This window comes from Kitasatospora sp. NPDC056651 (genome assembly GCF_042792155.1).
Taxonomy (GTDB): domain Bacteria; phylum Actinomycetota; class Actinomycetes; order Streptomycetales; family Streptomycetaceae; genus Kitasatospora.
The window spans coordinates 57,001-167,257 of sequence record NZ_JBHTWX010000002.1 but is presented as its reverse complement, the minus strand read 5'-3'; the positions used below and the strand labels follow the sequence as shown (position 1 = coordinate 167,257).

General features: G+C 73.8%; 106 protein-coding genes, 1 pseudogene and 1 riboswitch (1 of these 108 cut by a window edge). Of the genes and pseudogenes, 53 read left to right on the top strand and 54 right to left on the bottom strand.

What is annotated here, in order from left to right:
- Positions 1-56: 56 nt before the first annotated feature.
- From ACFRAR_RS02385 to ACFRAR_RS02375, 3 genes are all read right to left on the bottom strand, one after another.
- Positions 57-419 (bottom strand): hypothetical protein, encoded by a 363-nt coding sequence (locus tag ACFRAR_RS02385; protein WP_380693808.1) that lies wholly within the window; start codon positions 417-419, stop codon positions 57-59.
- A gap of 121 nt (positions 420-540) precedes the next feature.
- Positions 541-846 carry a putative quinol monooxygenase gene (locus tag ACFRAR_RS02380; protein WP_380693806.1) on the bottom strand — a complete coding sequence of 102 codons (306 nt, stop codon included), beginning with the start codon at positions 844-846 and terminating at the stop codon, positions 541-543.
- A 3-nt stretch (positions 847-849) separates the two neighbouring features.
- Complete coding sequence (locus ACFRAR_RS02375) at positions 850-2,190, bottom strand: hypothetical protein (RefSeq protein ID WP_380693804.1); 1,341 nt, start codon at positions 2,188-2,190, stop codon at positions 850-852.
- A gap of 167 nt (positions 2,191-2,357) precedes the next feature.
- Between ACFRAR_RS02375 and ACFRAR_RS02370 the strand changes: the two genes are divergently transcribed.
- Positions 2,358-2,876, top strand: a complete 519-nt coding sequence (locus ACFRAR_RS02370) for an ATP-binding protein (protein ID WP_380693802.1) — start codon at positions 2,358-2,360, stop codon at positions 2,874-2,876.
- 93 nt (positions 2,877-2,969) lie between these two features.
- On the opposite strand, the gene ACFRAR_RS02365 is transcribed toward ACFRAR_RS02370, so the two are convergent.
- The 5 genes from ACFRAR_RS02365 to ACFRAR_RS02345 all read right to left on the bottom strand — a co-directional run bounded on the left by ACFRAR_RS02365 (position 2,970) and on the right by ACFRAR_RS02345 (position 9,055).
- Positions 2,970-3,380 carry a hypothetical protein gene (locus ACFRAR_RS02365; protein ID WP_380693800.1) on the bottom strand — a complete coding sequence of 137 codons (411 nt, stop codon included), beginning with the start codon at positions 3,378-3,380 and terminating at the stop codon, positions 2,970-2,972.
- A gap of 180 nt (positions 3,381-3,560) precedes the next feature.
- Positions 3,561-3,962 carry an SRPBCC family protein gene (locus ACFRAR_RS02360; protein WP_380693896.1) on the bottom strand — a complete coding sequence of 134 codons (402 nt, stop codon included), beginning with the start codon at positions 3,960-3,962 and terminating at the stop codon, positions 3,561-3,563.
- Between the two features lie 23 nt (positions 3,963-3,985).
- Positions 3,986-4,978, bottom strand: coding sequence for a methylmalonyl Co-A mutase-associated GTPase MeaB (gene meaB, locus ACFRAR_RS02355; protein ID WP_380693798.1), 993 nt, complete (start codon positions 4,976-4,978; stop codon positions 3,986-3,988).
- A 4-nt stretch (positions 4,979-4,982) separates the two neighbouring features.
- Positions 4,983-7,190: a methylmalonyl-CoA mutase gene (scpA, locus tag ACFRAR_RS02350; protein ID WP_380693796.1), complete on the bottom strand. Its 2,208-nt coding sequence runs from the start codon at positions 7,188-7,190 to the stop codon at positions 4,983-4,985.
- Positions 7,187-9,055 (bottom strand): methylmalonyl-CoA mutase family protein, encoded by a 1,869-nt coding sequence (locus ACFRAR_RS02345; RefSeq protein ID WP_380693794.1) that lies wholly within the window; start codon positions 9,053-9,055, stop codon positions 7,187-7,189. Before ACFRAR_RS02345 ends, scpA begins: the two co-directional genes overlap by 4 nt.
- A 415-nt stretch (positions 9,056-9,470) precedes the next feature.
- Here ACFRAR_RS02345 and ACFRAR_RS02340 point away from each other — a divergent pair, with 415 nt between their 5' ends.
- A complete protein-coding gene (locus ACFRAR_RS02340) occupies positions 9,471-10,565 on the top strand; it encodes an NlpC/P60 family protein (RefSeq protein ID WP_380693792.1) in 1,095 nt (364 codons plus the stop codon).
- A 98-nt stretch (positions 10,566-10,663) separates the two neighbouring features.
- On the opposite strand, the gene ACFRAR_RS02335 is transcribed toward ACFRAR_RS02340, so the two are convergent.
- Positions 10,664-11,131: a MarR family winged helix-turn-helix transcriptional regulator gene (locus tag ACFRAR_RS02335; RefSeq protein ID WP_380693790.1), complete on the bottom strand. Its 468-nt coding sequence runs from the start codon at positions 11,129-11,131 to the stop codon at positions 10,664-10,666.
- A 56-nt stretch (positions 11,132-11,187) separates the two neighbouring features.
- Here ACFRAR_RS02335 and ACFRAR_RS02330 point away from each other — a divergent pair, with 56 nt between their 5' ends.
- The 3 genes from ACFRAR_RS02330 to ACFRAR_RS02320 all read left to right on the top strand — a co-directional run bounded on the left by ACFRAR_RS02330 (position 11,188) and on the right by ACFRAR_RS02320 (position 14,987).
- Entirely contained in the window at positions 11,188-12,261 is a 1,074-nt protein-coding gene (locus tag ACFRAR_RS02330) for a substrate-binding domain-containing protein (protein WP_380693788.1), read from the top strand.
- A gap of 216 nt (positions 12,262-12,477) precedes the next feature.
- Positions 12,478-13,971, top strand: coding sequence for an APC family permease (locus ACFRAR_RS02325; RefSeq protein ID WP_380693786.1), 1,494 nt, complete (start codon positions 12,478-12,480; stop codon positions 13,969-13,971).
- Positions 13,968-14,987, top strand: a complete 1,020-nt coding sequence (locus tag ACFRAR_RS02320) for an acetamidase/formamidase family protein (RefSeq protein WP_380693784.1) — start codon at positions 13,968-13,970, stop codon at positions 14,985-14,987. The genes ACFRAR_RS02325 and ACFRAR_RS02320 overlap by 4 nt, the downstream gene beginning before the upstream one ends.
- A gap of 143 nt (positions 14,988-15,130) precedes the next feature.
- On the opposite strand, the gene ACFRAR_RS02315 is transcribed toward ACFRAR_RS02320, so the two are convergent.
- The 3 genes from ACFRAR_RS02315 to ACFRAR_RS02305 all read right to left on the bottom strand — a co-directional run bounded on the left by ACFRAR_RS02315 (position 15,131) and on the right by ACFRAR_RS02305 (position 19,307).
- Positions 15,131-15,466, bottom strand: coding sequence for a BlaI/MecI/CopY family transcriptional regulator (locus ACFRAR_RS02315; protein ID WP_380693894.1), 336 nt, complete (start codon positions 15,464-15,466; stop codon positions 15,131-15,133).
- A 311-nt stretch (positions 15,467-15,777) separates the two neighbouring features.
- A complete protein-coding gene (locus ACFRAR_RS02310) occupies positions 15,778-18,519 on the bottom strand; it encodes an FtsX-like permease family protein (protein ID WP_380693782.1) in 2,742 nt (913 codons plus the stop codon).
- On the bottom strand, positions 18,516-19,307 hold the full coding sequence (locus ACFRAR_RS02305; protein ID WP_380693780.1) for an ABC transporter ATP-binding protein: 792 nt from the start codon (positions 19,305-19,307) through the stop codon (positions 18,516-18,518). Before ACFRAR_RS02305 ends, ACFRAR_RS02310 begins: the two co-directional genes overlap by 4 nt.
- A gap of 98 nt (positions 19,308-19,405) precedes the next feature.
- Between ACFRAR_RS02305 and ACFRAR_RS02300 the strand changes: the two genes are divergently transcribed.
- From ACFRAR_RS02300 to ACFRAR_RS02290, 3 genes are read left to right on the top strand one after another with little or no spacing between them, the layout of a single operon-like run.
- A complete protein-coding gene (locus tag ACFRAR_RS02300) occupies positions 19,406-19,552 on the top strand; it encodes a hypothetical protein (RefSeq protein ID WP_380693778.1) in 147 nt (48 codons plus the stop codon).
- Between the two features lie 13 nt (positions 19,553-19,565).
- A complete protein-coding gene (locus tag ACFRAR_RS02295) occupies positions 19,566-20,300 on the top strand; it encodes an MgtC/SapB family protein (protein ID WP_380693776.1) in 735 nt (244 codons plus the stop codon).
- 45 nt (positions 20,301-20,345) lie between these two features.
- Positions 20,346-21,023 carry a YoaK family protein gene (locus tag ACFRAR_RS02290; RefSeq protein ID WP_380693774.1) on the top strand — a complete coding sequence of 226 codons (678 nt, stop codon included), beginning with the start codon at positions 20,346-20,348 and terminating at the stop codon, positions 21,021-21,023.
- 38 nt (positions 21,024-21,061) lie between these two features.
- On the opposite strand, the gene ACFRAR_RS02285 is transcribed toward ACFRAR_RS02290, so the two are convergent.
- Positions 21,062-21,718, bottom strand: coding sequence for a hypothetical protein (locus ACFRAR_RS02285; protein WP_380693772.1), 657 nt, complete (start codon positions 21,716-21,718; stop codon positions 21,062-21,064).
- A 404-nt stretch (positions 21,719-22,122) separates the two neighbouring features.
- On the opposite strand from ACFRAR_RS02285, the gene ACFRAR_RS02280 reads away from it, so the two are divergent.
- The 3 genes from ACFRAR_RS02280 to ACFRAR_RS02270 are packed head-to-tail and all read left to right on the top strand — an operon-like array spanning position 22,123 to position 25,561.
- Positions 22,123-22,647: a PadR family transcriptional regulator gene (locus tag ACFRAR_RS02280; RefSeq protein ID WP_380693770.1), complete on the top strand. Its 525-nt coding sequence runs from the start codon at positions 22,123-22,125 to the stop codon at positions 22,645-22,647.
- Positions 22,644-23,330, top strand: coding sequence for an ABC transporter ATP-binding protein (locus ACFRAR_RS02275; protein WP_380693768.1), 687 nt, complete (start codon positions 22,644-22,646; stop codon positions 23,328-23,330). Before ACFRAR_RS02280 ends, ACFRAR_RS02275 begins: the two co-directional genes overlap by 4 nt.
- Positions 23,327-25,561: an FtsX-like permease family protein gene (locus ACFRAR_RS02270; RefSeq protein WP_380693766.1), complete on the top strand. Its 2,235-nt coding sequence runs from the start codon at positions 23,327-23,329 to the stop codon at positions 25,559-25,561. Before ACFRAR_RS02275 ends, ACFRAR_RS02270 begins: the two co-directional genes overlap by 4 nt.
- 93 nt (positions 25,562-25,654) lie before the next feature.
- Here the strand turns inward: ACFRAR_RS02270 and ACFRAR_RS02265 are convergent, their stop codons facing one another.
- Both ACFRAR_RS02265 and ACFRAR_RS02260 read right to left on the bottom strand, forming a co-directional pair.
- A complete protein-coding gene (locus tag ACFRAR_RS02265; protein WP_380693764.1) occupies positions 25,655-26,140 on the bottom strand; it encodes an NUDIX hydrolase in 486 nt (161 codons plus the stop codon).
- Positions 26,141-26,189: 49 nt separating this feature from the next.
- The gene (locus ACFRAR_RS02260; protein ID WP_380693891.1) at positions 26,190-27,692 is read right to left on the bottom strand and encodes an SDR family NAD(P)-dependent oxidoreductase; all 1,503 of its coding nucleotides are present in this window, start codon (positions 27,690-27,692) and stop codon (positions 26,190-26,192) included.
- 319 nt (positions 27,693-28,011) lie between these two features.
- On the opposite strand from ACFRAR_RS02260, the gene ACFRAR_RS02255 reads away from it, so the two are divergent.
- Entirely contained in the window at positions 28,012-29,451 is a 1,440-nt protein-coding gene (locus ACFRAR_RS02255) for a GuaB1 family IMP dehydrogenase-related protein (RefSeq protein ID WP_380693762.1), read from the top strand.
- Between the two features lie 97 nt (positions 29,452-29,548).
- On the opposite strand, the pseudogene ACFRAR_RS02250 reads toward ACFRAR_RS02255, so the two are convergent.
- Positions 29,549-30,274, bottom strand: a pseudogene (locus ACFRAR_RS02250) (DUF5995 family protein); the annotation flags it as partial.
- Between the two features lie 207 nt (positions 30,275-30,481).
- Between ACFRAR_RS02250 and ACFRAR_RS02245 the strand changes: the two are divergent.
- Positions 30,482-31,312 carry a poly-gamma-glutamate hydrolase family protein gene (locus ACFRAR_RS02245; protein WP_380693759.1) on the top strand — a complete coding sequence of 277 codons (831 nt, stop codon included), beginning with the start codon at positions 30,482-30,484 and terminating at the stop codon, positions 31,310-31,312.
- A gap of 72 nt (positions 31,313-31,384) precedes the next feature.
- Here the strand turns inward: ACFRAR_RS02245 and ACFRAR_RS02240 are convergent, their stop codons facing one another.
- Both ACFRAR_RS02240 and ACFRAR_RS02235 read right to left on the bottom strand, forming a co-directional pair.
- The gene (locus tag ACFRAR_RS02240) at positions 31,385-31,774 is read right to left on the bottom strand and encodes a DUF3224 domain-containing protein (protein ID WP_380693757.1); all 390 of its coding nucleotides are present in this window, start codon (positions 31,772-31,774) and stop codon (positions 31,385-31,387) included.
- A 105-nt stretch (positions 31,775-31,879) separates the two neighbouring features.
- Entirely contained in the window at positions 31,880-32,971 is a 1,092-nt protein-coding gene (locus ACFRAR_RS02235) for a PP2C family protein-serine/threonine phosphatase (RefSeq protein WP_380693755.1), read from the bottom strand.
- Positions 32,972-33,261: 290 nt separating this feature from the next.
- Between ACFRAR_RS02235 and ACFRAR_RS02230 the strand changes: the two genes are divergently transcribed.
- The gene (locus ACFRAR_RS02230) at positions 33,262-34,221 is read left to right on the top strand and encodes a pseudouridine synthase (RefSeq protein WP_380693752.1); all 960 of its coding nucleotides are present in this window, start codon (positions 33,262-33,264) and stop codon (positions 34,219-34,221) included.
- Here the strand turns inward: ACFRAR_RS02230 and ACFRAR_RS02225 are convergent.
- The 4 genes from ACFRAR_RS02225 to ACFRAR_RS02210 form a co-directional block, all read right to left on the bottom strand.
- A complete protein-coding gene (locus tag ACFRAR_RS02225) occupies positions 34,218-34,640 on the bottom strand; it encodes a VOC family protein (RefSeq protein WP_380693750.1) in 423 nt (140 codons plus the stop codon). The two genes, ACFRAR_RS02230 and ACFRAR_RS02225, sit on opposite strands and share 4 nt — an antisense overlap.
- A 44-nt stretch (positions 34,641-34,684) precedes the next feature.
- Complete coding sequence (locus ACFRAR_RS02220; RefSeq protein ID WP_380693748.1) at positions 34,685-34,834, bottom strand: nuclear transport factor 2 family protein; 150 nt, start codon at positions 34,832-34,834, stop codon at positions 34,685-34,687.
- Between the two features lie 88 nt (positions 34,835-34,922).
- On the bottom strand, positions 34,923-38,540 hold the full coding sequence (locus tag ACFRAR_RS02215) for a SpoIIE family protein phosphatase (protein WP_380693888.1): 3,618 nt from the start codon (positions 38,538-38,540) through the stop codon (positions 34,923-34,925).
- A 282-nt stretch (positions 38,541-38,822) separates the two neighbouring features.
- Positions 38,823-40,304 carry an MFS transporter gene (locus tag ACFRAR_RS02210; protein WP_380693746.1) on the bottom strand — a complete coding sequence of 494 codons (1,482 nt, stop codon included), beginning with the start codon at positions 40,302-40,304 and terminating at the stop codon, positions 38,823-38,825.
- A gap of 116 nt (positions 40,305-40,420) precedes the next feature.
- Between ACFRAR_RS02210 and ACFRAR_RS02205 the strand changes: the two genes are divergently transcribed.
- The gene (locus ACFRAR_RS02205; RefSeq protein WP_380693743.1) at positions 40,421-40,966 is read left to right on the top strand and encodes a winged helix-turn-helix transcriptional regulator; all 546 of its coding nucleotides are present in this window, start codon (positions 40,421-40,423) and stop codon (positions 40,964-40,966) included.
- Positions 40,967-41,060: 94 nt separating this feature from the next.
- Here ACFRAR_RS02205 and ACFRAR_RS02200 read toward each other — a convergent pair whose 3' ends face one another.
- The 4 genes from ACFRAR_RS02200 to ACFRAR_RS02185 all read right to left on the bottom strand — a co-directional run bounded on the left by ACFRAR_RS02200 (position 41,061) and on the right by ACFRAR_RS02185 (position 45,322).
- Positions 41,061-42,266, bottom strand: coding sequence for an alpha/beta hydrolase family protein (locus tag ACFRAR_RS02200; protein WP_380693741.1), 1,206 nt, complete (start codon positions 42,264-42,266; stop codon positions 41,061-41,063).
- 119 nt (positions 42,267-42,385) lie between these two features.
- Positions 42,386-43,159 carry a hypothetical protein gene (locus ACFRAR_RS02195; RefSeq protein WP_380693739.1) on the bottom strand — a complete coding sequence of 258 codons (774 nt, stop codon included), beginning with the start codon at positions 43,157-43,159 and terminating at the stop codon, positions 42,386-42,388.
- A 493-nt stretch (positions 43,160-43,652) separates the two neighbouring features.
- Complete coding sequence (locus tag ACFRAR_RS02190) at positions 43,653-44,717, bottom strand: serine hydrolase domain-containing protein (protein WP_380693737.1); 1,065 nt, start codon at positions 44,715-44,717, stop codon at positions 43,653-43,655.
- A 191-nt stretch (positions 44,718-44,908) separates the two neighbouring features.
- The gene (locus tag ACFRAR_RS02185) at positions 44,909-45,322 is read right to left on the bottom strand and encodes an HIT family protein (protein WP_380693735.1); all 414 of its coding nucleotides are present in this window, start codon (positions 45,320-45,322) and stop codon (positions 44,909-44,911) included.
- Between the two features lie 183 nt (positions 45,323-45,505).
- Here ACFRAR_RS02185 and ACFRAR_RS02180 point away from each other — a divergent pair, with 183 nt between their 5' ends.
- Positions 45,506-45,694, top strand: coding sequence for a YegP family protein (locus tag ACFRAR_RS02180; protein ID WP_380693733.1), 189 nt, complete (start codon positions 45,506-45,508; stop codon positions 45,692-45,694).
- A gap of 122 nt (positions 45,695-45,816) precedes the next feature.
- Here the strand turns inward: ACFRAR_RS02180 and ACFRAR_RS02175 are convergent, their stop codons facing one another.
- Positions 45,817-46,512, bottom strand: coding sequence for an MSMEG_1061 family FMN-dependent PPOX-type flavoprotein (locus ACFRAR_RS02175; protein WP_380693731.1), 696 nt, complete (start codon positions 46,510-46,512; stop codon positions 45,817-45,819).
- Between the two features lie 136 nt (positions 46,513-46,648).
- On the opposite strand from ACFRAR_RS02175, the gene ACFRAR_RS02170 reads away from it, so the two are divergent.
- The 11 genes from ACFRAR_RS02170 to ACFRAR_RS02120 all read left to right on the top strand — a co-directional run bounded on the left by ACFRAR_RS02170 (position 46,649) and on the right by ACFRAR_RS02120 (position 56,554).
- On the top strand, positions 46,649-46,963 hold the full coding sequence (locus ACFRAR_RS02170) for an antibiotic biosynthesis monooxygenase family protein (RefSeq protein ID WP_380693729.1): 315 nt from the start codon (positions 46,649-46,651) through the stop codon (positions 46,961-46,963).
- 240 nt (positions 46,964-47,203) lie between these two features.
- A riboswitch (FMN riboswitch) is annotated at positions 47,204-47,331 on the top strand.
- A gap of 225 nt (positions 47,332-47,556) precedes the next feature.
- The gene (locus ACFRAR_RS02165) at positions 47,557-48,258 is read left to right on the top strand and encodes a riboflavin synthase (protein ID WP_380693726.1); all 702 of its coding nucleotides are present in this window, start codon (positions 47,557-47,559) and stop codon (positions 48,256-48,258) included.
- A 56-nt stretch (positions 48,259-48,314) separates the two neighbouring features.
- A complete protein-coding gene (locus ACFRAR_RS02160) occupies positions 48,315-48,902 on the top strand; it encodes a nicotinamide riboside transporter PnuC (RefSeq protein WP_380693886.1) in 588 nt (195 codons plus the stop codon).
- Positions 48,899-50,173, top strand: coding sequence for a bifunctional 3,4-dihydroxy-2-butanone-4-phosphate synthase/GTP cyclohydrolase II (locus ACFRAR_RS02155; protein ID WP_380693724.1), 1,275 nt, complete (start codon positions 48,899-48,901; stop codon positions 50,171-50,173). Before ACFRAR_RS02160 ends, ACFRAR_RS02155 begins: the two co-directional genes overlap by 4 nt.
- A 164-nt stretch (positions 50,174-50,337) precedes the next feature.
- Positions 50,338-50,811, top strand: a complete 474-nt coding sequence (gene ribH / locus ACFRAR_RS02150; protein ID WP_380693722.1) for a 6,7-dimethyl-8-ribityllumazine synthase — start codon at positions 50,338-50,340, stop codon at positions 50,809-50,811.
- 123 nt (positions 50,812-50,934) lie between these two features.
- The gene (locus ACFRAR_RS02145) at positions 50,935-51,207 is read left to right on the top strand and encodes a phosphoribosyl-ATP diphosphatase (protein WP_030279806.1); all 273 of its coding nucleotides are present in this window, start codon (positions 50,935-50,937) and stop codon (positions 51,205-51,207) included.
- Between the two features lie 93 nt (positions 51,208-51,300).
- A complete protein-coding gene (gene hisG / locus ACFRAR_RS02140) occupies positions 51,301-52,149 on the top strand; it encodes an ATP phosphoribosyltransferase (protein ID WP_380693719.1) in 849 nt (282 codons plus the stop codon).
- A gap of 185 nt (positions 52,150-52,334) precedes the next feature.
- On the top strand, positions 52,335-52,775 hold the full coding sequence (locus ACFRAR_RS02135) for a PH domain-containing protein (protein WP_380693717.1): 441 nt from the start codon (positions 52,335-52,337) through the stop codon (positions 52,773-52,775).
- Between the two features lie 224 nt (positions 52,776-52,999).
- On the top strand, positions 53,000-54,343 hold the full coding sequence (locus ACFRAR_RS02130) for a hemolysin family protein (protein ID WP_380693715.1): 1,344 nt from the start codon (positions 53,000-53,002) through the stop codon (positions 54,341-54,343).
- Entirely contained in the window at positions 54,340-55,386 is a 1,047-nt protein-coding gene (locus ACFRAR_RS02125) for a hemolysin family protein (RefSeq protein WP_380693712.1), read from the top strand. The genes ACFRAR_RS02130 and ACFRAR_RS02125 overlap by 4 nt, the downstream gene beginning before the upstream one ends.
- A 181-nt stretch (positions 55,387-55,567) precedes the next feature.
- Positions 55,568-56,554 (top strand): NAD-dependent epimerase/dehydratase family protein, encoded by a 987-nt coding sequence (locus ACFRAR_RS02120; protein ID WP_380693710.1) that lies wholly within the window; start codon positions 55,568-55,570, stop codon positions 56,552-56,554.
- A 41-nt stretch (positions 56,555-56,595) separates the two neighbouring features.
- On the opposite strand, the gene ACFRAR_RS02115 is transcribed toward ACFRAR_RS02120, so the two are convergent.
- Together ACFRAR_RS02115 and ACFRAR_RS02110 are read right to left on the bottom strand one after the other, a co-directional pair.
- Positions 56,596-58,674 carry an AAA family ATPase gene (locus tag ACFRAR_RS02115; protein ID WP_380693884.1) on the bottom strand — a complete coding sequence of 693 codons (2,079 nt, stop codon included), beginning with the start codon at positions 58,672-58,674 and terminating at the stop codon, positions 56,596-56,598.
- A gap of 389 nt (positions 58,675-59,063) precedes the next feature.
- Positions 59,064-59,705: a uridine kinase gene (locus tag ACFRAR_RS02110; protein WP_380693708.1), complete on the bottom strand. Its 642-nt coding sequence runs from the start codon at positions 59,703-59,705 to the stop codon at positions 59,064-59,066.
- Positions 59,706-60,055: 350 nt separating this feature from the next.
- Here ACFRAR_RS02110 and ACFRAR_RS02105 point away from each other — a divergent pair, with 350 nt between their 5' ends.
- Entirely contained in the window at positions 60,056-61,219 is a 1,164-nt protein-coding gene (locus ACFRAR_RS02105; protein WP_380693706.1) for an acyl-CoA dehydrogenase family protein, read from the top strand.
- A gap of 73 nt (positions 61,220-61,292) precedes the next feature.
- Here ACFRAR_RS02105 and ACFRAR_RS02100 read toward each other — a convergent pair whose 3' ends face one another.
- Positions 61,293-61,781, bottom strand: coding sequence for a hypothetical protein (locus ACFRAR_RS02100; RefSeq protein WP_380693704.1), 489 nt, complete (start codon positions 61,779-61,781; stop codon positions 61,293-61,295).
- 277 nt (positions 61,782-62,058) lie between these two features.
- Here ACFRAR_RS02100 and ACFRAR_RS02095 point away from each other — a divergent pair, with 277 nt between their 5' ends.
- From ACFRAR_RS02095 to fxsA, 4 genes are all read left to right on the top strand, one after another.
- Complete coding sequence (locus ACFRAR_RS02095; RefSeq protein ID WP_045694655.1) at positions 62,059-62,499, top strand: Lrp/AsnC family transcriptional regulator; 441 nt, start codon at positions 62,059-62,061, stop codon at positions 62,497-62,499.
- A 31-nt stretch (positions 62,500-62,530) separates the two neighbouring features.
- Positions 62,531-64,138: an amidohydrolase gene (locus tag ACFRAR_RS02090; protein WP_380693702.1), complete on the top strand. Its 1,608-nt coding sequence runs from the start codon at positions 62,531-62,533 to the stop codon at positions 64,136-64,138.
- A 232-nt stretch (positions 64,139-64,370) separates the two neighbouring features.
- The gene (gene lnt, locus ACFRAR_RS02085) at positions 64,371-66,053 is read left to right on the top strand and encodes an apolipoprotein N-acyltransferase (RefSeq protein ID WP_380693699.1); all 1,683 of its coding nucleotides are present in this window, start codon (positions 64,371-64,373) and stop codon (positions 66,051-66,053) included.
- Positions 66,054-66,108: 55 nt separating this feature from the next.
- Complete coding sequence (fxsA, locus tag ACFRAR_RS02080) at positions 66,109-66,687, top strand: FxsA family membrane protein (protein ID WP_380693697.1); 579 nt, start codon at positions 66,109-66,111, stop codon at positions 66,685-66,687.
- 224 nt (positions 66,688-66,911) lie between these two features.
- Here the strand turns inward: fxsA and ACFRAR_RS02075 are convergent, their stop codons facing one another.
- From ACFRAR_RS02075 to ACFRAR_RS02065, 3 genes are all read right to left on the bottom strand, one after another.
- The gene (locus ACFRAR_RS02075; RefSeq protein ID WP_188300504.1) at positions 66,912-67,286 is read right to left on the bottom strand and encodes an RNA polymerase-binding protein RbpA; all 375 of its coding nucleotides are present in this window, start codon (positions 67,284-67,286) and stop codon (positions 66,912-66,914) included.
- A 277-nt stretch (positions 67,287-67,563) separates the two neighbouring features.
- Positions 67,564-69,177: a hypothetical protein gene (locus ACFRAR_RS02070; protein ID WP_380693694.1), complete on the bottom strand. Its 1,614-nt coding sequence runs from the start codon at positions 69,175-69,177 to the stop codon at positions 67,564-67,566.
- 108 nt (positions 69,178-69,285) lie between these two features.
- The gene (locus ACFRAR_RS02065; RefSeq protein ID WP_359827363.1) at positions 69,286-69,480 is read right to left on the bottom strand and encodes a hypothetical protein; all 195 of its coding nucleotides are present in this window, start codon (positions 69,478-69,480) and stop codon (positions 69,286-69,288) included.
- 335 nt (positions 69,481-69,815) lie between these two features.
- Between ACFRAR_RS02065 and ACFRAR_RS02060 the strand changes: the two genes are divergently transcribed.
- From ACFRAR_RS02060 to ACFRAR_RS02045, 4 genes are all read left to right on the top strand, one after another.
- Positions 69,816-70,250: an ankyrin repeat domain-containing protein gene (locus ACFRAR_RS02060; RefSeq protein WP_380693692.1), complete on the top strand. Its 435-nt coding sequence runs from the start codon at positions 69,816-69,818 to the stop codon at positions 70,248-70,250.
- 24 nt (positions 70,251-70,274) lie between these two features.
- Positions 70,275-70,790, top strand: a complete 516-nt coding sequence (locus ACFRAR_RS02055) for a GNAT family N-acetyltransferase (RefSeq protein ID WP_380693690.1) — start codon at positions 70,275-70,277, stop codon at positions 70,788-70,790.
- A 73-nt stretch (positions 70,791-70,863) separates the two neighbouring features.
- The gene (locus ACFRAR_RS02050) at positions 70,864-71,937 is read left to right on the top strand and encodes a serine hydrolase domain-containing protein (RefSeq protein WP_380693687.1); all 1,074 of its coding nucleotides are present in this window, start codon (positions 70,864-70,866) and stop codon (positions 71,935-71,937) included.
- 107 nt (positions 71,938-72,044) lie between these two features.
- Positions 72,045-72,545, top strand: coding sequence for an NUDIX domain-containing protein (locus ACFRAR_RS02045; RefSeq protein ID WP_380693685.1), 501 nt, complete (start codon positions 72,045-72,047; stop codon positions 72,543-72,545).
- A gap of 7 nt (positions 72,546-72,552) precedes the next feature.
- Here the strand turns inward: ACFRAR_RS02045 and ACFRAR_RS02040 are convergent, their stop codons facing one another.
- From ACFRAR_RS02040 to ACFRAR_RS02030, 3 genes are all read right to left on the bottom strand, one after another.
- The gene (locus tag ACFRAR_RS02040; RefSeq protein WP_380693683.1) at positions 72,553-73,218 is read right to left on the bottom strand and encodes a vitamin K epoxide reductase family protein; all 666 of its coding nucleotides are present in this window, start codon (positions 73,216-73,218) and stop codon (positions 72,553-72,555) included.
- 92 nt (positions 73,219-73,310) lie between these two features.
- On the bottom strand, positions 73,311-74,114 hold the full coding sequence (locus ACFRAR_RS02035; protein WP_380693681.1) for a DsbA family protein: 804 nt from the start codon (positions 74,112-74,114) through the stop codon (positions 73,311-73,313).
- Positions 74,115-74,266: 152 nt separating this feature from the next.
- On the bottom strand, positions 74,267-74,941 hold the full coding sequence (locus ACFRAR_RS02030; RefSeq protein WP_380693679.1) for a hypothetical protein: 675 nt from the start codon (positions 74,939-74,941) through the stop codon (positions 74,267-74,269).
- A 164-nt stretch (positions 74,942-75,105) separates the two neighbouring features.
- On the opposite strand from ACFRAR_RS02030, the gene ACFRAR_RS02025 reads away from it, so the two are divergent.
- Complete coding sequence (locus ACFRAR_RS02025; protein WP_380693676.1) at positions 75,106-75,984, top strand: CHAD domain-containing protein; 879 nt, start codon at positions 75,106-75,108, stop codon at positions 75,982-75,984.
- Positions 75,985-76,170: 186 nt separating this feature from the next.
- Here the strand turns inward: ACFRAR_RS02025 and ACFRAR_RS02020 are convergent, their stop codons facing one another.
- Positions 76,171-76,959: a uracil-DNA glycosylase gene (locus tag ACFRAR_RS02020; protein WP_380693674.1), complete on the bottom strand. Its 789-nt coding sequence runs from the start codon at positions 76,957-76,959 to the stop codon at positions 76,171-76,173.
- Positions 76,960-77,179: 220 nt separating this feature from the next.
- Here ACFRAR_RS02020 and ACFRAR_RS02015 point away from each other — a divergent pair, with 220 nt between their 5' ends.
- Positions 77,180-78,181, top strand: coding sequence for a slipin family protein (locus tag ACFRAR_RS02015; RefSeq protein WP_380693672.1), 1,002 nt, complete (start codon positions 77,180-77,182; stop codon positions 78,179-78,181).
- 79 nt (positions 78,182-78,260) lie between these two features.
- Complete coding sequence (locus ACFRAR_RS02010) at positions 78,261-78,710, top strand: CBS domain-containing protein (protein ID WP_380693670.1); 450 nt, start codon at positions 78,261-78,263, stop codon at positions 78,708-78,710.
- A 115-nt stretch (positions 78,711-78,825) separates the two neighbouring features.
- Here ACFRAR_RS02010 and ACFRAR_RS02005 read toward each other — a convergent pair whose 3' ends face one another.
- Entirely contained in the window at positions 78,826-79,446 is a 621-nt protein-coding gene (locus tag ACFRAR_RS02005) for a TetR/AcrR family transcriptional regulator (protein ID WP_380693668.1), read from the bottom strand.
- Positions 79,447-79,515: 69 nt separating this feature from the next.
- On the opposite strand from ACFRAR_RS02005, the gene ACFRAR_RS02000 reads away from it, so the two are divergent.
- Together ACFRAR_RS02000 and ACFRAR_RS01995 are read left to right on the top strand one after the other, a co-directional pair.
- Positions 79,516-80,019: a DUF1453 domain-containing protein gene (locus ACFRAR_RS02000; RefSeq protein WP_380693666.1), complete on the top strand. Its 504-nt coding sequence runs from the start codon at positions 79,516-79,518 to the stop codon at positions 80,017-80,019.
- 42 nt (positions 80,020-80,061) lie between these two features.
- A complete protein-coding gene (locus ACFRAR_RS01995; protein WP_380693664.1) occupies positions 80,062-80,562 on the top strand; it encodes a hypothetical protein in 501 nt (166 codons plus the stop codon).
- A 3-nt stretch (positions 80,563-80,565) separates the two neighbouring features.
- Here the strand turns inward: ACFRAR_RS01995 and ACFRAR_RS01990 are convergent, their stop codons facing one another.
- From ACFRAR_RS01990 to ACFRAR_RS01980, 3 genes are all read right to left on the bottom strand, one after another.
- A complete protein-coding gene (locus ACFRAR_RS01990; protein ID WP_380693662.1) occupies positions 80,566-83,487 on the bottom strand; it encodes an FAD-binding and (Fe-S)-binding domain-containing protein in 2,922 nt (973 codons plus the stop codon).
- Between the two features lie 191 nt (positions 83,488-83,678).
- The gene (locus tag ACFRAR_RS01985) at positions 83,679-84,683 is read right to left on the bottom strand and encodes a glycosyltransferase family 2 protein (protein ID WP_380693660.1); all 1,005 of its coding nucleotides are present in this window, start codon (positions 84,681-84,683) and stop codon (positions 83,679-83,681) included.
- 200 nt (positions 84,684-84,883) lie between these two features.
- Positions 84,884-85,528: a transglycosylase SLT domain-containing protein gene (locus ACFRAR_RS01980; RefSeq protein WP_380693658.1), complete on the bottom strand. Its 645-nt coding sequence runs from the start codon at positions 85,526-85,528 to the stop codon at positions 84,884-84,886.
- A gap of 704 nt (positions 85,529-86,232) precedes the next feature.
- On the opposite strand from ACFRAR_RS01980, the gene ACFRAR_RS01975 reads away from it, so the two are divergent.
- Positions 86,233-87,021: a S1 family peptidase gene (locus ACFRAR_RS01975; RefSeq protein ID WP_380693656.1), complete on the top strand. Its 789-nt coding sequence runs from the start codon at positions 86,233-86,235 to the stop codon at positions 87,019-87,021.
- Positions 87,022-87,191: 170 nt separating this feature from the next.
- Here the strand turns inward: ACFRAR_RS01975 and ACFRAR_RS01970 are convergent, their stop codons facing one another.
- From ACFRAR_RS01970 to ACFRAR_RS01960, 3 genes are all read right to left on the bottom strand, one after another.
- Positions 87,192-88,367: a helix-turn-helix domain-containing protein gene (locus tag ACFRAR_RS01970; protein ID WP_380693653.1), complete on the bottom strand. Its 1,176-nt coding sequence runs from the start codon at positions 88,365-88,367 to the stop codon at positions 87,192-87,194.
- A 251-nt stretch (positions 88,368-88,618) separates the two neighbouring features.
- Complete coding sequence (locus ACFRAR_RS01965) at positions 88,619-90,058, bottom strand: amino acid permease (RefSeq protein ID WP_380693651.1); 1,440 nt, start codon at positions 90,056-90,058, stop codon at positions 88,619-88,621.
- 244 nt (positions 90,059-90,302) lie between these two features.
- The gene (locus tag ACFRAR_RS01960) at positions 90,303-90,539 is read right to left on the bottom strand and encodes a hypothetical protein (RefSeq protein WP_380693649.1); all 237 of its coding nucleotides are present in this window, start codon (positions 90,537-90,539) and stop codon (positions 90,303-90,305) included.
- Between the two features lie 99 nt (positions 90,540-90,638).
- Between ACFRAR_RS01960 and ACFRAR_RS01955 the strand changes: the two genes are divergently transcribed.
- Together ACFRAR_RS01955 and ACFRAR_RS01950 are read left to right on the top strand one after the other, a co-directional pair.
- Positions 90,639-91,664 carry a Ku protein gene (locus ACFRAR_RS01955; protein WP_380693647.1) on the top strand — a complete coding sequence of 342 codons (1,026 nt, stop codon included), beginning with the start codon at positions 90,639-90,641 and terminating at the stop codon, positions 91,662-91,664.
- A gap of 58 nt (positions 91,665-91,722) precedes the next feature.
- Positions 91,723-92,040, top strand: coding sequence for a hypothetical protein (locus tag ACFRAR_RS01950; protein WP_380693645.1), 318 nt, complete (start codon positions 91,723-91,725; stop codon positions 92,038-92,040).
- Between the two features lie 31 nt (positions 92,041-92,071).
- Here the strand turns inward: ACFRAR_RS01950 and ACFRAR_RS01945 are convergent, their stop codons facing one another.
- Both ACFRAR_RS01945 and ACFRAR_RS01940 read right to left on the bottom strand, forming a co-directional pair.
- Positions 92,072-93,460, bottom strand: a complete 1,389-nt coding sequence (locus tag ACFRAR_RS01945) for an NADP-dependent succinic semialdehyde dehydrogenase (protein ID WP_380693643.1) — start codon at positions 93,458-93,460, stop codon at positions 92,072-92,074.
- A 185-nt stretch (positions 93,461-93,645) separates the two neighbouring features.
- Complete coding sequence (locus tag ACFRAR_RS01940) at positions 93,646-93,927, bottom strand: DUF6158 family protein (RefSeq protein WP_380693640.1); 282 nt, start codon at positions 93,925-93,927, stop codon at positions 93,646-93,648.
- A gap of 165 nt (positions 93,928-94,092) precedes the next feature.
- On the opposite strand from ACFRAR_RS01940, the gene ACFRAR_RS01935 reads away from it, so the two are divergent.
- From ACFRAR_RS01935 to ACFRAR_RS01925, 3 genes are read left to right on the top strand one after another with little or no spacing between them, the layout of a single operon-like run.
- On the top strand, positions 94,093-94,695 hold the full coding sequence (locus ACFRAR_RS01935; protein ID WP_380693638.1) for an ArsR/SmtB family transcription factor: 603 nt from the start codon (positions 94,093-94,095) through the stop codon (positions 94,693-94,695).
- Positions 94,692-95,972, top strand: coding sequence for an MFS transporter (locus ACFRAR_RS01930; protein WP_380693636.1), 1,281 nt, complete (start codon positions 94,692-94,694; stop codon positions 95,970-95,972). The genes ACFRAR_RS01935 and ACFRAR_RS01930 overlap by 4 nt, the downstream gene beginning before the upstream one ends.
- A gap of 54 nt (positions 95,973-96,026) precedes the next feature.
- Positions 96,027-97,010 (top strand): adenosine deaminase, encoded by a 984-nt coding sequence (locus ACFRAR_RS01925; RefSeq protein WP_380693634.1) that lies wholly within the window; start codon positions 96,027-96,029, stop codon positions 97,008-97,010.
- A gap of 31 nt (positions 97,011-97,041) precedes the next feature.
- On the opposite strand, the gene ACFRAR_RS01920 is transcribed toward ACFRAR_RS01925, so the two are convergent.
- The 5 genes from ACFRAR_RS01920 to ACFRAR_RS01900 form a co-directional block, all read right to left on the bottom strand.
- Positions 97,042-97,626, bottom strand: a complete 585-nt coding sequence (locus ACFRAR_RS01920; protein ID WP_380693632.1) for a dihydrofolate reductase family protein — start codon at positions 97,624-97,626, stop codon at positions 97,042-97,044.
- A gap of 64 nt (positions 97,627-97,690) precedes the next feature.
- Positions 97,691-98,311, bottom strand: coding sequence for a vitamin K epoxide reductase family protein (locus ACFRAR_RS01915; RefSeq protein ID WP_380693629.1), 621 nt, complete (start codon positions 98,309-98,311; stop codon positions 97,691-97,693).
- Positions 98,308-99,099, bottom strand: a complete 792-nt coding sequence (locus tag ACFRAR_RS01910; RefSeq protein WP_380693626.1) for a DsbA family protein — start codon at positions 99,097-99,099, stop codon at positions 98,308-98,310. The genes ACFRAR_RS01915 and ACFRAR_RS01910 overlap by 4 nt, the downstream gene beginning before the upstream one ends.
- Before the next feature lie 122 nt (positions 99,100-99,221).
- Positions 99,222-99,881, bottom strand: coding sequence for a hypothetical protein (locus ACFRAR_RS01905; RefSeq protein ID WP_380693624.1), 660 nt, complete (start codon positions 99,879-99,881; stop codon positions 99,222-99,224).
- A 98-nt stretch (positions 99,882-99,979) separates the two neighbouring features.
- Positions 99,980-100,540, bottom strand: a complete 561-nt coding sequence (locus ACFRAR_RS01900; RefSeq protein WP_380693621.1) for an SRPBCC family protein — start codon at positions 100,538-100,540, stop codon at positions 99,980-99,982.
- 155 nt (positions 100,541-100,695) lie between these two features.
- Between ACFRAR_RS01900 and ACFRAR_RS01895 the strand changes: the two genes are divergently transcribed.
- A complete protein-coding gene (locus ACFRAR_RS01895) occupies positions 100,696-101,565 on the top strand; it encodes an Fpg/Nei family DNA glycosylase (RefSeq protein ID WP_380693619.1) in 870 nt (289 codons plus the stop codon).
- A gap of 45 nt (positions 101,566-101,610) precedes the next feature.
- On the opposite strand, the gene ACFRAR_RS01890 is transcribed toward ACFRAR_RS01895, so the two are convergent.
- Positions 101,611-102,468: an SAM-dependent methyltransferase gene (locus ACFRAR_RS01890; protein ID WP_380693617.1), complete on the bottom strand. Its 858-nt coding sequence runs from the start codon at positions 102,466-102,468 to the stop codon at positions 101,611-101,613.
- Positions 102,469-102,947: 479 nt separating this feature from the next.
- On the opposite strand from ACFRAR_RS01890, the gene ACFRAR_RS01885 reads away from it, so the two are divergent.
- From ACFRAR_RS01885 to ACFRAR_RS01865, 5 genes are all read left to right on the top strand, one after another.
- Positions 102,948-103,622 (top strand): polysaccharide deacetylase family protein, encoded by a 675-nt coding sequence (locus ACFRAR_RS01885; RefSeq protein ID WP_380693615.1) that lies wholly within the window; start codon positions 102,948-102,950, stop codon positions 103,620-103,622.
- A 165-nt stretch (positions 103,623-103,787) separates the two neighbouring features.
- The gene (locus ACFRAR_RS01880) at positions 103,788-104,111 is read left to right on the top strand and encodes a hypothetical protein (protein WP_380693612.1); all 324 of its coding nucleotides are present in this window, start codon (positions 103,788-103,790) and stop codon (positions 104,109-104,111) included.
- A gap of 167 nt (positions 104,112-104,278) precedes the next feature.
- Positions 104,279-105,151, top strand: a complete 873-nt coding sequence (locus tag ACFRAR_RS01875) for a sulfurtransferase (RefSeq protein ID WP_380693610.1) — start codon at positions 104,279-104,281, stop codon at positions 105,149-105,151.
- A 152-nt stretch (positions 105,152-105,303) separates the two neighbouring features.
- Complete coding sequence (locus ACFRAR_RS01870; RefSeq protein ID WP_380693608.1) at positions 105,304-106,824, top strand: M1 family metallopeptidase; 1,521 nt, start codon at positions 105,304-105,306, stop codon at positions 106,822-106,824.
- Between the two features lie 170 nt (positions 106,825-106,994).
- A complete protein-coding gene (locus ACFRAR_RS01865; protein WP_380693605.1) occupies positions 106,995-108,515 on the top strand; it encodes a M1 family metallopeptidase in 1,521 nt (506 codons plus the stop codon).
- A 59-nt stretch (positions 108,516-108,574) separates the two neighbouring features.
- Here ACFRAR_RS01865 and ACFRAR_RS01860 read toward each other — a convergent pair whose 3' ends face one another.
- Positions 108,575-109,384 carry an aminoglycoside N(3)-acetyltransferase gene (locus ACFRAR_RS01860; protein WP_380693603.1) on the bottom strand — a complete coding sequence of 270 codons (810 nt, stop codon included), beginning with the start codon at positions 109,382-109,384 and terminating at the stop codon, positions 108,575-108,577.
- Between the two features lie 189 nt (positions 109,385-109,573).
- A protein-coding gene (locus ACFRAR_RS01855) for a condensation domain-containing protein (RefSeq protein WP_380693601.1) crosses the window boundary here: on the bottom strand, positions 109,574-110,257 show its 3' portion. 690 nt of this gene lie beyond the right edge of the window; only the last 684 of its 1,374 coding nucleotides appear in the window; the start codon falls outside the window, past its right edge — the gene reads right to left on this strand; the stop codon is at positions 109,574-109,576.

The window sequence follows — 110,257 nt, the reverse complement described above, 5'->3', positions numbered from 1 at the left end:
CCGACTCCATCGACCGGGTGCGGGCCGCGCTCGGCGAGAAGCCGATGTGAGACCGGCTATCGGCGTGCTCCCTCGGGCCAGAGCACCTCGACCGGCACGCCTCGCCGACGGGCGTACGCGACGACGTCCGCCGTCCCGCCCAGGCCACGGGCCGGGAGGCCGTCCCAGACGGCGAGGAGCTTGTCGATGTGGTTCACGAGGAGTTCCCCGCCCGCCAGGTGGGCGGGCTCGTCGGATTCGACGTGGCCGGTGCGGTGCACGGCGGCGGCGCGGTCGAACAGCCGGTTGTAGGTCGCGTGGTGCCAGTCCGGGAGACCGTCCCGGTACCGGTCGGCGGGGACGATGACCTCAAGCTGAGCGCCCTGCTTGAGCGCGATCTCCGCCAGCCAGGAATCCGGCCCGTCCGCGATGCAGGACACGACGATGAGGTCGGACGGGGCCTCGTTCGGGAGGGCGGTTTCGATGATTCGACGGACCTGTTCCTCCACTTCGGCCGTCAGCCCCCGATGCCCAGTGATTCCGATCCGCACCGCTGTCACCTCAGGGCCCCTTGCCGGACATCGTGTCCAAGAACGTCACCTCGAACGATTCGAGGTACTGGCCGCGTTCGGCCAGGAAGCGGCGGACGTGGGGCTGTCGCTCGTGTTCCTCGAAGGCCGCGTGATCCGCGTACAGCTCGTAGAAGAGCCGGACGTTCGGTTCGTCCGGCACGGTGTGGTTGAGGTAGAGGAGCGTGCCGGGTTCCTTGGCACGGATGCCTTCGAGCGCGGCCTCCGCCAGTCGGTCGAAGGCGCGGGCTGCTGTTGCGTCGTGGGCGACGAAGCGTACGACGAGGGCGAACCCCATGGCTCAGGCGGCCTTCTGCCGGGCGACCTCGCGGGTGCGCTGGTGGAGTCGGCGCACCGTGCGGTTGGCGGCGTGGGTCGGAAGAGACGCGTCCAGGGCGCGGAAGTGCTCGTCGCCCCGGACGGAGCTGATCGTGACGTAGTCGTCCAGGAACGTGTCCCAGGTGGCGCATGCGGCCTCGACATGTCCGAGTTCCATCTGCCGGCGGGCGAGCAGGCCGTTGCCGTGCACGCGGCCCTGTTTCTCGTTGGCGGGGCGTACTCGGTTGGAGAGCTGGAGTTCCTTGATCGCCCCGGGGAGGTCGCCGAGTTCGTAGAGGACGTGCGAGACGTGGAAGTGGTACGCGGCCTCGTCGTAGCCCCCGACGGAGTCGTTGCGGCCCTCGGCCTGTCCCAGAGCGGTCTCGGTCTCGGCGAGGCGCGCGAAGGCCTGTCGCCGGTCCTTCACCATGGCGGCGCCGTGCGCCTGTTGTCCGGAGAGGAAGGCGCGCAGGCGGGGACCGGAGGCCGGTGCGGCTTCGGCGGCGGAGTCGGCGAGCTCCAGCGCCTTCGGTCCGTAGCCCAGATTGGACGCCTGGAGTGCCATGCCGCGCAGAGTGCGGCAGTACGTCACGTGGTCCTGGGCTTCGCGGGCGAGTTCGAGGGCCTGGACGTAGTACTTCTGGCCGAGACCGTGGGCGGTCTCGTACATGGCCATCCAACCGGTGAGGTAGGTGAGGTCGGCGGCGGCCGCGAGCAGGTCGGCCCTTACCCGCGCGGTGCCGGATGCCTGGAGCCAGGGTCCGACGGAGTTGACCAGGAAAGCGGCGGCCATCGGGCGGGCGTGGGCGGCGCCGAGTTCGTCGAGGATGCCGGCGATCCGGTCGGTCATGGCGCGGACCGTCTCCACCTCGCCCGGGCCGACGCGCACGGTGCGGCCGGCAGCGGCATGGCTGATCCGTCCGGCGGTGTCGCCGAACACCGGCACCGTCAGGGCGAGCGAGTACAGTCCGGCGGCCAGCACACCACGGCGCGACGGGTCCATGTCGGCCTTTCCGAGCGACATCAGCTCGCCCAGGCCGCCCGGATCGCCCGTCGGCGCGGTCTCCGACTCGAAGCCGGTCTCCTCGGGCGTCACCGGCCGTCCGAGTCGGCGAGAGAAGGCCTCCCGGATGGCCCCCCGCACCTCGGTGCGCGGCCGGCTGCCGGAGAGCCAGTGCGAGATCGCGGACTTGTCGTAGGTCAGCCGGAGCCCGGCCTCGCACCCGACCCGGTTCACGGCCCGGGCGAGCTGGTCGTTGCCCCACTTCGCCTGTTGCATGAGTGCGGCGAGGTCGGCGTTCGGTGTGCGCGGTCGGTGGGTCATGGCGATCCCGTCCTCTGTTCAACCGGTTCAACGGCTGCACCAGCTTCTCCGGTTCTCCTCCTCTGTGTACCCGCGTTGACTTGTTGTCAGCCATTCGGGCGGTCGGCGCGAATCCGGACGAACCGGCATGGCTCTGATGTGTCGATTCATGACCGGATGGAGTCCCAGTGGTGGTCAGCCCGTTGAGCAACGCCCGGTTCCCGGTTCCGGCGGAGTGGGGGGTTCCGGTGGGGGTTGACGCCGTGCCGGGGGCGCGGCGGTTGGTGGTGGCGATCGTGCGGGAGTGGGGTGTTCCGCTCTCCGAAGTCGCGCTGGAGGAGCTGGAGTTGTGCGCGAGCGAGGTGATTGCCAACGCGCTGGTGCACACGGGGGAGCGGTGTGTCGTCACCGTCCGCTGGTGCGGTGGGCGGGTGCGGGTGGAGGTGGCGGACCGAGGCATGGAGCCGCGTCTCATGGAGTGCGACGAGGAGGCGACCGGTGGGCGTGGTCTGCTGCTCGTCGAGGCGCTCACGGACGCGTGGGGCTGGTACCCGACAGCGGAGGGCAAGGTGGTGTGGTTCGAGTACTCCGAGACCCGTGAAGCGCCGTGCCCCACGCACGGGTGGGGCACGGCGTTCACCATCCATGCGCTTGGCCGGCGGAGCCGGCCTGTGAGCCCGGCAGGGACGGTTCTGGTGCGGACTTGAGTGGGCCTTCGTGTCGCCCCGCGGCGAAGCCCCGGCTCCCCCGTGGCGCGGGGAGCCGGGGCCGCTGTCATGCGGTCACGCGTCGGCGGTCGCTCAGTTGCCGATCGCGCCGCCGCCGACGGCATCGCCGGCCGGGCACTCCAGGGCGAAGTTGTGCTGGCCGCTGAAGTAGGCGGTGGAGATGTACCGGTAGCCGTCCGAGCAGTCGACGAAGACGCGGTAGCTGCTGCCGTTACAGGTCTCGTAGAACCACGGCCCGTCGAAGGCGTAGTTCCAGCAGTTGAGGTCCAGCGGCTTGGCGCCCGAGTTCTTGCTCACCCCGACGACCGAGTCGGTGGCCTTCGGGCTGTCGGCGGCGGACGTCGCCGGCTTGATCGAGAGCTGCTGGCCCGCGACGGTGACCACCGGCTCCGCCGCGTTGGCGACCGGGCAGAGCCCGCCGACGGCGGTGAAGGCGAGCATCACCGTGGTGCCGATCGTGCCCAGCGTTCTTCTGAATGCCATGTCGTTGCGTTTCCCTTCGAGGAAAGACTGGAGGTTGCTGCATCGACAGGGGGCGCCCGCCTGCGGATCCGCCCTGGATCGCCAGGGCGGAAGCCACGTTAGGCGGGTGGTTCGGAGCGGGTGGGCGGGCGCGCCGGAGGATACTCCGTATACGCTTGATTGCTTCGGACCGGTTGCCGGTCAGGCGGTCCGCTGCTCCAGCGTCTCCTTCATGACCTGCGCTCCCCGGGTGACCCGCAGGCGGACCTGCTCGGCCATGGCGTGGGGCAGGATGTCGGTGGTCCACCGCAGGCGGCACCGGCCGGGGCCCTCGGGGAGGACCTGGAAGGATGCGTGGTGGTGGGTGAGGGGGATCGTGAAGCCCTCGACCGCCGAGTAGGCGAGCCGGCGGAGGTCGTCGTCGACGCTGACGATCAGCTCACGGATGACCGCGCCGCCGGGCATGGTCAGGTGGCGGGTGTCGCCCTCGATCCGGGTGTCGAGGACGTGGCGGGGGGTGAGGCGCCGGTGCACGGCGCCCACATCCCGTACGGCGTCCCAGACTTGGTCCGCGTCGGCCTCGATCGTGATGTCCTGGACGATGGTGGCGATGGTGTCCGCTCCTGTCAGGGGGCGCCGAAGAAGGCGTCCAGGATCCGCTGCGCCGCCAGCCCGGCCGGCAGCGTCCCGGCCCGGACTCCGGCCTCCAACTCCCCGGACAGCCGCCGCACTTCGGGGTTCTCGTGCAGCCGGGCGTACAGCTGGTCGTGGACCATCGCCCACGTCCACTCCACCTGCTGCTCACGGCGCTTCGCCGCCAGCGCGCCCGTCGCGTCCAGCACCTTGCGGTGCTGCTGCAACCGCTCCCAGAGCGCTTCGAGCCCCGCGCCGTCGCGCCCGCTGCAGGTCAGCACCGGCGGCGTCCACGCCGCGTCCGGGGCCTGCAACAGCCGCAGCGCGCCCGCGAGTTCGCGGGCCGCTGCCTTCGCGTCGGTCTCGTGCGGCCCGTCCGCCTTGTTGACGGCGATGACGTCCGCGAGCTCCAGCACGCCCTTCTTGATGCCCTGGAGCTGGTCCCCGGTCCGGGCCAGGCTGAGGAGGAGGAAGGTGTCGACCATACCCGCCACCGCCGTCTCCGACTGGCCGACGCCCACCGTCTCGATGAGTACCACGTCGTACCCGGCCGCCTCCATCACCACCATGGACTCCCGGGTGGCCTTGGCGACCCCGCCCAGCGTCCCCGAGGTCGGGGACGGCCGGACGAACGCGGCGGGGTCGACGGCGAGGCGTTCCATCCGGGTCTTGTCGCCCAGGATGGAGCCGCCGGTCCGGCTGGACGTCGGGTCGACGGCCAGCACCGCCACCCGGTGCCCGGCTCCGGTCAGCATGGTGCCGAAGGAGTCGATGAAGGTCGACTTGCCGACGCCGGGCACGCCCGTGATGCCCACCCGCACCGCGCCGCCCGCGTGCGGCAGCAGCCGCTGGAGCAGTTGCTGGGCGAGCGCGCGGTGGTCGGGCCGGGAGGACTCGACGAGGGTGACGGCGCGCGCGATCCAGGCGCGCGAGCCGTCGAGGACGCCCGTCACATAGCTGTCGAGGTCGATCGTCCGTGGAGGCATGCGATCAGGCGGTCAGCTCGTGGCCGAGGTCGGCCGCCAGGGACTCCAGCAGGTCGTACGCCGCCTCCGGGATGACCGTTCCCGGCGGGAAGACCGCCGCCGCGCCGGCCTCGTACAGGGCGTCGAAGTCCTGCGGCGGGATGACGCCGCCGACCACGATGGTGATGTCCTCCCGCCCCGCCGCGGCGAGTTCGGCGCGCAGCGCGGGCACCAGCGTCAGGTGGCCGGCGGCCAGCGAGGAGACGCCGACGATGTGGACGTCCGCCTCGACGGCCTGGCGGGCGACCTCGGCCGGGGTCTGGAACAGCGGGCCGACGTCGACGGTGAAACCGAGGTCGGCGAAGGCGGTGGCGATCACCTTCTGGCCGCGGTCGTGGCCGTCCTGGCCCATCTTGGCGACCAGGATGCGCGGCCGGCGGCCCTCGGCCCGTTCGAACCGCTCGACCAGGTCGCGGGTGCGCTGGAGGGGGGCCGACGGGCCCGCTTCGTCTCGGTACACACCCGAGATGGTACGGATCTGGCCGGAGTGGCGCCCGTACACCTTCTCCAGGGCGTCCGAGATCTCGCCGACGGTGGCCTTGGCTCGGGCCGCGTTGACGGCCAGGTGCAGCAGGTTGCCGTCCAGCGAGCTGCCGCGCTGCGGACCGGCCTCGGCGGCCCGGGTGAGCGCGCGCAGGGCGTCCTGGCAGGCGGCCTCGTCGCGCTCCTCGCGCAGCCGGCGCAGCTTCTCGACCTGGCGGGCCCGTACCGAGGAGTTGTCGACCTTGAGCACCTCGATCTGCTCGTCGCTCTCCACCCGGTACTTGTTGACGCCGATCACCGGCTGGCGGCCGGAGTCGATCCGCGCCTGGGTGCGGGCGGCGGCCTCCTCGACGCGCAGCTTGGGGATGCCCGCGTCGATGGCCTTGGCCATGCCGCCGGCCGCCTCGACCTCCCGGATGTGCTCCCAGGCCCGCGCGGCGAGGTCGTTGGTCAGCTTCTCGACGTACGCGGAGCCGCCCCACGGGTCGATCACCCGGCAGGTGCCGGACTCCTGCTGGAGCAGCAGCTGGGTGTTGCGGGCGATGCGGGCGGAGAAGTCGGTGGGCAGCGCGAGCGCCTCGTCCAGGGCGTTGGTGTGCAGCGACTGGGTGTGGCCCTGGGTGGCGGCCATCGCCTCGACGCAGGTGCGCGTGACGTTGTTGAACACGTCCTGGGCGGTGAGCGACCAGCCGGAGGTCTGCGAATGGGTGCGCAGCGAAAGGGACTTGGGGTTCTTCGGGTCGAACTGCTTGACCAGCTTGGCCCACAGCAGCCGGGCCGCGCGCAGCTTGGCGACCTCCATGAAGAAGTTCATGCCGATCGCCCAGAAGAACGACAGCCGCGGCGCGAAGGCGTCCACGTCCAGCCCCACGTCCAGGCCCGCGCGCAGGTACTCCACGCCGTCGGCGAGGGTGTAGGCCAGTTCCAGGTCGGCCGTCGCGCCCGCCTCCTGGATGTGGTAGCCGGAGATGGAGATCGAGTTGTACCGGGGCATCTTCTGCGAGGTGTACGCGAAGATGTCCGAGATGATCCGCATCGACGGCTGCGGCGGGTAGATGTAGGTGTTGCGGACCATGAACTCCTTGAGGATGTCGTTCTGGATGGTCCCCGCGAGCTTCTCCGGCGGTACGCCCTGCTCCTCGGCCGCGACGATGTACAGCGCGAGGATCGGCAGCACGGCGCCGTTCATGGTCATCGACACCGACATCTTGTCCAGCGGGATGCCGTCGAACAGCTGGCGCATGTCGTAGATCGAGTCGATCGCCACGCCCGCCATGCCGACGTCGCCGGTGACGCGCGGGTGGTCGCTGTCGTAGCCGCGGTGGGTCGGCAGGTCGAAGGCGACCGACAGGCCCTTCTGGCCGGCCGCGAGGTTGCGGCGGTAGAAGGCGTTGGACTCCTCGGCGGTGGAGAAGCCGGCGTACTGGCGGACGGTCCACGGCTGGTTGACGTACATGGTCGGGTACGGCCCGCGCAGGTACGGGGCGATGCCGGGGTAGGTCTCCAGGAAGTCGAGCCCGGCCAGGTCGGCGCCGGTGTACAGCGGCTTGACGCCGATGCCCTCGGGGGTGTCCCAGAGCAGCTCGTCGACGTCCTTGCCGGTGGACTGCCGCCAGGCGGACCGCCACTGGGCCTCGGAGCCGTCGGCGGCGGCGCCGTCCAGCCCGATTCCGGTGAAGTCGGGGATCATCGGTCCGCTCCGATCTGGTCCAGCAGGGAGGTGAGGGCGGCGACCGCGTCTCCGCCCGCGTAGATGAACTCGTCCACTCCGTCGGGCACTTCGGCGAGCCGCCCGGCCAGCAGCACCCGTGCGGCGCCGGCCGCCTTCAGGGCCCCGGCCGCCGTGGCGGCGTGCTCGGCGTACAGGGCGTCGCTGGAGCAGAGGCAGGCGACGGTGGCGCCGGAGGCGGTGAACGCCTCGGCGAAGGCCGCCGGGTCGACGGACTCGAACGGGACCGTCGCGATGCCGCCCGCCTGGAACAGGTTGGCGGCGAAGGTGGTGCGCGCGGTGTGCGCGGAGGCGGTGCCGATCGAGGCGAGGAAGAGGGCCGGTCGGGCGCCGTTCGCGGCGAGGTGGGCGTCCGAGCGGTCCCGCAGCGCCTCGTAGGCCTCGGCGCGGCGCACCCGCGGCAGCCCGCCGCCGAGCCCGGCCGGGGCCGGCTCGCGGACCAGCGGTTGCTCGTCCAGGTGCGGGAACTCGCTGACGCCGGTGATCGGTTCGCGCCGCTTGGCGAGCCGGACGGAGCGCTCCGTCCAGGTGGCGGCGATCCGCTCCTCGACGAGGCCGGACTCCAGGGAGGCCCGCAGGCCGCCGGCCCGCTCGATCTCCTGGAACCAGGCCCAGGCGGCCCGCGCCAGCTCCTCGCTCAGCTGCTCGACGTACCAGGAGCCGCCGGCCGGGTCGATCACCCGGGCCAGGTGGGACTCCTCCAGCAGGATCGCCTGGGTGTTGCGGGCGATCCGGCGGGCGAAGGCGTCGGGGAGGCCGAGGGCGCTGTCGAAGGGCAGCACGGTGACGGCGTCGGCGCCGCCGACCCCGGCGGCCAGGCAGGCGACGGTGGTGCGCAGCATGTTCACCCACGGGTCGCGGGCGGTCATCATCACCCGGGAGGTGACGGCGTGCTGACGCTGCGCCGGGGCCTGCGCGGAGGCGCCCGACACCTCGGCGACGCGGGCCCAGAGGCGGCGCGCGGCACGGAACTTGGCGATGGTCAGGAACTGGTCGGCGTCGGCCGCGTAGCGGAACTCCAGCTGGCCGAGGGCGGCGTCCACGGAGAGGCCGGCGGCGGTCAGCGCGCGCAGGTAGGCGACGCCGGTGGCCAGCGAGCAGCCCAGTTCCTGGGCGGGGGAGGCGCCGGCCTCGTGGTACGGCAGGGCGTCGACGGTGAGCGCCCGCAGGCCCGGGTAGCCGCCGGCGCAGCGGGCGGCCAGCGCGGTGGCCTCGGCGAGCAGGCCGTCGGTCGCGGCGGCGGAGCCGGTGCGGGCCTGGAGGCCGAGCGGGTCGGCGCCGAGGTTGCCGGCGGCGGCGCCGGGGGAGACCTCGCGCTCCTCGTAGAGCGTGAACAACCGCTCGGCGGCGGCGGTGAATTCGGGTCCGGCGTCGAGCACCACGGCGGCCAGGTCAAGGTACACCCCGGTCAGCGCCTCGGGCAGGGCGTCCACCGGCAGGCCCGCGCCGCCCAGCTCCAGCCAGAGCGAGCCGACGCCGTGCTCCAGGTCGGCCAGCACGGCCTCGTTGGCGCGCCGGCGGTCGGGGTCGGCGTGGCGCTGGCGCACGTCCCACCCGGTGACCGCCGAGCCCTGCGGCCGGCCGCCGCGGACGAACGGCGGGAAGCCGGGGTAGCCCGGGTCCACGGCGGTGTCCTCGGCGGTGTAGAGCGGTCGGGCGCTCAACCCGTCCTGGAGCCGGGTGGTGAGCGCCTGCTCGGCGGCGGGGCCGTCCTCGGGCTGGGCACCGGACTTGCGCAGCACGCCCTGGACGAGCTGCTGCCACTGCTCACGGTGCGCGGCCGGGAACTCGGCTGCGAGGGGGAGCCCTTCGGGCGGGACCTTCATGTGCGCAGGTTAGCGCCCGTTCGCGGGGCCACAGGAGGGGAATTCCGTGTGACCTTTCCCTCGGTCGGACCGGTCGGAACACTCTCCCTGGTGAGGAGTGTCAGGCGTGCGCGGGGCGGCTGACACCAGGGGTGGATAGGGGTGTCACGGCGGGCGGCGGGGGAGCGGCGGGAGGGGGTCGGGGGTGCCCGGGCGTGTCCGGTCATGTCCGAGCCTGTCCGGGGTCAACGCCGATGGGACGGAAAGCGACCGATGTCCCGTCATGTTCCCGATGCTTCATGATCAGGGGGATTGCGGAACCCGGGCCCTCATCTATTAAGTTACTTCGAAGAAGGTGGGCGGGGCAGTACCCCCCCGTTGCTCGTCCTGCCCGCCTTCGTCGTCCCCCGATTCCCCCGAAGGAGAGCCGAGCTCCATGGGAAAGCGCCGCAAGCCCAGCCCCCCGAGCAGGGCCCGCATGGCCGTCCTCACCACGGCCATGGCGGCCGGCGGCGCGGTCCTCGCGTCCGGTACCGCCCACGCCGAGCCCACCCCGAGCCTCGCCTCCGTCAAGGAACAGGTCGACCAGCTCAACGAGCAGGCCGAGCAGGCCATCGAGAAGCACAACGGCTTCCAGGAGAAGCAGCAGAAGCTCCAGGCCGAGGCCAACCAGATCCAGGAGAAGGTCGCCCGCGGCCAGGAGGCGATGAACGAGCTGCGCACGCGGCTCGGCGCGGTCGCCGCCGACCAGTACCGCACCAACGGCATCGACCCGTCGGTCCAGCTGATGCTCGACTCCGACCCGTCCGCCTACCTGGAGCGCGCCGCGGTGCAGAACCAGGTGTCCGACTCCCAGGCGAACCTGCTCAAGCAGGCCCAGGACGAGCAGCGCAAGCTCGACCAGGACCGCGCCGAGGCGACGGCCACCCTGGCGGCGCTCGACTCGGTGGGCACCCAGCTGGCGGAGCAGAAGAAGGACATCCAGGGCAAGCTGGCCGAGGCCCAGGCGATGCTGAACAAGCTCAGCGCCGAGGACCGGGCCAAGATCAACGCTCAGCAGAGCGCCGAGAAGGCCAAGGCGGAGGCCCAGCAGGCCGCTTCCGCCGCCGCCTCGGAGGCCAAGGACCGCGCCTCGCGCGGCGCCGAGCGCCCGGACATGAACGCCCCGGTGCCGGCCGCCAGCGGCCGGGCCGCCGCCATCATCGCCTTCGCCCAAGCCCAGCTCGGCAAGCCGTACGGCTGGGGTGCGACCGGCCCCAACAGCTTCGACTGCTCCGGCCTGACCGGCGCCGCCTACCGCGCGGGGGGCGTCAAGCTCTCCCGGATGTCCCAGGACCAGTGGAACGACGGCCCGCACGTCGACCGGGCCAACCTCCAGCCCGGTGACCTGGTCTTCTTCTACAACGACATCCACCACGTCGGCCTGTACATCGGCGGCGGCAAGATGATCCACTCCCCGCGCACGGGCAAGAACGTCGAGGTGCTGCCGATCTCCGCGATGCCCTACATGGGCGCCGTCCGCCCGGCCTGACCGCGCGTCCGAAGGCCCGTTCCCGCTCCGGCGGAGGCGGGCCTTCGCCGTTGCCGGGCCGGGCCGGAGCGGGGTGGGGCGGGTCGGGCCGGGGCCCGTCAGAGGGCGGCGAGGCGCCGGAGCAGGTGGGCCGGGTCGGTGAGGCCGCAGGCCTGGCGGACGGCGTCGTCGTGGGCGGCGGCGAGCGCGTCGAGACGGGTCAGCCGGGCGCGGCCCTGGCGGGACAGGTGGGCGGTGATCCGGCGGCGGTCCTGGTCGCCCTGGCGCCGGTAGGCCAAGCCGGAGTCGGCCAGCGAGTCCACCAGCCGGCTCAGGCTGGCCTGGGGGATCAGCAGGGCCTGGGAGAGTTCGCCCATCGCGTGGCCCCGGCCGTCGGCGAGGGCGCGCAGCAGGCGCCACTGGTCGACGGTGCAGTCCTCCTCGGCCAGGGCGGCCGCGAGGCCGCCGGAGAGCCTGCGGTGGGCCAGGGTGACCAGCTCGACCAGCAGTGGCTCCGGGGCGTGCGAACCTCCGGCGGTGTCGGGGCAGCGTCCCTCGACCTCCGGCGCGACACCAGCTGCGGTCATCGGACCCTCCCCTTCCCGGTCTTTGCCGATATCGGCGGTACGACGATACTCGCACTGTGAGCGTCGAGGTGAGGATGATCGATCCGCTCGATGCGCTGCACTCGGTACGGGAGGAGGCGGCGTTTCGGGTGGGCCTCGTCGTGCCGCAGTCCGGCCCGCTCGGGCTCACCGGCCCGTCCGCGCTGGACGGCGCGCTGCTCGCCGCGCACGAGGTCAACGCGGGCGGCGGCGTCCTCGGCCGCCCGTTGGAGCTGGTGCTGGTCGACGGCGGCGGCACGCCGGAGCCGGTCGCCGCCGAGGTGCGGCGGCTGCTGGACGCCGGGGCGCTGGACGCGCTCGCGGGGTGCCACACCAGCGACGTGCACCGGGCGGTCGAGACGGTCGCCGCCGGCCGTACCGCGTACGTCTTCACCCCGCCGCACGAGGGCGGCTCCCGACTGCCCGGAGTGCTCTGCACCGGTATCGATCCGTCCCGTCAGCTCGGCTCCGCCGTCAGGGAACTGACGGAGCGTCATCGGATCGCCCGCTGGGCGCTGATCGGCAACGACTACATCTGGCCGCGCTCCGTGCACCGGGCCGCCGAGCGGCTCGCCGGACGGGCCGGCGCCCGGGTGGTGCTGGAGCGGCGGGTCCCCTTCGGGGCCGTCGAGGGGATGCTCGAACCGCTGCTGGACGAGCTGCGCGCCGCCCGCGCGGACGCCCTGCTGCTCAGCCTGATCGGCCGCGACCTGGTGCACTTCAACCGGGCGCTGCGGCGCAGCGGACTGGACCGCCGGCTGGTGCGGCTCTCCGGCGCCCTGGAGGAGAACGGTCTGCTCGCCCTCGGCGGCGACGACACCGGGACGCTGTACGCGGCCATGCCCTCCTTCGCGACGCTGGCCGAGGAGCGCCGGCAGAGCCTCGCCGAGCGGCACCAGGCGCTCTGCGGGCCGTGGGCGCCGGTCCTGGACGCCTACGCGGTGGGCCTGTACGAGGGCCTCCACCTGCTGGCCGGCCTGGCGGCCCGCGGGGCGCTGGCGCCGGACGGCCTGCTGGCGGCCGCGGGCCGGCTGCTGGACCGCGAGGGCGCGGGCCGGGCGCCGATCCACCTCGCCCGGGCCGAGGGCCTCGGCTTCGACGTCCTCGGGTGACCGCACCCTTGCGTGTCCGTCCCTTGGCGTGACCGCCCCCGCGCGTGACCGTCTCCTCGGGTGACCGCGCCCCTCGCGTGACCGTCCTCGCGCGGTCCCGCCGGAGGTGCCTCCTTCTCGCCAGGTGAAATGGCGGAACAAAACCCTTCCATCTGGAAATAGTTGCCTCTACAGTCTCCCCCACCACCCCCAGGGTCGTCACGGAGAGAGAGCACCATGGCCGACACACCCGCTCCCCAGGGCATCGAGAGCTACGGCTACCAGCAAGAACTGCGCCGCTCGCTCGGCTTCACCGACCTGCTCGTCTACGGGCTGGTGTTCATGGTGCCGATCGCACCGTTCGGCATCTTCGGCGGCGTCTTCCAGGGCGCCGGCGGCATGGTCGCCCTGGCCTACGTGCTCGGCATGGTGGCGATGATGTTCACCGCGCTGTCGTACGCCCAGATGTCCCGGGCCTTCCCGATGGCCGGCTCGGTCTACACCTACGCGGGCCGCGGCATCGCCGCGCCGGTCGGCTTCCTGTCCGGCTGGATGATCCTGCTCGACTACGTGCTGGTGCCCGGGCTGCTGTACCTGATCGCCGGTGTCGCGATGAACTCGCTGGTGCCGTCGATCCCGGTCTGGCTCTGGCTGATCGGCTTCGTGCTGCTCAACACCGTGGTCAACTACCTCGGCATCGAGACCACCAACAAGGTCAACAAGGCGATGCTGATCGGCGAACTGGTCGTGCTGGCCGTGTTCGTGGTGATCGGCGTCATCGCCCTGGCCAACGGCAAGGGCCGCGGCTTCGACTTCACGCCGCTGTACAACTCGCACACCTTCTCCTGGAGCCTGGCCTTCGGCGCGGTCTCGATCGCGGTGCTCAGCTTCCTCGGCTTCGACGGCATCTCCACCCTCTCGGAGGAGAACCGCGACTCCGCCAAGGCCATCGGCCGCTCGATGGTCGCCGCGCTGCTGCTCGCGGGCACCCTGTTCATCGTGCAGACCTGGGTCGCCTCGCTGCTGGTCGCCGACCCCGACGCGCTGATCCGGGACGGCGATCCGAACGGCACCGCCTTCTACGACGCGGCCCGCACCGCCGCCGGCGGCTGGCTCGCCACGCTCACCGCCGCCTCCACCGCCGTGGCCTGGGGCTTCGCCAACTCCCTGGTCGCCCAGGCGGCCACCTCCCGGCTGCTGTTCGCGATGGCCCGCGACCGCCAGCTGCCCTCCTTCCTCGCGAAGATCCACCCCACCCGCAGGGTGCCGGTCAACGCGACCCTGCTGACCGCCGGGATCTCGCTGGTGCTCGGCCTCTACATGGCCTCGCGCGAGGACGGCATCACGCTGCTGAGCACCCTGGTCAACTTCGGTGCGCTGACCACTTTCCTGGTGCTGCACGTCGCGGTGGTCGTCCACTACCTGGTCCGCAAGCGCAGCAAGGACTACTGGCGGCACCTGATCGCGCCGGCCATCGGCTTCGCGATCCTCGCGTACGTGGTGATCAACGCGAACATCGCGGCCCAGCGGCTCGGCTTCGTCTGGCTGCTGATCGGCGGGATCGTGCTCGCCGGGCTGATGGCCACCGGCCGCAAGCCCCGACTGGCCGTCACCGAGGCCGAGTCCGCCGTCGAGGCCGAGGCCGAGGCCGCCGCCGGCGCCGGTGCCGACGCCACTACCGTGAACACCGCCGCCACGAACGGCACCACCAGCGCCAAGGAGAAGCAGTGAGCCTGCCCGAGATCGTCACGCTGTCCCCGACCCCGGAGGACTACTCCTACACCTTCGGCGGCCGCGCCCCGCTGGTCACCGTCCAGCCCGGCTCCGTCATCGAACTGACCACCGAGGACTGCTTCGGCGGCAAGGTGCGCGGCACCGGCGACCTGCCCAGCCAGGTGTGCGTCTTCCCCTACCTCAACCCGGTCACCGGCCCGATCGCGGTGGCGGGCGCCGAGCCCGGGGACGTCCTGGCCGTGCACTTCGTGGAGATCACCCCGGCCCGGGACCACGGAATCTCCAGCACCTTCCCGCACTTCGGCGCGCTGACCGCGACCCACAACACCGCGATGCTGCACCCGGCGCTGGAGGAGCGGGTCTGGGTCTACGACCTGGACGTCAAGGCCGGACTGTGTCGATTCCAGGCCCGCAACAGCGAGTTCACGGTGGACCTGCCGCTCGACCCGATGCACGGCACGGTCGGCGTCGCCCCGGCGGCGGGCGAGGTGCTGGCCTCGATCACCCCCGGCGCGCACGGCGGCAACCTGGACACCCCCGAGATGCGGGCCGGCACCACCGCCTACTTCGGGGTCAACGTCGAGGGCGGCCTGCTGGCGATCGGCGACGGCCACGCCCGCCAGGGCGAGGGCGAGGTGTGCGGCACGGCGGTCGAGGCGGCGATGCGCACCACCGTGATCGTCGACCTGGTCAAGGGCGGCGGCCCGGCCTGGCCCCGGCTGGAGAACGACGACTTCCTGATCAGCACCGGCTCCGCCCGCCCGCTGGAGGACGCGTTCCGGATCAGCCAGCACGACCTGGTCGGCTGGACCGGCGAACTGCTCGGCCTGGACCAGCTCGACGCCTACCAGCTGGTCAGCCAGGCCGGGCTGGCCCCGGCGGCGAACGTCTGCGACACCAACTACACGATGGTCGCCAAGCTGCCGAAGAACCTGCTCGGCCGGGCCCGCGCCTACGACGGGCTGCACGAGCGCCTGCGTGCGAGCGCGGCCGCGTACCTGCGGCACCGGTAGCCGTCACCGGCCCGCGCGCGGAGGTTCAGGCGCGCGGGTCAAGGTACCGGCAAATCTCATGGACCCCCACCCAGGGCCCGTCGGTCCCCCCATGCCGACGGGCCCGCGGGGTGGGCTCCGGGGTACGGCGAACCCCACGGGTGTCACCCCGCCGCCCGGGACCTCACGCGTTCGAGGGCGGCGAGCAGGGCCGAGGCCTCGGCCCCGCTGATCCGGTCGACGAAGTGGAGCAGCGCGCCCGCCCGGTCGGGGCTGGTCTCCAGCGCCTGGTGCATCAGCCCGGCGGTGTACTCCTCCCGGGTGCAGGTCGGTTCGTACCGCCAGGCGCGGCCGACCTTGTCGCGGCGCAGCCAGCCCTTGGTGTGCAGGATGTCCGCGACCGTGGTGACGGTGGTGTACGCGACCGCCCGCCCCTGCTGGAGGTCGTCCACCACCTCGCGCACCGTGGCGGGCCGGTGCCAGGACCAGAGCCGGTCCATGATCTCGGCCTCCAGATCGCCGAAGCCCCGTAGCACCGCCCTCAGTCTCCCTCGCCGAGCCGGCCACCGACCATCGGCGCCCGGCGCCCGCAGCCGTAGCCGTAGCCCGCCGGAACGCGGCCCCATGGTACGGCGAGCGCCGGGCGCCCGCCCCGGGTGAAGGGGGGCGGGCGCCCGGCGGGTTCCGGGTGGTGGCCGGGTGGTGTGCTCAGTCCGTGTCGAAGCCGTGTCCGACACCGACGACCCGACGACCCGGGGGCTCCGACACCGACGACCCGGGGGCTCCGGCTCGGCCGGCCCGGGGCTCCGGTTCAGGACAGCCGCCGCCCGAGCGGGACGCGGGAGCGGGTGGAGGCCGCCGCGACCAGCCCCGCGGCCACCGGCAGCACCAGCACGATCAGCAGCAGCTCGACCCAGGGCGCGGTGATCAGCGTCGGCCCGGCGCCGAACCCGCCACCCCGGGACTTCAGCAGCCCCACCGCCGGCACGAAGCCGTTGACCGCCCCGAGCAGCGCGCCCAGCAGCGCGATCAGCGCGCACTGGAGGCCCGCCATGGTCCGCCGGATCCGCGGCGGGGCGCCGACCGCGGCCAGGGTGGCCTGGTCCTGCCGGGAGTCGGCGGCCGCCAGCCCGGTGGCGATCCCGGCCGCGCCGAGCACGACCAGCCCGGCGAAGCCGGTGAGGGCCAGGGTGAGCGCGTCGCTCTTCGGCTCGTACCCGCGCTCCACCCGCAGCCGGGCGAAGCGGTCCAGCTGGACGGCCGCCGCCTCGGCGCGCTGCTGCGCCTTGCGGTCGGGCGGGGTGGCGGGCAGCCAGACCGAGCCGGTCGACCGGGCGGCGAGGTCGAGCCCGAAGCCGGGCAGCGCGGCGGGCAGCACCAGGCCCTGGGCCAGCTTGGCGGCGGCCGGGTCGTCCACCAGCACCACGTCGACCGGCACTTCCCGCAGGTCGGGCTTGGGTACCTCGCCCGGCCGCACCGGGCCGCCGCCGCGCAGCACCAGCACGGCCCTGCCGTCGGCGCCCACCGCGCTCCGGTCGAAGACCAGCAGCTTGCCGGCGGCCAACGCCTGCTCGGCGGCCGGGTCGTGGATCTCGAACATGTTGTGCAGCACGTTCACGTCACCGGCGGCCAGGTGCGGCGGGGCGATCAGACCGTGCCGCACCACCGGGTGCTTGAGCTCGACGGTGCTGGAGCAGTTGTCGCAGAAACGGTAGTCCACCTCGTTGAGGTCGCCGCGCGGGCCGAGCCCGGCCAGCTGCTTCTCCAGCTCGGCCCGCTCCTCGGCGAGCCGCGGCCCGTCCTGGTGGCTGATCAGCTGGACGGCGCCGTACGGGGCCTCCGGTTCGTAGTCGCGCCGGTTCGCGGCTTCGGTGCTGGTGTGGTAGACGCCGATGGCGACGGCGCCGGCCACCGCGGCCATCACCGCGGCCACCGCCGGGGCGGTGCGCGAACGGTGCCGCGCGGAGTCGCGCAGCGCGAGCCGGGGCCCGAGCGGCAGCCGGCCGGCGGCCCGGCCGATCAGCGCGACCAGCATCGGGGTGCACAGCAGCAGGCCGAGTTCGGCGGTCACCGAACCGCCGAGCACGGTCAGCATCCGGGTGTCGTAGCCACCCGCGCCGGGCTGGTCGCGCGGGACGGCGCTCGCGCCGTACATCGCGAGCCCGGCGCCGAGGGCGGCCAGCGCCACACCGGCGACGGTGATCCAGCGGCTGGGCCCGCGGACGGTGTCCCGGCCGGTGAGCCCGGCGGTGACGCTGCGCCGGGCGGCCTGGACGGCGGGCAGCGCGGCCGCGAGCAGCGCGGTGAACAGGCCGATCCCGGCGATTGCGACCAGGTCGAGCGGGCGCACCGCGAAGTGTCCGAAGCGCGCGCCGCCGACCTGCTCGATCACCGGCCGCAGCACGGTCACCGCCGCGGTGCCGAGGGCCACGCCGAGCACGGCGCCGACGGCGCCCAGGACCGCCCCGCCGCCGAGCACCACCGCGCCGACGTGGGCACGGCTGCCGCCGGCCGCGCCGAGCAGGGCGAGCTGGCGGCGCGAGCGGCTCGCGCCGACCGCGAAGGCGGGCCCGGCGAGCAGGGCGACCTCCAGCAGCGCCAGGCCGCTGACGGTGGCGACGACGATCCTGGTGTTGCGCTCGGGTGTCGGGTCGCTGGAGCGGAACGAGTCGCGGTAGTAGGGGACGGCCCGCTCCGGCGGCGGGTCGAGCGCCACCGAGCGCGCGGTCAGGGTGTAGCCGTGGGCGTTGAACCGCTGCACCGCCGCCCAGTCGAGGATGGCCCCGGACGGCAGCCGGACCAGCCAGCCGGAGCGGGTCGCCGGGGGCTTTTCCGCGGCGGGCCCGGCGGCGGCCAGCGCGGTGCTCAGCGGGTCGATCAACTCGCCGGGCCGGGCGACGAGTTCGACCCGTCCCAGCTCGCCCGGGTGCTCCACCACGCCGGTGACGGTGTACGGGGTGCGCTCCAGGCCCTGGAGGGTGGTGGTGGCGCCGAGGCCGAGCCCGGAGCGGTCCAGGAAGGCCCGGGTGGCGGCCACTTCGTGCGGGGCGCTCGGGGCGCGGCCCTCGACCAGGTCCAGCCGGCCGCGCCAGATCGGGTCGCCGAGGTCGGCCTCGGTGGTGAGGGCGCGGACCAGGCCCTCGGGCGAGGTCGCGCCGGCCTCCGGGCCCGGCCGGGCCGGGGTGAGCGCGCTGCCGGGCGGCAGCAGCGAACCGATCAGGGTGACCGGGTCGGTGCTCGCGGCCCTGAGCTGTTCCTCCGTCGGCGGCTGGTCCGGGCGGGGCGGGACGGAGAAGGCGCCGTCCTCGGCGATCGGGGCCTGTTCGACCGGTCGGCCCGGGTCGAGCGAGGCGACCAGCGCGTCGGCGCCGCCCACCACCCGCTCCACCCGCTCGGCCGGGCTCAGCTGCCCGCTGCGGTGGACCACGTCGGCGCCGGTGACGCCGAGCACGGGCAGCGCGATCATGGCGACGATCAGCGCGCTGCGGCCCTTGGCGCGCAGCGCGTCACGGCGGGCGATGCGCAGGGCGACCCGCCAGGCTCCGAGCCTCAACGCGCCACCTCGCCGACCGCGTGCACCGCCGCGTGGCGGGCGGAGGAGCGGTGGCCCGGGGTCTCCGAGGAGACCGCGCCGTCCCGCAGGTGGACCACCCGGTCGGCCCAACTCGCGTGTGACGCCTCATGGGTGACCATCATCGCGGCCGCCCCGGCGTCGCAGCGGGCGCGCAGTACGGCGAGCACCGCCTCGCCGGTGGCCGAGTCGAGGGCGCCGGTCGGCTCGTCGGCGAGCACCAGCCGGCGCTCGCCGATCAGGGCGCGGGCGATCGCCACGCGCTGCTGCTGGCCGCCGGACATGTCGTCGGGGAAGCGGTCGGCGAGTTCGCCGATGCCCAGCTCCTCCAGCGCGGCCAGCGCCTCCCGGCGGGCCCGGCGCCCCGGGACGCCGTCGAGTTCGCGGGGCAGGGCGATGTTCTCGGCGGCGGTGAGCGCGGGGATCAGGTTGTAGTCCTGGAAGACGTACCCGATCGAGTGTCGCCGCAGGTCGGCGAGCTTGCCGCGGCCGAGGCCGCCGAGCGCGACCCCCTCCACCAGGACCTCGCCGTCGCTGGGCTGGTCCAGTCCGCCGGCCAGGGTCAGCAGGGTGGACTTCCCGGAGCCGGACGGGCCCATGACGGCGACGAACTCGCCCGGATGGACGGCCAGGTCGATGCCGCGCAGGGCGTGCACCTCGGCGGCGCCCCGTCCGTGCACCCGGGTGACGTCGGCCAGCCGCAGGACGGGCGCGGGCCGGGCCGGATCGGTGTGGGACACACTTCCCCCTCGTGAGCTTCTCGACTGCATATGTCGGTGAACTGTATATACCGGAGGACGTGCCATTGGCCACATCGGTTCCCCCTCGGCCGCACCGGTTCGCTCCCGGACAGATCGGTTCACAAACGGTGGCTAGGATCCGGCCGGAGCCCGGCGCGGTACGCGAACCGGGCACCGTCCTGCGCGCCTACCCGGTGGCCGCGACGGCGCTGGTCATCATCGAGCTCGTCCGGACCGTCGGCCGCGCGTCACCGCCCGTTCCCCTCCTCCCGTGAAGGAGGTGCCGTCGTGCACACCCTGAGCACCGTCGACTTCCTGGTCCGGCTCGCCACCGGCGTCGCCTGCGGCGCGCTGATCGGCATCGAGCGCCAGTGGCGGGCCCGGATGGCCGGCCTGCGCACCAACGCCCTGGTCGCCGCCGGCGCCACCCTGTTCGTCCTGTACAGCGAGGCCGTCGTCGACACCGGCAGCCCCACCCGGGTCGCCTCGTACGTCGTCTCTGGCATCGGCTTCCTCGGCGGCGGCGTCATCCTGCGCGACGGCGCCGGCGTGCGCGGCCTCAACACCGCCGCCACGCTGTGGTGTTCGGCCGCCGTCGGAGTGCTGGCCGCCTCCGGCAAGCTGGAGTTCGCCGTCCTCGGCACGATCGCCGTACTCGTCGTCCACCTGGTGCTGCGCCCGGCCGGGCGACTGCTCGACCGGGCCCCGCAGTCCGGCAGCGACCCGGACTCCACCATTCGCGCCACCGTGCACCTGGTGTGCGACCGCAAGGCCGAGACCCACATCCGGGCCCTGCTGCTCCAGGCGCTCGCCGCCTCCGGACTGGCCCCGACCGGCCTGCGCGCCCGCCGCACCGACGAGGGCGACGCCACCAGCCTGCGGGCCACCGTCGCGATCACCGGACAGGTCGCCCCCGCGCTCGAACAGGTCGTCACCCGGCTGTCGTTGGAGCCGGGCGTGCGGGACCTGCACTGGCACCTGGAGGACGAACCGGAGGACCCGGGCACTCCGGCCCTCGCCTGAGGGAGTAGAGCGGAAGACCCGTCACCGAACCGTCCTGGAGGAGCGATGCCGACCCCCGATCCGAAGCACGGGCCGCTGGTGCCGATGCTGCTGGTGCTGACCGTCGTCACCGGAGTGGTGGACGCGGTCAGCTACCTCGAACTCGGCCACGTCTTCGTCGCCAACATGACCGGCAACGTGGTGTTCCTCGGCTTCGCGCTCGCCGGGGCGGCCAACCTCTCCGCCACCGCCTCGCTGGCCGCCCTCGCCGCCTTCCTGCTCGGCGCCCTGGTCGGCGGCCACCTCGCCCGCCGGCTGCCGGGCCACCGCGGGCGTCTGCTGGCCGCCGCCGTCGCCGCCCAGTCGGTGCTGGTCGCCGCCGCCACCGCCCTGGCGGCGGCGTTCGGCCACACCTCCGACCCGGCCCGCTACACCCTGATCGGGCTGCTGGGCTTCGCCATGGGCGGCCAGAACGCGGTGGTCCGCGCGCTGAAGGTCCCCGACCTCACCACCACCGTGCTCACCATGACGATCACCGCCCTCGCCGCCGACCGCACCGGCTCCCGCCGCCTGGCCTCCGCCGTCTGGATGTTCGCCGGTGCCCTCGTCGGCGCTCTCCTGGTCCTCCACGCGAGCGTCCCGGTGGCCCTCGCCCTGGCCCTCGCCCTGCTCGTCGCCGTCGCCGTCCTCACCCGCCAGGCGGCCAGGACCACCCCGGCCCCGGCCTGGACCCGGCCGCTCTGACCGGGCGTCGGCCGCTCTGACCGGGCGTCGGCCCCGGGTCAGTCCTCCTGACGGTGGCCGGCGCGCCCGCTCCAGAGGGGTTCGAGCCGGGCCCAGTCCTCGGTCCAGGCGGTTTCGGTGCGGCGGTCGAGCGTGTGGAGGCGCAGCCGCAGGCCCAGGGCGAGGAGGGCCAGCAGGGTGAGGAGGGCGCCGGCGCCGGTACAGGCGGCGGAGACGGCGAGCGCCGTTAGGTCGGCCGGGGGAGCGGAGACCTCGCCGGCCCGGTCGACCCAGAGCGGGATGTGGCTGCCGGTGACGGCGGACCGGGGGGCCTGGACGGTGCCGAGGTGCGCGGTGCCGTCGGGGGCGGTCCAGGTGGCGTCGACGTCGACCCGGCTGCTGTAGCCGCCGGAGAAGCGGCTGCCGGTGACGGCCAGGCGCTCCGGAGCGTCGCGGACCACGGCGTCGACCTGGGTCAGCCGTCCGCGGTCGGCGTCGGCCCGGGGCGCGGTGGAGCGGTAGAGCAGCAGGGCGCCGCCCGCGGACAGCGCGACGGCGAGCACCGCGCCGAGCACGGCGGACAGCCAGGCCCGGGCCCGGGAGCGGTCGACGGGACGGGCGAGCGGTTCGTGCCGGGCGCCGAAGGTCCGCCGCAGCTGACGGCCGGTGCGGCGCGGGAGCGACGCGGGCCTGGCCGGACGGGGGGTGCTGGACACGGTGAGGACTCCTCAGGGGCGGGGGGACACACTGCGGTTCCGCCCCCAATGTCCACCCGGCGGCCCCCCGCGCACAAGAGTCGTGCGCGGTCGTAGCACCGCCAGGGCCGCTCGGACCCGGAGCCGGGACGTTCGGCCCTCGGCAGCCGTGCTCCGCTCCGGCAGGCTGGGAACCGGCGGCGCCCCCGTGCCTGGGCGCGGCCGTGGTCCGGTTCGACCGTGGGGGTGCCGGGCCGAGGTGCGGGGCAGGGGGTGGTCGTGGGGGCCACCCCCTGCCTGCCTCGCACCCGCTCTCCCGATCCCGCTTCTTCCGTGACAGCGCCGGAAACTGACGACATCCCGGTTCGGGACCGTATTCTTCCCAGATATACACTCGGAGTATACGTCGGGTGTATGTTTCCCCCATGAGTGTTCCTCTGACCATCCTGGGGCTGCTGGAGCGGGAGCCGAGTCACGGCTACGACCTCAAGCGCGACTACGACGCCCTCTTCGGCCGCGGCAAGCCCCTCCCGTACGGCCAGGTCTACGCGACCCTCGGCCGACTGGCCCGCGACGGCAAGGTGGTGGCCGGCGAGGCGGAGCCCGGTGACGGGCCCGAGCGCAAGCGCTACGTCATCACCGAGACCGGCGCGACCGAGTTCGAGACCTGGCTCCAGGAGCCGGTCGCGCCCGAGCCCAACCTCCAGTCGGTGCTGTTCACCAAGGTGGTGCTGGCCCTGATGCTGGGCCGCGACGCCGAGCAGTACCTGGACACCCAGCGCGCCGCCCACCTGCGCCGGATGCGCGAACTCACCGCACTGCGCCGCACCGGCGCCCTGGTGGACGGCCTGCTGGCCGACCACGGCCTGTTCCACCTGGAGGCCGACCTGCGCTGGATCGACCTGACCGCCGCCCGGCTGGACGCGCTCGCCGCGGAGGTGAACGCGTGACCGCGATCATCGAGGCCCGCGACGTCGCCCTCGCCTTCGGCGAGACCCCCGCCCTGCGCGGAGCGAGCCTGTCCGTCCAGGCCGGCGAGGTGCTCGCCGTCATGGGCCCCAGCGGCTCGGGCAAGTCGACGTTACTGCACTGCCTGGCCGGCATCCTGGTGCCCGACGCCGGGGAGGTGCTGTTCGAGGGGCAGCGCCTGGACACCCTGCCGGAGGCCAGGCGCAGCGCCCTGCGCCGCGACAAGTTCGGCTTCGTCTTCCAGTTCGGCCAGCTGGTGCCGGAGCTGACGGCGGAGGAGAACATCGCCCTGCCGCTGCTGCTGAACGGCGTGCGCCGCGCCGCCGCACTGGCCGAGGCCCGGCCCTGGTTCGCCCGGCTCGGCCTGGACGGCCTGGAGAAGCGCCGCTCCGGCGAGCTGTCGGGCGGTCAGGCGCAGCGGGTCGCGCTGGCCCGCGGCCTGGTGGCCCGTCCGAAGGTGCTGTTCGCCGACGAGCCGACCGGCGCGCTGGACTCGCTGACCGGTGAACAGGTGATGGAGCTGATGGTCACCTCGGCCAAGGAACAGGGGACCACCGTCGTACTGGTCACCCACGAGCCCCGGGTCGCCGCCTACGCCGACCGCGAGGCGGTCGTCCGCGACGGCAGGGCCCGCGCCCTCTCCGCCGGAGCCGTGGCCTCGTGATCTCCTTCTCGCTCCGGCTGGCCGTCAGCGGCGGCCGGGAGGCGGTGGCCCGGCTGCTGATGATCGCGGCCGCCGTCGCGGTCGGGGTCGGGCTGCTGCTGTCCACCTTCGCCACCCTGAACGCCCTGGACCGGTCCAACGGGCGGCAGCTCTGGATGAACACCGGCGTCCGGGACGCGACCGCCACGGCCCCGGTGGACCCGCTCTGGTGGGGCGCCCGGATGGACTACTACCGGGGGAAGACCGTCTTCCGGGCCGACCTCGCCCCGACCGGGCCCACCTCCCCCCTGCCGCCCGGCCTGAGCCAGCTGCCCGCGCCCGGCGAGTACTACGCCTCGCCCGCGCTCGCGAAGCTGCTGGGCGAGGCGCCGGCCGCCGAACTCGGCGACCGCTTCCCCGGACGGTACGTCGGCACCCTCGCCGACGCCGGGCTGCCCTCCCCGGACACCCTGGCGGTGGTCGTCGGCCGCACCACGGACGAGGTCAGGGCGCTGCCGAGGGCCGTCGCCGTCACCAGCGTCGCCACCGCGCTGCCCGCGGACTGCGCGTACGACTGCTACGGCGCGGGCGTGCACGGGGACCGGATGGTGCTGGTGCTCACCGTGGTGGCCGCCGCGCTGATCTTCCCGGTGCTGGTCTTCATCGGCACCGCGACCCGGCTGTCCGCCGCCACCCGGGAACAGCGCTACGCCGCGATGCGCCTGGTGGGCGCGACACCCGGCCAGGTGTCGGTGATCTCGGCGGTGGAGTCCACCCTGGCCGCGGCGGTCGGCACCGCCGTCGGCTTCGGCCTGTACGTCGCACTGAAGCCGGTCGTGGCCGACGTGCCGTTCACCGGCGACCGCTTCTTCGCCGCCGACCTGGGCCTGCACCTGCCGCAGGTGGCCGGGGTGGTGCTGGGCGTGCCGGTGGCGGCCGCGCTCGCCGCCCGGTTCGCGCTGCGCCGGGTCACCGTCTCGCCGCTCGGGGTCGCCCGCCGGGTCACCCCGAAGCCGCCGAGCGCCTGGCGGCTGGCGCCGCTGGTGGCCGGGCTCGCCGAACTCGGCTACGTCATCGGCCGGCGCCCGGGGTCCGTCGACGCGCAGGCCCTGGTGTACCTGACCGGCTTCGTGCTGGTGATGCTCGGCCTGGTGGTCGGCGGTCCGTGGCTCACCATGGCGAGCGCCCGGGCGGTGGCCCGGCGGACCAGCCGGCCGGCCTCGCTGATCGCGATGCGCCGGCTGGCGGACGACCCGAGGGCGGGTTTCCGCTCGGTCGCGGGCCTGGTGCTGGCGCTGTTCGTGACCACCGGCACCCTGGCCATCATGGGCGCCATCAACGAGAACAGGGGCATGCTGAACGGCGCCCCCGAGGTGCGCAAGGCGGTCGTGGACACCTCGTTCGGAAACCGGCCGCACGAGGAGGTGCTGCCGTCGGTGCCCGACGGCGTGCTGGCGCGGGCCCGGGCCGTCCCCGGGTTCCGGGGGATCTCCCTGGTGCGCGACAACCCGGCCCGGATCGGCATGGCGGAACTCGGCAAACCGGGGCTGGTGCCCGGTCTGGTGACCTGCGCGGAACTCGCCGAGACCCCCGTGATCGGCCACTGCGCCCCCGGCGCCGAGGTCGCGGCGGTCGACCCGATCAACCTGGTCTCCCTGGTGGACGCCTCCGACCAGGAGTGGCCGGCCGCGCCGGTGTCCGCGGCCGAGGTGGCCGGGCTCCCGGTGCGGATGGTCTACGCGACCACCGACGGCGCCACGACGGCCAAGGAGCAGCTGCGGACCCTCTTCACGAAGGAGTTCCCGCACTACGAGGCCCGGTTGGCCGAGGACTGGTCCTCCGCCGCGCAGAAGAAGCTCCAGGGCTGGCGGCAGCTGGCGGACATCGTGCTGCTGACCACCCTGCCGATCGCCGGGTGCAGCCTCGCGGTGAGCGTGGTCGCCGGGCTCTCCGACCGCCGCCGGCCGTTCGCGATGCTGCGGCTGACCGGGGCGCCGCTGCGGTTGCTCCAGTGGGTGGTCGGGCTGGAGAGCGCGCTGCCGCTGCTGGTGGTGTCGGCGCTCGCGATCGGGACGGGCTTCGCCGCGGCGGCGATGTTCCTCAAGGCGCAGCTGGGGTACGACCTGGCCTCGCCGGACCTGACGTACTACGGGCTGGTCGGCTTCGGGCTGGCCGCCTCGCTCGGGATCATCGCTTCCACCCTGCCGCTGCTGCGGCGGATCACCGGGCCGGAGGCGGCCCGCAACGGCTGAGCGGCCTGATCCGGGCGTCCGTCCCGTCGTCAGCCAGGTCGTCCGCCCCGTCTCCGTCCCGTATCCGCCCCATATCCGCCCCGTCGTCCGTCCTCAGCGGGCGACGGGGTAGGTGTGCGTCCCGGCCGCCCGCGTCACGTCCAGCTCCGGCAGCCAGCTGCCGAGCACCAGCGCGGACGGGTGGAACATTGGCTCCGGCAGCGCGTCCACCGGGAAGCGCTCCCAGCCGGCGCAGGCGTGCGGCTCGGTGACCAGCGCCTCCGCCAGGCTCGGCGGGGCCAGCACGGCGGCGGTCAGCCGGGGCCGGCCGAGCTCGTGGTCGAGGTGGACGGCGAGCACCCGCATCCGCTCGGCGGGCAGCACGATCCCGGTCTCCTCGGCGAGTTCGCGGGCAGCCGTCTGCTCGAAGGACTCGCCGAGGTCGACCTTGCCGCCGGGCAGGCTCCAGGTGGGCGGCTCGCCGGCCGTGATGCGGCGGCCGACCAGCACCCGGCCGTCCCCGGTGGGCACGATGACCCCCGCGCCGAGCAGCGGTGCGGCCGGTGCCGCCGCGGGTGCTGGGGTGGGTGCTGGGGTCAACTCGCCATCTCCTTCGACCGGGTTGGATGTCGCCGTCCCCTGGGACTGGTTACCAGTTGGCGCGCTCGTAGTCCTTGAGGAAGCAGCCGTACAGGTCCTCGCCCGCCTCGCCGCGCACGATCGGGTCGTACACCCGGGCCGCGCCGTCGACCAGGTCGAGCGGGGCGTGGAAGCCCTCGTCGGCGAGGCGCATCTTGTCCGGGTGCGGCCGCTCGTCGGTGATCCAGCCGGTGTCGACGGCGGTCATCAGGATGCCGTCCGCCTCGAACATCTCCTGCGCGCTGGTGCGGGTGAGCATGTTGAGCGCGGCCTTGGCCATGTTGGTGTGCGGGTGGCCGGCGCCCTTGTAGCCGCGGGAGAAGACGCCCTCCATCGCGGAGACGTTGACGACGTACTTGCGGCGGGACGCGGAGGCGGCCATCGCCGGGCGCAGTCGGCTGATCAGGATGAACGGCGCGGTGGAGTTGCAGAGCTGGACCTCCAGCAGCTCCATCGGACCGACCTCGGAGACGGTCTGCACCCAGCTGTTGGTGTCGGCGAGGTCGGGCACCAGGCCGCCGGCGTCGATCGCGGTGCCGGCCGCGATCCGGGCCGGGGTGGCGGAGCCGGTGACCAGGGCGAGCGAGGTGACGTCCTCGGCGGCGATCCGCTGGGTGTCGCCGCCGGCCTGGTGGGGGAGGGCGGGCAGGTCGACGCTGCCGCTGCCGAAGCGGCCGATCGTGGTGGACTGCGGCAGCTCGCCGGCCGGCAGCGGCGCGGACTCGGCGGCGACCAGCTCGCGGTAGGACTCCGGCGGGCGGCGCACGGTCTGCGCGGCGTTGTTGATCAGGATGTCGAGCGGGCCGTCGGCGGCGACCTCGTCGGCCAGCGCCATCACCTGGGCCGGGTCGCGCAGGTCGATGCCGACGACCTTGAGGCGGTGGATCCACTCGGCGCTGTCCGGCATCGCCGTGAAGCGGCGGATCGCGTCGTTGGGGAAGCGGGTGGTGATGGTGGTGTGGGCGCCGTCGCGCAGCAGCATCAGCGCGATGTACATCCCGATCTTGGCCCGGCCGCCGGTGAGCAGCGCGCGCTTGCCGGTGAGGTCGGCGCGGGCGTCCCGGCGGGTGCGGTTCTTGACGGCGCAGTTCTGGCAGAGGTTGTGGTAGAACGCGTCGACCTCGACGTACCGCTGCTTGCAGGTGTAGCAGGACCGGGGGCGCTCCAGGATGCCGGCGATCTCGGTGGTGGTGACGGTGGTCAGGCCGAAGGCGCCGGCCGTCTCGTCGTCGATCCGGGAGGGTGCGCCGGTGGCGGTGCGGGCGGTGACCTCGCGGTCGTTGGCGGTCTTGCGGGCCCGGGTCTCCTGGCGGCGGCGCTGCTTGAGGGTCCGGAATATGCCGCCGACGGCCTTGCGGACCGTGATCGCGTCCGGGTGGTCCACGTGCAGCTCGTCCAGCTCGGCGAGCACCTCCAGGCAGAGCCGCAGCCGCTCTGGGGCGAGGCCGGGACCGTAGTCGATCTCCTCCTCGGTGCCCTCGTCCTGGCCGTGCTGGATGTCCGTCTGCCCGATGCCCACGCTTGCTGTCGCTTTCCCGTCCGCCACGCCCGTTACCGCGTGAAGCCGTGCCCGTTACCGCGTGAATGCTACGGGAGTGGTCCGGACCGGGGCGAAAACCCGACGTCGGAGGGGGTCTTTGGAGGATCCTCCAGGTCTACGCGCGGAGCATTGATCACGGTTTGTGGACAGCTCCGGCAATGCTCCTCGAACTGGCTTTTGCCCCGGCCCTCCCGGAGAATCGAACGCTGGGTGCCGGGCGCCCGAGTGCGCTCCGACGGCCTCGCCGCAACCGCACCCGAGGTGTACCTCCTCCCAGCCAGAGAGCCCTTTCATGCGTTTCCTGAACGACCTCAAGCCCTCGTACGACCTGACGTACGACGACGTCTTCATGGTCCCCAGCCGTTCCGCCGTGGGCTCGCGGCAGGGCGTCGACCTCTCCTCGCAGGACGGCACCGGCACCACCATCCCGCTGGTCGTGGCCAACATGACCGCCATCGCCGGGCGCCGGATGGCCGAGACCGTCGCCCGCCGCGGCGGCCTGGTCGCCATCCCGCAGGACATCCCCACCGAGGTCATCGCCGAGGTCGTCTCCTGGGTCAAGCGGCGCCACCTGGTGCTCGACACCCCGATCACCCTCGCCCCGGGCGCCACCGTGGCCGAGGCGATCTCGCTGCTGCCCAAGCGCGCCCACGGCGCCCTCGTGGTGGTCGAGGACGGCAAGCCGGTCGGCGTGGTCACCGAGTCCGACTGCCAGGGCGTGGACCGCTTCACCAGCCTCGCCGACATCATGTCCCGCGAACTGCTGCTGCTGGACGAGGGCATCGAGCCGCGGGCCGCCTTCGACAAGCTCACCGAGGCGCACCGCAAGCTCGCCCCGGTGGTGGACGGCGAAGGCCGGCTGGTCGGCCTGCTCACCCGCAAGGGCGCGCTGCGCGCCACCCTGTACACCCCGGCCGTGGACGCGGCCGGCAAGCTGCGGACCGCCGCCACCGTCGGCATCAACGGCGACGTCGCGGGCAAGGCCGGAGCGCTGATCGAGGCCGGTGCCGACGTGCTCGTGGTCGACACCGCGCACGGCCACCAGGAGTCCATGATCAGCGCGCTGCGCGCGGTGCGCGGCCTGGACCCGAAGATCCCGGTCGTGGCCGGCAACGTGGTCTCCGCCGCCGGTGTCCGCGACCTGGTCGAGGCGGGCGCCGACATCCTCAAGGTCGGGGTCGGGCCGGGCGCCATGTGCACCACCCGGATGATGACCGGCGTCGGGCGCCCGCAGTTCTCCGCCGTGCTGGAGTGCGCCGCCGAGGCGCGCCGGCTCGGCAAGCACGTCTGGGCCGACGGCGGTGTGCGGCACCCGCGCGACGTCGCGATGGCGCTGGCCGCCGGTGCCTCCAACGTGATGATCGGCTCCTGGTTCGCCGGGACCTACGAGTCCCCGGGCGACCTCCAGACCGCTGCCGACGGCCGCCAGTACAAGGAGAGCTTCGGCATGGCCTCGGCCCGCGCGGTGAGCAACCGCACCTCCCAGGACTCCTCGTACGACCGGGCCCGCAAGGCGCTGTTCGAGGAGGGCATCTCACACTCCCGGATGTTCCTCGACCCGGCGCGCCCGGGCGTCGAGGACCTGATCGACTCGATCATCGCCGGGGTGCGCAGCTCCTGCACCTACGCGGGCGCCAACACCCTGGAGGAGTTCCACGAGAAGGCGATCGTGGGCGTCCAGAGCGCGGCCGGCTACGCCGAGGGCAAGCCGCTGCACTCCAGCTGGGCCTGATCCCTGCGGGCCGCGGCGGCGGTCCCGCTCGTCGCGCCGGCCGTCCGGTTCCTCGCCTCGGGGAGCCGGACGGCCCGAGCGGGATCAGCAGGGCGCGGCCGAGCAGCGCGACCGAGCCGTCCAGCGCGGTGGCGAAGGTCCGCGCGGCGCGCGGCAGGTGTCGCAGCTCCCACAGCGCCTCGACGGCGTCCCAGGCGCCTTCCCGGGCGGCCTCGACCGACCAGGCGCCGAGCAGGTGGGCGAGCGGCTCGGCGAGCTCCGGCAGGTCGGCCCCGGGCAGCAGCTGCTCCCGGGCGGCCGTCTCCACCCGGGCGAGCACCCCGTTGATCCGGTGGTAGTCCGCCCGCAGGTCGGCCGGTTCGCAGCGCCGGCGGCGGCAGGTGTCCACGACGGCGAGCGGCAGGTCGTGCTGGATGTGGGCGTTCATCCCGGCCAGCGCGAACTGGAGCGGGTGCACGCCCGGGTGGGCGCGCAGCGCGAACAGCGGGCGCCAGCAGGCGGGCGGCCGCTGCCCCGCGGCGTCGGCGGCCACGGCCCGCAGGTACCGCCCGGCGAACACCACGTCCAGCTCGGCCACCGCGGGCGGGTCGGCGAAGCACCCGCCACCCAGCCGGTCGCGGACCGCCTCCGTCACGGTGAGGTAGAGCCGGTTGAAGACCGCCACCCCGTCCGTCGGGGGCAGCCCCGCCCCGATCTCCCGTAGCCGGTGCACCACTTGACCGACCGTCGCCGCCCTCGCGCGTGCCGCCTTCGCGCGTGCCGCCTTCGCGAGTGCCGCCCCCGTGTGTGCCGCCCCCGTGCGATCCACCGCCGTGCCGGGCATGTGCCGCCCTCCGATGCCGATCGTGCACTGATCGCATCATCGTGGCAGCACGGGCAGCCGCCTGGCGGGCGCAGCGCGCGTCCGCCGAGCCGGTGTCACACGATCAGGCTGATCCCGTTGCGGAACATCATCCAGGCGCTGGTGGCCTCGTTCACGATATTTCGATCCCTTTGTCCGATTCCTCACTTCCTGTCATGATCTCTGGTCATGATCAACCGTCGTAGCCTGATCACCGCGCTCGCCGCGGCCCCGGCCCTCGGCACCCTCGGTGCCGTGCTGGGGAGCGCCCCCGCGAGCGCCGCCGACCTGTACCCCTCCAACACCGCCCTCTACGCCGACCCGACCCTGGTCGAGGGCGTGGACTACGGCCGCCGCTACCGCCGGCACCTGATCGACGACCAGGGCCCGCGCGGACGCTCGTCGTTCGTCCGGACCACCGTCATCGCCCCACACGGTGGCGGGATCGAGGGCGGCACCTCCGAACTGTGCCTGGCCGTCGCCGGCTACCACCCGGCCGGCCTCGCCCCGACCCCGTCCGCCGGGCCTACGCACGACTTCTGGATGTTCGAGGGCCTGCGTTCCGCCGGCAACGGCGAACTGCACGTCACCTCGACCCGCTGCGACGACGACGTGGCCCGGGCGATGTGCGGCGGCAGCCTCAACGTGCTGTCGCTGCACGGCTGCACCACCGCCAAGGCCGGCCTGGAACCCGGCGCCAGGGCTGTGCTGGTCGGCGGCCTGAACCCCGCCTTCCGCCGGTACCTGACGGAGGAACTGGCGGCTGCGGACATCCGGGCCGTGACGGCCTCGGGGGAGGAGGAGATCGCGGGGGTCTCCTCGGAGAACATCTGCAACCGCGGCCTGCTCGGCACGGGCGCCCAGCTGGAGTTGACCGCCGAGCTGCGGGCCGCGATGTTCGCCCCGGGGAAGAACACCCGCCCCGAGCGGGCGGCCAACACCCTGCCGCTGTTCTGGAGCTTCACGACCGCGGCCCGGACGGCGATCCGGCGGCTGGAGGCCGACCAGCCCGTCCTCTGACGCCCGGGCGCGCCGGGCCGGGCAGAGCGGGGCGGGACCCGGCCACGGACGCCCGGGCGCGCCGTGGCCTGCTCAACCCAGCTGGTACTCCAGGACGTAGGTGTGGGTGCCGGACTCGTCGATCGTCAGCCGGAACTCCCCGGTGATGCCGGCCAGCTCGCCCGCCCCGGTGCCCGGCACCACGCGTATCGTCACCCCGGTCGTGTCCCAGGCCGTGTGCTGGAGCACGAACGTGCCCTTGCGGCCGTCCAGTTCACCCGTCACGTGCTCCACCGCGACGTACGAGGCCGGGCCGCCGGAGGCGTCGCCGACCGACAGCATCCGCACCTCGCCGCGCCCGCTCAGCCCGCCGGTGAAGGTCTTGGTGATCCGGATCCGCCCGAAGGACGCGCCCTCGTGCTGCTCCGTCTCCACCGGTTCGAACGCCGTCAGCTCGAACGACCCGCTCGCCCTGTTCACCATGGCACCGTCCCCTCGTCGATCCTCGGTCGGCGGTCGACGGGCTCCCCGCCGACCTGGACCGACCCTTGCACACACCACTGACAATCGGGGCCGTCCGGCCGCCGGTCACAGCTCCCAGCGGATCGCCAGGACCGCCGCGTCGTCGGCCAGACCGGCGTCCCCGACCCAGCCGCCGACGTCCGTCAGCACGGCGTCCAGCAGGTCCGACGGGGTGCCGCCGTGCAGGCCGGGCAGCCGGTCGGCGATCGGGTAGAACCCGCCGCCGGCGTCCCGGGCCTCCGACACGCCGTCGGTGTGCAGGAGCAGCAGGTCGCCCGGCTCCGGGTCGAACCGCCGGTCCGGGTACGCGCCGCCGGTGAGCCCGAGCAGCCCCAGCGGAGGCGCCGGGAACGGGGGATCCAGCTCGCTCACCCGGCCCGCCCGGCGCAGCAGCGGGGGCGGGTGGCCGCAGTTCACCAGCCGTACCGGCCCCCGGTCGGGCGCCACGTCGAGCAGCAGCGCGGTGGCGAACCGCCCCTCGTCCGACTGCCGGGCGGCGAGCGCCGCGTCCAGCCGCCGAGCGAGCCGCCCGGGGTCGGGTTCGGTCCGCGCGGCCTCCCGGAACACCCCGAGGACGTCCGCGGCCGTCTCCACCGCCGGGAGCCCGTGCCCCTGGACGTCCCCGAGCAGGATGCGCACCCCGAAACGGGTCTCCACCACGGCGTACAGGTCCCCGCCGATCCGGGCCTCGGCCGCCGCCGCGACGTAGCGCACCGCCAGGCGCAGCGGGCCGATCCGCTCCGGCGGCGGGCGCAGCAGGGCCCGCTGCGCCGCCTCGGCGACCGTCCGGACCTGGAACAGCTCCCGTTCGCGGGCCGCCACCAGGACGACGCTGGCGGCGCTGGCCAGCGTCGAGGCCAGGACGGTGACCTGCACGCTGATCCGCACCGAGAGCGGCAGCTCCGCGTTGGCGGACTCCAGCAGCCCGACCGAGAGCAGCGCCGCCGCGCCGACCAGCAGCGGCACCCGGGGCTTGCGGGTGGTCGCCCCGGCCAGCACCGGGGCCACCGCGAGCAGCGGTGCCAGGGTGGTCCCGGGCCCGATGGCCAACGCGGCCACCACGGCGGCGACCAGCAGTACGAGCGCCCCGTAGAGGAGCAGCCGGGTCCGTCTCGGCAGGTGCAGCGGTGGCACCCCGTCCGGGCCGTCGGCGGTCACGCGTCCTCCAGGGGTCCGTCGGATGATCCGACAGGTGTGCGGCAGTCGGGTACGGCCGGTGGGTTCCGTCCGTCGGGTTCGGTCCGCGGGGCTCCGTGCGCCGGGTTCCGGCTCGTGCCCTCCGGTGGGCGGCCGGGGGCCGGTCCGCCGGAAGGCCGTCCGCCGGGTGTCCGGGGACGGCCGGAGGCCCCCGGCGGGACGAGGGCCTCCGGTCCACTCTCCCCGCCCCGCCCCGGGTCGGCACCTCGGCGGCGGGCCGCGGGCCGGCGCGCACTACGCTGGGCCGGGAGATGAGACGCAAGAGCCGCCGCCCGGCCTCCCCCCTCCCGCAGCGCCACGGCGTGGACCCGGTGCACCTCCGGCTGCCGCTCGAAGGCCCCTGGCCGACGGTGCGGGACCACCTGGTGGACCGGCTGCCCGCCGTCCCGGCCGAGCGGATCGACGCGGCCCTGCGGGACGGCGAGATCGTCGGCGAGCATGGCCCGGTCGCCCCGGCGGAACCGTTCCGCCCGGGCGCGCACCTGTGGTTCTACCGGGACCTGCCGGAGGAGGTGCCCGTCCCCTTCGACCTGGTCGTCCTGCACCGTGACGAGCACCTGGTGGTGGTCGACAAGCCGCACTTCCTGGCGACCACCCCGCGCGGCCGGCACGTCACCGAGACGGCGCTCTCGAAGCTGCGGCACACCCTCGACCTGCCCGCGCTCAGCCCCGCGCACCGGCTGGACCGGCTCACCGCCGGCCTGGCCATGTTCGTCGTGCGCCCCGAGGACCGCGGCGCCTACCAGACGCTGTTCCGCGACCGACTGGTGCGCAAGGAGTACCAGGCGGTCGCGGCGTACGACCGGGAGCTGAGCCTGCCGCGCACCGTGCGCAGCCACATCGTCAAGGAGCGCGGGGTGATCGCCGCCCGGGAGATCGACGCGCCGCCGAACAGCGAGAGCCGGATCGACCTGCTGGAGCGCCGCGACGGCCTGGCCCGCTACCGGCTGCGACCGCTGAGCGGGCGCACCCACCAGCTGCGGCTGCACATGTGCGGGCTGGGGCTGCCGATCCTCGGCGACCCGGTCTACCCGGAGGTGCTGCCCGAACCGGCCCCGGACGACTTCCGCCGACCGCTGCAACTGCTCGCCTGCGCCATCGAGTTCACCGACCCGCTGACCGGCCGCGAACGCCGCTTCGAGACCCGCCGCACGCTGGTGGCCTGGACCGACCCGCAGGGCTGGGCGGACGGCACCGGGTCCGGGTCCTAGAGACCGCTTCCGGCTCCGGGGTCCTGGAGACCGCCTCCGGGTCCGGCGGCCGCGCGGTCGGACTCGCTGCGCAGGACGCAGAACTCGTTGCCCTCGGGGTCCGCGAGGACGGCCCAGCCCGCGCCGTCGGGCTCCCGGCGGTCGGCGACCATGGTGGCCCCGAGGGCCAGCAGCCGCTCGACCTCCGGCTCGCGCGAGGTCGACGGGCGCAGGCACAGGTGGACCCGGTTCTTGGCCGTCTTCGGCTCCGGCACCTGGTTGAAGTACAGCACCGGGCCCTCCGGGAGCATCACCTGCGTCTCCCGGTCGCCCGGGCGGTCCTGCGGACCCAGCGGACAGCCGGTCACCTCGCTCCAGAACCGCGCCAGCCCATAGGCATCCGAACAGTCGATCGCCACGTTCTGCACCACCGAGATCATGCGGGTGATCCTGCCCGAGCGGCGCCCGGTCCGCTACCCGCGGCTCAGCCGAGCAGGGTGCGGGCGACGTGGTCGGTGTCCAGGTACTCGCGGACGGCGGTGATCAGACCGTCCGTCACGGTGAACACCCCGAGGCAGTGGTCGCGGTACGCGGCGCCGTTGGCGGCGGTGCCGACCGTGGTCCACTCCGCCACCGCCCGCGGGCCGTCGGCGAGGACACCGCCGAGCCGCAGTCCTGCCCGAAGCCGATGCCGAAGCCCAGGCCGAAGCCGAGCCGCGGCCCTACCCGAAGCCCGGGGGCAGCTCCAGTTCGAACCAGACCACCTTGCCGTCCTGGGTCCGGCGGCTGCCCCAGCGGTGCGCGAGCTCGTTGACCAGGTGGATGCCGCGCCCGCCCTCGTCCTCGCTGCGGGCCCGGCGGATCCGGGGCACCTCGGGCTCCTGGTCGGCGACCTCGACGGTGAGCACCCGGTTGCAGAACAGCCTGAGCTGGGTGGGCGATCCGGCGTGCACCAGGGCGTTGGTGATCAGCTCGCTGGTGAGCAGCTCGGCCCAGTCGGCGAGTGCGTCCAGGCCCCAGGCGGCCAGGGTCTCGCGGGTGAAGCGGCGGGAGTGGGCGACCATCGCGTGGTCGCCGGTGAGCGGCAGGGTGGCGATCCGGTCCGCGCCCTTCGGGCGGACCTGCGCCATGATGACGGCGATGTCGTCCTCGCCGGTGGTCTCGGTGAGCCTGGTCAGCACGGCGTCGCAGGTCTGTTCCAGCGAGCCGCGCCGGTCGGCGACCACGCGGCACAGCAACCGCAGTCCCTCGTCCAGGTCCTGGCCGCGGCGCTCGACCAGTCCGTCCGTGTAGAGCGTCAGGATTCCCTCCTCGGGGAGGGTGAACTCGGCGCTCTCGAACGGGACTCCGCCGACGCCCAGCGGGGCGCCGGTGGGCAGCTCGACCAGGCGCGCGTTCCCCTGGTCGTCGGCGACCACGGGTGGCAGGTGACCGGCGCTCGCGGCGGTGCAACGGCGGTCCACCGGGTCGTACACCACGCAGACGCAGGTGGCGAACTGTCCCTCGCCGACCGTCCCGGTGGCCTCGTCCAGCCGGTACAGCACCCGCGCGGGGTCCAGGTCCAGCGTGATCAACGTCCTTGCCGCAGTCCGGAGTTGGCCCATGGTGGCGGCGGCCCGGATACCGTGGCCCATCACGTCGCCGACGATCAGCGCGACCCGCCCGGAGGACAGCGGCACCACGTCGAACCAGTCGCCGCCGACCTCGCTGACCACGCTGCTGGGCAGGTAGCGGTAGGCGAGGTCCAGTCCGAGGGTGCGGTGCACCTCCTGCGGCAGCAGGCTGCGCTGGAGGGTGAGGGCGGTGTCCCGCTCGCGGCGGTAGAGCCGGCCGTTGTCGATCGCGAGCGCGGTGCGGGCGGCCAGCTCCTCGGCCAGCGAGCGGTCCGCCGGGCCGAACGGCGCCGGGTTGCGGCTGCGGACGAACTCCGCGCCGCCCAGCACCTGCCCGCGCGCCACCAGCGGCACCATCAGGTACGAGTGCACCCCGGCCGACAGGCTCGGCTGCACCCGGTCGGGCGAGGCGACGATCCGGCGCAGCTCCTCCTCGGTCACCTCGGAGACCAGGATCGAGCGCCGGGTGCGCAGGCTCTGCGCGTACAGCTGGGCGGACCGCGAGACCTCGCCGACCGGGTCGGACGCCCCCTGCACACCGGCGCCCGAGGCCGTGTCGCCGACCGCCACCGCCCGCATCAGCACCCCGCCCTCCGCCGGGACCGGCCCGGGCTCCTCGCCGCTGAGCACCGCGTCGCGCAGGTCCACGGTGACGAAGTCGGCGAAGCGCGGGATCACCACCTCCACCAACTCCCGTGCGGTGCGGTGCAGATCGAGTGTGGTGCCGATCCGGTTGCTGGCTTCGTTCAGCAACGACAGCCGCTGCTGGGCGGCCCAGGCCTCGTCCAGCGCCCGCTGCCGGGCGGCGGCCGCGTCGCGCTCGCGGGTGAACAGCAGCGCGTTGTCGATCGAGACGGCCGCCCGCACCGCCAACTCCCCGGCCAGCGCCACGTCCTCCTCCTCGTACGGGCGCTCGACCAGGGTGCGGTAGAACCCCGCCACGCCGACCGGGGCGCCGCGCGCGATCAGCGGGACCACCATGAACGACAGCACGTTCTGCTCCCGTACGGCGGCGGTGCGCACCGGGTCGTCGGCGAACCAGGCCATTCCCTCCTCGTCCATCCGCGGCACCAGCACCGGCTCGCGGTGCTCCAGGCACCACGCGTACGGCGAGCCGGGCAGGAAGCGGTGCAGATTGCCGGTGCGGGCGATCGGCGCCAGGGTCGAGCCGTCGACCGAGTGGAAGGCCATCCGCCGCAGCAGGGCCGAACCGTCCGCCGGGGCGGTCGCCTCGCGCTCGCCGCGGACCAGTTCCTCCAGCACCTCCACCACCACCGAGTCGGCCAGCCTGGGGGTCGCCACCTCCGCCAACTCCTGGGCGGTCTGGGCGAGGTCGAGCGTGGTGCCGATCCGGGCGGAGGCCACGTTCACCAGTGCCAGCCGCTCCTGCGCGGCCTTCGCCTCGCGCAGCGCCTGCTGCCGGGCCAGTACGGTCTGGTGCTGGCGCAGGTACAGCCGGGCGTTGTCGATCGCGACGGCCGCGCGCGAGGCCAACTCGTCGCCGAGCGTGATGTCGGCCTCCGCGAAGGACTCGCGCGAGCCGCGCCGGGAGTAGACCAGCATCCCGAGCGTCGTGCCGCGCGCCACCAGCGGAGTGATCCGCACCGAGCGCGGCCGGTCGCCGAGGTACGCCTGGCGGCGGCTCTCGTTGACGCCCTCGCTCAGCATGTCCAGCTCCCAGGACGGCACCACCACCGTCCGCCCGCTGATCATCGCCCGGGCGTACGGGGAGTCCGGTGCCAGCTCGTACACGGCCTCCACCGGCAGTGCCTCGGCCGGGTAGAGCGCGTCGGCGGAGGCGATCGCCAGGCGGCGCACCAGCAGCGGGGCGTCCGGGGCGCCCGGCTCGACGTCCCGGCCGGCCATCGGCTCCTCCAGCCCGAACACCGCGCTGATGTCGGAGACCCTGGGCACCATGGCGTCCACCAGCTCCCGGGCGGTCTGCCGCAGGTCCAGCGTGGTGCCGATCGAGGCGGTCGCGTCGACCAGCAGGGACAGCCGCTCCTGGGCGCGGGCCGCCCGCGCGTCGGCGTGGAAGCGCTCGCTGATGTCGATGACCGTGGCGCACACCCCGAGCACCCGGCCGCCGCGGTCCTTCAGCCGGAAGTAGGAGGCCGACCAGGCGTGGTCGTGGTGCGGATCGGCCGGGGTGCGGCCGTGCGCCAGGTCGTCCACCACCGGCACGCCGGTCGCCAGCACCCGGCGGATCACCTCCTCGGACTCGGGACCGTTGATCCCGGGCAGCGCCTCGGTGAGCCGGCGTCCCAGCGGCTCCTCGGTGCCCAGGCCGTTCAGTTCGGCCAGCGCCTCGTTCAGCCGGACGAAGCGCAGATCGGTGTCGAACACCGCCATGCCCACCGGGGACTGGGTGAAGAACCCGTCGAGGAGCGCCAGGTCCGCCTGGAGCCGGTGCAGCGTGGTGACCTCGGAGGCCACCGCCAGCACCATCGGGGCGCCGCCGGGGCCGCGGATCGGATGGGTGCGGAACTCCAGGTTCACCAAGTGCCCGTCCCGGTGCCGCACCGGGAACACCCCGGACCACGACCGGCCCGCCAGGATCTCCTGGAACAGCCGGAGCACCGCCGGCCGGTCCTCGTCCGAGGCCAGCAACGCCCCCGCCCGCGCACCCACCGCGTCCTGCGCACGGTGACCGAGCAACGCCTCGGCGTCACTGCTCCAGTGCAGGATCCGCCCGTCGGCGTCGATCAGCGCCGTGGCGATCGGCACCGTCAACAGGGCGTCCTGCCGAGACTGCCCCGGGCGCTTCGGATAGTCGTCCACCATGGCCAGAGAACCGTCCCAGAAACCGTCCGGAGATCGTTCCCACCAGCCCTGCCATCTTCGCACGCTGCCCTGCGCGCCCGCTCCCCGTGCCGCCTCCGGTGCCGCTCGCCATGCCGCCTCCGGTGCCCCCCGTGGCTGGGCACCGGAGGCCGGGGAAGCCGGTCCCGCGCGCGTCGCCGCGGTGGCAGTCCCGGGCGGGCGTGAGAAGTCGAACGGGCCGACTTCTCACGCCTTCGTGGCGGCGGCCGCGGGCCCTACGGGTTCTGCGGGCTCGGTGGGTTCGGGGGCGGGCCGCTGGCTCGTGCGGGACCCGGCGGTGCGGGACTTGGTGGCGAGGGTGAGGAGGGCGCCCAGGAAGCAGAGGACGGTGGCGACCAGGACGGCCCGGTCGGTGCCCGCCGCGAGGGCACGGGAACCGGGGTGGGCGGAGCCGGCGGCGGTGATCGCGATGGCGACGCCGAGGGCCGAACCGAGGTAGCGGGCGGTGTTGTTGGCGCCCGAGCCCATGGCGGCCCGGTGCGCGGGGACGCTGCTCACCGCGAGCCGGGCCAGCGCGGCGTTCAGCACGCCGCTGCCGATGCCGGCGATCGCCAGCCCCGGGGCCAGCCGCAGCCAGGACGAGTCGGGGCTGAGCCCGTACAGCCCCGCCTCCCCGGCGCCGCAGACCAGCAGGCCGAGGACGACCTGATCGGTGGCCGAGAGCCGGGTGGCGAGGCGGCGGGCCTGGAGGGCGGAGACCACGGAGAGGCCCGACCACAGGGCCAGCACGCCGGCCGCGGCCGGCCCGGACAGGCCCAGCACGCCCTGGAGCAGGGTGGGCAGGTAGCTCATGAAACCGACCAGCGACAGCCCGGTGAACAGGGCCCCGCCGGTGGCGGCGATGAAGCCGGGGTCGCGGAACAGGGAGAGGTCCAGCATCGGTTCCCGGACCTTCGCCTCGACGACCGCGAACGCCGCCAGCAGCAGCACCCCGACCACCAGCAGGGCCAGCACCGTCGGCCGTCCCCAGCCGGTGCGGCCCTCGGCGAGCCCGGCGATCAGGCTGGACGTCCCGGCGGCGAGGGTGAGCACCCCGTACGGGTCGAGGGCGCGCGGCCGCTCGGCACGCGATTCGGTGAGGACGGCGGCGGCGAAGGCGGCGAGGACGGCCGAGGCCACCGCGATCCCGCCACTGACCGCGCGCCATCCGGCCCACTGCTGGACCAGGGAGCCGTACAGCGGTCCGATCGCGATGCCGAGGCCGACCGCCGCGCCCCAGACGCCGAGCGCCCGGATGCGGCCGGGGCCGGGCGGGTGGGCGTGGCTGATCAGGCCGAGGGCCGGCGCCAGGACGGCGGCCGAGGCGATCCCGAGGAGCACCCGGGAGGCCAGGTAGACCGCGCCGCCGGGGGCTGAGGCGGCCAGCGCCTCGGCGGCGGCGAACAGCAGCACGCCGGAGGTGAAGACCCGCTTGCGGCCGTGGTCGTCCGCGGCGCTCCCGGCGGTGAGCAGCAGCGCCGAGATGCCCACCAGGGTGCCGGTGAGGATCCAGGTGCGGCCGGAGGCGCCCAGGTGGGCGGCCTGGGCGGTGGCGACGAGCGAGGCGGTCGGGGCGGTGTAGGCGATCGTGCCCAGGGCGGTCGCCGTGGCGGTGACCGCGAGGGTGGCACCGGGCCGGACGCGCTGGTCCGCGGGGGTGGGGGAGGAGCCGGGTGGTGCGGGGGGCATGGGTGTTCCCTCCGGGCCGGACCTGACAGTCTGGTGAATGAACCTTCTCGGGCGGCACGCTACCACTGCCGGTCTGTTCATTGAACCCATTGAGGGTGTGGACTAGGCTGGCGCTCATGGCCCTGGGAACCGACTACGAGCTGCAGGAGTGCGCACTGGCCCGCGCGCTGGAGGTGGTCGGCGAGCGCTGGAGCCTGCTGATCATCCGCGACGCGTTCCTCGGTGTGCAGCGCTTCAACGACTTCCTCACCCACCTCGGCATCCCGCGCGCCGTCCTCACCTCGCGCCTCAACGCCCTGGTCGCGGCCGGGGTGCTGCGCAAGGAGCCGTACCAGCAGGCGCCCCTGCGCCACGGCTACCTGCTCACCGAGACGGGCCTCGAACTCTGGGGTCCGCTCTACCAGTTGAGTCGCTGGGGTGGCAGGCACGCCAGCGAGGGCGGCGGCCCGCACCACCTCTTCGCGCACGCCGCCTGCGGTTCCGACCTCGACCTCGTCGGCACCTGTCCGGCCTGTGGCGGCGCACCGGTTCCGCCGACCGAGGTCGTGATGCGGCCCAACCCGGCCCGCGCCGCCGGCCGGCGCGAGGACCCGGTCTCCCGCGCCCTGGGCGGCCCCCGTCCGCTGCTCGAACCGATCGCCTCGGCGGCGGTGCCGGGCTGATCGCCGCCCGCACTGCAAGAAGACGGGGCCGTCGGCGCGCTGCCGACGGCCCCGACCGGGGGTCGCTGTCGCTGGGTGCGGCTGAGGGCGGTCGTCAGGGAGTGAACCGCACCTCGGGGTAGGCGGCGCTGGGCCCGTCGAGCAGCGGCTGCGGGATGCCCTTCAGCTGGAGGTCGAAGAACGCCCCGACGTACTGCCGCGTGACGGCGACGGCACGCCGGCCGTCGATGGTGGTGTGCGGGCCCTTGGGGATGCCGAGACCGTCGAAGAAGACCGGAAGGTCGGTGAAGCTGCCGTGGTCGGAGCCGTCGACCGTCAGCAGGCGCTTCCCGCCGTCCAGCCGGGCAAAGCTCGTGACCCAGGTCGAGTCCTGGCGGCCGTTGTCGAGTGGGTGGCCGATCATCATGAACGGCTTGCCCTTGAGGCCGGACTCGGGCACCCGGTAGTGCATGGTGCCGTCCAGGTTCACCCCGGCCCGGATCCGGTCGTCGGTGAGCAGGGCCGGGACGGTGGAGGCGCCGCCGGCCGAGTGCCCGGCCATGCCGATCCGGTCGCGGTCGATCAGCCGGGCGTACCGCCAGGCCGGGTGCGGGCGGTTGGTCAGCTGGTCGATGACGAAGGACACGTCCTTCTCCCGGCCCGCCTCCAGGAGGGCCGAGGCCTTGTCGTCGCTGCCGTCGACCTTCCCGCAGGCCTCGCAGGGGAGTGTTCGTCCGTCGGGGAAGGTGGTGCCGGTGTTCTCGTAGGTGTGGTCGATCACCGCCACGACGTAGCCGTGGCTGGTCAGGTCCTCGGCGAGGCCGCTGAGTGTGGCGCGCGGCATGGTGAAACCGGGGGAGAGGACCACCAGCGGGTAGTGGCTCCCCTGCGGGCGGGCACCGGACTCCGCCCAGGTCCGGGCGCCGGACACCGCCTCGGTCGGGAAGGTGTTGCCCGCCGGCTTCCCGTCCAGCAGTGCCCGGGCGGCCGCAGGCGTCATGTACGGGGCGGGGGTGCCCGTCTCGGCATGCGCGGGGTAGTACATCGAGACCATCAGCTGGCGCGGGCCGGCGGACGGCACCCACGGGTCGGGGCGGTTCTGGTCCACCAGGTTCAGGACTTCCTCTCCGACCGCGAACGGCCCGGTCGGGCGCGGGAGTTCGACCAGGGAGGTGGCCTGGATGGTCTGGGTGGCCTGGGCGGTCGAGGAGGTGGCGGAGTTGACGGGTGGCGCGGCCAGGGCGGGCGCGGCAGCGGCGAGGGACGGCGGCAGGGCGAGCGGCAGGGTGGCTGCGGCGGCGGTTGTTCGAAGTCGGCTCATGTCGGCGACGGTAGTTCGCGGGCAAGTGAGTTGACGTCGATTCAGGGGTGCACTGATCCCTTCCGGGTGGGGGTGCTGGCGCCCTTGAGGGGAAGTCATCCGAGGCGGTCACCCGGCGGTCACCCGACGGCCGCCATCCGGAGATCCTCCAGGAAGCCTGCGGCCGCACGGGCGTTGGGCACCGGGAAGGTGAGCGGGAGGCCGGCCGAGTGCGTTCGGATCTCCAACTCGCCGAGGCCGGAGGCCCGGGCCGAGTGCACCTCCGTCCACGGGTAGGTCTCCGTCGTGGCCAGCGGGTGCGGCGGCCGGTGCACCAGCCCGCCGGTTGTCACCGTCAGCCGCCCCCGCGCGAAGCGGACGCCCCCCTCGGCGCGCAGCGTCTCGTGCAGAGCGGCGCGGAGCCAGGGGGAGAGGCGCTCCTCCAGCTCCTGGAACAGCCCGCCCAACCCCCACAGATGCGCCAGCGCCAAGGGCTCGCCCGCTCCGGCCCGCCATATTCGCCCGTGCTCGTGCACCCCGCGCGGCCCGCCGGGGGAGTACTCGGTGGCCTCCACCGCACTCCAGGGCACCGGCTCCTCGCGGCCGCCCGCCGACACCAGCACCAGCCCGCCCTCATGGACCCGTACGGACCGCAGCCCGGGCGCCGGACGCAGCCGCTCGAACCCGCTCACCGTCACCACCGCGGCGGCCGCCAGGACGGCCGCGGGCCACCACTCTCCGAGCGCCAGGCAGAGCACCAGGGCGAAGGCCGCTCCGCAGGAGTGCAGCCACAGCCGAGCCCGCCGGGACAGCGGCCGGAACCGTCGGTACACCCGCACCACCGGGCCGAGCCGACCGGCCGGACCGGCCGGACCGGACGGCCGCACGGGTGTCGGCGACCATGTCACCGCCATGTCGACCCCCTCCCTCTCGGCGGATCCCCGGTGGGAACCGCGACTGCCGGAACCCAGCATCGATCGATCGCAGCCTTCGCCGACAGTGCCAATCGGCACATACTGGCCTGAAGCGCCCCCGCCATCATCGCGCCCCGGGCGAAGCCCCCCGCCACCGGGGTGGATGCTGTCGGCGGCGCGGAACGAGGCCGGTGTGACCGCCGGTTCACCGCTGGCGGCGGCCCGGCACCGGGACGGCCTGGACGGCCTGAACGGCCTGGACGGCCGTCGACCCGGGCTCGGTGCCGGTCGTGGAGGCAGCCGCGGACGCGGACGCCCGAATGTGCCGATCGGCACTGTCGGTGAAGGCCGCGAAGAGTCGATCCTGAGCATCCGGTGGTCGTGGCTCCCCCGAGGGGCCCCGGAGCGAAGGGAGTTCGGCATGGTGGGCACGATCGTCACGGCGGTGGCGTGGGCGAGGGCCTTCCTGTCGCGGCGGAACGGCGCCCGGCCCTCACCCCGTCGACGCGAACCCGTCCTGCAGCCTGCGCAGCAGCGCCGTGCCGGCCGGATCGGTCGGGCGGCGGGTGTTGGCCAGCACCACCACGCCCACCTGCTTCTCCGGGTCGAAGGCGACGAACGATCCGAACCCGCCGGTGCCCCCGTTGTGCCAGATCTGGAGGTGCCCGCCCTGCTGGGTGTGCAGCCGGTGGCCGAGCCAGCCCAGGTGCGTCCAGGCGAACGGGTTGACCCGGTGACGGGTCTCCCGGGTGAGGGCGATCGCGGCCGTCAGCGGTGCCTCCGGCCGGCGCCCGGCGGCCAGTTGGGCCCGAAGGAACACCGCGAGGTCGGCGGCCGTCGACCGGAGCCCGCCCATTCCGGGGACGGCCGCGAAGTCCCAGAACGGCACCGGCCGGCCGCCCTTGGTGTGCCCGTGCGCCGACCGCGCGGACCGCTCCGCGTCCGAGCGCACGCAGGTGTCCGCCAGGCCCAGCGGCGCGCAGACCTCACGGGCCACCAACTCCTCGTACCCGGCGCCGGATCGCTGGGCGAGGGCCAGGCCGAGCAGTCCCGCGCCGAGGTTGGAGTAGCGGAAGCTGCGCCCCGGTACGGCCCGCAGCCGTGTCCGGGCGAGCCCGTCGAGCACCCGCTCGGCCGTGCAACCCGCGTACGGATCCGGGCTGTTGGGCTTCAGCAGGGAGGTCATCAGCATGCCCCGGGGCAGGCGGGGGAGCCCCGAGGTGTGGGTGGCGAGGTGCCGCAGGGTGATCGGCTGCGCGCCCCTGACCGGGACGGCGGCACGCTCGCCCGAGGGCCCGGTGAGCACCTCGGCGAGTGGCTCGTCCAGCCGGACCCGGCCGTCGAGGGCCAGCCGGGCGAGTGCGAGCGAGGTGAACACCTTGGTGACGGAGCCTATTTCGAACAACGTGTGCGGTCCGGGTGTGCCGCCGTCCGGCCCGGTCCGTCCCGCTCCGCGGATCTCCACGCCACCGCCGGCCAACCCGGCGACCACCGCCCCGACGCGTCGGCCCGCGAGCCGGTCGGCCGTCTGCTGCACGAGGCAGGCCAGTTCGTTCATGCTTGCGAGCCTAAGGGCCCCGACCGGCCGGACCGTCAACCCGGAAAACGATTTCGATCCCCTCCGATGCTCCTGCGGAGGTACGCCGCCACTGTGCCTCGTGCGGTCCGCTCCACTGGGTCCACCGCGCGTCGCACCACGCTCCGCACCGCGCGAACGGCAGACGCGGCGCGGGGCCGCCGGCCGGTGGCTCAGGCCTCCAGCGCCGCTCGCAGCCGCGCCGCGACCTCGGCCGCCCCCGCCTCGTCCGGATACCGTCGGCGTGGCCAGAAGAACCCGCGCAGCCCGTCCTTCGGATTGCGCGGCACGACGTGGACGTGCAGGTGCGGCACCGACTGGCTGATCCGGTTGTTGGCCGCCACGAAGCTGCCCGCGGCGCCCAAGCCGTGCTCCACGGCCGTCGCCACCCGCTGCACCCTCAGGAAGAACGGCCCGACCTCGGCCACCGGCAGGTCGGCCAGCGTCGGGTGGTGGGCGCGCGGCACGACCAGGACGTGCCCGGGGAACAGCGGCCGGCGGTCCAGGAAGGCGACCGCCACCTCGTCGTCCAGCACCCGGTGCGCCGGCTCGTCGCCCGCCACCACTGCACAGAAGACGCAGTCCATCCGTCCATTCAAACCACCGGCGGGCCGTCCCCGCACCCCCGCGAAACCCCGTGAACCGGGCTTCACCCGTCCGGCCGCCGACCGGGTGCGGACAACCCGGGGCCGGGCGCACGGTGCTGCCGGGAGCCGGACCGCGGGCGCATCGAGCGCCCGGCCAGGAGGCCCCGCGAGGAGGTGGCCCGGATGGCGGGCAAGTTCGAGGTCTATCAGGACAGCGGTGGCAAGTACCGGTTCCGGCTCAAGGCGGGCAACGGCGAGATCGTCGCCACCGGACAGGGCTACGCGAGCAAGGACGCCGCCCACAAGGGCGTCGAAGCGGTCCAGCGGGCCGCAGACGGCGCGGCGGTGGTGGACGTCCCCAAGGCCGCCTGACCGTGCGAGGTGCGGTGCCCGGGCCACCCGGCACCCCAGGCCCGGCCGGCCCATCCGGCCCATCCGCCGGGTACCCCGCGCGGGCCGGGCGCCGCCACGAGCCCGCCGGTACCCCCGGCACCTCACTCGTACCGGTACAGCAACGCCTCTCGTTCGGTCTGTTCGATCATCGCGACGGTCAGCGACTCGTCCCGCAGGTGCGAGAGCGTGACCTCCGCCGAACTCGGCTGAGCGTCCTTGGCGAGCCAGTTCTCCGGCTTCCACGCCGAGGCCCGCAGGAAGGCCTTCGGGCAGTGCCCGTACACCTCCTCGACCGCGACCACGATCGCGCTGCGGGGCGGCTTGCCGACGGCGGTCAGCTGCCGCAGCAGCTCCGGGTCGGTCGAGACGCAGGCCCGCCCGTTGACCCGCAGTGTGGCGTCCCGGCCCGGGACGACGAAGAGCAGGCCGACCCGACCGGTCTCCACGATGTTGTGCAGGGTGTCCAGCCGCTTGTTGCCGGTGGCGTCCGGAATGGCCAGGGTGTACTCGTCGAGCACGGAGACCAGCCCGGCCGGGCCGCCGCGCGGGGAGACGTCGCAGTGTCCGGCGGCGTCCGTGCTGGCCACGAAGACCAGCGGGGAGCAGGCGATCAGCCGCTGTGCGACGTCGTGCAGACGGTCGACCTGCTTGCGGCGCGCGTGCTCGCCGGGCTGCTCGTAGATCTCCCGCAGCTGGTCGGCGTCGCTCAGCGCGTCCGCCCGGAGGGCGTCGAACAGCCCGCTCGGCCGGTCGGGTACGAGGGCTGACGAATCGACAGATTCCGGTGTGGTCGTCATACCGGGAATGTAGCGGAGGTCGGCCGGAAGGTCTCCCGGATGCCGCCCGGAAAATCCCCGCCCCCACCCCTCCCCACCAGCGGTTTTCCGCTCATAATGGGGCCAGGGACGCCAGCCGCAGCCGGAGGTGGTGGTCGTGATCGTGAGAATCTGGGCCGGGCAGGTCCTGGCTGGTCGCATCGAGGAGTTCTGCGCGCACCTGGCCGGCCAGGTGATCCCGCAGCTGGGGCGCACGGACGGCTGCCTCGGCGGTGAACTGCTGCGCTCGGTGACGGAGGACGGCCACCGGGTGCTCGTGGTGAGCCGCTGGCGCGACGAGGAGGCCCTGCGCGGGTACGCCGGGCCGATGTGGCGGATCCGGCCGGTCTGGTCGGAGGGCGAGCTGAGCTACCTCGCCCACCCCCCGGAGGTCACCCACTTCACGTCGATGACCGCCCCGGCCGCCCCTTGACCGTGCCGCCTCTCGACCCCACGGCACCGCCTCGAAGCCATGGCGCGAAGCCACGGCAGCCCCAGGCGCCCCGGGCACCCCCGGCACCCCTGGCCGGCTGAAGCCATGGCGCCCCTGGACGTCAGGGCCCACGGCACGCCGGCGCGCATTCCCGGCAAGCCCGTGAAACAGAGCACAGCCGCAAGCCCTCCCCGCCTTGCGCCGTCCGTGGCACAATGTCGGCATCAAGCAGTGACGTTCAGCGCACTCCGGGGTCGGTGAAAATCCGAACCGGCGGTTACAGTCCGCGACCCGTCCGCAGCCAGCGGCCGGTTGACCAGGTGAAATTCCTGGACCGACGGTTAAAGTCCGGATGGGAGGCGTGCGCGGGCGGACGAAGTGCAGTACCCGTGGTCCACCGGCAGGCGACAGCCTTCCCGGACCTCGGTCAGGTGTAGCGACGGGAGCGGTGTCTCCCGAGCCGGGTGAGCGATCTCCCGGTGGCTTCGGGCATCCCGGTGACGGGTGTCGCCCGCCGCCCGTGCGCCGGTGCCCGTCCGTGTCATCTCCCATGCCGCCCCGGAGTCCGCGCCCCAAGCGCGAGGAGAACCCGGGTGTTCACCGGCATCATCGAAGAGCTCGGCGAGGTCGTGTCGATCGAGGAGATCGGCGACTCCTCGCGCATCCGCCTGCGCGGCCCGGTGGTCTGTACCGGTGCCCGCCACGGCGACTCCATCGCGGTCAACGGCGTCTGCCTGACCGTCGTCGACGGTCCGGAGGAACTGGCCGCCGGTACCGGTGAGTTCAGCGCCGACGTGATGGCCGAGACGCTGAACCGGTCCAGCCTCGGCGAGTTGAAGCCCGGCTCCCGGGTCAACCTGGAACGCGCCATGGCGCTCGGTGCCCGCCTGGGCGGCCACCTCGTCCAGGGGCATGTCGACGCGACCGGGCGGCTGTTGAGCCGCGAGCCCGGTGAGCGCGACGCGGCCGGCGAGCTCCGCTGGGAGGTGCTGCGATTCTCGCTGCCCGAGACCGTCTCCCGCTACCTGGTGGAGAAGGGCTCGATCACGGTCGACGGCGTCAGCCTCACCGTGGTGGAGGCCGCCCGGGACAGCTTCACCGTCAGCCTCATCCCGACCACCCTCGCGCTGACCACGCTGGGCGCCAAGGCCGTCGGCGAGAGCGTCAACCTGGAGGTGGACGTGCTCGCGAAGTACGTCGAGCGCCTCCTGGAGTCCCGCGCGCTCCCGACCCTGCCGAACCTGTTCGCCCCGTCCGGCCTGCCGACCGACGGAACCCCGGGGGAGTCCCAGTGAGCTGGCTCAGCGGCGAGGCGTTCACCGTCCTCGGCGAACACGTCAAGTGGGCCGACATGATCGGCAACATCTTCGGCCTCGGCGGGCTCGCGCTCGGCTGGCGCCGCTCGGTCTGGAGCTGGCCGGTCCAGCTGCTGTCCGGCGCGGTGCTGATCGCCGCCTACCTCGGTGGCCACGTCCCCGGCCTGATCGGCAAGCAGCTGATCGTGATCGCCACCGCCTCCTGGGGCTGGGCGCAGTGGCAGCGGGGCCGCCGCGACGGAGGCACGATCGCCGTCCGGTTCGCGAGCTGGCGCGAGCGGCTCGTGCTGGTGGCGGGCACCGCGGCCGGCACGGTCGCGCTCGCCCTGCTCTTCACGTCCTTCCCCAGCCTGTCCTGGAGTCCCTGGTCGGACGCCTACATCTTCGTCGGCACGCTGGCCGCGATGGTCGCCCAGGCCCGCGGCTGGGTGGAGTTCTGGTTCGCCTGGATCGCGGTCGACGCGGTCGGCGTGCCGTTCGCCTTCAACAGCGGCTACACCTTCTCCGGCCTCACCTACTCCGTCTACTTCGTCCTGGTGCTGCTCGGCCTGCGCTCCTGGTGGCTGAGCACCCGTGAGCCGCGCGTCAAGTCCGCCACCGTCCCGCAGGGAGTCACGGCATGACCGAGAACCAGACCCGCGCCGTCGAGTCCGATGACCTCGAACTCGTCCTCGATCCGGTCGAGCGGGCGATCGCCGACATCGCCCTCGGCCGCGCCGTGGTCGTCGTCGATGACGAGGACCGCGAGAACGAGGGGGACATCGTCTTCGCCGCCTCCGCCGCCACCCCCGAGCTGATGGCCTTCACCATCCGCTACAGCTCCGGCGTGATCTGCGCCCCGATGACCGGCGAGGAGCTGGACCGCCTCAAGCTCCCGCCGATGACCCAGGTCAACGAGGACCGCAAGGGCACCGCGTACACCGTCTCGGTGGACGCCCGGGACGGGGTCGACACCGGCATCTCCGCCGCCGACCGCGCCCGCACCGTACGGCTGCTCTCCTCTCCGGGCACCGAGCCCGGCGACCTCACCCGCCCCGGGCACGTCTTCCCGCTGCGCGCCGTCGAGGGCGGCGTGCTGGTCCGCCCCGGCCACACCGAGGCCGCCGTCGACCTGGCCCGGCTCGCCGGGCTCTCGCCGGCGGGCGCGATCGCCGAGGTGGTCAACGACGACGGCACCATGGCCCGGCTGCCCGAGCTGGTCGCCTTCGCCCGCGAGCACGGCCTCGCGATCATCTCCATCGAGGACCTGATCGCCTACCGCCGCCGCACCGAACTGCACGTCGACCGGGCCGCCGTCACCGCGCTGCCCACCGCGCACGGGGAGTTCACCGCCGTCGGCTACCAGGGCACCATCGACGGCGTCGAGCACCTCGCGCTGGTCGCCGGAGGCCTGGACGCGGAGGGCCGGCTGCCGGACGGCGAGGACGTCCTGGTGCGGGTCCACTCGGAGTGCCTGACCGGCGATGTCTTCGGCTCGCTGCGCTGCGACTGCGGACCGCAGCTGGAGGCCTCGCTGCAGCGGATCGCCGAGGCGGGGCGCGGCGTGGTGCTGTACCTGCGCGGCCACGAGGGGCGGGGCATCGGCCTGGCCCACAAGCTGCGCGCGTACGAGCTCCAGGAGCAGGGCCGGGACACCGTCGACGCCAACCTGGACCTCGGTCTGCCCGCCGACGCCCGCGACTACAGCATCGCGGCCCAGATGCTGGTGGACCTCGGCGTCCGCTCGCTCAGCCTGATCACCAACAACCCGCAGAAGCTGGCCGCGCTCACCGAACACGGGCTCAAGGTCAAGGGGCGTGAGGCGGTCGAGATCGAGCCCAGCGAGCACAACCTGCGCTACCTGCGCACCAAGCGCGACCGGATGGGCCACGACCTGCCCGGCCTCGGCTCCTGAGTCCGGAGACACGCCCGGCGGACCGAACGTCCGACCGAACCCCGCCAGCCCATCGCCAAGAGCAAGCCCATCGCCAAGAGCAAGCCCACCGCCAAGAGCAAGCCCACCGCCAAGAGCAAGCCCACCGCCGAGCACAAGCCCGACCCCAGAGAACGGAACAGAACATGAGCGGCCACGGAGCCCCCGAGCTGACCATCGAAGGCGCCGCCGACCTCAAGGTCGCCGTTGTCGCCGCCCAGTGGCACGACAAGGTGATGAACGGCCTGCTGGACGGCGCCCACCGCGCCCTCAAGGAGCTGGGCGTCGCCGAGCCGACCGTCCTGCGGGTGCCCGGCACCTTCGAGCTGCCGGTCGCCGCCAAGCGCCTCGCCGAGCGCGGCTACGACGCCGTGGTGGCCCTCGGTGTGGTCATCCGGGGCGGCACCCCGCACTTTGACTACGTCTGCCAGGCGGCCACCGCCGGACTCACCCAGGTCAGCGTCGACACCGGCGTCCCGGTCGGCTTCGGCGTGCTGACCTGCGACAACGAGGAGCAGGCGATCGACCGCGCCGGTCTGCCGGGCTCCGCGGAGGACAAGGGGCACGAGGCCGTCACCGCGGCCGTCGCCACCGCCGCGGTGCTGCGCGCCGCCCTCTGACGACGGTCCTCACGGTCCCGGAGCCCGGAGGCCGGTCCCCGGAGCGTGGACGTCCGACGGACTGTCCACGCTCCGGGACCGTTTACCGCGCGTCAGCCCGCACGCCGTAAGGTGGCTCCCATCATGGCTTCGAAGACATTCGAGGAGCTCTTCGCCGAGCTCCAGCAGAAGGCCGCCACCGGCGACCCCTCGTCCTCCCGCACCGCCCAGCTCGTGCAGCAGGGCGTCCATTCGATCGGCAAGAAGGTCGTCGAGGAGGCCGCCGAGGTCTGGATGGCCGCCGAGTTCCAGTCGGACGAGCAGACGGCCGAGGAGATCTCGCAGCTCCTCTACCACCTGCAGGTGATGATGATCGCCCGCGGTCTGACGCTCGACGACGTCTACAAGTACCTCTAGACACCCGAGAATCACGCGACACCCGCTCCACGCACCTTCGATCACGAGCACACCGAGCACACCCCCTCCCAACAGGTAAGGAAGCAACCTCCCATGCTGCGCATCGCCGTCCCCAACAAGGGTTCTCTCTCGGGTCCCGCGGCGGAGATGCTCCATGAGGCCGGCTACCGCCAGCGGAAGGACCCCAAGGAGCTCGTCCTCGTCGACCCCAACAACGAGGTGGAGTTCTTCTTCCTCCGCCCGCGGGACATCGCCGTCTACGTCGGCTCCGGCCGCCTGGACGTCGGCATCACCGGCCGTGACCTGCTGCTGGACTCGCACTCCAACGCCGAGGAGGTGCTCGCCCTCGGCTTCGCCGGGTCGACCTTCCGCTTCGCCCGCCCCGAGGGCGTGGTCGTCGAGGACGTCAAGGGTCTGGAGGGTCTGCGGATCGCCACCTCGTACACCGGCCTGGTCGAGCAGCACCTGGCCGACCACGGGGTGAAGGCGACGGTCACCAAGCTGGACGGCGCGGTCGAGACCGCGGTGCAGCTGGGCGTCGCCGACGTGATCGCCGACGTGGTGGAGACCGGTACCAGCCTGCGCAACGCCGGCCTGGAGGTGTTCGGCGAGCCGATCCTGATCTCCGACGCCGTGGTGATCCGGCCCAAGGGCGCCGGTGAGGACACGCGGGTCGAGCAGTTCCTGCGCCGGCTCCAGGGCGTGCTGGTGGCCCGCCGCTACGTGCTGATGGACTACGACATCCGCGCCGAGAAGGTCAGCGCCGCCGTCGCGCTCACCCCGGGCCTGGAGTCGCCGACCGTCTCGCCGCTGCACACCGAGGGCTGGGTCGCGGTGCGTTCGATGGTGCTCCGCAAGGAGGCCCAGCAGATCATGGACGACCTGTGGGCCATCGGCGCCCGGGCCATCCTGGTCACCAACATCCACGCCTGCCGCCTCTGACCAGGCCGGCCGGGTGACCTCCTCGCCCGCCCGCGAGTAAAGAACGGTTCAATGGGGCGGGGACGCCGACCGCGTCCCCGCCCCTCGCGCTGCCGCCACCGGAGCTGCCGCGACCCGGACCCGCTGCCAGGGCTGCCGCGACCAGAGCCGTGCCGCCGCCACCAGAACCACCCCCGGAGACCCACGTGTCCACGCCGTCCGTCGAGATCCCCGTCACCTGGGCGCCGCGCCGCACCCGCGCCGTGCTGCTGCCGGTCTGCGCGCTGCTGGTGGTGCTGTTCGCCGTGATGGCCGTGCTCCTCCCGGAGAACTGGCAGCTCAACGACCGGGTCATGATGGCGGCCAGCGGCGTCCTGTTCGCGGCCGTCGGCCTGATGCTGGCCCGCCCCCGGGTGAGCGCCGACGCGGAGGGTGTGACGGTGGTCAACTTCGTCCGCAGCCGCCGGCTGGCCTGGGCCGAGATCGTCCGGGTCAACTTCCGCCAGGGTGACCCGTGGGCCACCCTCGACCTCGCCGACGGCACCTCGCTCGCCGCGGTCGGCATCCAGTCCGGGGTGGGCAAGGCCCAGGCGATCGCGGACGCCCGCGCACTGCGCGACCTGGTCGAGCAGCACGCCCGGGCCTGAAGCCGGACGCCCTCCCACCTGGGACTCCGCGTCCCCGGCGGGCCGAACGGGCTCCTTACGTCCATCCGGGTATGGTCTACGCTGGTAAAAGCAGGGCAAAGTTCGCCCTGCCCAGAATCGAGCGCCCGAAACCGACCTGAGGAGTGACACTCCCCCTCGATGGACGATCCGTCCGGTAGTACCTGCGCCGCCTCCGTTCCGGCTCCCGGAAGGCAGGCGGCACTGTGATCACCGCCTGGCTGCTGTTGCTCGCAGCCGTTCTCCTGATCCTCGCCAACGGCCTGTTCGTGGCCGCCGAGTTCGCCTTCGTGACCGTGGAGCGCGGTGCGGTGGACCGCGCCGCCGAGACGGGCGACGCCAAGTCCCACCGCGTCGCCAAGGCCCTGCGGCACCTCTCCTTCGAACTGTCCGGCGCCCAGCTCGGCATCACCGTCACCTCGCTGGTGGTCGGCATGCTCGCCGAGCCGGCCCTGTCCACCCTGCTCGCACCCGTGATGTCCGGCATCGGCGTGCCCGACTCGGCCGCCCGGGGCGTCTCCGTGGTCGTCGGCATGGTGCTGGCCACCGTCGTCCAGATGGTGATCGGCGAGCTGGTGCCCAAGAACTGGGCGATCTCCCGCCCGCTCCAGGTGGCCCGCGCGGTCGCCGCCCCGCACATGGCGTTCTCCTTCGTCTGCCGTCCGCTGATCAGCCTCCTCAACGGCGTCGCCGACCGGACGGTCCGGGCCTTCGGCATCGAGCCGCAGGAGGAGCTGGGGCACGCCCGGACCCCGGACGAGCTGGTCTCGCTGGCCCGCCACTCGGCGAAGGCCGGCGCGATAGACGAGGAGTCGGCGGCCCTGTTCGTCCGCACCCTGGGTCTGGGCGAGCTGACCGCCGAGTCCGTGATGACCCCGCGGGTGGACGTGGCCGCGCTCCAGCGCGACGCCACCGCCTCCGACGTCATCAACCTGACCCGGGCCACCGGCCTGTCCCGCTTCCCGGTCTACGCCGACAGCGTGGACGAGGTCGCCGGCATCGTCACGCTCAAGGACGCCCTGGCCGTCCCGGCCGCCCGGCGCGGCCTGGTGAAGGTCGGCGAGCTGGCCTCGCCGCCGCTGCTGGTGCCCGAGACGCTGCCCGCCGAGCGGCTGCTCGACCAGCTGCGCCGCCTCCAGCCGATGGCCATCGTGGTCGACGAGTACGGCGGCACCGCCGGCGTCGTCACCGTCGAGGACATCGTCGAGGAGATCGTCGGCGACGTGCAGGACGAGCACGACCCCGACGACCACCCCGAGCTGCTCCCGCTGCCGCCGGTCGACGGCCTGCCGGTCTGGGAGGCCGACGGCCGCGCCCGGATCGACCAGCTGGAGCGGATCGGCCTGAACGCCCCGGACGGCCCGTACGAGACCCTCGCCGGGCTGGTCGCCGACCTGCTCGGCAAGCTCCCCGAGGTGGGCGAGCGGGCCGACCTGCCCGGCTGGCGCCTCACCGTCACCGGGGTCGACCGGCACCGCACGACCGAGGTCCGGGTGGAGCGCACCAGCGCGCCCGGGCAGTTCGACGAGCACGGGGAGGAGGGCCGATGACCGCCCTGCAACTGGCCATCGCGCTGCTGCTCCTGCTCGGCAACGCCTTCTTCGTCGGCGCCGAGTTCGCCGTGGTGTCGGTGCGCCGCAGCCAGATCGAGCCGCTCGCCGAGGCCGGACACAAGCGAGCCCGCACCGTGCTGCACGCGCTGTCCAACGTCTCCGCGATGCTGGCCGCCGCCCAGCTCGGCATCACCGTCTGCTCGCTGGGCCTCGGCGCCCTCGCCGAGCCGACCATCGCCTCGCTGCTGGAGGGCCCGTTCCACGCGATCGGCGTCCCGTCCGGCCTGATGCACCCGCTCTCCTACGGGATCTCGCTCGCCGTCGTGGTCTTCCTCCACATGGTGATGGGCGAGATGGTGCCGAAGAACATGGCCATGGCCGGTCCGGAGAAGGCCGCGCTCTGGCTCGGCCCGCCGCTGGACCGGCTGGCCCGCTGGCTCGCCCCGGTGATCAGCGTGCTGAACGCCCTCGCCAACGGCATCCTGAAGCTGTTCCGGGTGGACGCCAAGGACGAGGTCGAGTCGGTCTTCACCACCGAGCAGCTGATGTACCTGCTGGTCGACTCCCGGGACGCGGGCCTGCTCGACGAGGACCGCCAGGAGCGCCTGGAGGACGCCCTGGAGCTGGGCCGCCGCCCGGTCACCGAGGTGCTGCTCAAGCCCGAGCAGCTGGTCACCGTGGACACCAAGGCGACCGCCGCCGAGGTCGAGCAGCTGGCGCTGCGCACCGGCTTCTCGCGCTTCCCGGTCACCGACGGCGACCCGGCCGGCCACGGCTACCTCGGCTACCTCCACCTCAAGGACATCCTCGACGTGGAAGACCCCTCGGCGCCGGTGCCGGCCCGCCTGTGGCGGCCGATCACGGTGCTGCGCGGCAGCCTCCCGCTGGACGACGCCCTCGGCGCGATGCGCCGGGCCACCTGCCACCTGGCCGCCGTGCTGGACCAGGACGGGCGCACGCTCGGCGTGGTCATGCTGGAGGACGTGCTGGAGGAGCTGGTCGGCGAGATGCACGACCCCGACCACCGCGCCACGGTCTGACCCACGGCCGGGCGGACCCGCGCCACGGCGTGACCCGAGCCGTGGCCTGACCCGAGCCACGGCGTGACCCGCGCCACGGCCTGACCCGCGGCGCGGACGGGCCCCGGCGTTCGCCGACGGCGATTCTGCCGAGAGCAGGCAGCCGTTCCATGCCCACCACCCTGGCAGCAGGGTGGTGGGCATGAGACTTCTCCTGCTGGGTGGAACCAAGTTCGTCGGACGGGCCGTCGCCGAGGAGGCGCTGGCCAGGGGCTGGGAGGTGACGGCCCTCAACCGAGGCACCCGGCCCGCGCCCGAGGGCGTGCGGGCGCTGTCCGGCGACCGCACCGCCGAGGGCGGGCTCGCGGCGCTGGGCACGGGGGAGTGGGACGCGGTGGTGGACACCTGGTCCTGGGCCCCCGCGGCGGTGCGTGACAGCGCCCGCTTCCTCAACGGCCGGGTCGGCCACTACGCGTACGTCTCCAGCCGGTCGGTGTACGACCACCCGCTGGTGGCCGGGGCCGACGAGACCGCGCCGGTGGTCGCCTCCTCCCCGGACCTCACCGGCGAGGTGCCGTACGCCGAGACCAAGCGCGGCGCGGAACTGGCCCTGGAGGCGGAGTTCGGCGGGCGGGCGCTGCTGGCCCGGGCCGGACTGATCCTGGGCCCGCACGAGGACATCGGCCGGCTGCCCTGGTGGCTCAACCGGATCGCCGAGGGCGGCCCGGTGCTCGCCCCGGGGCCGCGCGACCTGGCCCTCCAGTACATCGACGTGCGCGACCTCGCGACCTGGACCCTGGACGCCGTGGTGGCCCGGCTCGGCGGGCCGTACAACCTGGTCGGCCCGTCCGGCCACGCGACCACGGGCGAGCTGCTGGAGGCCTGCGTGCGGGCCACCGGCTCGGACGCCGAGCTGCGCTGGACGGCTCCGGAGCGGATCCTCGCGGCGGGCATCGAGCCGTGGACCGAGCTGCCGATCTGGCTGCCGCCCGGCGAGCTGTGCGACTTCATGCACGCCGGCTCGGTCGAGCGCGCGCTCGGCGCCGGGCTGCGCTGCCGCCCGGTCGCCGAGACGGTCGAGGACACCTGGGCCTGGCTGCGGTCGATCGGCGGCAGCGCGCCGCAGCGGGCGGACCGGGCCAGGACCGGGCTGGACCGGGAGCGGGAGAACGCCGTCCTCGACGACTGACCGGGTTGTGGGCCGGGGCGGCGACGAGCCCCGGCCGTCGATCAACCCCGGCCGTCGATCAGCTCCCCGTACGCCTGCACCAGGTCCGGCAGCCGCAGGGTGGCCAGGTCCTCCCGGCCCGGCGGCTCGCGCAGCAGCGACAGCCGCAGGTCCCGGTAGGCGCAGGACTTCTCGTACAGGGTGCGGATGAAACGGCCGTTGCCCAGCTCGTCGATCCAGCCCTCGTGGACCACGTGGGTGCAGATGCTGGCCAGTTCCTCGGCGGCGTCCTCGTCCCAGCCGTCGCCGTCCCGGCCGGCCAGCGCCGCGCCGATCGCGGTCAGCTCGCCGGGACGGTAGCTGGGGAAGTCGACCCGGGTGGTGAAGCGGGAGTTGAGACCGGGGTTGGTGGCGAGCAGCCGGTTCATGCCCTCGGGGTAGCCGGCCAGGATCACCACCAGCCGGTCCCGGTTGTCCTCGGCACGCTTGAGCAGCACCTGGAGTGCCTCGTCGCCGTACGCGTCGCCCTTGGTGTAGCCGGAGTTGGACAGGCTGTACGCCTCGTCGATGAACAGTACGCCGTCCAGCGCGGAGTCGATCAGCTCGTTCGCCTTCACGGCGGTCTGGCCGAGGAACTCGCCCACCAGGTCGGCCCGTTGGGCCTCCACCAGATGGTCGCCGGAGAGCAGGCCGAGGGCGTGGAAGACCCGGCCGAGGATGCGGGCCACGGTGGTCTTGCCGGTGCCCGAGGGGCCGGAGAAGACGAAGTGGCGCTTCGGCGGCTGGACCGGTAGCCCCTGCTCGGCCCGCAGTCGCGACATTCTCAACTGGGCGGACAGTGCCCGTACTTGGCGCTTGACCGGCTCCAGGCCGACCATCAGGGAGAGTTCGGCCAGGGCCGCGTCCAACTCCCGTTCGTCACCGTCGCTCCGGGGCTCGGGCGAGGCGGCGGTCCGGGGCTGTGCCTGTCCGCGGCCGGGCGGCGGGGCCGGTGCGGCGGGGCCGGCGGGGGTGCCCCAGCCGGAGCGCTCCCCGGCGGGCCGCGGTGCGGCGTCCGCCAGACCCGCGTCCACCGAACCGGCGTCCACCGAGCCGATGTCCGCCGAACCGGCGTCCACCAGGCCCGGGTTCACCGAGCCGGTGTCCGTCCGGCCGGTCTCCAGCGAGGGGCCGTTGCCCGAGGGCGCCACGCCGGACGGGCCGCCGATCGTGACCCCGTCGCCGGAGACCGTCGCGCCGCTCGGCCCGCTCGCGCCCTCGAACTCCTCGCCGTACTCCGGCATCCCGGCGAACCCGCCGTCGTCCGGGTAGTCGGCCTCGAGGCCCGGGTCGCCCGCCGTACCGCCGTCGGCCGCCCCCGAGCGCCCGCCGGCCGGCTGCCCGCCGGTGAGCAGCCCGCCCGCCGGCAGGACGTCCCCGAGCCCGTCCGCGAGCAGGTCCTCGGCGGCGATGGCCGCCAGCCGCGTCGCGGTGTCCATGAACGCGGGGTCGGCCCGGTGCACCGCCCGGTAGAGCGGCAGCGCCGCCGCACTGCGCCCGGCGCCCTCGTACGCCCGCGCCAGCCAGTACCGCAGCTCCTTGCGCTGCGGCTGCTCGGAGCGGCAGCGGGCCAGTGAGGCGGCCAGCGGGGCCTGGGCCTGGGCGCACATGTCCAGCCGGACCCGCGCCATGCCGGCGAACAGCCCGGCCTCGATGCCGAGCAGCGGGTCGTCCAGCAGGCGGTCGGTGTCCCGGATCAGCTGTTCCCAGTCCTTCAGCAGGTAGGCGCGACAGGCGTACAGGAAGCGGGCGCAGGGGTCCTCGGTGGGGGTCGGGCACTGTTCCAGCGCCCGGTCCAGTTCGGCGAGATGGCGTCCGTCCAGCCAGTGCGAGGCGTGGGCCAGCGCGAGGTCGCGGGCGTCCTCCAGCACGGGCTGCACCCACCAGCCCAGCCAGTACCAGGAACTGAGCGGGCGTCGGTGCAGCCGCCGCTGTTCGCCGAAGCGGTTTCGGTTGCGGTACATGGCCAGCAGGGCCGCCGAGGTGTCGCTGCGCAGCGCGTGCAGGCCGAGCCAGGCGTCGGCCATGCCCGGGTCCAGCCGGACGGCCGCCCGGAACTCCTCCTCGGCGCGGGCGTAGGCGCCGGCCGTGTAGGCGTCCATGGCGCGCAGCCAGGCGCGGTCGGCGAGCCGGTCCGGCCCGCCTTCCGTGCTGTCGGAACTGTCCACCGTCGTCACTCACGCCCCCCGCGGTGCGGCCCGGGGCTCGGCCGGCGAGTCGCCTGCGCCTTGCCTGGCCGGTGGTCGTCGACCCCCTGTGGCGCAACTGCGCCTGCCAGGAATCGTACCGGCGCGGGGCTGATCCGTAAGGGTGCCGTACAGGGTCAAATGCGACGGTGTGAGCGGCCGTTGAGCGGTCGGGTGACGAAACGGGCGGCGGGGGAGCGAGTTTCGGAAGCGGACCGGACGGCGCCCCTGGCTCACGGGGGAACAAGCCGGGGGCGCCGGGTCCGAGGCGACCGGAATCGTTCGTTCCGGTGGCTGGTTCGAACCTAGGTCCTGGTGATGTCGCAGGTCAAGGAACTGGTTGAAGATTCACCCACGGTGCCCGGCGCGATCCGGCCGGTCACCCCGTCGACCCGGGTCGCGGCGTACGGGCGGCTCGGATCGGCGGCGAAATGCGCCGATTCGGCCCGGGCCCAGCCCGCCCAGAACTCGGCCAGTTCCGGACCGTCCCGTTCCTCGCCGCGCCGCCTGGCCGAAACGGCGTCCAGCTCCATCCAGACCACCCGGGCCAGCCACGGCCGCACCGCCCGTCGTCCCGCGCCGACCCCCTCCACCAGGACCACCGGGGCGACCGGCGCCGAGGCCGTGGCCGCGAAGCGCCGCGACGTCCAGTCGTACACCCGGTACTCGGCGTCCCGCCCGGCGGCCAGCGGCTCCAGCACCTGCTCGCGCAGCCGCCCGGTCCAGCCGAACGGCTCGCGGTGGGTGGCCAGGTCGTCGAGGTGCACCACCGGGGCGCCGCCGAGCGCCGCCGCCAGCCGTCCGGTGAAGGTGGTCTTGCCGGAGCCCGCGTGCCCGTCCACCGCGACCAGCCGCACCGGTCCGCAGGAGGGCGCCAGCGCGCGCAACTCCCCGGCGAGCTCGGCGAGCGCGGTCGGCCGCTCCTCCACGGCGGCCCGGTCGTCCACGGCGGGCCGGCCTTCCGGAGCGGGCCGACGCTCCGCGGCAGTTCGGTCCGCCGCGGCGGACCGGAACGGGACCGGGACGGGGCGGAGCGACGGTGCGACGGTCCTGAGTGGAGGAGGGGCGGGTTCGAATGCAGCCACAACGTCAACCCTACGGTGCCGTAGCCCGCCACTGCGGACAGAACATCTGTGCAGGTCGTGACGCCGGGGCGGGTTTCGGGCATACTCGCCTTCGCCACGACTGTGAACGACCGTTCACCGCGACCCGGTGCCGGTCGGGCCGATCTGCCAGACCCGCGCCGGACCGGGCCGACACCTGCGTCCGGCGCCCGATCGAGGAGGCGACCACCGCCATGACCCCCTCCCCTGCGAAAGCCGTGGAGCGCCAGCTGCCCAGCGAGGAGGCCCGCGAGCTGCTGGGTCTCACCCGGGACCTGGTCCAGCGCGAGCTCCAGCCCCGCGCGGCGGAGGACGAGGCCGCCGGCCGCTTCCCGCGGGAGGTCTTCCGCACCCTCGGTGAGGCCGGCCTGCTCTCCCTCCCCTACGAGGAGCGGTACGGCGGCGGCGAGCAGCCCTACGAGGTCTACCTCCAGGTGCTGGAGGAACTCGCGGCCGGCTGGCTCGCGATAGGCCTCGGCGTCAGCGTGCACACCCTGTCCTGCCACGCGCTGGCCACCTTCGGCACCGACGAGCAGCGCGACCAGTGGCTGCCCGCCATGCTCTCCGGCGAACAGCTCGGCGCCTACTGTCTCTCCGAGCCGCAGTCCGGCTCCGACGCGGCCGCGCTGCGCACCCGGGCCGACCTCGACGGCGACGCGTACGTGGTGAACGGCACCAAGGCCTGGATCACCCACGGCGGCCAGGCCGACTTCTACAGCGCCCTGGTGCGCACCGGCGCCGACGGACCCAAGGGCATCAGCTGCCTGCTGGTCCCCGGCGCCCAGCAGGGGCTGTCCGCGGCCCCGCCGGAGCACAAGATGGGCATGCGCTCCTCGCCCACCGCGCAGCTGCACTTCGACGGCGCCCGGGTCCCCCGTGAGCGGCTGGTCGGCGAGGAGGGGCAGGGCTTCCAGATCGCGCTCGCCGCGCTGGACTCCGGCCGCCTCGGCATCGCCGCCTGTGCGATGGGCGTCGCCCAGGCCGCGCTCGACCTCGCGGTCGACTACGCCCGCACCCGGCGGCAGTTCGGCCGCCCGATCGCCGAGTTCCAGGGCCTGTCCTTCCTGCTCGCCGACATGGCCACCCAGATCGAGGCCGGGCGCGCGCTCTACCTCGCCGCGGCGCGGCTGAAGGACGCCGGCCGGCCGTTCTCCAAGGAGGCGGCGATGGCCAAGCTGTTCTGCACCGACACGGCGATGCGGGTGACCACCGACGCCGTCCAGGTGCTCGGCGGCTACGGCTACACCCAGGACTTCCCGGCCGAGCGCTACATGCGCGAGGCCAAGGTGCTCCAGATCGTCGAGGGCACCAACCAGATCCAGCGCCTGGTGATCGGCCGCCACCTCACGAAGGCCTGACGCCTTCCCCCTACGGCCTCCGGCCGTCACTCCAGGGTGCGGAGTGACGGCCGGAGGCGCTTCGCTGTGGGCGTCAACTCGCCTTGGCCGCACGGGCGGTACGGGCGTTGCGGGCGTTCATCGCGGAGCGGCGGCGCTGCTCCGGGATCGCGGACCGGAGCGCCGCGACGGTCGGCACCGCGGGCACGGGGGGCGTGTCCTGGCCGACGGCGGCGAGCAGTACCGGGCGGTGCGCCACGGCGTGCGAGAACGGCTGGGTGCGCCAGTCCAGCCCGTTCGGGAGCTTGGACAGCGCGTCGAAGCCGGCCGGTTCGGCATCCTCGGGGGCCTCGACCTCGGCCAGGTCGTCGGTCGGCGCGCCCGAACCCGGGCAGACGGCGGGGGCGAAGGGGTTCCAGGCGGTCGGCAGCAGCGCGTGCTGCGGCAGCCGCTCCTCGTCCGCCGGCAGCGCGATCGGACGGCGGCACTCGGGGCAGTGGACCCGGAGGACGTCCCAGGCGTCCGCCTCGCCGGGGTCGGTGCCCGGCATGTGGTCGACCGCGAGGTCCTCGCGGTCGGTCATATCGTCAGACTCGTCAGCGCCCAGCACACGCTGGTCAGTAGCAGGCATGAGGATCCCCCTAGGATCGGGCCCGACATGGTCGTCCAGGGCCACAACCAGCACTTCCCTGCGATTCGGACTCATAACCCTGCGGTGTCGTGCACCGTGATGCACCGGGTGTGCCCTTGGTCACACCCGATGCCACATTCACCCGGCATGTGCCCCCTTGGCACCTGCGATCCTTCACCGTGCCACCGCGTGCGCCCCCCGTGCTCCCGACCGGGTAGGTTTGCGCACTGTGGAGGATCTCGACCAACGCATCGTCCAGCTGCTCCTCGAAGACGGCCGGATGAGCTACACGGACCTGGGCAAGGCCACCGGCCTGTCCACCTCGGCGGTGCACCAGCGAGTGCGCCGCCTCGAACAGCGCGGGGTGATCCGCGGCTACACCGCGATCATCGACCCGGACGCCGTCGACCTGGCGCTGACCGCGTTCATCTCGGTCAAACCCTTCGACCCGAGCGCCCCCGACGACACCCCGGAGCGCCTGGCCGGCCTGCCGGAGATCGAGGCCTGCCACAGCGTCGCGGGCGACGAGAACTACATACTGAAGGTCCGCGTCGGTGCCCCCGGCGACCTGGAGGACCTGCTCGCCCGCATCCGCAGCGCCGCCGGCGTCTCGACCCGCACCACCGTCGTCCTGTCCACCCCGTACGAGGCACGACCCCCGAAGCTCTGACCGCGAACCGGTGGGGTGCAGACTTGGCGGCATGACCGAAAGCACCCCCCCGACCGTCCTGCTGCGCGGCGGCGCCGTCTACAGCCCCGCCGACCCCTTCGCCACCGCGATGCTCGTGGAAGGCGGGCACGTCGCCTGGGTCGGCAGCGACGGCGCCGCCGAGGCGTACGCCGCGACCGCCGACGAGATCGTCGAGCTGGACGGCGCCCTGGTCACCCCCGCCTTCGTGGACGCCCACGTGCACGCCACCGCCACCGGGCTGGCGCTCACCGGCCTCGACCTCACCGGCAGCCCCTCGCTGGCCGCCGCCCTGGCCGCCGTCACCGCCTTCGTCGATGCCCGGCCCGAGGCCGACGGGGTGCTGATCGGCCACGGCTGGGACGAGACCGGCTGGCCCGAGGGCCGCCCGCCCACGCTCGCCGAACTCGACGCCGCCGCCCGCGGCGCGGCGCTCTACCTCTCCCGCACCGACGTCCACTCCGCGCTCGCCACCACCGCGCTGCGCACCCTCACCGAGGGCCTGGCCGAGGCGCCCGGCTTCGACCCCGAGGGCCCGCTCACCAAGGACGCCCACCACGCCGTCCGGCAGACCGCGCTCGCCCGCCTCACCCCCGACCAGCGCCGCCGCGCCCAGCGCGCCACCCTGGCCCGCGCCGCCGAACTCGGCATCGGCGCGCTGCACGAGTGCGCCGGCCCGGAGATCTCCTCCGAGGCCGACCTGGCCGCCCTGCTGGCCCTGGCCGCCGACGGCGAGGGGCCCGAAGTCTTCGGCTACTGGGGCGAGTCGGGTGGCGTCGAAACCGCCCGCAGGCTCGGCGCGGTGGGCGCCGGCGGCGACCTCTTCGTGGACGGCGCGCTCGGCTCGCACACCGCCTGCCTGCACACCCCGTACGCCGACGCCGAGCACACCGGCACCGCCTACCTGACCGCCGAGCAGGTCGCCGACCACGTCGCCGCCTGCACCGAGGCCGGACTCCAGGCCGGCTTCCACGCCATCGGCGACGCGGCCGTCACAGCGGTCGTCGAGGGCGTCCGGGCGGCCGGCGAGCGGGTCGGCGCCGACCGGGTCAAGGCCCTGCGCCACCGGGTCGAGCACGCCGAGGCGCTGGACGACAAGGCCGTCGCCGCCTTCACCGAGCTCGGTCTGACCGCCTCCGTCCAGCCCGCCTTCGACGCCGCCTGGGGCGGCCCGGAGGGCATGTACGTCCAGCGCCTGGGGGCCGAACGGGCGGCTGCCCTCAACCCCTTCGCCGCCCTGCTGCGGGCCGGCGTCCCGCTGGCCTTCGGCTCGGACGCCCCGGTCACCCCGCTCGACCCCTGGGGCACCGTTCGCGCGGCCGCCTTCCACCAGACCCTGGACCACCGGATCTCGGTGCGTGCCGCCTTCACCGCCCACACCCGTGGCGGCTGGCGCGCCATCGGCCGCGACCAGGACGGCGTGCTGGTGCCCGGCGCGGTCGCCAGCTACGCGATCTGGGCGGCCGGCGACCTGGTCGTCCAGGCCCCGGACTCCCGGGTGGCCGGCTGGTCCACCGACCCACGCTCCGGCACCCCCGGCCTGCCCGACCTCACCCCCGGCCACCCGCTGCCGACCTGCCTGCGCACGGTGGTCCGCGGCCGCACCGTGTACCAGCGGTAGAACCGGCGGTAAAAAGACGTGGAGCGGCGGGGCGCGGGCTTCCAGGTCGACCACCATGACCGAACCGGCACCCGCCGACTTCACCGTCCCGCGCGAGCCGCTCGCCCCGGAGTTCCGCCTGGTACGCCCCGCGCTGACCCCTCTGTCACCCTGACCGCACGGGCCGGCGACGTTCCGGGGTACCTTCTTCGCACAGCGTCCGAACAGCAAGCCCCAGGAAGATGGTGCGCCGGTGGCCACTCCCGTCACCCAGGAGCGGTCCGGGACCGCACCCGAGCCCCAGGAGCCGGAAGCGCCCCGGCCGAGCCGGACGGCCCGCGCGCTCGCCAAGGTCCGCGCCGGACTGCCCCGTACCGGCCTCGCCGCCCTGTCCGGCCTGCCCCGTACCGGCCTCGCCGCCCTGTCCGGCCTGCTGCTGGCCTTCGCCTTCCCGCCGTACGACCTGTGGCCGCTGGCGCTGCTCGGCGTCGCCGCGCTTTCGCTGCTCACCCGGGGCCGCACCTTCCGCCAGGGCCTGTGGACGGGCTTCGCCTTCGGCCTGCCGTTCTTCCTGATGCTGCTCAGCTGGCTGCGGGTGGTCGGCTGGGACGCCACGGTCGGCCTGTCCGTCATCGAGGCGCTGTTCCTCGCCCTGCTCGGCGGCGCACTGGCCGTCACCTCCCGGCTGCCCGGCCGGCCGCTCTGGGCCGCCTGCCTGTGGATCACCCAGGAGTGGGCCCGGGACCGGCTGCCGCTCGGCGGCTTCCCCTGGGGCCGGCTGGCGTTCGCCAACACCGCCACCCCGTACACCCCGCTGGCGGCGCTCGGCGGCGCACCGCTGGTGACCTTCGCGGTCGCGCTCTCCGGCACCCTGCTGGCCTGGGCCGCGCTGCGCCTGCGCGGGCCGGGCCGGGCCCCGAAGGCGGCCGCGCTGGCGGCGCTCGGCGCGGTGGCCGCGCCGCTCGCCGGCTACCTGGTCCCGGTGCCCACCGTCGCGGCCGACACCGTCAAGGTCGCCATCGTCCAGGGCAACGTGCCCAACCCGGGCATGGACTTCCTGGGCCGCCCGATGATGGTCCTCAACAACCACGCCTCGGCCACCGAGCGGCTCGCCGCCGACATCGAGGCCGGCAGGGTCGAGCGCCCGGATATCGTGATCTGGCCGGAGAACTCCTCCGACCTCGACCCGTTCAGCGATCCGCTGGCCCGCCGGCGGATCGACGAGGCCGTGAAGGCCGTCGGCGTGCCGACCCTGGTCGGCACCCTGGTGGACGGCCCGGATGCCCAGCACGTCCAGAACGAGGGCATCGTCTGGGACCCGGTCACCGGCCCCGGCGCCTCCTACACCAAGCAGCACCCCGTCCCGTTCGGCGAGTACGTGCCCTTCCGCGCCCAGCTGATGAAGGTGATCACCCGCCTCCAGCGGGTCGCCCGGGACTTCTACCCCGGCGACCACAACGGCGTGATGCAGCTCGGCCCGGCCCGGATCGGTGACGTGATCTGCTTCGAGGTGGCGTACGACGAGATCGTCCGCGACACCGTGGACAGCGGCGCCCGGGTCCTGGTCGTCCAGACCAACAACGCGACCTACGCCAAGACCGGCCAGCCCGAGCAGCAGCTCGCGATGAGCCGGCTGCGGGCCGTCGAACACGGCCGGGCGGTGCTGATCGCCGCCACCAGCGGCATCAGCGCGGTGATCTCGCCGGACGGCAGCGTCCAGCAGCGCACCGAGGAGCTGACCGCGGCCGAGCTGTCGGCGACCGTCCCGCTGCGCGACGGCACCACGGTGGCCGACCGGGTCGGCGCCGTCCCGGAGTGGACGCTGGCCGTCGGAGGCCTGCTGGCCTGCGCCGCCGCCGTCCTGATCGGCCGCCGGAAGAAGTCCTCGAACGGAACACCGGCCGAACGGGAATCGTTGGACCAGGTGGTGCCGTAGCCGGCCCGGACCTCCCGTGCGGCGCGCAGAGCACCGCTTGGAGTGGATTCGTACCGTGACCCAGCAAGCTACCCCCACCCGTCCGGCCCCCCGTAGCAGGCTCCGCCGGGCGCTGCCGCTGCTGATCACCGCCTGGCTGGTGCTGGAGATCTGGCTGCTGGTCCAGGTCGGCTCGTGGCTGGGCGGCCTCACCGTCGTGCTGCTGCTCATCGCGGGCGCCCTGATCGGCGGCTCGCTGATCAAGCGGGCCGGGCTGAAGGCGCTGTCGGCGGCGATCGAGCAGAGCAAGAACCCGCAGTCCCAGCAGCCGCAGACCGGCACCAGCATGACCGTGCTGGCCGGCCTGCTGCTGATCGTGCCCGGCTTCCTGTCGGACCTGATCGCCCTGACGCTGCTCTTCCCGCCCACCCGGGCGCTGTGGCGGCTGGCCGGGCGGCGGGCGGCGGACCAGGTGCTGCGCCGCGCCTCCGCCGCCGGCACCGACCCGCTGGCGGACGCGATGCGGCTCCAGGAGCAGCTGCGCATCCACCGCCCGGACGGCAAGGTGATCCAGGGCGAGGTGGTGGACCCGGAGGCCGGCCCGCGCGGGCCGCAGGGCCCGGACACCGGCTACCGACCGCCGCTGGCGGGCTGACGGCCGGAGGGCCGACGGCGGGCCCCTCGGGGGACGGCGCGCTCCGTCCGGCCCCGAGGGGCCCGTCGTCCGTGCGGTGCGACGGGCCCGCCGCACGGCCGACACGAAGCGGCCGACACGAAGCGGCCGACACGAAGCGGACAACGCGAAGCGGACAACGCGAAAGGGACCCTGGTGACCAGGGTCCCTTTTCGCGTCCTCCCGCTCGCGGCGGGAGCGAGGTGTCAGGCGCTCTTACGGGTGTCCCGCGGGTGCACCGCGAGGTTCATCCCACCGGAGCGGAGCACGGCCAGCCGCTCGGCCAGCACCTCCTCCAGCTCCTCGCGCGTCCGGCGCTCCATCAGCATGTCCCAATGGGTGCGCGTCGGCTTGGTCTTCTTCTCCTCCGGCTCGTCACCGTCGAGAAGCGCCGCCTCCTGGCCACAGAAGCGGCATTCCCAGGTCGAGGGGATCTCCGCCTCGACCGAGAAAGGAACCTCGAAACGGTGTCCGTTCTGACATGCGTACTCGACGGTCTGGCGGGGAGCCAGATCGATACCACGGTCGGTCTCGTAGCTAGTTGCCCCGAGTCGCGTGCCGCGGAGAGCTCGCTCGCTCATGAATCGTGCCTCCCGGGCTTATGGCCCACAGGACTAGTGGTCGCTGTTCTTCGTCGTTCGGTCAACGCTCGGCTTCCGACGAAGATTCCCGTCCCGGGACATGCGTCGTCTGTTGTGCCGCCCCTGTTTGTACCCACCAGCGCCCGATTTGTCACATCTGGCCGGTGATATCACCCCAGGTGTCACCTATTTCACATCTGGTGATGGTGCGGACTTTCTGTGACGAGCCTACCCGGAGGGCATTCGGCGGTGGCGTCCGGCCCCGCCGTGCCGGAGGTCAGGAGATCGGGCGTGAACGGATCATCGGCTCGCCCTTGGCCAGGTCGACGGGCCGGGCGGGCGCGGCCGGATCGATCGGCGGGACCGCCGGCGGGCGCTCCGGGCGGGGCGGCACGGCGGCGGCCTCGGTGCGGCTGTCCCGGTGCGGCAGCAGCGCGATCACCGCGTCCCGCAGCGGGGCCGGGGCCTCGTCGTCCAGCGGGTCGACGGTGGCGGGCACCTGGAGCCGGACCGGGGCTCCGTTGCCGATCCGGGCGTAGCCGCGGCCGACCGGGGCGTGCCCGGCGGGCGCGATGTCCAGTGGCACGCCGAGCACGGCGCGGCCCTCGTCCGGGCCGGCCGGGCCGAGCACCACGCGGGCCCGGGTGGTGGCGCGGACGGTGGGGGTGATCCGGTCCAGGGCCTCCAGGTCGTCGGCGATCACCACGGTGACCCGGGCGGCCCGGCCGTGCCGCAGCGGGAGTTCCAGCAGGTCCTGCGGGTCGGTCCGGCCCTCGGCCCGGGCGAGCTCGCTCAGTTCGGTCGGGTGGTCCAGCAGGAGCCACAGCGGCCGGGTGACGTCCTCGGGCGGCGCGCTGCCGGCGTACCGGGCGGCGTTGAGCGCGGTGAGCCGCCGCTCGGTCTCGTCGGCCGCCCACCCCAGGGCGGCCAGCGCCCCGTGCAGGCTGGTCTCCACGGTGTGCACGCCGGGCCGGTTCACCAGGCAGGCGTGCTCCCCGGTGCCGGCGCCGTCGACCACCACCAGGTCGGCGTACGGGAGGGCCTGGAGGGCGACCGAGCGCAGCAGGCTGGAGGTGCCGTAGCCGGTGGTGCCCAGCGCCAGCAGGTGCGGTTCGGGCGAGCGCGGGCCGGTGCGCCAGACCACCGGCGGCTGCTGGACGGTGGTGCCGCCCCGGACGACCGGGATGGTGCGGGCGGTGCCGTCCTCGTCGGTGAAGCCCAGCACGATCTCGCCGGGGGCGGCCACGAAGCGCTGGGCGACGATGTCGGCGGGCAGCGGCGCCAGTGCGGTGATCCGCAGCCGGTTGGACTCCTCGTCCCAGTCGAAGCGGTACTCCCGGGCCCGGCCCGCCTTGCCCTGGATCACCTGCTCGATCCGGGCCCGGGCGGTCGGCTCGGTGTCGGTGAAGTACGCGGGGTAGCTCAGCTCCAGCCGGGCGAGCCGGCCCTCGCCGTCGAACTCCCACCCGCTGAAGGCGCTCTTGTGGCTGCCCTCGAAGTGGTACAGCGGGTTGGCGTCCTCGGGGCCGCACAGGTAGGGGGTGAGGGCCGCGTAGAGGGCGCCCAGCTTGACGTCGGCGACGTCCGGTCCGGCGGGCGCGGCCGGCGCCTTGGGCGAGCGGCCGGCCCAGGCGGCGCTGGCCATCAGGGCGACCAGGGCGAACAGCAGGCCGTGCGGCAGCAGGTAGACGCCGATCGCCATGGCGGCGGCCAGGAACAGCGTCGGGCCGCGGCGCTCCTTCGGGGTGTCCTGCCAGCGGGACCTGGCCCAGTCGGCGTGGTGGCGCAGCCCGCGGCCGATGACGGACAGCGGGGCGAACATGTCGGAGGCGTGGTCCCCGGCGGTCCGGGCGATCGCCCGGCCCTTGCTGAGGTGGCGGTTGAGCGGCATTTCCTTGACTCCCCGGGCGGGTGGGGCGGGTGGGGTGCGCGGCTGGGGTGCGACGGGGCCCGGGGCGGTGGGACCCGCGCCCGGGCCGGTGACTGGGGAGTGGGGTGGTCAGAACTTGATGCCGCTGAGCAGGCTGGCGAGGCTGGCGCCGCCGGCGGTGATGCTCGGCGCGATCGAGGAGCCGGCGATGTAGAAGCCGAACAGGGCGCAGACGATGGCGTGGGAGACCTTTAGTCCGTCCCGGCGGAAGAAGAGAAAGGCGATGGTGCCGAACAGGACGATGCCGGAAATCGAGAGGATCACGTTCCGCTCCTCAGGAAGGTGGGGACAAGCGGGGGTGTCACGGAAAGTGCACTCATCGTGACAAAAAGTAATAGATGATGGAACGGCGCAAATGGGTGGTTCTGCCGTTCAATGCCGTCGGAGTGGCCGGGCGCGGTATGCGAACCGGCCGGGGGTGCGGGCCGGGTGTCGTGGGGAATCGGTGAGCCGAGGCATTCCCTGGCGGCGGGCGGGAAGTTTCCGGGGGGTCCGGGAAGTTCGCTCGAATGGCTGCGCGACGCACCGGTGGCGGCCGCTACCATGCGCTGGCGCAGCCCCGTGACCGCCCGACGATCCGACCGGAAAGGCCTTCCGCCATGACCGACGCCGCCAGCCGGCAGCCCGCCGACGCCCCCGACGCCCCCGACGCCCCCGACGCCGAGGTGATCGCCCTCGCCGGGAAGCTCTTCGACGCTGCCCGGGCCGGCGAGACCGACGCCCTGTCCGCCTACCTGGACGCCGGCGCCCCGGCCGACCTCACCAACGACCGCGGCGACACCCTGGTGATGCTCGCCGCCTACCACGGCCACGCCGCCACCGTCGCGGAGCTGCTCCGGCACGGCGCCGACCCGAACCGCGCCAACGACCGCGGCCAGACCCCGCTCGCCGGCGCCGTCTTCAAGGGCGCCGGGGACGTGCTCGACGTCCTGCTGGCCGGCGGCGCCGACCCGCGGGGCGGCACCCCGAGCGCCGTGGACACCGCCCGGATGTTCGGCAAGGACGACCTGGTCGCCCGGTTCGAGGCCCGCTGAGCGGGGACCGTAGGCTCTTCCACCATGAACACCAGCACCACCCGGGACACCGGCACCGTCGAGTTCCGCACCACCGGCTACGCCCACCCCGACGCCCAGGCCCTGTCGGCGGAGGTGCAGCAGGAGTACGTGCGCCGCTACGGCGACCCGGACGAGACCGTCATGCGCCCCGAGGACTTCGAGGCGCCGGCCGGCCTGTTCGTGATCGCCTACCTGGACGGCCACCCGGTCGCCTGCGGGGGCTGGCGGGCCAAGCAAGCCGGCCCGGACGACCTGCGGGACGGTGACGTCGAACTGAAGCGGATGTTCGTGGTCCCCGAGGCCCGCGGCCGGGGCCTGGCCCGCGCGATGCTGCGGCGCCTGGAGCGGTCGGCCGTCGAGGCCGGACGCACCCGGGTCATCCTGGAGACCGGAACCGAGCAGCCCGAGGCCGTCGGGCTGTACGAGTCCGAGGGCTACGCCGCGATCCGGAAGTTCGGCATCTACAAGGACCACCCGCAGAGCATCTGCCTCGGCAAGGAGCTGGCTCCGGCGGTCTGAGCCGCCGCCGCGCGGGGAAGGCTCCCGTCGGCCCCGCGGAAGGGCCTCGGGAGGGCCCTGGGAGGCGGACGCGATGAGCCATCGAGCACCCGGAGCCGACCGGCTCCCCGACCTGGCCGTGCCCGGCGGGGAGCTGGACCGGCTCGTCGGCGAGGGGGCGCGCACCGTCGGGGCGGGCGCCGTCTGGGCCGTCGGCGACGCCGACGGCACGCTCGGCGGCGGCAGCCACGGCGTGCTCGGACAGGGGCGGTACGCGCGGCTGCGGCCCGGGCCGGACACCCTGTACGACCTCGCCAGCCTGACCAAGGTCGTCGCGCTCTGGCCCTGCGCCGGGGTGCTCTGGCAGTCCGGCCGGCTGCCGTTGGACGAACCGCTCGGCCGCTGGTGGCGTCCGGCCGACGGCCACCCCTCGGCCGTGGTGACGGTCCGTCAACTCCTCGCCCACACCGCCGGGATGCTCCCGTACACCCGCTTCGAGCAGCTCTACGGGCGGGACCTCGCGGCGATCCGGTCCGGGGTCGTCGCCGCCCCGCTGCACCGCCCGCCGGGTACGGCCGTGGAGTACACCGACCGGGCCGCGGTGCTGCTCACCCACCTGGTCGAGGACCTCGGGGGCGGGCCGCTGGACGAGCTCGCCGCACGCTGGGCGTGGCGGCCGTTCGGCATGACCGACACCCGGTACGGCCCGCTCGGCGCGGCGCTCGCCGCCCGCACCGCGCCCACCGAGCACGAGGAGCGGGCCGGCGCCCACCTGTGCGGCGTCGTCCACGACCCCTCCGCCCGGCTGCTCGGCGGCGTCTCCGGCAACGCCGGGGCCTTCGCCACCGCCCGCGACCTCGCCCGCTTCCTCACCGCGCTGCTCGACCCGCCGCCCGGACTGCCCTGGGGCGCGCCGTGGATCGAGGAGTCGCTGCGCGAGCAGACCGGCGGCCTCGCCCCCGCCCGCGGCCTGTCCTGGCTGTACGCCCCCGGCACCGAACCCGCCGAGGGCACCCTCGTCCACTACGGCTTCACCGGCACCGGCTTCTGGATCTCCCGCCGGCTCGGCCGCTGGGCCCTGCTGCTCACCAACAAGGTGCACTACGACCGGGACATCCGGCGGCTCACCGAACTGCGCAACGCCTTCCGCCGGGCCGTCTTCGGGTAGCGGGCGGCCGCTGCCACTCGTTCGGGTGGATCGGCGCGAACCGTCGTTTGGCGGGTGGGGACCGCGGCAGATTGTCCCCGGGGGCGGCGGTCGGCGGAGGAGACACGATGACGGAAACCTGGGCACTCACGGAGGAGCAGTGGCTCGCCGGGCTGGTGCGCGCCTACGTCGGGTGCAGTGTGCTGCTGACGGACGAGGCGGGCAAGGTCCTGCTGCTGAAGGCCGGTTACCGCGACCAGTGGCAGTTCCCCGGTGGCGGGATGGACCCGGGGGAGGGGCCCGCCGAGTGCGCGGCCCGCGAACTGTACGAGGAGACGGGCCTGTTGGCCGGACCGCTGCGCCTGCTCGTGGTGGAGTGGCGCGACGCGATCCCCGACCAGGGTGAACACGCCCACCCCGCCGTCCAGTTCATGTTCGACGGCGGGACGGTCGCGCCCGGGGCCGCCGTCCGGCTCCAGGTCGAGGAGATCGCCGACCACGGGTACTTCACCCCGGCGCGGGCGGCCGCCCTGCTGCACCCCGGTGCGGCGCGCCGGCTCACCGGGGCCCTGGAGGCCCGGCGCACGGGCGCCGCCGCGCTGCTGCACTCGCCCGGGTACGTGGGGTGACGGATGGTCAGAGGAGGGTGCTCCAGTAGTACCAGAAGCGGTTCAGGACCAGCAGTGCGATCACCGCGGCCCACAGCACCGGCAGCGCCCAGTGGTACCGCGCCGCCTCCCCGGCGACGACCCGCAGCCGCGGGCCCGCCGGGATCACGCCCGTACGCAGGTTGTGCAGCGTGGTGTACCAGAACAGCACCACCACCGTCGCCCACACCACCATGCAGTACGGGCACAGCGCGCCGATGTCGTACAGCGCCTGGTCGATCAGCCAGTGCACGAACACCACGCCCACCGCGGTGCCCGCGTTCAGGGCCAGCCAGAACCAGCGCCGGTACGCGGCTCCGGCGAGCAGCCCCGCGCCGATCGCCGCCAGCGCGCCGAAGGCGGCCAGGCCGAGCAGCGGGTTCGGGAAGCCGAAGACCTCCGCCTGCTCGGTGCGCATCACCGAGCCGCAGCTGATCACCGGGTTGATGTTGCAGCTGGGGACGTAGGAGGGGTTCTCCAGGATGCGGAGCTTGTCGAAGGTCAGGACGGCCGAGGCGGCCAGCCCGACCAGCCCGCCGAGGAACAGCAGGAGGGCGAGCGCCCGGCTCGCGCCGACCGGCGCCCGGCCGGTGGCGCCGGCGCCGTCCGGGGCGGATCTGCGGGGGTGCGCGGTTTCGGTGGTAGCGGCGGTCATGGCAGCACACTCCGGTGGCTGGCTGGGAGGAGCCGGCCCGGCCGGGAGTCGGCCGGGCCGGGTGGTGCCGTGCGGTCCGGTGGTGGTGCGGCCTACTGGAGGCCGGCCGCCTGCTTGACCTGTGCGGTGAACTGCTCGGGCGAGACGACGGCGTTGCCGGCGAACAGGGTGACGGTCTTGCCGTCCACCTTGACCGTCGGAGTGCCGGTCACCCCGCTGTCGTTGAACGCGTCCGAGACCTTGGCCGCCCACGGCGCGTAGGTCTTGTCGGTCACCGCCTTCACGAAGGCGTCCGTCTTCAGGCCGGGCACCTGGCCGGCCAGGTCCAGGATGTGGTTGACGTCGCCGAAGCCGTCCTCGCGCTCGTCCGGCTGGTTGGCGTACAGCACGTCGTGGAACGCCTTGAACTTGTCCACGCCCTCGTTCAGGGCGGCGCCGGCGGCGGCCAGCGCGGTGCGCGAGCCCCTGCCGCCGAGGTTCTTGTCCAGGAAGGCCGCCAGGTGGAAGTTCACCTTGATCTGGCCGTCCTCGGTGAGCTTCTTGACGGTCTCGCCGTTCGCCGCCTCGAAGTGCTTGCACACCGGGCAGCGGAAGTCCTCGTAGATCTCCATCGTGTGCGGGGCGTCGGCCTTGCCGTAGGTGATCACCGTGCCGTTCTCACCGGAGGCGTTCGCCGGCACCACCAGCGCGGCCGAAGCGGCGGCGGAGGTCTTGTCGTCCTTGGTCGAAGCCGAGTTGACCGCGACGGCGACACCGCCCGCGAGGGCCAGCACGGCGACGGCGGAGACCGCGACGACGATCCGCTGACGGCGCTTGGCGACCTGCTGCTCGCGGCGCTGCGCCTCCTGGATCCGCTCACGGGCACTGACGCGCTTCTTGTTCTTGTCCTGCGACATGGGGAAGTCAACTCCTGTACGCGGCGCGCGGGTGCGCGCGGGAGCCGCACCTGGTGCGGCGGGATCGGTGAACGCGGGAGTCGTGCGCGCTGCCTGCGGGCGTACCGGGGCCGTCCGGCCGGGTACGCGGGGTGATCAGCCGAGAGGGATGATCAGCAGGCAGGCGCGAGAGCGGGCGGGCCGCGCCGGGGCGCCGGGCTCAGCACCACGTCCTCGCGGCGCGGCCGGGCGCGGTCCGACACCGGCAGCGGCACCCGCAGCACCGGACGCGCCGGGGCCGGGAGCAGCAGGGCGACCAGGGCGCGCAGCGGGCCGGCCAGCGACTCGCGCAGCGCGCACAGCGCCCGGGCCAGGCCGGACAGGGCGGCATCGCCCATCCGCAGCCAGGCCGAGGCCGCCAGCGCGATCGCCACGTGCACCAGCAGGAGCAGCAGTTGGGTCGCGGCGGGGGCCAGCTGCCCGGCGTGGCCCAGCGGGCCGCCCAGCAGCGACCCGTCCATCGAACCGCCGCCACAGACCAGCAGGTTCACCCCGCGGGCGGGCACCTGGCCGGTCAGCACCGGTGAACAGCTGGTCTGGCCCAGGTTGAACGCGGTGTTGAGCAGCAGCTCGACCGGCACCATCACGCCGGAGATGTGCAGCATCCGCCGCTCCCCGCCGGCCGGCACGGCCGCGACCAGGAAGACGACGGCACAGGCCGAGGCCACCAGCGACAGCGGCAGCGGGCGGCCCGTGATGACCACCTGGCCCAGCGCGGCCATCGGCACGGCGAGCGCGGTGAACACCGCGGCCCGCAGGGCCCTGGTCGCGTGGGAGGAGATCGTCACGCTCCGGAGTATGCCATGGTGCTCACGTCCGGCACGAGGGCCCGTAGGTCCCTGGTCGGGCCGCCCCGTCCTCAGTAGCCTGCGGGTCTTCCGCCCGGTCGACACCGGCCCGGCCCGGATTAGCCTGGAAGGCGTTCCCGCTGACCCGACGAGGGGGCGCGCGCATGGTGACACCCGAGACCACGGTGGGGCAGGTCCTGCTGGCCCGGATCGAGGCGCAGGCCGTGGTGCTGGCCGGACTGGACGACGCCGTCCGGGCGGACGAGCCGGACGCCGTGCACCGGATGCGGGTCGCCTGCCGGCGGTTGCGCAGCGCCCTGCGGACCTTCCGGCGGCTGTTCACCCCGGGCGCGACCGACGAGCTGGCCGCCGGGCTGCGCTGGCTCGGCGCCGCTCTCGGCGGGGCCCGGGACCGCGAGGTGCTGGCCGGACGGCTGGTCGCCGAGGCCCGCGAGCTGCCCGCCGAATGCGGGCCGCGCCGGGTCGCCGACGCACTGGAGCGGTGGGGCGAGGCCGACTACCGCCAGGTCTGGCCCGAGGTGCTCGCCGCCCTCGACGACCCCCGCCGACGGGCCCTCGGCGAGGCCCTCGCCGCCCTCCTCGCCGACCCGCCGCTGCGCCCGCGCGCCGCCCGCGGCGCCCTCCCGGAACTCTCCCGGATCGCCGCCCGCGAGCAGCGCCGTACGGCCGAACGCGTCCGCACCGCCCTCGCCGCCGCCCCCGAGGACCGGGACCTCGCCCTCCACGAGGCCCGCAAGGCGGCCAAGCGGGCCCGCTACGCCGGTGAGACCGCCGCCCCGGTGGCCGGCGCCCGGGCGGACCGCTACGCGCAGCGGATGAAGGCCGTCCAGGAGGTGCTGGGCGAACACCAGGACGCCGTGGTCGCCGCGACCGCGCTCGCCGCCAACGCCGCGACCGGCGGCGAGCCCTTCGGCTACGGCGTCCTGTACGCCCGCCAGCTGGTCACCCAGGAGGGCGCCCGCCGACGGCTGCCGGACGTCTGGCGGCGGGCGGGCGGACGGAAGCTGCCCCGGTTCGGGTAGCGGGCCGCGCGCGACGTGGCGTCGGCCCGCCGATGAGCGGCCGGCGCCCGTTCGCGGGGGTTCCCTCGCGCCGGGCGGCCGGGCCTTCGGGTGGCGGGTCCGGCCTGTCGGTGGCCGCCGGGGTCACGGGTGCTCGCCGTTCCGCCCGCGGCGCCGCGGTGCGTGGGCCCGGCGGGGCGTGCCGTGTTACCTCGGGTGGAGGCCCGCGGAGAGGGCGGCTTCGCGCAGGAGGTCCCGGAGCATCGCGGTGGTGAGCCGGCCGGTGTTCGTGTTGCGCGGGCTCACGTGGTAGCAGCCGTACAGCTGGAGCGGCGGGCCCCCGTCGGTGGCGGTGAGGGTGACGTGGGCGGCGTGGCCGAAGGCCGGGCGGGGGCGGGGGACCTGCCAGCCGGCGTCGGCGATCACCGGCAGCATCGCCTGCCAGGCGAAGCCGCCGAGGGCGACGACGGTGCGCACGGTGGGGCGCAGCAGCTGGAGTTCGCGGGTGATCCAGGGCCGGCAGGTGTCGCGTTCGGCGGTGCTGGGCTTGTTGTCGGGCGGGGCGCAGCGGACCGGGTCGGTGATCCGGACGCCGGACAGCTCCAGGCCGTCGCCGTGGCGGACGGACTCGGGGCGGTTGGCGAGCCCGAGTTCGTACAGGGCGGCGTAGAGCAGGTCGCCGGACGGGTCGCCGGTGAAGATCCGACCGGTGCGGTTGGCGCCGTGGGCGGCGGGGGCGAGGCCGACCAGGACGAGCGGGGCGTCCGGTGGGCCGAAGCCGGGGATGGGGCGGGCCCAGTAGTCCCAGTCCTGGTAGGCGCGGCGCTTGGTGCGGGCGGTCTCCTCGCGCCACTCGACCAGGCGCGGGCAGGCCCGGCAGCCGGTGACGACGCGGTCCAGCGCGGTGAGGCCGCCGGCCCGGGCGGCGGCCTCGGCGGGGTGGCGGGGGTCGTCCGGGTCGTCGGCGGGGGAGGAGGGCACGGCCTCGTGCGGCATGGCCGAGATCCTAGGTCCTGTCCGGCCGATCTTGCCCGGCGTCGCGGGCCCGGCGAGATCGGCCGGACAGGACCCAGGGTTCCCGCAGGACTTTCCGCGTTCGTTCCGGCGCCGTTCGGGCAGGCGTAGCGTGGAATGAGTTGCTCCGGCGGTCCCCGGCCGGTCCGGGTCGGCGGCGGCCGGACGCGCCGGTGTGCGCGCAGGCCGCGAGGAGGCCGCGATGATCGTCGATGCGGTGCTGGGGGCCATCGGGGGGCTGGTCGGGCTCGGGGCGGTCGTCGCGGGCCTGAGCATCAGGGTCGTCCAGCAGTTCCAGAAGGGCGTGGTGTTCCGCTTCGGGAAGGTGCGCGACGAGGTGCGCGATCCCGGGCTGGTGCTGTTGATGCCGGTCGCGGACCGGCTGCGCAGGGTGAACGTGCAGATCGTGACGATGCCGATCCCGGGGCAGGAGGGCATCACCCGGGACAACGTGACCGTGCGGGTGGACGCGGTGGTCTACTTCCGGGTGCTGGACCCGGTGAAGGCCACGGTCAACGTGCAGGACTACACCTTCGCGATCTCCCAGGTCGCGCAGACCTCGCTGCGTTCGATCATCGGCAAGAGTGAGCTGGACGACCTGCTGGCCAACCGCGAACCGATCAACCAGGGCCTGGAGTTGATGATCGACAGTCCGGCGCTGGGCTGGGGCATCGAGATCGACCGGGTGGAGATCAAGGACGTGGCGCTGCCGGAGTCGATGAAGCGCTCGATCGCCCGGCAGGCGGAGGCCGAGCGGGAGCGGCGGGCCCGGATCATCACGGCGGACGGCGAGTACCAGGCCTCGGAGCGGTTGTCGGCGGCGGCGGCGGTGATGAGCGCGACCCCGGCGGCGCTGCAACTGCGGCTGTTGCAGACCGTGGTGGAGGTGGCGGCGGAGAAGAACTCGACGCTGGTGCTGCCGTTCCCGGTGGAGCTGCTGCGCTTCCTGGACAGCGCGACGGAGGTCCAGCAGCGGAACCTGCTGACGGCCGCGGCCGTGGCGGCCGGGGCGAAGGCCGCGGAGGAGGCGGTGGAGAGCGGAGAGGTTCCGGAGGAGCGGCTGGAACGGGACCAGGCCAGGCACGAACTCCCACCCTTGGACGAGGTGTTGGAGAAGTCCCAGCCGGGCGGCCCGGAGTCGCCGGACGGGCGGGTCGAGCCGGCCGGGCGGGCCGGCCGGGCCGAGCCGGAGGAGGAGGTCTGAGCGCGTTGCCCGGTGGCGACGGCCACCGGCCCGGACCACGATGGACGAGGGGAAGGGAAGCCAGGTCAGGAGGCCGACCATGACCAGAGCCAGCGACATCATGCACCCGGGCGCCGAGTGCATCCGCGAGCACGAGACGCTCGCGGCCGCCGCCCGGATCATGCGGGAACGCCACGTCGGGGCCCTGCCCATCTGCGGGCCGGGCGACAAGCTGCTGGGCATCATCACCGACCGGGACATCGTGCTGCGCTGCGTCGCCGAGGGGCGCGACCCGGCAGCGGTGACGGCGGGTGAACTGGCGCAGGGGCGGCCGATGACGGTGGAGGCGGACGAGGACTGCGACCAGGTGCTGCGGGTGATGGAGCAGTACCAGGTGCGGCGGCTACCGGTGATCAACCACCCGGAGCACAAGCTGGTCGGCATGATCAGCGAGGCGGACATCGCGCGCGGTCTGCCGCAGGCGCGGGTCGCCGAGTTCGTCTCGGCGGTCTGCGCGGAGGGTGCGTCGACGGGCGCCGCCCAGGGCTGAGCGCGTCACGCGCGTGCGGGCCGCGGCCCCCGTCCGATGCCCGGGCGGGGGCCGACGCGGCGACGGCGAATACGGCGACGCGGCAATGGTGACTACGGCGGCGTGGCGACGGTGACTACGACGGCGCGGCCAGGGTGTCGAGGTGGCGGCGGAGCACCGCGCGCAGGTCGTCCGGGCCGACCAGGTCGGGGTGCTGGACGGCCTGGAGGGTGAGGCCGTCGAGCAGGGCGGAGAGCCGGCGGGTCTCGATGCCGAGGTCGAGGCCGGGGGCCAGGCCGCCGGCGCGTTCGGACTCGGCCAGGACGTGCCGGACCAGGTCGTCCAGCCCGGCCTGCACCTCGGCGGCGCGGGGCCGGAGGTCGGGCCGGGTGCGGGCGGCGGTGACGAAGGAGAGCCAGAGCGCGGACTCCTCCCGGCGCTCGGCGTCCAGCGGGAGGGTCTCGGCGAGCAGCCGGACGGTCCGCTCGCGCCGGTCGGTGCCGACGGCCGCCGGGTCGAGCAGGACGGCGGCGTGGGTGCGGATCCGGGCCTCGATCCGGCGGGCCAGCTCGCGCATCGCGAAGATCATCAGCTCCGAGCTGCCGGCGAAGTAGTGCCGCACCGAGCCGATGGCCAGTCCGGCCTCCTCGGCGACGTTGCGCAGCGACGTGTGCTCCAGCCCCTCCCGGGCCGCGACGCGCAGGACGGCGTCGGCGACGGCCTGGCGGCGCTCCACGGGGTCGACGATCTTCGGCATGTTGCCGTTATAGCACGGTCGAGCTAAATTGCTGATTTAGCACGGTCGAGCTACAAAAGGGGTGTGGGGATGAACGGCTGGGTGCATGCGGGGCTGATCGCCGCGGTGGTCGTGGTGGTGGTGATCCGGAGGCTGCGCGGCGAGCCGCTCAACGCCCGGGACCTCTTCGGCGCGCCGGTGGTGCTCACCGGCCTCGGCGTGTGGGCGGTCGCCCAGCGCCACGGACTGGGGGCGGCCGACTACGGCTGGATCATGGCGGGTTCCGTGCTCGGCGTCGCGCTGGGGGCGGTGCGCGGCGCCACCATCCGGGTCTACGAGCGGGAGGGGGTGCTGTGGCAGCGCTACACCGCCCGGACCTTCCTGATCGCGGCGCTCTCGCTCGCGGTGATGGCGGGCTTCGCCGCGCTCGCCGCGCACTTCGGCCTCGCCGCGGACGCCCGCCCGGTCCAGCTGTCCATCGGTGTCGGCTTCCTGGGGGAGGCCCTGGTGGTCGGCCGGCGGGGGCTCGCCTCGGGGACTCCGTTCGCGCCGGAGCGGCGGGATTCGAGCCTGGTGGGCCGATTTCGCCGGTAACTATGGTTGTCGACTTCGGTTTTGGTAACTATGGTTGTCATCATGACGACCGTGGAGATCACCCCTCAGGAGCGCGACGAACTCGCCAAGGCCCTGCTCGCCGCGCTCGAACCCCTCGCCGCCGGCCTGCGCGCCCGCGCGACCGGGCTGCCCGTCGAGCGGATGTGGAACGCCGAGCCGGTCGAGGTTGCCCTGTCCGTGCTGTCCGCCTGGAAGCTGGTGGACGCCGAGGTCGGGCGGCTCGCCGCGGTCGCCGCCGCCACCGCCGGCTCCTACGGCGCCAGTTACGAACAGCTCGGCGGCGCCTGGGGCATCACCCGCCAGGGAGCCCGGAAGAAGTGGCCGCAGGCCGTCAACCGTCCGGCCGCGCGGCCCGGATCGATCGAACTCTTCGGCGGTTCGGCCGAGTTGGTGGAAGGTGAGGGCGGCTGGCGCTGGGCGGCCACCGGTGCGGACGGGGAGCGCGGCGAGGCGGCCGCCGGCCACCGGAGCCGGGAGGAGGCCGCGGCGCACGCCGGGGCCTTCCTCGCGGCGCATCTCTAGCCGCTACGACTGGTTCCGCAGCTCCTGGGCGATCAGCTCCGCCAGGTGCAGGGCCTGCCGTCCGTCGGCGAGCTGGGCGATCTGGGTGCGGCAGCTGAAGCCGTCCGCCAGGACCACCGTCCCGGGCCCGGCGGCGCGGAGCTCGGGCAGCAGGACCCGTTCCGCGATGGCCTCGGACACCTCGAAGTGCCCTCGCTCGAAGCCGAAGTTTCCCGCCAGGCCGCAGCAACCCGCTTCCAGTACCCGGTTGTCGAGGCCGAGCCGGGCCTCCACCCGGCGGTCGGCGGCGCTGCCGAGCACCGCGTGCTGGTGGCAGTGGGTCTGGGTGAGGGCGTCCAGCCGGGCCCGGGGGAGCGGGGCGTCCGGGGCGTACTCGTCGAGGAACTCGGCGAAGGTGCGGGTGCGGTCGGCGAGCGGGCGGCCCTCCGCGCCGAGCAGCCGGGGCAGGTCCTCGCGCAGGGTCGCGGTGCAGCTCGGCTCCAGGCCGATCACGGGGGTGTCGGCCTGGAGCCCGTCCGCCGCCAGCACCCGCAGGCTGCGCCGCAACACCCGGCGTGCGGTGCCGAGTTGGCCGGTGGAGTACCAGGTGAGGCCGCAGCAGACCGGGCCCGAGGGCAGCCGGACGTCGAAGCCCAGGTGTTCCAGCACCTCGACGGCGGCACGCGGCACGTTCGGCTGGAGGTGCTCGGAGAAGGTGTCCGGCCACAGGATCACCGGCCGGGCGCCCGCCGGGGCCGGGTGCGTGGCGCGGTGCCGCCGGTACCAGGCGGTGAAGGTCTGCGGCGGGAACACCGGCAGCACCCGGCGCGGGTCGATCCCGCCGAGCCGCTTGACCAGCCCGCCGGCCCGGGAGCGGGCGAGCGTGTTGGCGGCCCCCGGCGCGAGTGCCGCGGCCCGCAGCCAGAGCGGCAGCCGGCCCATCGAGTAGTGCGCGAGCGGGCGCGGCCGGTGCCGGTAGTGCTGGTGCAGGAACTCGGACTTGTAGGTGGCCATGTCGACGTGGACCGGGCAGTCGCTCGCACAGCCCTTGCAGCTCAGGCAGAGGTCCAGCGCCTCCCGGACCTCCTCCGACCGCCAGCCGTCCCGGATCGCTCCCTCGGCCCGGCGGCCGGGAGGTGTCCCCGCCCCGCGCAGCATCTCGGCGAGCAGCCGGGCCCGCCCCCGGGTGGAGTGCCGCTCCTCGCCGGTGGCCAGGTAGCTCGGGCACATCACCCCGCTGCCGGGGGCCACGCACTTGGCGACGCCCACGCAGCGGTGCACCGCCTTGGCCAGGCTGCCGCCGTCCTGTTCGTACGGGAGGGCCAGGGGCAGGGTGCGGCCCGGGGCGGTGACGAAGCGCAGGTCGGCGTCGAGCGGCCGGGGATCGACCAGGGCGCCCGGGTTCAGCAGGTTCTCCGGGTCCCAGATCCGCTTGAACTCGCCGAACAGGGCGATGACTTCGGGCGGGTACATGCGCGGCAGCAGCTCGGCCCGGGCCTGTCCGTCGCCGTGCTCGCCGGAGAGCGAACCGCCGTACGAGACCGCGAGATCGGCGGCCTGCTCCAGGAACTCCCGGAAGACCAGCACCCCTTGGGGCTCCTCCAGCGGGAAGTCGATCCGCAGGTGCACGCAGCCGTCGCCGAAGTGCCCGTACGGGACGCCGTGCAGGCTGTGCCGGCGCAGCAGGGCGCGCAGGTCCCGCAGGTAGTCGCCGAGCCGCTCGGGCGGGACGGCGGAGTCCTCCCAGCCGGGCCAGGCCGCGCCGCCCCCGGGCAGCCGGGTGACGATCCCGGCGCCCGCCTCCCGGACGGCCCACAGCTGGCGCTGCTCGGCCGGGTCGGTGACCAGGGCGACGGCGGCCGTGCGCTCCCGGCGCACCGCGTCGGCGAGCCGGCGGGCGGCCTGGTAGGCCTCCCGGGGGGTGGCACCGCCGGTCTCCAGGAACAGCCAGCACTCGCCGGCCGGCAGCCGGTCCAGCGCGGGCGGTCGGCGGCCGGAGGCGAGCAGCGCGGCGATCAGGTCGGCCGCCATGCCCTCGGCGGTCAGCGGCCCGTACGGCAGCAGTGCCGGGACGGCGTCGGCGGCGGCGCCCTCGTCGGGGTAGCCGGCGACCACCAGGGCGCGGGCGGGCGGGTCCTCGACCAGGCGGACGGTGGCGCCGAGCAGCAGCGCGCAGGTGCCCTCGGTGCCGGTGAGCGCCCGGGCCAGGTCGTGGCCGCGCTCGGGCAGCAGTGCGTCCAGCGGGTAGCCGGAGGTGCGGCGCGGCAGTTCGGGCATGCCCCGCCGGATGACGGCGAGGTTGCCGTCGGTGAACTCCTGGATCCGGCTGTGGAGTTGGCCGACCCGCCCGGGCAGCTCGGCGAGCGCGGCGCGCTCCCGGGGGCTGAGCCGCCCGCCGACGGTCAGCTCGGTGCCGTCCGCGAGCAGCAGCTCCAGCCGCTCGACGTTGTCGGCGGTGCGCCCCCAGGCGAGCGAGTGCGAGCCGCAGGAGTCGTTGCCGATCATGCCGCCGAGGGTGCACCGGCTGTGCGTGGACGGGTCCGGGCCGAAGCGCAGCCCGTACGGCCGGGCGGCGCGCTGGAGGTCGTCCAGGACGGTGCCGGGCTGGACGCGTGCGGTGCGGGCCTCCGGGTCGAGGTCCAGCACCGCGCCGAGGTGGCGGCGGAAGTCCAGCACCACCGCGCCCGGGCCGATCGCCTGCCCGCCGATGCTGGTCCCGGCGCCGCGCGCCACCACCGGCACCCGGTACTCGCGGCACAGCGCCAGCGCGGTGCGCACGTCGTCGAGGTCGGCGGGCTTGACCACGCCGAGCGGCAACTGCCGGTAGTTGGAGGCGTCCTGGCTGTAGACGGTGCGCTCGGCGGCACCGAAGCGGACCTCGCCGCGCAGCGCGGTGGCCAGCTCGTGGGCCAACGCGGCCCCGGGGACGGCGGACGGACGGCTCACCAGGGACCTCCCGGGCGGGTGCGGCGACGGCTCCGCCGATGATGGCAGGCGCTCGGCCCGTCGGGTACCGGGCGCGACGGGGGTACCGCCGACGGAGTGTCATGTGGCACCCTCGGCGGTCGCGGTCGCGGTCGCGGTCGACGGATCCGCGGCCGTGGACGCGGGCGGCCGAGCGCCCGGCCCGAGGGCGGTCACTTCCGTCCGGTGAGCGTGCCGCGCGCGATGTGGGAGAGCTTGGCCACCTCGAAGGCCGGGTAGGCGCCGCCCGCCAGCAGCGAGAACTTGATCCCCTCGCGGCCGCCCGGCCTGCGGTGGCCGGGCGGCTGGAAGCGGCGGTGGTGCTCGGCGGCCCGGTGGAAGAACTGCGGGCGCTCGGCGCGGGTGACACAGCCGGCCAGGTCGAGGACGAACAGGTAGTGCCGGATCATCCGGACGAACAGCGCTTCGCGCACCGCGTACAGGTGCGGCTGGTCCGTCAGCAGGGCGAAGCTGCGCTCGTACTGCTCGAACAGGTCGAAGACGCTGCTGCCCGGGCCGCCCGCCGGGTGGACGGTCTCCCGGCGGCGCAGCTGGACGCACTCGCGCGCCAGCACGGCGGCCTTCCGGGCGCCGAGCAGCGCGGCGTGCGCGACCGGCACCTCCTCGTAGCGGCCGGGTGGGAAGGCCAGGCCGAGTTCCGCCCAGTGGCCGCGGCGGATCAGCCGGTCCCAGACCAGCGGCGGGGCGCCGAACAGCGCCGGCCGGTCGAAGGGGGCGAACGGCTCGGGGCCGGCCTCGGCGAGCAGCGCCTCCGCCCCGCCGGGCCAGTCGCGGTCCCGGTGCCGGCGGGAGTGGCCGAACAGCAGTACGTCCACCGGGCCGGTCCGCTTCAGCCGGTCGGCGATCGTGCGCAGGGCGTCCCGGGGCAGCAGGTGGTCGGCGTCGAGGAACAGCAGGTACTCGCCGGTGGCCCGGGCGGCCCCGGCGTTGCGGCTCGCCCCGACCCCGACCGCCGCGTTCAGGCGCAGCACCGACACCCGCGGGTGCCGCGCCGCGTACGCCTCGGCGAGTCCGGCCGCGGTCTCGGGGGAGCGGTCGGCGACCACGATCACCTCGACGTCGGCCGGGGACTGCGCGAGCAGCGAGTCCAGGCAGTCGGCGAGCTGTTCGTGCCGGTCGTAGGCGGGGAGCACGACGCTGATCAGGGGTGAGCGCATGACGCCGGAGCGTAAGAGGGACTGCGAACGGTGGCAAAGCCGCGACGGTGGGTGATTCGGAGCAATCAGTGGCAAATCGTCCGGGCGTGCGCCATATCTTCACGTCGCCTTCCGGCCGCGTCCACGGGCTCCGACCTGCGGCGATACACGTCGGGGCCCGCGACGCGGGGTGCGTCGCGGGCCCAGGGGGCCGGGCCGGCTCAGTACCAGTGGTGGGACTGCCAGAACGACCAGGCGGCGCAGGGGCTGCCGTAGCGGGTGTTCATGTAGTTCAGGCCCCACTTGATCTGGGTGGCCGGATTGGTGCGCCAGTCGGCGCCGGCGGAGGCCATCTTGGAGCCGGGCAGCGCCTGGACCAGGCCGTAGGCGCCGGAGGAGGCGTTGACCGCGAGCGGGTTCCAGCTGCTCTCGCGGAACACGATGTTGCTGAAGCACTGGAGCTGGCCGGCCGGGACGATCTGCGCGGCGATCTGCTGCGGGGTGCCGGAGTAGCCGGCCGGCGCGCTGTCGAGGTTCTGGCGCTCCTGCGAGCGGGAGGCGGCGGCCTCGGCGTCGGCCTTGGCCTTGGCGTCCGCCTGGGCCCGCGCCTCGGCCTGGGCGGCGGCGTCCGCCTCCGCCTTCGCCTGGGCCTCCTGGGCGGCCTGCTCGGCGGCGGCGGTGTCGGCCTGGCCCTGGTCGGCGACCGGCTGCTCGTTCAGCGAGACGGCGGCCGCGGGGGCCGCGGGGGCGGCCTCGGCCGGGTTCCCGGCCTGGGGGATGGCGAGGGCGGCCGTGGCGGCGCCGGAGAGCACGAGGGTGGCGACGCCGGTGATCAGGGAGTTGCGGCGGGCATGGCTGAGCTGCATGAAGCGGACGTTCCTTCTCCGTCGGGGGCCGTGCCGGTGGCACCGGGGGCGGGGCATCGCGTGGCACCCGGGTGAGCGGGGACCGTGCGGCCGCCCTGGACGGCCGTTTCGCCCCGGCGGAAGCGGCGGGGGCGGACGGGCTGCGCGGCGGACGTGGCCGGCCGGCGCTGCCTGGCGACGGGCCATTCTTGGCAGGGCCGGGGGCGGGTGGCAAAGGCGATCGCTACTACGCCGGGTAGTGGCCGCGGGGCGGCCGCGGCGAGGCCCGACGGCTTAATTGGTGATATTTGTCCGTATTATCCATGTGGGGTCGACGTCGCGAGCGGGAGGCGGAACGCAAGGGCGCCGGGCGTGATGGCCTGCGCTCTTCAGGCGGGGCGCGGTCCCGACCGGGGCGGCCGGGGCGCCCGCGCCGGGCCGGGGAGGGGGTGGCGGGGCGGGCATCCACTATCGGGGATCGTGGATGGCGAACCCCCTGTGGGCGGGCTCACACGCGTGCGGGCGGGATCTCGGCGCAGCGTGAGCGGACGGTCACGGATCCGGGGGTGGTCGTGCGCGGATTCCGCGGCCACCGCCGGGTCGTCGGGCCCGGAACCCCTCATTGCCGTGTTCCTGCCAGTTTCGGGCGGCAAGGCCCAGCCCCTCCCGCCGTGCCGCCCACTGGGCCAGCCTCGGTGCTCCCCCACCTGTCAAGGAGGAGCCCGATGAAGCGTCAACTCGGCCGAATGGTCAGCCTGTTGTCAGGTCTGGCACTCGGCGTCGGCCTGCTGGTGCTGCCCGCCGCCGCATCGCCCGCGCCATCCCCCTCCGTGGTCGGCGGCACCCGTGCGGCGCAGGGCGAGTTCCCGTTCATGGCGCGGCTCTCGATGGGCTGCGGCGGCGCGCTCTACACCTCGCAGATCGTGCTCACCGCGGCCCACTGCGTCGACGGCACCGGCGCCGACAGCACCATCACCGCCACCTTCGGGGCGGTCGACCTGAACAGCGGCAGTGCGGTCAAGGCCCGCTCCTCGTACGTCTACCAGTCGCCCGCCTTCACCGGCGCCGAGAACGGCGACGACTGGGCGTTGATCAAGCTGGCCTCGCCGGTGAACAGCAGCCTGGTCAGCACCCTGCCGATCGCCACCTCCACCGCCTACGACAGCGGCACCTTCACCATCATGGGCTGGGGTGCGGCGCGCGAGGGCGGCGCTCAGCAGCGGTACCTGCTCAAGGCCACCGTGCCGTTCGTCGACGACGTGGCCTGCGCCCGCGCCTACCCGGGCCTGAACGCCGCCGGCTCGCTCTGCGCCGGTTACGTCGCCCAGGGCGGCGTCGACACCTGCCAGGGTGACTCCGGCGGCCCGATGGTGCGCCAGGACGCGGCTGGGCGCTGGGTCCAGGTCGGCATCGTCAGCTGGGGCAACGGCTGCGCCCGCGCGGGCTACCCGGGCGTCTACACCCAGGTGAGCACCTACGCGTCCGCCATCGCCGCGGCGGCGGCCCGCCTCTGAGCCTCCCCGGAGGCGCCGACGGCAGCGGTGCGGCAGGGCCGGCCACCACCCCCCGCGGGTGGTGGCCGGCCCCGTTGCCGCGCGGTGGGCCGGCTACGGCCGGTGGACTGGTTGCGGCCGGTGGACCGCTTGCGGCCGGTGAGCCGACTGCGCCCGCTCCGTCGGGAGGTTCACCGGTGCAGCCACTCCTCGGCCCGCCGCCGCTCCCGGGCGATCCGGCCGGTGGCGTGCGGGGGCAGCCGGGCGAGCAGGGCGGCGGCGGCCTCGGCCCGGCCGGCGAGGGCGTGGGCGCCGGCGAGGCGGGCGGTGATCAGGGCGTGGTCGCGCGGACGGGCGGCGGGGTCGAGGAGTCGCAGCGCGTCCTCCAGCCGGGCCGCCGCGATGCGGGCGTGGACGGTGCGCCCGGTGCGGACGGCGAGGTCCCGGTGGCAGGTGCCGTGTGCCACGGCCAGCACCAGGTCGGCCCGCGCCGACCAGGGCGTCGGTTCGCCGGAGCGCAGCGCGGCGTCGGTCAGCCGCCGGGCGTCCGCGAGCGTCCGGCGCACCTGCGGGGCCCGGCCGGCCAGCGCGTGGGCGTGGGCCTGGGCGACGGCGGACCAGGCGCGCAGCCCCGGCAGCGGAGGGGAGGCGGCCCAGGCGGCCTCGGCCAGGGCGAGCGCGGTGGCCGGGTCGCCGTGCCACCAGTACAGGGTGCTCTGCCTCGCGAGCAGCTCGGCCGCGGTGGCCCGGTCGCCGGTGGCGCGGGCCCGTTCCAGGCCGGTGGCGTACCAGCTGAGCGCGCGGGCGTGGCGGTCGCCCTCGAAGTGGGCCCAGCCGGCGAGCTCGGCGTACTGGGCGGCGAGCGAGCGGCCGGCGGTGAGGTGTTCGCGCGGGTCGGAGCGCGGCCGGCCGAGCAGGGTGTGGGCGTGGTGCTCCAGGGCGGCGGCGAACTCCTCGCCGCCGATCCGGCCCGCGGCGGCGCGGTAGACGGTGAGCAGGTGGGCGAGCACCTCGACGGTGGCGGGATCCGGTGGGGCGGCGGCGGCGAGCGGCGGCCGGGCGGCGGCGCGTTCGCCGAGCCGTTCGCGTTCCCGCTGGACGGCCTGCCAGAGCCCCGCCAGCTCGCCGTCGGCGAGGAGGAGTTCATCGGCCCGGGCGGGCATCCCGGGCGGTGGCCAGCGGCGGGCGTTCTCCACCCGGCTGATCAGGGAGTCGTGGTAGCCGAGCAGCCGGCCGAACTCGGCCTGGCTGAGGCCGCGGGCCTCGCGCCAGTGTCGCAGGCGGCGGCCGAAGCGCAGGCGCGCGGACTCGGGTGCCGTGCGGGGCGGGGGCGGCGGGGGAGGGGTGGGGGCGGGTAAGGGCGGCACTGGGTCTCCCGGGGAGGGTGGGGGCGCTCGTGGGGGGAGCGTCGTTGCCCTGGTATCCCCCTTGGCAGACCTCGGTCAAACGGGGCGGGGTGGTCCAGCCCGGCGGTCCAGCCCGGCGGTCCGGGCCGGACGCTCCGGCCCGTTGGTCCGCCCGTCCGGTCCGGCCGTCCGGTCCGGCCGCGGAACGGCGCCGGGCCCGGGAGCCTCCGCATCGGCTCCCGGGCCCGGCGTTCACGCGCGGGGCGGGCGGGTCAGGAGCCCGCCGCCACCGCGGCCCGCCGCCGTCGGCCCACCACGGCCGAGGCCGCCAGCACGATGGCTGCGGCGACCAGCGACAGGTACATCTGCTTGCGCCCGTCGGCATCGGTGAACATGTACGCCACCACGAAGCCGATCATGCCGATGGCCGCCCAGGTCAGGTACGGGTACAGCCACATCCGGACGGTCAGCCGCTCGGGCATCTCGCGCTCGATGATCTTGCGCATCCGCAGCTGGGAGAAGCAGATCACCAGCCAGACGAAGAGCGCGACGGCGCCGGAGGAGTTGAGCAGGAAGGCGAAGATCGTGTCCGGCGAGGTGTAGTTGAGGAAGACGGCGACGAAGCCGAACACCACGGAGGCCAGGATCGCGACCCGCGGCACGCCGCGCTTGGTCACGGTGGCGAAGGACTTCGGGGCGTCCCCGCGCCGGCCGAGCGAGAAGGCCATCCGGGAGGCGGTGTACATCCCGGAGTTGAGGCAGGACAGCACGGCCGTCAGCACGATCACGTTCATCACCTGGCCCGCGTGCGGGATGCCGACGTGGTCCAGCACGGCCACGTACGGGCTCGCCTTGACGTCGGCGGAGTCCCACGGCAGCAGGGTGACCACCAGCAGGATCGAGCCCAGGTAGAAGATCCCGATGCGCCAGATGACGCTGTTGGTGGCCTTGCTGACCGCCTTCTCCGGGTCCTCCGACTCGCCGGCGGCCAGGGTGACGATCTCGCTGCCCATGAAGGCGAAGACCACGGTGAGCATGCCGGTGAACACCGCGCCCACGCCGTGCGGCAGGAAGCCGCCGTGGCCGGTGAGGTTGGTGGCGCCGACCGCGTGGGTGCCCGGCAGCACGCCGAAGACGGCGAGGGTGGCGATCACCAGGAAGGCGGCGATCGCGACGACCTTGATGCCGGCGAACCAGAACTCGAACTCGCCGTAGGAGGCGACCGAGAAGAGGTTGGTGGACGTCAGCACGGCCATGACGATCAGCGCCCAGCCCCACTGGGGCACGCCGGGTATCCAGGCGTTGAGGATCTTCGCGCCGGCCGTCGCCTCGACGGCGAGCACCACGACCCAGAAGAACCAGTACAGCCAGCCGATGGTGAACCCGGCCCAGCGGCCGAGCGCCCGGTCCGCGTACGCGGAGAAGGAGCCGCTCTGCGGGTCGGCCGCGGCCATCTCGCCGAGCATCCGCATCACCAGCACGACCAGCGTGCCGGCCATCGCGTAGGAGAGCAGGATGCCCGGGCCGGTGGTCGCGATGCCCGCGCCGGAGCCGACGAAGAGGCCGGCGCCGATCACGCCGCCGATGGCGATCATCGAGAGGTGGCGGTTCTTGAGACCCGCCTTCAGGTGGCTGTCGCCGCCGTGTCCGATCGGTCCCGACTGGTGGGGGACCTTCGTGGCCGTCACGGGCCTGGTGGTGTCCGCACTCATCAAGGGTGCCCTGTGCCTTTCCAGCGCGGTGTATCCCTCGGCTCGATGCACCGGAGGGTGGGGGACAAACCCGCGCGTTGCGTCGCAACCTAACTTCTGCGTACCGATGATCGGAACAATCTCTTGGTAACTGTTCGCTAACCGGACACAAAAGACCTGGTCAGAGTGGGTGGAAAGGTGGCATGAAAACCTCAAATCTGACGCATCGTCAATGATCGACAAGGCTTCCAGGCTCTGCTGATGCTCAAATCGGCCGCAGATCGAGGACGGTGAGCGCGGCCGCGTCCGTCGCCCGCCCGGTCAGCCGGGCGGCCAGGATCCGGGGGACGTCCTCCTCCTGTGAGTATCCGGGCACCACGGTCACCTCCGCGCGCCGGACGCCGGGCTCGCCCCGCACCGCGTACGTCACCAGGTAGCCGTACCGCTCCGGCGGCGGCTCCCGGCCGTTCTCCTGCCGGTCCTCCCGGCCGCGAGCGGTCATCCGCATCGACCTCCTCGGCCCATTGTCGGCGCGGTGTGGCCGATCCGCGCGAATCCGGGCACAGTGGGACTTCCGGGGGCATGTCGTAGGAGCGACCCCATGCAGACCACCTGGAAGGGGACGATCAGCTTCGGGCTGGTCAGCATCCCCGTCCACCTCTACTCCGCGACCCAGGAGCACGACGTCCCGCTGCACCAGGTGCACGCGAAGGACGGCGGCCGGGTGCGGATGAAGCGGTACTGCGAGCGGGAGGAGAAGGAGGTCCCGTACGCGGAGATCGCCAAGGGGTACGAGTCCCCCGACGGGAGGACCGTCACGCTCTCCGACGAGGACCTCGCGGACCTGCCGCTGCCCAGCAAGAAGATCATCGACGTGCTGGCCTTCGTCGACGAGCGCGAGATCGACCCGCTGATGTTCTCCAAGGCCTACTACGTGGGCGTCGCCGACCAGGCCGCCGCCAAGCCGTACGCGCTGCTGCGCGACGCGCTCACCCAGTCCGGGCGGATCGCCGTCACCAAGATCGCGCTGCGCACCCGGGAGTCGCCCGCGGTGCTGCGGGTGCACGACAACACCCTGGTGCTCCAGACCTGCATCTGGCCCGACGAGGTCCGCCCGTCGGTCGGCATCGGGCCCGAGGCCGACGTCACCGTCCGGCCGCAGGAGCTCAAGATGGCGCGGTCGCTGATGGACACCCTCTCCGAGGACTTCGACCTCTCCCAGCTGCACGACGACTACCAGCAGGCGCTCCAGCAGGTGATCACCGCACGCCTGGAGGGCGTCGAGGTGCCGCACGAGGAGGAGCCCGGCGAGGCGCCGGACAACGTGATCGACCTGATGGAGGCGCTACGCAGCAGCCTCAAGCAGGCCAAGGGCGGGCGGGGTGCCGGGGCCGAGGGGGAGCGCGAGCCGGGCGAGCGCGCCCTGGCGGGGAAGCGCGCGCCGGCCGCGAGGAAAGCCGCCCCGAAGGCCGCCCCGAAGTCGGCGTCGGGGCCGGCGTCCGGGACCGGCTCGAAGGCCGACGCGAAGAGCGAACCGAAGTCCGCCGCCAGGACCGCCGCCGGAAGTCCGGCGGCGAAGAGGAAGACCACCACCCGGAAGTCCGCGGCTCCCCGCAAGGCGTCCTGACCCCCCGCCGGGCCAGGCTTCCCGCCCGTCCAGCCGTCCAGCATTGGAGGCGATCCCGATGGACCTGCTGACCTACAAGGAACTCGACGCCCAGGCCGAGGCCGAGGCCCAGGCCGGAACCGGCACGGAACCCGGTGCCCGCAGGAGCCGGGGCTTCGGCCACCGTCTCTGGCACTGGCTGCTCAGCCTCAGTCCCACCGTGGTGACCTTCATGATCGCGCTCTCGATCGGGCTCTGCATGATCGCCGTCCAGGTGAGTCTGCTGCCGGTGCTGGTGCCGATGGCGGTCTTCTGGGGCCTGACGCTGATCGCCATCGGCGGGGTGGTCGCCCGTTGGATGACCCCCGGACCGGGCAGGCACCGGGTGGTGTCCTGACCCGGCCGGAACGAGCGGGTGTCCGGGAGGCTCAGCCGATCCACACCGTGGTGACGTTGCAGAACTCCCGGATCCCGTGCCCGGACAGCTCCCTCCCGAACCCGGAGCGCTTGACGCCGCCGAAGGGCAGTGCCGGGTGGGAGGCCGTCATCCCGTTGAAGAACACCCCGCCGGCCTGGATGTCCCGGACGAAGCGCTCCCGCTCGGCCTCGTCGTCGGTCCAGACGTTGGCGCTGAGACCGAACGGGGTGTCGTTGGCGACCGCCACCGCCTCGTCCAGGTCGGCCACCCGGTAGACGGTGGCGACCGGGCCGAAGGTCTCCTCCTGGTGGATCCGCATCGCCGGGGTGATGCCGGTCAGCACCGTCGGTTCGAAGAACCAGCCGCTGTCCCAGCCGGTCGGCCGCCCGCCGCCGCACTCCACCCGGGCGCCGCGGGTGCGGGCGTCCTCGACCAGCTCCTCCAGGTCGTCGCGGCCCTGGCGGCTGGCCAGCGGGCCGACGTCGACGGCCTCGTCCATCGGGTCGCCGACCCGCAGCGCGCGCATCGCCTCGGTGAAGGCGGCGGTGAAGCGGTCGTACACGTCGGTGTGCACGACGAAGCGCTTGGCGGCGATGCAGGACTGGCCGTTGTTCTGCACCCGGGCCCGGACGGCGGTGCGCACCGCGGCGTCCACGTCGGCGCTGGGCAGGACGACGAACGGGTCGCTGCCGCCCAGTTCCAGGACGGCCTTCTTCACCTCGTCCGCCGCGGCCGCCGCCACCGCCCGCCCGGCCGGCTCGCTGCCGGTGAGGGTGACGGCGGCGATCCGGCGGTCCCGGACCACGCCCTCGACCGCGCCCGAGCCGATCAGCAGGGTCTGGAAACAGCCCTCCGGGAAGCCCGCCCGCTGGAACAGGTCCTCCAGCGCCAGCGCGGTGCGGGGCACGTTGGAGGCGTGCTTGAGCAGGCCGACGTTGCCCGCCATCAGGGCCGGCGCGGCGAACCGGACGACCTGCCAGAACGGGAAGTTCCAGGGCATCACAGCCAATACCGGGCCGATCGGTCGGTACCGGACATAGGCGCGAGCGGCGCCGGAGTCGGCGACGTCGGCCTCGGCCGGGTGCTCGTCGGCGAGCAGCGCCTCCGCGTTGTCCGCGTACCAGCGCATCGCCTTGGCGCACTTGGCGGCCTCGGCGCGGGCGGCGGCGAGCGGCTTGCCCATCTCCTCGGTCATGGTGCGGGCGACCGTCTCCTGACCGTGGTCCAGCAGGTCGGCGGCGCGGTGCATCAGGGCGGCGCGGGCGGCGAAGGAGGTGCCGCGCCAGCTGTGGAAGGCGGCTTCGGCGCGGGCCAGCCGCCGCTCGATGCCGGCCGCGTCGAGGGGGTCGAAGGTCTGGAGGGTCTCGCCGGTCGCGGGGTTGACGCTGGCGATGGGCATGCGGGGCTCCCAGGAGGGGGTCGGGTCCGGGCGGGGTCGAGGGTCCGGTGCGTCTGCCCGTACACCCTCCCCGACGGCCCGGCTCCGGGCACGCCACCGCGCGCCCGGCGTGTCCCGTCGGGCGCGCGGTGGTGCGCGTCCGGTCCCGCTCGCTCCGCTCGCCGCGGTTGCTCCGGCTACTCCGGCTACTCCGGCAGCGACTCCACCCGGGCCGCCGCCTCCCGGGCCCGGGCCCCGGCTCTGGTCCGGGCGGCGGTGACCTGCCGGTTGGGGAAGCGGTGCAGGTACTCGGCCTCCAGCTCCCCGGTGCGCAGGCTGTGGCGTTTCAGCGCCTCCTCCGAGCCGTACAGGAAGGTCTCGTGGCGCGTGCGGTGCAGCTGCTCCAGCTCGTGCAGGAGCGTGTCGTTGCCCAGGGCGTGCGCGGAGATGCCCGCGGGCCGGATGTGCGGGTCTTCGGCGTGCCGCATCTCGGTGCCTCCTCGGCGGAAGTCCCCTCCTCCAGGGTGCCTGCCGACCGGCGCCGGTGCACCCGTTCGCCGGTGCCGCCCGCTCCTCGCGACCTCGCGGCCAAATCCACAAGAGTTCTTGTAAAAGGCATGTCGTACAAGAGTTCTTGTGTATATCCTCCCGGCATGACCGCGAAGATCGAAACGACGGACGAACCGCGCGGCTCCCGGGAGATCTCCGACTCCCGGGTGCTCGCCTCCCTCACCCACCCGCTGCGCCGGCGGCTGCTCGACCTGCTCAAGGTGGACGGCCCGGCGACGGTCGGGCAGCTCGCCGAGCGCACCGGCCAGGCGGTCGGCAACGTGAGCCACCACCTGAAGGTGCTGGCCGAGAGCGGACTGATCACCGAGGCGCCCGAACTCGCCCGGGACCGGCGCGAGCGCTGGTGGCGGCTCGCCGACAAGGATCTGAGCTGGGCCAGGGGTGACTTCGACGGCGACCCGGTCGCCGAGGCCGTCGCGGACGCGGCCGCCTCGATCCTGCTGGAGCGCCAGGCCGAGCTCGTCCGCGAGTGGGCGGCGCTGCGCAGCGGCTACGACCCCGACTGGCAGAACGGCTGCTCGATCGCCACCCAGACCTGGCTGCGGCTCACCCCGGACGAGGCCAGGGAGCTGGCCGCGGACCTGCACGCGGTGATCCAGAAGTGGACGGACCGGCCGGTGCCCGACGACGGGCAGGCGCGGGAGACCGTCCTCGCCTTCTCGCACAGCGTCCCGGCCCGGCCGTGACCGCCGTCCAGCTCGCCCCGGAGCCCGGAGCCCGTTCGCGCCGGGGCCTGTTCGCCGAGCGGGACTTCCGGCTGCTGTGGGCCGGGGAGACCGTCAGCCGCTTGGGCAGCAGCGTCACCTCCATCGCCCTGCCGCTGGTCGCGGTGCTCGTGCTGGACGCCGGGCCGCTCGCCTCCGGCCTGCTGACCGGAGCGGTCTGGCTGCCCTGGCTGGTGTTCGGCCTGCCGGCCGGGGTGTGGGTCGGCCGGCTGCCCCGGCGGGTCGTGATGATCGTCTGCAACCTGGGTTCGGCCGTGCTGTTCGCGAGCGTGCCGCTGGCGGGCTGGTTCGGGGTGCTCACCATGGCGCACCTGCTGGCCGTGGCCTTCCTCGGCGGAGTGGCCTCGGTGTTCTTCGGCGCCGCCTACCGGGCCTACCTGCCCGAGCTGGTGGCGCCGGAGGACCTGATCGAGGGCAACGCCAAGCTGGAGGGCAGCGGCTCGGCCGCCGAGGTCGTCGGGCGCGGGCTGGCCGGGGTCACCGTCCAGCTGCTGGGCGCGGCCGCCGGGCTGCTCGTGGACGCGGTGAGCTTCCTGATCGCGGCCGGCGCCCTGCTGCGGATCCGCGCCCGGCCGGAACCGGCCGCGCCCGCGCGGGCCGACCTGCTCGGGCAGGTCCGGGAGGGACTGTCCTTCCTGCTGGGCGACCCGTACCTGCGCGCCTTCCTGTGGTTCGGCGCGGCCGCGAACTTCGCGCTGACGGGCTACCAGTCGATCCTGGCGCTGTTCCTGGTCCGGGACGCCGGGATCGCACCCGGGTGGGTCGGCGGACTCGCCTCCGCGGGCGCGGTCGGCGGCGTGTTCGGCGCACTGGCGACCGGGCCGCTGTGCCGTCGGCTCGGGACGGCGCGCTCGGTGCGGATCGTGCTGCTCGCCGCCGTGCCCTCCGGGCTGCTGATGCCGCTGGCCGGGCCGGGCGCGGGGACGGCGCTCTACCTGCTGGGCTCGTTCACGGTCACCGGCGGGGTGGTGTACGTCAACGTGGTGCTCGGCAGCTTCAAGCAGTCGTACACCCCGCCCGAGCTGCTCACCCGGGTGGCGGCCGGCTCGATGGTCGCCGTCTACGCGACCATCCCGCTCGGTGCCCTGGCCGGTGGCGTACTGGGCGCGGCCACCGGGTTGCGTGCCACCATGTGGGTGATGGCCGCTCTGCTCGTCCTGGCCGGCGCACTGCCGCTGCTCTCGCCGCTGCGCACCCTCCGGGATCTGCCCACCGCCCCCAAACTCCGCAGCTCATAGGATGAATCCGTCCACGACCTTCGGGTCCACCCCTACCGCTCGGACAGATCGCACATGCCGCTTCCCAAGGCCGAACTCCACCTGCACATCGAAGGCACCCTGGAGCCCGAACTCGCCTTCGAGCTCGCCGCCCGCAACGGCATCCAGCTGCCGTACGCCGACACCGAGGCGCTGCGCGAGGCGTACTCCTTCAGCGACCTCCAGTCCTTCCTGGACCTCTACTACGCGCTGATGGCCGTGCTGCGCACCGAGGACGACTTCGCCGACCTCGCCGACGCCTACCTGGCCCGGGCCGCCGAGCAGGGCGTGCGGCACGCGGAGATCTTCTTCGACCCGCAGGCGCACACCGCGCGCGGAGTGCCGCTGGGCGTGGTGGTCGACGGGCTGACCCGGGCGCTGGAGCGCGGCGAGGAGCGGTACGGCATCAGCACCCAGCTGATCATGTGCTTCCTGCGGGACGAGTCCGCCGAGTCCGCGCTGGAGACCTTCGAGGCCGCCCGCCCGTACTTCGACCGGATCGCGGGCATCGGCCTGGACTCCGCCGAGGTCGGCCACCCGCCGGTGAAGTTCCGCGAGGTGTACCGCCGGGCCGCCGAGGCCGGGCTGCGCCGGGTCGCCCACGCGGGCGAGGAGGGCCCGGCCTCGTACATCACCGAGGCGCTGGACGTCCTCGGCGTCGAGCGGATCGACCACGGGCTGCGCTGCCTGGAGGACGGCGAGCTGGTCGCCCGCCTGGTGCGCGAGCAGATCCCGCTGACCCTCTGCCCGCTCTCCAACGTCCGGCTGCGCTGCATCGACACGATCGCCGACCACCCGCTGGACGAGATGCTGGAGGCCGGCCTGCTGGTCACCGTCAACTCCGACGACCCGGCGTACTTCGGCGGCTACGTGGAGGACAACTTCCGCGCCGTCCGCGAGGCCCTCGCCCTCGACCAGGAGACGATGCGGCTGCTGGCCGCCAACTCCTTCCGCGCCTCGTTCGTCGACGAGCGGCGCCGCGCCGAACTCCTCGCCGAGGTCGAGGCCTACGTCTTCTGACCGGCCCGCCCGCGCCGGGCACCGCGGCCCGTCACCCGTCCAGGGGTGACGGGCCGCCGCGCTCGTAGTGGAGCAGGGTGACGCCGTTGGCGAAGCGGTGGGTGTCCTTCGGGGCGAGCGGGAGGGGCCGGTCGGACGGGCGGAAGAAGAGGGCGCCGCGGCCGAGGACGACGGGGTGGACGTAGAGGCGGAACTCGTCGACCAGGTCCTGGGCGAGGAAGGACGCGGCCAGGTTCGCGCCGCTGAGGGTGAGGTCGCCGCCGGGGCCGGCGGTGAGGGCGGCGACCGACTCGGGGGTGACCTCGCGGACGACGGTGGTGTTCCAGTCGGCGCGGTCGAGGGTGCGGGAGAAGACGGTCTTCGGCATCGCGCGCCAGATGCCCGCGAACTCGACCGTCGGGCCGTCGGCGGCCGGGTCCTGGTCGGCGGTGGGCCAGTAGGAGGCCATCAGCTCGTGCGTCACCCGGCCGGAGACGAAACCACCCATACGGGCGAGCACATGGTTGAAGTGGGCGTGCACCTCGTCGTCGACGAGGTTCCAGCCGAGGTCGTGGCCCGGCCCCTCGAAGTAGCCGTCGACCGAGAGGGACACGAAGAGGACGATCCTGCGGCGCATGGCACCCCACCGGGAGGATGGTCCGCCGCCCTCCCCGACGGGACGGCAGGGCGGCGGACGGGGATCAGATCAGGGTGCTCCAGTAGTACCAGAACCGGTTGAGGACCAGCAGCGCGATCACCGCGTACCAGAGCGCCGGGACGACCCAGTGGTAGCGGGCCGCCTCCCGGACGACCACCCGCAGGCGCGGGCCCACCGGGATCACGCCGGAGCGCAGGTTGTGCAGCGTCGTGTACCAGAACAGCGGGATCACCGCGGCCCACACCACCATGCAGTACGGGCAGAGCGCGCCGATCCGGTACAGCGCCTGGTACATCAGCCAGGTCACGAAGCCGACGCCAAACACCGTCCCGGCCTGGAGGCCGAGCCAGAACCAGCGCCGGTACGTCGCGCCGGAGAGCAGCCCGGCGCCGACCGCGACGACCACCCCGAAGGCGACCAGCCCGATCAGCGAGTTGGGGAAGCCGAAGGCCTCGGCCTGCTCGCTGCGCATGATCGAGCCGCAGCTGATGATCGGGTTGATGTTGCAGCTGGGGACGTACGACGGGTCCTTCAGCAGCTTGATCTTGTCCAGGGTGAGGACCGCCGAGGCGAACAGCCCGACCGCGCCGCCGACCAGCAGCAGCCAGGCGAACGGGCGGCTCGCGCCGTAGGAGGGCCGGGCGGCGGGGGCGCCGGCCGTCATCCGGTCACCTGCTTGACCATCGCGGTGAACTGCTCGGGGGAGACGGCCTTGCCGTTGGTGAGGACGTCCAGCTTCCTGCCGTCCAGCTTCACGGTCGGGGTGCCGGTGACGTCGCTCTTGTTGAACTCCGCGTTGACCTTGGCCGCCCACGGCACGTAGGTGCCGTCCTGGACGGCCTTGACGAAGGCGTCGGTCTTCAGGCCCGGCACCTGGCCGGCCAGGTCCAGGACGTGGTTGACGTCGCCGAAGGAGTCGCTGCGCTCGTCCGGCTGGTTGGCGTACAGCACGTCGTGGAACGCCTTGAACTTGTCCACGCCCTCGTTCAGCGCGGCGCCGGCGGCGGCCAGCGCGGTGCGCGAGCCCTTGCCGCCGAGGTTGTTGTCCAGGAACGTCGCCAGGTGGTACTCGATCTTGTACGTGCCGTCGTCGGCGAGCTGCTGCAGGGCCTTGCCGGTGGTGGTCTCCAGCTGCTCGCAGAACGGGCAGCGGAAGTCCTCGTAGACCTCCAGCGTGTGCGGGGCGTCCGCCTTGCCGTAGGTGATCACGGTGCCGTCGGTGCCGGTCGCGTTGGCCGGGACGACCAGCGGGCCGTTCGCGGCGGTCGAACCGGACCCGGAGGAGCCGCCGACGGCGAAGGCCACGCCCGCCGCGAGGGCGAGCACGGCGACGGAGGCGCCGCCGACCACCACCCGGCGGCGGATCCGGTCGGAGCGCTCGGCCTGGGCGCGGGCGGAGCGCATGCGCTCGGTGGCGGAGGTCTTGTTGTCGGTCTTGCGGGTGTTGCTCATGGGGTGTCGTCGTCCTGTGCTCTCGGGCGTACGGGAGGGCGCGCGGCGCGTCGGGGCCGGCGCGCGAGGGGGAGAGACAGCCGGCTGGGCGGGCGGGAGCGCCGAAGGCTCGGCGCTACGGCTCAGGCGGCCAGGGCGAACGCCGGCGGACCGCGCCGGACGGCCGGGCGGACGACGACGTCCTCGGCGGGGACCAGCGTGCGGCTGGCCCGGGGGAACGGCACCCGCGCCAGCGGGCGGGCCGGCAGCGGCGCGACCAGCAGCCGCAGCCAGCGGGCGGCGGCCGGCAGGTGGCGGTGCAGGAACTCGCCCAGCATCCGGACGGCACCGGTCAGGCAGCACAGCGCGGCGTCCGCGCGGCGCAGCCAGTAGGCGCCGGCCAGCGCGATCGCGGTGTGCAGCAGCAGGAGCAGCAGCACTCCGGTCCGCGCGGAGACGCCGTGGCCGAGCAGGAAGCCGCCGAGCGAACCGCCACCGCACAGCAGTGGCTGGAGGCCGTGCCCGGCGCCGGGCGGCAGGGAGGGACAGGAGCTCTGCGCGAGGTCGAACAGCGCGCCGGCGGCCAGCTCCAGCGGCAGGAACACCGCGGCGATCGCCGGGTAGCCGCGCTCGCGGCCGGCCAGCGCGTAGGCCACCGCGAAGACGGCGGCCGAGGCCAGCAGCATCGGGCCGACCGGCAGCGCGCGGCCGGTGACCAGCACCTGGCCGAGCCCGGCGAGCAGCACGACCAGCGCGGCGAAGACCGCCGCGCGGAGCGTCCTGGTGACCGGGCCGATGTCCATGGCTTCCGAGTCTGCCACAGGTTGAAAGCGGAACGGTCGGCCCGGTGGGGCGCTGTGAACAGCCTCACCACCCGGGCTGAGCTGGGCTTATGCGGTGCTTACGGGCGGGCGTCGGGGTCCGACGAGTGGGGGGTGGGGCTTGCCGGGGCGGTGGAGTCGGGGCCCGCCGGGGCGGCGTCGGGGCGCGCCGAGTGGGCTTCGGGGCGCGCGGAGCGGGTGTCGGAGGCGTTCACCCGGGCCTCGACCAGCTCCCGGAAGTGGGCCAGGTCCTCGCGCACCGCCCGCTCGATCGCCCCGGCCTGGGCGAAGCCGCGCGGTCCGCCGAACTCCCGGTGGACCGCCTCCGGGTCGTACTCCACCCGGATCTGCAGCCGGGTGTGCCGGGCGTCGAGCGGCCGCAGCGCGAAGGCGCCGCGCAGCCGGAGGGCGTCGAGCGTCCGCCAGGCCATCACCCGGCCCCGGCCGCGGTCGGTGATCTCGGTGTCCACGGAGCGCTCGGCGCCGCCGATCGCCACCCCGAGGTGGGCGAGGTTCCGGCCGTGCGGGTGGGCGCTGCGGACGCCGTCGACGAACCGCGGGTACTCGTGCACCCGGTGCAGCTGCTCCCAGGCGGCGAGGACGGGGACGGCGATGTCGATCTGTTCCTCAAGGGTGCTCATGGCGGCGCGGCACCTCCCTCGTTCCCAGCCTGCGCCTCGGGGTGGGGGCGGGCAAAAGCGGCGGCGGGCGGGGGCGGAGAGCGGGTGGGTGGGGGTGGGTGCAGGGGGCGGCGGGTGAGCGCGCGGTGGGCGGCGGGCTGCGGGAGACTGGCCGCATGCCGGAGCTGCCCGAGGTCGAGGCGCTGAGCGCCTTCCTGTCCGAGCGGCTGACCGGGCGCGTGATCGCCCGCGTGCAGCCGGTGGCGATCAGCGCACTGAAGACGTACGACCCGCCGGTGACGGCGCTGGAGGGGCGGACGATCGGTCCGGTGACCAGACGCGGCAAGTTCCTGGACATCGAGGCCGAGGGGCTGCACCTGGTGGTCCACCTGGCCCGGGCCGGCTGGCTGCGCTGGAAGGAGGGCCTGCCCGACCAGCCGCCGCGGCCGAGCCCGCGGAACCCGCTGGCGCTGCGGGTACGGCTGGAGGGCGGGGCGGCGGACGGCTTCGACCTCACCGAGGCCGGATCGAAGAAGGGGCTCGCGGTCCACGTGGTCCGGGACCCGACCGAGGTGCCGGCGGTGGCCAGGCTCGGTCCGGACCCGCTGGACCCGGCCTTCACCCTGGGGGACTTCGCCGCCCTGCTGCGCGACGAGCGGCGTCGGATCAAGGGCGTGCTGCGGGACCAGAGCGTGCTGGCCGGAGTCGGCAACGCCTACTCGGACGAGGTGCTGCACGCGGCCCGGATGTCGCCGTACAAGGTGGCCGGGAGCCTGACCGAGGACGAGGTGGCCCGGCTGTACGAGGTGCTCGGCGGCACGCTGCGCGAGGCGGTGGAGCGCTCGCACGGGCTGGCGGCGGGGGAGCTGAAGTCGGAGAAGAAGCTCGGGCTGCGGGTGCACGGCCGGACGGGCGAGCCCTGCCCGGTGTGCGGGGACACCATCCGGGAGGTGTCCTTCGCGGACTCCTCGCTCCAGTACTGCCCGACCTGTCAGACCGGTGGCAAGCCGCTGGCGGACCGACGGCTGTCGCGGCTGCTGAAATGAGGCGGGGTGGGACGGCCCGTGGCCCTCCCACCCCGCCCGCCGGCGTCAGCGCTTGATCGCGACGCCGCCCCAGTAGTACGCGGCCTTCGGGTCGGCCGGCGGCTCGCCGTCCGGGCGCCAGGCCAGCACCGGGGCGACGCCCGGTTCGATCAGGTCCCAGCCGTCGAAGAAGCGGACCACGTCGTCGTAGCCGCGCGGCACCAGGGTCATCCCGCCGGCCCGGGCGGCGGCGGCCACCTGGCCGACGGCCTCCGGGTCGAAGTCCGGGGTGGGGGTGGTCAGCGCGATGCAGCTGCCGGCCGGCAGGGCGTCGCGCAGCGCGGCGACCCGGCCCCAGGGGTCGTCCTCGTCGGCGATCAGCATCAGTACGGCGATCATCAGCAGGCCGACCGGCTGGGTGAGGTCGAGGGTGGCGGTGAGCGCCGGGTCGGCGAACAGCTCCTCGGGCTTGCGCAGGTCGGCGTGGATGTAGGTGGTGCGGCTGGCCGGGCTGGAGACCATCAGCGCACGGGCGTGGGCGAGCACGATCGGGTCGTTGTCGACGTAGACCACCCGGGTCCCGGGGCTGACCGCTTCGGCGATCTCGTGAGTGTTCGGCGAGGTCGGGATGCCGGTGCCGAGGTCGAGGAACTGGCGGATGCCGTGCTCCTGCGCCAGGTAGCGGACGGCCCGGCCCTGGAACGCCCGGTTGGCCTTGGCCATCTCCTTGACGCTCGGCACGGCCTGTTCGATGGCCTGTCCCATGGCGCGGTCGGGCGGGAAGTTGGTCTTCCCGCCCAGCCAGTAGTCGTACACGCGCGCAGAGTGCGGGGCGGTGGTGTCGACACCGAAGCGCTCCCACTGGCTGAGCTCGGCGGCGTCGTCCTGCGGGCCCGGGCGGGGGGAGTCCTGACTTGTCGTCATGGCCACGTCCTCTGACTCTGATGGCAGATCATCACACTGGGGAAGGCACAGCGTAGCGGTCCGGACGGGAGGTGGAGCGTCCGGTCGGGGAAGATCAGTGGAAGAACCCGGGACACCATGTGTGCGGGCGGTGTCCCTGGGCCGTCGGAGTGGTGATCGGGTCCGTCGGAGTTGCCCCCGGGGAGGGGTGATGGCGACCGGGGGAAGCATCCAGAATGCTGTCAGATCGTCAGATTACTTCGCGAAGATTGCTGTTGGTTGCGGCCGGAATGTCCCTTGTGGGGATGGCCGCCGGCTGTCGGAGCCCTTGGAACGGCGGGGAGGGCGGTGGATCGGGCGCGACCGACGCCCTCGCCCCGTCCGCCCCGTCCGCCCCGTCCGCCCCGTCCGCGCCGGCAGGGTCCGAGGGGGCACCCGGCGTCCCGGACGCCGCGTCGGCCGCGCCCGCGGTGGGCGCCCCGACGGGCACGCCGTCCACGGTGCCCTCGCCGGCGCCGCCGTCCGCGGCCCCCTCCGCCGCGTCGGGCGCGGTGCCCGTGCGCCGGGTGCTCACCGAGTCGGAGGCCAAGCCGGTGTACGACCTGGACCCGGCGCAGCGGGTCGTGGCGCTCACCATCGACGACGGCCCGGACCCCCGGCACACGCCGACCGTGCTGGCCCTGTTCGAGCAGTACGGCATCCGGGCGACGTTCTTCCTGATCGGCGAGAACGCGGTCGAGCACCCCGCCCTGGTGCGGGAGATCGCGGACCGCGGCCACCACATCGCCAACCACACCTGGACCCACCCGGAGCTGCGGCACCTGTCCGAGACCCAGGTGCGGGACGAACTGGAGCGCACCTCCGACCTGCTGCAGCGGACCACCGGCCGGCAGCCCACCTGGTTCCGCGCGCCGGGCGGGGACTGGTCCGCGGCCTCGCTCAGGATCGCCGCCGACCTCGGGATGCGGAACATGGCCTGGTCGGTGGACCCGCGGGACTGGGCCCGGCCGGGGACCTCGGCGATCATCGACCGCGTCCTCAAGAGCGTCCGGCCCGGGTCGATCGTGCTCAACCACGACGGCGGCGGGGACCGGTCACAGACGGTGGCGGCGCTGAAGGCCTATCTGCCGGTGCTGATCGACTCGGGGTACTCCTTCACGGCGCCGCCGAACTGAGTGGGATTGCCGGTAACTTTCGAATGAAGGCGGGTAGCGGCTTTAACCTCTAAACCACTCGAATAGGTGGATTAGAAGAACCGTTTCTGCGAATTTTGGGCCTCTAGGGTGATCTCGCATCAACCAACCGGGTACCGCCGAGTACCACCTGAAAGGCCCTCACTCATGCGTCTCCGCAACGCCGTGCTCGCCGCAGCCAGCGCCATCGCCCTCGTCCTCGCCGTTCCGGTCTCCGCCGACGCGGCGCAGGGAAAGTTCGGTTACAAGTACGGCCCCGGCGCCACGGGCGCGCTGTTCAACCCGCCGAGCGGCCGGTGCATCGACATTCCGGAGGCCACGGCGGCCGAGCCGGCCTTCGCGCCGGAGAACATCACCCGGTCCACGGCCACGGTCTTCAAGGACTTCGACTGCGACGGTGAGTACTACGTCCTGAACCCCGACAAGAAGGCGAGCGACCGGCTGAAGCTGCGCTCGGTCGTCTTCTCCTGAGCACCGGGGAGCGCGGGGTGGACCGGGCCGGACGGTCGGCGTAGGTTCGAACTGTCCGGCCCGGTCGCCGGCGCCCCGCCGTGCCCGTACGTCCCGCCGTGGTCGTGCGGCCCGCAGTGCCCGTGGTCGGGCGTCGCAGCCCTGGGCAGAGCGAAGGAGGGTCCGGGATGACCGGCAACGGCTACGCGCACCCCGAGGCGTTGGTCCGCACCGAGTGGCTGGCCCACCACCTGGACGACGGGACGATCCGGGTCGTCGAGGTGGACGAGGACACCGAGGCCTACGACCGGGACCACATCCCCGGCGCGGTCGGCTGGAACTGGAGCACCGATCTGCACAGCCAGGTCGGCCGGGACTACATCGACCGCGACGGCGTCCAGCACCTGCTGCGGGCGGCCGGGGTCGAGGACGACACCACCGTGGTGCTGTACGGCGGCAACAACAACTGGTTCGCCGCCTACGCCTACTGGCTGTTGCGGCTGCGCGGCTTCGGGCCGGTGCGGCTGCTGGACGGCGGGCGCAAGAAGTGGGAGCTGGAGGCGCGGGAGCTCACCCGCGAGGTGATGGACTACCAGCACACCGACTACCGGCTGAGCGGGCCCGAGCGGCCGGAGCTGCGGGCGCTGCGGGACGAGGTCCTGGCCAAGGCCGAGGTGTTCGCCAAGCCCGGGGCGGACGCGGTGCTGGTGGACGTCCGCTCGCCGGCGGAGTTCCGGGGCGAGCTGATCGCGCCCCCGCACCTGCCGCAGGAGCAGGCGCAGGTGCCCGGGCACATTCCGGGCGCGATCAACGTCCCCTGGTCGCAGGCGGCCAACGACGACGGGTCGTTCCGGTCGGCCGAGGAGCTGAGGGCGCTGTACGGGGGGAAGGGTGTGGAGTCGGAGCGCGAGGTGATCGCGTACTGCCGGATCGGCGAGCGGTCCGCGCACACCTGGTTCGCGCTCACCGAACTGCTCGGGTACCCGCACGTGAAGAACTACGACGGCTCGTGGACGGAGTACGGCTCGCTGGTGAGGGCGCCGGTGGTGCTCGGGGCGTGAGTCGTGACGGCGTGAGCCCGGCGACGTGAGTGCGTCGGTGTGATGTCGGCGCGTTTCTTTTCATGAACATCTCACAATCAGGGAGTGGAACGAGGGCTTCCGGGACAAGGATCGATTCAATCCAATCGTTCCGGTGATCCCTGGAGGACCACGTGCGCAAGAGGCTGATCGTCTCTGCTGCCAGCGCCCTGAGCCTGTTCCTGGCCGTCCCCGCCTCGGCATCCGACTTCCACCCCGGCGCGGCCGGGGTGGGCGACCCCTACTACCCGACCTACGGGAACGGCGGGTACAAGGTCTCGCACTACGACATCCGGCTGAAGTACCAGCCGGCCACCGACGAGCTCGAAGGCACCACCACCATCCTGGCCACCGCCACCCAGGACCTCTCCCGGTTCAACCTCGACTTCGCGCTGAACGTCTCCGAGGTCCGGGTCAACGGCCGGGCCGCGAAGTTCGCCACCAGCGGGGAGCAGGAACTGGAGATCACCCCCGCCCGGCCGCTCGCCAAGGGCTCCCAGGCCACGGTCGTGGTGCGGTACAAGGGCGTGCCGTCCACCGTGAAGAAGTACGGCTTCACCAGCTGGCACCGCACCCCGGACGGCGCCGTGGCGGCCAACGAGCCCGAGGCCGCCTGGTGGTGGTTCCCGAGCAACGACCACCCGAGCGACAAGGCCACCTTCGACGTCTCGGTGCTGGTGCCGGACGGGAACCAGGTGATCAGCAACGGCGTGCTGACCGGCACCTCCTCCCAGGCCGGCTGGACCCGGTACAGCTGGCGCGAGAACAAGCCGCAGGCGACGTACCTGGCCACGCTGGCGGTCGGCAAGTTCGACATCACCCGGGACACCACGGCGAGCGGGCTGCCGGTCTACAACGCGTACAGCAAGGACCTCGGCGACAACGCGGACGCGGCGCGGGCGAGCGTCGAGCGCACCGGCGAGCTGGTGGACTGGCTGAGCGGCTACTTCGGCGAGTACCCCTTCAGCTCGGTCGGTGGCTACGTGCCCAACGTGACGACCGGCTACGCCCTGGAGACCCAGACCCGGGTCTTCTACAGCCCCCGGCAGTTCGCCAAGGGCTCCAACACCTCGGTGGTCGTGCACGAGCTGGCGCACCAGTGGTACGGGGACAGCGTCTCGCTCTCGCGGTGGAGCGACATCTGGCTGAACGAGGGCTTCGCCCGGTACTCGCAGTACCTCTGGTCCGAGCACGAGAACGAGGGCACCGCACAGGAGTTGGCCGACTACGTCTACGCGTCGCACCCGGCGGACGACCCGTTCTGGAGCGTCAAGCCGGGCGACCCGGGCCCGGACGACCAGTTCGCGAGCGCCGTGTACGACCGGGGGGCCGTCGCCGTCCAGGCGCTGCGCAACGCCGTCGGGGACGAGAAGTTCTTCCGGATCCTGAAGGGCTGGCCCACCGAGCGCCGCTACGGCAACGCCACCATCCCGGAGTTCCAGGCGTACGCGGAGAAGGTCTCGGGCCAGAAGCTCGGGGACGTGCTGAACACCTGGCTGTTCACCGTCGGCAAGCCGGCCGTCGGGCCGGTGCCGAAGGGCGCCCCGGCCGCACTGGCCGCCGGCGTGGGCCAGGAGCAGGGGCAGCCGCCGGTGGAGCCGAAGTCCTGGAAGAAGATCCAGGAGACCAACTCGGTGCACGAGGCGCACAGCTGACGGACAGTCGCGGATGAACGCACGGCGGCATGACGGCTTCGCGGCGCTGCTGCGAAGCCGTCATTCGGCGTGTTTCTTTTCATCAAAATCTCACAACTGGTGGGCGGGCGAGCACTTTTGGGACAAGGATCGATCCAATCCAATCGTTCCGGTGATCCCTGGAGGACCACGTGCGAAAGAGGCTGATCGTCTCTGCTGCCAGTGCCCTGAGCCTGTTCCTGGCCGTCCCGGCCTCGGCCACCGGCTTCGAACCCGGCGCGGACGGCGTCGGGGATCCATACATGCCGACCTTCGGCAACGGCGGGTACAAGGTCTCGCACTACGACATCCGGCTGAAGTACCAGCCCGCCACCGACGAGCTCGAAGGCACCACCACCATCCTGGCCACGGCGACCCAGGACCTCTCGCGGTTCAACCTCGACTTCACGCTGAAGGTCTCGGAGGTCCTGGTCAACGGCCGGCCGGCCACCTTCGCCACCAGCGGCGACCAGGAGCTGGAGATCACCCCCGCCCGGCCGCTCGCCAAGGGCAGCCAGGCCACCGTGGTGGTGCGGTACAAGGACGTGCCGTCCACCGTGACGAGGTACGGCTACAGCGCCTGGCGCCGCACCCCGGACGGTGCGGTGGCGTCCGGCGAGCCCGTGTCGGCCGGGTGGTGGTTCCCGAGCAACGACCACCCGAGCAACAAGGCCACCTTCGACGTCTCGGTGCTGGTGCCGAACGGCAACCAGGTGATCAGCAACGGCGTGCTGACCGGCACCAGCTCGCAGGCGGGCTGGACCCGGTACAGCTGGCGCGAGAACAAGCCGCAGGCGACCTACCTGGCGACCCTCGCGATCGGCAAGTTCGACATCAGCCAGGACACCACGGCGAGCGGGGTGCCGGTCTACAACGCGTACAGCAAGGACCTCGGGGAGAACGCCGCGGCGGCGCGGGCGAGCGTCGAGCGCACCGGCGAGCTGGTGGACTGGCTGAGCGGCTACTTCGGCGAGTACCCCTTCAGCTCCGCCGGCGGCTACGTCCCCAACCTCCAGAGCAGCGGCGCACTGGAGAGCCAGACCCGGGTCATCTACGGCCCCGGGAACTTCGACCGGGGCTCCAACACCTCGGTGGTCGCGCACGAGCTGGCCCACCAGTGGTACGGGGACAGCGTCTCGGTCTCGCGGTGGAGCGACATCTGGCTGAACGAGGGTTTCGCCACGTACGCGCAGTTCCTCTGGTCCGAGCACGAGAACGAGGGCACCGTGCAGGAACTGGTCGACTACATCTACGCCGCCCGTCCGGCCGGTGACCCGTTCTGGAGCGTCAAGCCGGGCGACCCGGGGGAGGACTACGTGTTCTCCAGCCCGGTGTACTACCGCGGTGCGATGGCCATCCAGGCGCTGCGCCACGCTGTCGGGGACGAGAAGTTCTTCCGGATCCTGAAGGGCTGGCCGACCGAGCGCCGCTACGGCAACGCCACCGTCCCGGAGTTCCAGGCGTACGCGGAGAAGGTGTCCGGGCAGAAGCTCGGGGACCTGTTCGACACCTGGCTGTTCACCGCCGGCAAGCCGGCCGTCGGGCCGGTCGCGCAGGGCGCCCAGGCGGCACTGGCTCCCGGCGCGGACCGGGCGCAGGGGCAGCTGCCGGTGGAGCCGAAGTCCTGGAAGAAGATCCAGGAGACCAACTCGGAGCACGGGCAGCACAACTGACGGCACGGCTGGTCCGGCCGACGGCTCCCGCGCGCACGGCGGGAACCGTCGGCCCGGGGCTACGCCGCTCCCGGGCCGTCCGCCGCCAGCAGTTCGGTGAGGCGGCGGACAGCGAAGGGTATGAGGTCGCGGACCGGGACCAGTCGGCAGGGCGCGCTGCCGACCAGGACCTCGCGGATGCCCGCCTGCTCCTCGAACTCCCGGCCCACGACCGGGAAGTGGGTGTCGTTGTCGTCCGCCACGTCCGGCGCCTCGATCCAGACCCGCTCGCCCTGGATCGCCATCGGGAAGCGGCGGAGCTTGAGCCGGCGGTTGGGGGCGAAGGTCTCGGCGTAGTGCAGGAAGGTGTTGCGGTTGTGCCCGACGCCGACCAGCAGCACGTACCCGCCGAGGTCGTGCAGCGCGCCGAACGGCGACTCCCGGCCGACGGCGAAGCCGAGCGAACGGCGGGCGGTGACCTCCCGGGCGTGCGCGCCGACCGCGGCGACCGAGACCTGGGGGTGGGAGCTGCGGTGGCCCTCCGGCAGGGCCCGCAGCGCCTCCGCCACGGCGCCCATGGCGGAGGGGAGTTCGGGGTGGAACAGCGGGACGGCGGCCCGACGCTCCACTATGTCGGCGCTGGGCGGCCCGCTGTGTCCGGGGGCCGGGTCGCGGACCGTGTCGGAGGTGAAGGCGGGCACGGCGACGGTGCCGTCCGGGCCGACCGCCTCGCGCAGGCTGGCCACCACCGCCGCGGCGCCGCCCTCGACCCGGCCGAGGCTGGAGAGCGAGGAGTGCACGATCAGTGCCATGCCGTCGCGGACGCCCACGCGGCGCCAGCCCTCCACGAGGTCGGCGGTGGTGAGCGGGGCGGTGCCCGGTGTCGTCATGGTGCCTCCTGGTGACGGCGGTGCGGTTGGTGCGGATCGTTCGGGGCCGACCATAGCGCGTGACACTGACAGTCGGTCAGGCTGGGGGTACCCTCCGTCAGCTCGGGGGGTCGGGCGGGGCGTCGCCGGGCGCCCGGCCGGGCGGGGCGCCCGCCGGTCGCCGGGTGCCCCGGGGCGTGTCCGGGGTGATCAGGCCGGTGCCCGTTCCGCCGCGGCCTCGGTGAGGATCAGCTCCTCGATGCCGTAGAGGAACCGTTCCATCGCGGCGCGCGGGAGCACGGCCGGGTCGGCCGTCATGGCCAGGCTCAGTGCCTCGGCGGACTGGAGCGCGTCCAGGGCGTAGGTCAGGCCCGGGCGCGGCTCGAACTCCACCGGCCAGGTGAGGGTGGTCCGGTCGCTGCCGGGGTCGGCCGCGGCCGGGAGCAGCTCACGGGTGTCGTTGAACACGCAGGAACGGTCGGCGAGTCGGACGCCCTCGGCGGTCAGCCGGGCGACCTCCGCGGCCAGTGCCGACTTGTCGTAGTACGCGTGGCGGTAGGTGCCGATCGCGGCGGCGTGGGTGCGGCGCACGACGTCGCCGAACCCGGCGGTGGCGTCCGGGAGGTGGAACAGCCCGTCGCCCGCGACCACGCTCACCGCGTTGGCCAGCTCGGGCAGGAAGCGGTTGTTGACCACGACGTTCAGCACGGCCTCGGCCGAGCCGGAGAGCCGGGCGGTCATCGTGGCCGTCGCGGCCAGCAGGACCGAGCCGGTGCTGACCCGGTGGGTGGCCGCCACCCGCTCCAGGGCGCGGGGCAGGGTGGGGGATCGGAGCACCGCGTTCGGGAACGGGGCGGGCGGCTCGGAGCCGGACTGCTCGGTGACGGCCTGCTC

What these genes read in the sequence shown, in the direction of transcription:
- ACFRAR_RS02380 (WP_380693806.1), bottom strand. Translation starts at nt 846, where the DNA reads ATGGGGTTCGCCCTCGTCGTACGCTTCGTCGCCCACGACGCAACAGCA.
- ACFRAR_RS02375 (WP_380693804.1), bottom strand. Translation starts at nt 2,190, where the DNA reads ATGACCCACCGACCGCGCACACCGAACGCCGACCTCGCCGCACTCATG.
- ACFRAR_RS02365 (WP_380693800.1), bottom strand. Translation starts at nt 3,380, where the DNA reads ATGGCATTCAGAAGAACGCTGGGCACGATCGGCACCACGGTGATGCTC.
- meaB (WP_380693798.1), bottom strand. Translation starts at nt 4,978, where the DNA reads ATGCCTCCACGGACGATCGACCTCGACAGCTATGTGACGGGCGTCCTC.
- scpA (WP_380693796.1), bottom strand. Translation starts at nt 7,190, where the DNA reads ATGATCCCCGACTTCACCGGAATCGGGCTGGACGGCGCCGCCGCCGAC.
- ACFRAR_RS02345 (WP_380693794.1), bottom strand. Translation starts at nt 9,055, where the DNA reads ATGAAGGTCCCGCCCGAAGGGCTCCCCCTCGCAGCCGAGTTCCCGGCC.
- ACFRAR_RS02340 (WP_380693792.1), top strand. Translation starts at nt 9,471, where the DNA reads ATGGGAAAGCGCCGCAAGCCCAGCCCCCCGAGCAGGGCCCGCATGGCC.
- ACFRAR_RS02335 (WP_380693790.1), bottom strand. Translation starts at nt 11,131, where the DNA reads ATGACCGCAGCTGGTGTCGCGCCGGAGGTCGAGGGACGCTGCCCCGAC.
- ACFRAR_RS02325 (WP_380693786.1), top strand. Translation starts at nt 12,478, where the DNA reads ATGGCCGACACACCCGCTCCCCAGGGCATCGAGAGCTACGGCTACCAG.
- ACFRAR_RS02315 (WP_380693894.1), bottom strand. Translation starts at nt 15,466, where the DNA reads ATGGACCGGCTCTGGTCCTGGCACCGGCCCGCCACGGTGCGCGAGGTG.
- ACFRAR_RS02305 (WP_380693780.1), bottom strand. Translation starts at nt 19,307, where the DNA reads ATGCAGTCGAGAAGCTCACGAGGGGGAAGTGTGTCCCACACCGATCCG.
- ACFRAR_RS02290 (WP_380693774.1), top strand. Translation starts at nt 20,346, where the DNA reads ATGCCGACCCCCGATCCGAAGCACGGGCCGCTGGTGCCGATGCTGCTG.
- ACFRAR_RS02280 (WP_380693770.1), top strand. Translation starts at nt 22,123, where the DNA reads ATGAGTGTTCCTCTGACCATCCTGGGGCTGCTGGAGCGGGAGCCGAGT.
- ACFRAR_RS02255 (WP_380693762.1), top strand. Translation starts at nt 28,012, where the DNA reads ATGCGTTTCCTGAACGACCTCAAGCCCTCGTACGACCTGACGTACGAC.
- ACFRAR_RS02245 (WP_380693759.1), top strand. Translation starts at nt 30,482, where the DNA reads ATGATCAACCGTCGTAGCCTGATCACCGCGCTCGCCGCGGCCCCGGCC.
- ACFRAR_RS02240 (WP_380693757.1), bottom strand. Translation starts at nt 31,774, where the DNA reads ATGGTGAACAGGGCGAGCGGGTCGTTCGAGCTGACGGCGTTCGAACCG.
- ACFRAR_RS02230 (WP_380693752.1), top strand. Translation starts at nt 33,262, where the DNA reads ATGAGACGCAAGAGCCGCCGCCCGGCCTCCCCCCTCCCGCAGCGCCAC.
- ACFRAR_RS02225 (WP_380693750.1), bottom strand. Translation starts at nt 34,640, where the DNA reads ATGATCTCGGTGGTGCAGAACGTGGCGATCGACTGTTCGGATGCCTAT.
- ACFRAR_RS02210 (WP_380693746.1), bottom strand. Translation starts at nt 40,304, where the DNA reads ATGCCCCCCGCACCACCCGGCTCCTCCCCCACCCCCGCGGACCAGCGC.
- ACFRAR_RS02205 (WP_380693743.1), top strand. Translation starts at nt 40,421, where the DNA reads ATGGCCCTGGGAACCGACTACGAGCTGCAGGAGTGCGCACTGGCCCGC.
- ACFRAR_RS02200 (WP_380693741.1), bottom strand. Translation starts at nt 42,266, where the DNA reads ATGAGCCGACTTCGAACAACCGCCGCCGCAGCCACCCTGCCGCTCGCC.
- ACFRAR_RS02195 (WP_380693739.1), bottom strand. Translation starts at nt 43,159, where the DNA reads ATGGCGGTGACATGGTCGCCGACACCCGTGCGGCCGTCCGGTCCGGCC.
- ACFRAR_RS02190 (WP_380693737.1), bottom strand. Translation starts at nt 44,717, where the DNA reads ATGAACGAACTGGCCTGCCTCGTGCAGCAGACGGCCGACCGGCTCGCG.
- ACFRAR_RS02185 (WP_380693735.1), bottom strand. Translation starts at nt 45,322, where the DNA reads ATGGACTGCGTCTTCTGTGCAGTGGTGGCGGGCGACGAGCCGGCGCAC.
- ACFRAR_RS02180 (WP_380693733.1), top strand. Translation starts at nt 45,506, where the DNA reads ATGGCGGGCAAGTTCGAGGTCTATCAGGACAGCGGTGGCAAGTACCGG.
- ACFRAR_RS02175 (WP_380693731.1), bottom strand. Translation starts at nt 46,512, where the DNA reads ATGACGACCACACCGGAATCTGTCGATTCGTCAGCCCTCGTACCCGAC.
- ACFRAR_RS02160 (WP_380693886.1), top strand. Translation starts at nt 48,315, where the DNA reads ATGATCGGCAACATCTTCGGCCTCGGCGGGCTCGCGCTCGGCTGGCGC.
- ACFRAR_RS02155 (WP_380693724.1), top strand. Translation starts at nt 48,899, where the DNA reads ATGACCGAGAACCAGACCCGCGCCGTCGAGTCCGATGACCTCGAACTC.
- ribH (WP_380693722.1), top strand. Translation starts at nt 50,338, where the DNA reads ATGAGCGGCCACGGAGCCCCCGAGCTGACCATCGAAGGCGCCGCCGAC.
- ACFRAR_RS02145 (WP_030279806.1), top strand. Translation starts at nt 50,935, where the DNA reads ATGGCTTCGAAGACATTCGAGGAGCTCTTCGCCGAGCTCCAGCAGAAG.
- hisG (WP_380693719.1), top strand. Translation starts at nt 51,301, where the DNA reads ATGCTGCGCATCGCCGTCCCCAACAAGGGTTCTCTCTCGGGTCCCGCG.
- ACFRAR_RS02125 (WP_380693712.1), top strand. Translation starts at nt 54,340, where the DNA reads ATGACCGCCCTGCAACTGGCCATCGCGCTGCTGCTCCTGCTCGGCAAC.
- ACFRAR_RS02120 (WP_380693710.1), top strand. Translation starts at nt 55,568, where the DNA reads ATGAGACTTCTCCTGCTGGGTGGAACCAAGTTCGTCGGACGGGCCGTC.
- ACFRAR_RS02115 (WP_380693884.1), bottom strand. Translation starts at nt 58,674, where the DNA reads ATGGACGCCTACACGGCCGGCGCCTACGCCCGCGCCGAGGAGGAGTTC.
- ACFRAR_RS02105 (WP_380693706.1), top strand. Translation starts at nt 60,056, where the DNA reads ATGACCCCCTCCCCTGCGAAAGCCGTGGAGCGCCAGCTGCCCAGCGAG.
- ACFRAR_RS02100 (WP_380693704.1), bottom strand. Translation starts at nt 61,781, where the DNA reads ATGACCGACCGCGAGGACCTCGCGGTCGACCACATGCCGGGCACCGAC.
- ACFRAR_RS02090 (WP_380693702.1), top strand. Translation starts at nt 62,531, where the DNA reads ATGACCGAAAGCACCCCCCCGACCGTCCTGCTGCGCGGCGGCGCCGTC.
- ACFRAR_RS02075 (WP_188300504.1), bottom strand. Translation starts at nt 67,286, where the DNA reads ATGAGCGAGCGAGCTCTCCGCGGCACGCGACTCGGGGCAACTAGCTAC.
- ACFRAR_RS02070 (WP_380693694.1), bottom strand. Translation starts at nt 69,177, where the DNA reads ATGCCGCTCAACCGCCACCTCAGCAAGGGCCGGGCGATCGCCCGGACC.
- ACFRAR_RS02060 (WP_380693692.1), top strand. Translation starts at nt 69,816, where the DNA reads ATGACCGACGCCGCCAGCCGGCAGCCCGCCGACGCCCCCGACGCCCCC.
- ACFRAR_RS02055 (WP_380693690.1), top strand. Translation starts at nt 70,275, where the DNA reads ATGAACACCAGCACCACCCGGGACACCGGCACCGTCGAGTTCCGCACC.
- ACFRAR_RS02050 (WP_380693687.1), top strand. Translation starts at nt 70,864, where the DNA reads ATGAGCCATCGAGCACCCGGAGCCGACCGGCTCCCCGACCTGGCCGTG.
- ACFRAR_RS02045 (WP_380693685.1), top strand. Translation starts at nt 72,045, where the DNA reads ATGACGGAAACCTGGGCACTCACGGAGGAGCAGTGGCTCGCCGGGCTG.
- ACFRAR_RS02040 (WP_380693683.1), bottom strand. Translation starts at nt 73,218, where the DNA reads ATGACCGCCGCTACCACCGAAACCGCGCACCCCCGCAGATCCGCCCCG.
- ACFRAR_RS02035 (WP_380693681.1), bottom strand. Translation starts at nt 74,114, where the DNA reads ATGTCGCAGGACAAGAACAAGAAGCGCGTCAGTGCCCGTGAGCGGATC.
- ACFRAR_RS02025 (WP_380693676.1), top strand. Translation starts at nt 75,106, where the DNA reads ATGGTGACACCCGAGACCACGGTGGGGCAGGTCCTGCTGGCCCGGATC.
- ACFRAR_RS02020 (WP_380693674.1), bottom strand. Translation starts at nt 76,959, where the DNA reads ATGCCGCACGAGGCCGTGCCCTCCTCCCCCGCCGACGACCCGGACGAC.
- ACFRAR_RS02015 (WP_380693672.1), top strand. Translation starts at nt 77,180, where the DNA reads ATGATCGTCGATGCGGTGCTGGGGGCCATCGGGGGGCTGGTCGGGCTC.
- ACFRAR_RS02010 (WP_380693670.1), top strand. Translation starts at nt 78,261, where the DNA reads ATGACCAGAGCCAGCGACATCATGCACCCGGGCGCCGAGTGCATCCGC.
- ACFRAR_RS02005 (WP_380693668.1), bottom strand. Translation starts at nt 79,446, where the DNA reads ATGCCGAAGATCGTCGACCCCGTGGAGCGCCGCCAGGCCGTCGCCGAC.
- ACFRAR_RS02000 (WP_380693666.1), top strand. Translation starts at nt 79,516, where the DNA reads ATGAACGGCTGGGTGCATGCGGGGCTGATCGCCGCGGTGGTCGTGGTG.
- ACFRAR_RS01995 (WP_380693664.1), top strand. Translation starts at nt 80,062, where the DNA reads ATGACGACCGTGGAGATCACCCCTCAGGAGCGCGACGAACTCGCCAAG.
- ACFRAR_RS01985 (WP_380693660.1), bottom strand. Translation starts at nt 84,683, where the DNA reads ATGCGCTCACCCCTGATCAGCGTCGTGCTCCCCGCCTACGACCGGCAC.
- ACFRAR_RS01980 (WP_380693658.1), bottom strand. Translation starts at nt 85,528, where the DNA reads ATGCAGCTCAGCCATGCCCGCCGCAACTCCCTGATCACCGGCGTCGCC.
- ACFRAR_RS01975 (WP_380693656.1), top strand. Translation starts at nt 86,233, where the DNA reads ATGAAGCGTCAACTCGGCCGAATGGTCAGCCTGTTGTCAGGTCTGGCA.
- ACFRAR_RS01965 (WP_380693651.1), bottom strand. Translation starts at nt 90,058, where the DNA reads ATGAGTGCGGACACCACCAGGCCCGTGACGGCCACGAAGGTCCCCCAC.
- ACFRAR_RS01960 (WP_380693649.1), bottom strand. Translation starts at nt 90,539, where the DNA reads ATGACCGCTCGCGGCCGGGAGGACCGGCAGGAGAACGGCCGGGAGCCG.
- ACFRAR_RS01955 (WP_380693647.1), top strand. Translation starts at nt 90,639, where the DNA reads ATGCAGACCACCTGGAAGGGGACGATCAGCTTCGGGCTGGTCAGCATC.
- ACFRAR_RS01950 (WP_380693645.1), top strand. Translation starts at nt 91,723, where the DNA reads ATGGACCTGCTGACCTACAAGGAACTCGACGCCCAGGCCGAGGCCGAG.
- ACFRAR_RS01945 (WP_380693643.1), bottom strand. Translation starts at nt 93,460, where the DNA reads ATGCCCATCGCCAGCGTCAACCCCGCGACCGGCGAGACCCTCCAGACC.
- ACFRAR_RS01940 (WP_380693640.1), bottom strand. Translation starts at nt 93,927, where the DNA reads ATGCGGCACGCCGAAGACCCGCACATCCGGCCCGCGGGCATCTCCGCG.
- ACFRAR_RS01935 (WP_380693638.1), top strand. Translation starts at nt 94,093, where the DNA reads ATGACCGCGAAGATCGAAACGACGGACGAACCGCGCGGCTCCCGGGAG.
- ACFRAR_RS01925 (WP_380693634.1), top strand. Translation starts at nt 96,027, where the DNA reads ATGCCGCTTCCCAAGGCCGAACTCCACCTGCACATCGAAGGCACCCTG.
- ACFRAR_RS01920 (WP_380693632.1), bottom strand. Translation starts at nt 97,626, where the DNA reads ATGCGCCGCAGGATCGTCCTCTTCGTGTCCCTCTCGGTCGACGGCTAC.
- ACFRAR_RS01915 (WP_380693629.1), bottom strand. Translation starts at nt 98,311, where the DNA reads ATGACGGCCGGCGCCCCCGCCGCCCGGCCCTCCTACGGCGCGAGCCGC.
- ACFRAR_RS01910 (WP_380693626.1), bottom strand. Translation starts at nt 99,099, where the DNA reads ATGAGCAACACCCGCAAGACCGACAACAAGACCTCCGCCACCGAGCGC.
- ACFRAR_RS01905 (WP_380693624.1), bottom strand. Translation starts at nt 99,881, where the DNA reads ATGGACATCGGCCCGGTCACCAGGACGCTCCGCGCGGCGGTCTTCGCC.
- ACFRAR_RS01900 (WP_380693621.1), bottom strand. Translation starts at nt 100,540, where the DNA reads ATGAGCACCCTTGAGGAACAGATCGACATCGCCGTCCCCGTCCTCGCC.
- ACFRAR_RS01895 (WP_380693619.1), top strand. Translation starts at nt 100,696, where the DNA reads ATGCCGGAGCTGCCCGAGGTCGAGGCGCTGAGCGCCTTCCTGTCCGAG.
- ACFRAR_RS01890 (WP_380693617.1), bottom strand. Translation starts at nt 102,468, where the DNA reads ATGACGACAAGTCAGGACTCCCCCCGCCCGGGCCCGCAGGACGACGCC.
- ACFRAR_RS01880 (WP_380693612.1), top strand. Translation starts at nt 103,788, where the DNA reads ATGCGTCTCCGCAACGCCGTGCTCGCCGCAGCCAGCGCCATCGCCCTC.
- ACFRAR_RS01875 (WP_380693610.1), top strand. Translation starts at nt 104,279, where the DNA reads ATGACCGGCAACGGCTACGCGCACCCCGAGGCGTTGGTCCGCACCGAG.
- ACFRAR_RS01860 (WP_380693603.1), bottom strand. Translation starts at nt 109,384, where the DNA reads ATGACGACACCGGGCACCGCCCCGCTCACCACCGCCGACCTCGTGGAG.